At 38.4% G+C, this 115,343-nt stretch carries 73 protein-coding genes and 1 pseudogene (1 of these 74 running past the window's edge); 32 read left to right on the forward strand and 42 right to left on the reverse strand.

Annotated elements, in window-relative coordinates; translation table 11 throughout:
* On the forward strand, positions 1-134 hold a 134-nt coding region (locus tag L0668_RS15635; RefSeq protein WP_235313761.1), incomplete at its 5' end, for an integrase core domain-containing protein.
* Positions 135-194: 60 nt separating this feature from the next.
* On the opposite strand, the gene clpA is transcribed toward L0668_RS15635, so the two are convergent.
* Both clpA and clpS read right to left on the reverse strand, forming a co-directional pair.
* Positions 195-2,471, reverse strand: a complete 2,277-nt coding sequence (clpA, locus tag L0668_RS15640; protein WP_235313657.1) for an ATP-dependent Clp protease ATP-binding subunit ClpA — start codon at positions 2,469-2,471, stop codon at positions 195-197.
* A gap of 66 nt (positions 2,472-2,537) precedes the next feature.
* Positions 2,538-2,852, reverse strand: coding sequence for an ATP-dependent Clp protease adapter ClpS (gene clpS / locus L0668_RS15645; protein ID WP_235313658.1), 315 nt, complete (start codon positions 2,850-2,852; stop codon positions 2,538-2,540).
* 232 nt (positions 2,853-3,084) lie between these two features.
* On the opposite strand from clpS, the gene cspD reads away from it, so the two are divergent.
* Complete coding sequence (cspD, locus tag L0668_RS15650; RefSeq protein ID WP_235313659.1) at positions 3,085-3,303, forward strand: cold shock domain-containing protein CspD; 219 nt, start codon at positions 3,085-3,087, stop codon at positions 3,301-3,303.
* A gap of 119 nt (positions 3,304-3,422) precedes the next feature.
* Here the strand turns inward: cspD and L0668_RS15655 are convergent, their stop codons facing one another.
* Entirely contained in the window at positions 3,423-5,645 is a 2,223-nt protein-coding gene (locus L0668_RS15655; protein ID WP_235313660.1) for an NADP-dependent isocitrate dehydrogenase, read from the reverse strand.
* 249 nt (positions 5,646-5,894) lie between these two features.
* Between L0668_RS15655 and L0668_RS15660 the strand changes: the two genes are divergently transcribed.
* From L0668_RS15660 to L0668_RS15695, 8 genes are all read left to right on the forward strand, one after another.
* Positions 5,895-6,494: a pseudouridine synthase gene (locus L0668_RS15660; protein ID WP_235313661.1), complete on the forward strand. Its 600-nt coding sequence runs from the start codon at positions 5,895-5,897 to the stop codon at positions 6,492-6,494.
* 138 nt (positions 6,495-6,632) lie between these two features.
* Entirely contained in the window at positions 6,633-8,534 is a 1,902-nt protein-coding gene (locus L0668_RS15665) for a putative bifunctional diguanylate cyclase/phosphodiesterase (RefSeq protein ID WP_235313662.1), read from the forward strand.
* 403 nt (positions 8,535-8,937) lie between these two features.
* Positions 8,938-11,388: a glycoside hydrolase family 95 protein gene (locus tag L0668_RS15670; RefSeq protein ID WP_235313663.1), complete on the forward strand. Its 2,451-nt coding sequence runs from the start codon at positions 8,938-8,940 to the stop codon at positions 11,386-11,388.
* Between the two features lie 28 nt (positions 11,389-11,416).
* The gene (locus L0668_RS15675; protein ID WP_235313664.1) at positions 11,417-14,365 is read left to right on the forward strand and encodes a TonB-dependent receptor; all 2,949 of its coding nucleotides are present in this window, start codon (positions 11,417-11,419) and stop codon (positions 14,363-14,365) included.
* An 81-nt stretch (positions 14,366-14,446) separates the two neighbouring features.
* Positions 14,447-15,949: a tryptophan halogenase family protein gene (locus tag L0668_RS15680; protein ID WP_235313665.1), complete on the forward strand. Its 1,503-nt coding sequence runs from the start codon at positions 14,447-14,449 to the stop codon at positions 15,947-15,949.
* Complete coding sequence (locus tag L0668_RS15685) at positions 15,946-17,469, forward strand: tryptophan 7-halogenase (RefSeq protein ID WP_235313666.1); 1,524 nt, start codon at positions 15,946-15,948, stop codon at positions 17,467-17,469. Before L0668_RS15680 ends, L0668_RS15685 begins: the two co-directional genes overlap by 4 nt.
* Positions 17,470-17,723: 254 nt before the next feature.
* A complete protein-coding gene (locus L0668_RS15690; RefSeq protein ID WP_235313667.1) occupies positions 17,724-18,893 on the forward strand; it encodes a putative glycoside hydrolase in 1,170 nt (389 codons plus the stop codon).
* 155 nt (positions 18,894-19,048) lie between these two features.
* Positions 19,049-20,215, forward strand: coding sequence for a helix-turn-helix domain-containing protein (locus L0668_RS15695; protein ID WP_235313668.1), 1,167 nt, complete (start codon positions 19,049-19,051; stop codon positions 20,213-20,215).
* A 407-nt stretch (positions 20,216-20,622) separates the two neighbouring features.
* Here the strand turns inward: L0668_RS15695 and L0668_RS15700 are convergent, their stop codons facing one another.
* From L0668_RS15700 to L0668_RS15725, 6 genes are all read right to left on the reverse strand, one after another.
* Complete coding sequence (locus L0668_RS15700; protein WP_235313669.1) at positions 20,623-22,590, reverse strand: LTA synthase family protein; 1,968 nt, start codon at positions 22,588-22,590, stop codon at positions 20,623-20,625.
* An 85-nt stretch (positions 22,591-22,675) separates the two neighbouring features.
* Positions 22,676-23,041 carry a diacylglycerol kinase gene (locus tag L0668_RS15705; RefSeq protein WP_235313670.1) on the reverse strand — a complete coding sequence of 122 codons (366 nt, stop codon included), beginning with the start codon at positions 23,039-23,041 and terminating at the stop codon, positions 22,676-22,678.
* 3 nt (positions 23,042-23,044) lie between these two features.
* Positions 23,045-24,727, reverse strand: coding sequence for a phosphoethanolamine transferase (locus L0668_RS15710; protein WP_235313671.1), 1,683 nt, complete (start codon positions 24,725-24,727; stop codon positions 23,045-23,047).
* 10 nt (positions 24,728-24,737) lie between these two features.
* Positions 24,738-26,342, reverse strand: coding sequence for a BamA/TamA family outer membrane protein (locus L0668_RS15715; protein ID WP_235313672.1), 1,605 nt, complete (start codon positions 26,340-26,342; stop codon positions 24,738-24,740).
* Positions 26,343-26,432: 90 nt separating this feature from the next.
* The gene (gene eptA, locus L0668_RS15720) at positions 26,433-28,019 is read right to left on the reverse strand and encodes a phosphoethanolamine--lipid A transferase EptA (protein ID WP_235313673.1); all 1,587 of its coding nucleotides are present in this window, start codon (positions 28,017-28,019) and stop codon (positions 26,433-26,435) included.
* Positions 28,016-28,867 (reverse strand): phosphatase PAP2 family protein, encoded by an 852-nt coding sequence (locus tag L0668_RS15725; RefSeq protein WP_235313674.1) that lies wholly within the window; start codon positions 28,865-28,867, stop codon positions 28,016-28,018. The genes eptA and L0668_RS15725 overlap by 4 nt, the downstream gene beginning before the upstream one ends.
* Positions 28,868-29,316: 449 nt before the next feature.
* On the opposite strand from L0668_RS15725, the gene L0668_RS15730 reads away from it, so the two are divergent.
* Both L0668_RS15730 and L0668_RS15735 read left to right on the forward strand, forming a co-directional pair.
* On the forward strand, positions 29,317-29,544 hold the full coding sequence (locus L0668_RS15730; protein ID WP_235313675.1) for a DUF3108 domain-containing protein: 228 nt from the start codon (positions 29,317-29,319) through the stop codon (positions 29,542-29,544).
* A gap of 15 nt (positions 29,545-29,559) precedes the next feature.
* Positions 29,560-29,784: pseudogene (locus tag L0668_RS15735) on the forward strand (DUF3108 domain-containing protein); the annotation flags it as partial.
* A 37-nt stretch (positions 29,785-29,821) separates the two neighbouring features.
* On the opposite strand, the gene L0668_RS15740 reads toward L0668_RS15735, so the two are convergent.
* The 7 genes from L0668_RS15740 to L0668_RS15770 form a co-directional block, all read right to left on the reverse strand.
* Positions 29,822-31,990 (reverse strand): DUF5916 domain-containing protein, encoded by a 2,169-nt coding sequence (locus L0668_RS15740; RefSeq protein ID WP_235313677.1) that lies wholly within the window; start codon positions 31,988-31,990, stop codon positions 29,822-29,824.
* Between the two features lie 56 nt (positions 31,991-32,046).
* Positions 32,047-33,465 (reverse strand): sensor histidine kinase, encoded by a 1,419-nt coding sequence (locus L0668_RS15745; protein ID WP_235313678.1) that lies wholly within the window; start codon positions 33,463-33,465, stop codon positions 32,047-32,049.
* Positions 33,462-34,139, reverse strand: a complete 678-nt coding sequence (locus L0668_RS15750; protein ID WP_235313679.1) for a response regulator transcription factor — start codon at positions 34,137-34,139, stop codon at positions 33,462-33,464. The genes L0668_RS15745 and L0668_RS15750 overlap by 4 nt, the downstream gene beginning before the upstream one ends.
* A gap of 447 nt (positions 34,140-34,586) precedes the next feature.
* Positions 34,587-35,129, reverse strand: coding sequence for a hypothetical protein (locus tag L0668_RS15755; RefSeq protein WP_235313680.1), 543 nt, complete (start codon positions 35,127-35,129; stop codon positions 34,587-34,589).
* 768 nt (positions 35,130-35,897) lie between these two features.
* A complete protein-coding gene (locus L0668_RS15760; RefSeq protein ID WP_235313681.1) occupies positions 35,898-36,737 on the reverse strand; it encodes a 3-keto-disaccharide hydrolase in 840 nt (279 codons plus the stop codon).
* A 97-nt stretch (positions 36,738-36,834) separates the two neighbouring features.
* Positions 36,835-38,304 carry a DUF7133 domain-containing protein gene (locus L0668_RS15765; RefSeq protein ID WP_235313682.1) on the reverse strand — a complete coding sequence of 490 codons (1,470 nt, stop codon included), beginning with the start codon at positions 38,302-38,304 and terminating at the stop codon, positions 36,835-36,837.
* Complete coding sequence (locus tag L0668_RS15770; RefSeq protein WP_235313683.1) at positions 38,301-39,635, reverse strand: c-type cytochrome; 1,335 nt, start codon at positions 39,633-39,635, stop codon at positions 38,301-38,303. The genes L0668_RS15765 and L0668_RS15770 overlap by 4 nt, the downstream gene beginning before the upstream one ends.
* Positions 39,636-40,285: 650 nt before the next feature.
* Between L0668_RS15770 and L0668_RS15775 the strand changes: the two genes are divergently transcribed.
* The 5 genes from L0668_RS15775 to L0668_RS15795 all read left to right on the forward strand — a co-directional run bounded on the left by L0668_RS15775 (position 40,286) and on the right by L0668_RS15795 (position 49,481).
* Positions 40,286-41,293: a LacI family DNA-binding transcriptional regulator gene (locus tag L0668_RS15775; RefSeq protein WP_235313684.1), complete on the forward strand. Its 1,008-nt coding sequence runs from the start codon at positions 40,286-40,288 to the stop codon at positions 41,291-41,293.
* A 303-nt stretch (positions 41,294-41,596) separates the two neighbouring features.
* On the forward strand, positions 41,597-44,362 hold the full coding sequence (locus tag L0668_RS15780; RefSeq protein WP_235313685.1) for a TonB-dependent receptor: 2,766 nt from the start codon (positions 41,597-41,599) through the stop codon (positions 44,360-44,362).
* Between the two features lie 192 nt (positions 44,363-44,554).
* Positions 44,555-46,912 (forward strand): glycoside hydrolase family 2 TIM barrel-domain containing protein, encoded by a 2,358-nt coding sequence (locus L0668_RS15785; RefSeq protein WP_235313686.1) that lies wholly within the window; start codon positions 44,555-44,557, stop codon positions 46,910-46,912.
* A complete protein-coding gene (locus L0668_RS15790; protein ID WP_235313687.1) occupies positions 46,912-48,099 on the forward strand; it encodes a glycosyl hydrolase 53 family protein in 1,188 nt (395 codons plus the stop codon). The genes L0668_RS15785 and L0668_RS15790 overlap by 1 nt, the downstream gene beginning before the upstream one ends.
* 50 nt (positions 48,100-48,149) lie before the next feature.
* Positions 48,150-49,481 carry an MFS transporter gene (locus L0668_RS15795; RefSeq protein ID WP_235313688.1) on the forward strand — a complete coding sequence of 444 codons (1,332 nt, stop codon included), beginning with the start codon at positions 48,150-48,152 and terminating at the stop codon, positions 49,479-49,481.
* Positions 49,482-49,515: 34 nt separating this feature from the next.
* Here the strand turns inward: L0668_RS15795 and L0668_RS15800 are convergent, their stop codons facing one another.
* From L0668_RS15800 to L0668_RS15810, 3 genes are all read right to left on the reverse strand, one after another.
* On the reverse strand, positions 49,516-50,598 hold the full coding sequence (locus L0668_RS15800) for a pectinesterase family protein (protein WP_235313689.1): 1,083 nt from the start codon (positions 50,596-50,598) through the stop codon (positions 49,516-49,518).
* A 111-nt stretch (positions 50,599-50,709) separates the two neighbouring features.
* On the reverse strand, positions 50,710-52,200 hold the full coding sequence (locus L0668_RS15805) for a UxaA family hydrolase (protein WP_235313690.1): 1,491 nt from the start codon (positions 52,198-52,200) through the stop codon (positions 50,710-50,712).
* Between the two features lie 3 nt (positions 52,201-52,203).
* Positions 52,204-53,667, reverse strand: a complete 1,464-nt coding sequence (locus L0668_RS15810; RefSeq protein ID WP_235313691.1) for a tagaturonate reductase — start codon at positions 53,665-53,667, stop codon at positions 52,204-52,206.
* 220 nt (positions 53,668-53,887) lie between these two features.
* Between L0668_RS15810 and kduI the strand changes: the two genes are divergently transcribed.
* The 7 genes from kduI (at position 53,888) to L0668_RS15845 (ending at position 60,418) form a co-directional block, all read left to right on the forward strand.
* A complete protein-coding gene (gene kduI, locus L0668_RS15815) occupies positions 53,888-54,733 on the forward strand; it encodes a 5-dehydro-4-deoxy-D-glucuronate isomerase (protein ID WP_235313692.1) in 846 nt (281 codons plus the stop codon).
* Positions 54,734-54,741: 8 nt separating this feature from the next.
* Positions 54,742-55,707 (forward strand): TRAP transporter substrate-binding protein, encoded by a 966-nt coding sequence (locus L0668_RS15820; protein ID WP_235313693.1) that lies wholly within the window; start codon positions 54,742-54,744, stop codon positions 55,705-55,707.
* 10 nt (positions 55,708-55,717) lie between these two features.
* Positions 55,718-56,200: a TRAP transporter small permease gene (locus L0668_RS15825; RefSeq protein WP_235313694.1), complete on the forward strand. Its 483-nt coding sequence runs from the start codon at positions 55,718-55,720 to the stop codon at positions 56,198-56,200.
* Complete coding sequence (locus tag L0668_RS15830) at positions 56,200-57,498, forward strand: TRAP transporter large permease (RefSeq protein ID WP_235313695.1); 1,299 nt, start codon at positions 56,200-56,202, stop codon at positions 57,496-57,498. The genes L0668_RS15825 and L0668_RS15830 overlap by 1 nt, the downstream gene beginning before the upstream one ends.
* Before the next feature lie 68 nt (positions 57,499-57,566).
* Positions 57,567-58,601, forward strand: coding sequence for a LacI family DNA-binding transcriptional regulator (locus L0668_RS15835; RefSeq protein WP_235313696.1), 1,035 nt, complete (start codon positions 57,567-57,569; stop codon positions 58,599-58,601).
* A complete protein-coding gene (locus tag L0668_RS15840; RefSeq protein WP_235313697.1) occupies positions 58,583-59,374 on the forward strand; it encodes a rhamnogalacturonan acetylesterase in 792 nt (263 codons plus the stop codon). Before L0668_RS15835 ends, L0668_RS15840 begins: the two co-directional genes overlap by 19 nt.
* Positions 59,375-59,440: 66 nt before the next feature.
* On the forward strand, positions 59,441-60,418 hold the full coding sequence (locus L0668_RS15845) for a transporter substrate-binding domain-containing protein (protein ID WP_235313698.1): 978 nt from the start codon (positions 59,441-59,443) through the stop codon (positions 60,416-60,418).
* On the opposite strand, the gene L0668_RS15850 is transcribed toward L0668_RS15845, so the two are convergent.
* The 4 genes from L0668_RS15850 to L0668_RS15865 form a co-directional block, all read right to left on the reverse strand.
* Positions 60,415-61,296, reverse strand: a complete 882-nt coding sequence (locus L0668_RS15850) for an alpha/beta hydrolase (protein ID WP_235313699.1) — start codon at positions 61,294-61,296, stop codon at positions 60,415-60,417. The genes L0668_RS15845 and L0668_RS15850 overlap by 4 nt on opposite strands.
* A 121-nt stretch (positions 61,297-61,417) precedes the next feature.
* The gene (locus tag L0668_RS15855; RefSeq protein ID WP_235313700.1) at positions 61,418-63,952 is read right to left on the reverse strand and encodes a DUF4861 family protein; all 2,535 of its coding nucleotides are present in this window, start codon (positions 63,950-63,952) and stop codon (positions 61,418-61,420) included.
* 38 nt (positions 63,953-63,990) lie between these two features.
* On the reverse strand, positions 63,991-65,436 hold the full coding sequence (gene uxaC / locus L0668_RS15860) for a glucuronate isomerase (protein ID WP_235313701.1): 1,446 nt from the start codon (positions 65,434-65,436) through the stop codon (positions 63,991-63,993).
* Positions 65,437-65,470: 34 nt separating this feature from the next.
* Entirely contained in the window at positions 65,471-66,937 is a 1,467-nt protein-coding gene (locus L0668_RS15865; protein WP_235313702.1) for a glycoside hydrolase family 28 protein, read from the reverse strand.
* A 791-nt stretch (positions 66,938-67,728) separates the two neighbouring features.
* Between L0668_RS15865 and L0668_RS15870 the strand changes: the two genes are divergently transcribed.
* Positions 67,729-70,482 (forward strand): TonB-dependent receptor, encoded by a 2,754-nt coding sequence (locus L0668_RS15870; RefSeq protein WP_235313703.1) that lies wholly within the window; start codon positions 67,729-67,731, stop codon positions 70,480-70,482.
* Positions 70,483-70,581: 99 nt separating this feature from the next.
* On the opposite strand, the gene L0668_RS15875 is transcribed toward L0668_RS15870, so the two are convergent.
* From L0668_RS15875 to L0668_RS15885, 3 genes are all read right to left on the reverse strand, one after another.
* A complete protein-coding gene (locus L0668_RS15875; protein ID WP_235313704.1) occupies positions 70,582-71,574 on the reverse strand; it encodes a family 43 glycosylhydrolase in 993 nt (330 codons plus the stop codon).
* 70 nt (positions 71,575-71,644) lie between these two features.
* On the reverse strand, positions 71,645-78,832 hold the full coding sequence (locus tag L0668_RS15880) for a pectinesterase family protein (RefSeq protein ID WP_235313705.1): 7,188 nt from the start codon (positions 78,830-78,832) through the stop codon (positions 71,645-71,647).
* 83 nt (positions 78,833-78,915) lie between these two features.
* Positions 78,916-81,870 (reverse strand): TonB-dependent receptor, encoded by a 2,955-nt coding sequence (locus tag L0668_RS15885; RefSeq protein WP_235313706.1) that lies wholly within the window; start codon positions 81,868-81,870, stop codon positions 78,916-78,918.
* Between the two features lie 188 nt (positions 81,871-82,058).
* On the opposite strand from L0668_RS15885, the gene L0668_RS15890 reads away from it, so the two are divergent.
* Positions 82,059-83,336, forward strand: coding sequence for a pectate lyase family protein (locus L0668_RS15890; RefSeq protein WP_235313707.1), 1,278 nt, complete (start codon positions 82,059-82,061; stop codon positions 83,334-83,336).
* Between the two features lie 169 nt (positions 83,337-83,505).
* On the forward strand, positions 83,506-84,933 hold the full coding sequence (locus L0668_RS15895) for a DUF1593 domain-containing protein (RefSeq protein WP_235313708.1): 1,428 nt from the start codon (positions 83,506-83,508) through the stop codon (positions 84,931-84,933).
* A 99-nt stretch (positions 84,934-85,032) separates the two neighbouring features.
* Here L0668_RS15895 and L0668_RS15900 read toward each other — a convergent pair whose 3' ends face one another.
* The 5 genes from L0668_RS15900 to L0668_RS15920 form a co-directional block, all read right to left on the reverse strand.
* The gene (locus tag L0668_RS15900; protein ID WP_235313709.1) at positions 85,033-85,995 is read right to left on the reverse strand and encodes a PfkB family carbohydrate kinase; all 963 of its coding nucleotides are present in this window, start codon (positions 85,993-85,995) and stop codon (positions 85,033-85,035) included.
* Positions 85,996-86,012: 17 nt separating this feature from the next.
* A complete protein-coding gene (locus L0668_RS15905) occupies positions 86,013-87,239 on the reverse strand; it encodes an MFS transporter (protein ID WP_235313710.1) in 1,227 nt (408 codons plus the stop codon).
* 78 nt (positions 87,240-87,317) lie between these two features.
* Positions 87,318-89,711 carry a TonB-dependent receptor gene (locus L0668_RS15910; RefSeq protein ID WP_235313711.1) on the reverse strand — a complete coding sequence of 798 codons (2,394 nt, stop codon included), beginning with the start codon at positions 89,709-89,711 and terminating at the stop codon, positions 87,318-87,320.
* 221 nt (positions 89,712-89,932) lie between these two features.
* On the reverse strand, positions 89,933-91,411 hold the full coding sequence (gene gtfA, locus L0668_RS15915) for a sucrose phosphorylase (protein ID WP_235313762.1): 1,479 nt from the start codon (positions 91,409-91,411) through the stop codon (positions 89,933-89,935).
* A gap of 240 nt (positions 91,412-91,651) precedes the next feature.
* Positions 91,652-92,710, reverse strand: coding sequence for a LacI family DNA-binding transcriptional regulator (locus L0668_RS15920; protein WP_235313712.1), 1,059 nt, complete (start codon positions 92,708-92,710; stop codon positions 91,652-91,654).
* A gap of 703 nt (positions 92,711-93,413) precedes the next feature.
* On the opposite strand from L0668_RS15920, the gene L0668_RS15925 reads away from it, so the two are divergent.
* The 3 genes from L0668_RS15925 (at position 93,414) to L0668_RS15935 (ending at position 99,636) form a co-directional block, all read left to right on the forward strand.
* Positions 93,414-96,470, forward strand: coding sequence for a TonB-dependent receptor (locus tag L0668_RS15925; protein WP_235313713.1), 3,057 nt, complete (start codon positions 93,414-93,416; stop codon positions 96,468-96,470).
* A 71-nt stretch (positions 96,471-96,541) separates the two neighbouring features.
* Positions 96,542-98,095 (forward strand): tryptophan halogenase family protein, encoded by a 1,554-nt coding sequence (locus tag L0668_RS15930; protein ID WP_235313714.1) that lies wholly within the window; start codon positions 96,542-96,544, stop codon positions 98,093-98,095.
* The gene (locus L0668_RS15935) at positions 98,095-99,636 is read left to right on the forward strand and encodes a tryptophan halogenase family protein (RefSeq protein WP_235313715.1); all 1,542 of its coding nucleotides are present in this window, start codon (positions 98,095-98,097) and stop codon (positions 99,634-99,636) included. The genes L0668_RS15930 and L0668_RS15935 overlap by 1 nt, the downstream gene beginning before the upstream one ends.
* 131 nt (positions 99,637-99,767) lie before the next feature.
* Here the strand turns inward: L0668_RS15935 and L0668_RS15940 are convergent, their stop codons facing one another.
* The 3 genes from L0668_RS15940 to L0668_RS15950 are packed head-to-tail and all read right to left on the reverse strand — an operon-like array spanning position 99,768 to position 105,482.
* On the reverse strand, positions 99,768-101,309 hold the full coding sequence (locus tag L0668_RS15940) for an alpha-N-arabinofuranosidase (RefSeq protein ID WP_235313716.1): 1,542 nt from the start codon (positions 101,307-101,309) through the stop codon (positions 99,768-99,770).
* Between the two features lie 55 nt (positions 101,310-101,364).
* Positions 101,365-103,296, reverse strand: coding sequence for a sialate O-acetylesterase (locus L0668_RS15945; RefSeq protein WP_235313717.1), 1,932 nt, complete (start codon positions 103,294-103,296; stop codon positions 101,365-101,367).
* Between the two features lie 2 nt (positions 103,297-103,298).
* Positions 103,299-105,482, reverse strand: a complete 2,184-nt coding sequence (locus L0668_RS15950; RefSeq protein WP_235313718.1) for an alpha-glucuronidase family glycosyl hydrolase — start codon at positions 105,480-105,482, stop codon at positions 103,299-103,301.
* A 257-nt stretch (positions 105,483-105,739) separates the two neighbouring features.
* Between L0668_RS15950 and manD the strand changes: the two genes are divergently transcribed.
* On the forward strand, positions 105,740-106,948 hold the full coding sequence (gene manD / locus L0668_RS15955; RefSeq protein WP_235313719.1) for a D-mannonate dehydratase ManD: 1,209 nt from the start codon (positions 105,740-105,742) through the stop codon (positions 106,946-106,948).
* A gap of 57 nt (positions 106,949-107,005) precedes the next feature.
* Here the strand turns inward: manD and larB are convergent, their stop codons facing one another.
* The 8 genes from larB to L0668_RS15995 all read right to left on the reverse strand — a co-directional run bounded on the left by larB (position 107,006) and on the right by L0668_RS15995 (position 115,006).
* The gene (larB, locus tag L0668_RS15960; protein WP_235313720.1) at positions 107,006-107,674 is read right to left on the reverse strand and encodes a nickel pincer cofactor biosynthesis protein LarB; all 669 of its coding nucleotides are present in this window, start codon (positions 107,672-107,674) and stop codon (positions 107,006-107,008) included.
* Positions 107,667-108,470, reverse strand: a complete 804-nt coding sequence (gene larE, locus L0668_RS15965) for an ATP-dependent sacrificial sulfur transferase LarE (protein ID WP_235313721.1) — start codon at positions 108,468-108,470, stop codon at positions 107,667-107,669. The genes larB and larE overlap by 8 nt, the downstream gene beginning before the upstream one ends.
* Positions 108,467-109,813, reverse strand: coding sequence for a nickel pincer cofactor biosynthesis protein LarC (gene larC / locus L0668_RS15970; RefSeq protein ID WP_235313722.1), 1,347 nt, complete (start codon positions 109,811-109,813; stop codon positions 108,467-108,469). The genes larE and larC overlap by 4 nt, the downstream gene beginning before the upstream one ends.
* Positions 109,814-109,854: 41 nt before the next feature.
* On the reverse strand, positions 109,855-111,141 hold the full coding sequence (locus tag L0668_RS15975; protein ID WP_235313723.1) for a nickel-dependent putative hexonate epimerase: 1,287 nt from the start codon (positions 111,139-111,141) through the stop codon (positions 109,855-109,857).
* Complete coding sequence (locus L0668_RS15980; RefSeq protein WP_235313724.1) at positions 111,141-111,623, reverse strand: gluconokinase; 483 nt, start codon at positions 111,621-111,623, stop codon at positions 111,141-111,143. Before L0668_RS15980 ends, L0668_RS15975 begins: the two co-directional genes overlap by 1 nt.
* 86 nt (positions 111,624-111,709) lie before the next feature.
* Entirely contained in the window at positions 111,710-113,167 is a 1,458-nt protein-coding gene (locus L0668_RS15985; RefSeq protein ID WP_235313725.1) for a mannitol dehydrogenase family protein, read from the reverse strand.
* A 187-nt stretch (positions 113,168-113,354) separates the two neighbouring features.
* Positions 113,355-114,053 (reverse strand): 3-keto-disaccharide hydrolase, encoded by a 699-nt coding sequence (locus L0668_RS15990; RefSeq protein ID WP_235313726.1) that lies wholly within the window; start codon positions 114,051-114,053, stop codon positions 113,355-113,357.
* Between the two features lie 92 nt (positions 114,054-114,145).
* Positions 114,146-115,006, reverse strand: coding sequence for a helix-turn-helix transcriptional regulator (locus L0668_RS15995; RefSeq protein WP_235313727.1), 861 nt, complete (start codon positions 115,004-115,006; stop codon positions 114,146-114,148).
* Positions 115,007-115,168: 162 nt separating this feature from the next.
* On the opposite strand from L0668_RS15995, the gene L0668_RS16000 reads away from it, so the two are divergent.
* On the forward strand, positions 115,169-115,343 hold the start of the coding sequence (locus L0668_RS16000; RefSeq protein ID WP_235313728.1) for an alcohol dehydrogenase catalytic domain-containing protein. It continues 962 nt past the right edge of the window; 175 of the gene's 1,137 nt are visible here — the first part of the coding sequence; the start codon lies at positions 115,169-115,171; the stop codon falls past the right edge of the window.

Consider the following 115,343-nt stretch of genomic DNA (forward strand, 5'->3'; position numbering starts at 1 on the left):
CACTGGATGAGCTAAGAATATTGGTAAGCGAATCAATAAGCATTTACAACGAGATGAGGCCGCACTTGAGTTTAGGTATGAAAACACCTAGCAAAGTGCATATAATAAAAAGCCAGCGAAAAACGCTGGCTTAAAAACCGTCAACTTATTCTAGGACGGGACATAGTACCTTATTTGGTATACGTTTTGTCCTATTAAGAATTTAAAGCTTCCGGTTTAGCCTTGCTTTCAGACAAAATTTCAAAAGATAGTTTATCTTTCTTCAAAGTGATTTTCACACTGCCACCATCACTCAAGCGACCAAACAGCAACTCGTGAGCAAGTTCTTTTTTGATTTCTTGTTGAATGACTCTGGCCATAGGTCTTGCACCCATATTTTTATCGTAACCTTTTTCAGCTAACCAATTTCGAGCTTGAGTGGTAACCTCCAGAGAAACGCCTTTATTATCTAGCTGCACTTGTAGTTCAACAATAAACTTATCAACAACTTGTAAAATGACCTCTTGATCTAAGTGATTAAACCAAACAATAGAATCTAGCCTATTTCTAAACTCAGGGGTAAACACCTTGTTTATTTCTGATTTAGCATCGTGGCTATGATCTTGCTGTTTAAAGCCGATAGAAGTACGCACAGTTTCTTGTACGCCAGCATTGGTGGTCATCACTAACACAACGTTTCTAAAATCAACCTTACGACCGTTATTGTCAGTTAAGGTCCCATGATCCATAACTTGTAATAAAATGTTGTACACATCGCTATGTGCCTTTTCTATCTCATCCAACAACACCACTGAGTATGGGTGTTTAATCACGGCATCGGTTAGTAAGCCACCTTGATCAAACCCTACATATCCAGGAGGCGCACCAATCAATCGGCTAACGGCATGACGCTCCATATACTCAGACATATCAAAACGCACTAGCTCAACACCCATAATTTTAGCTAGCTGTGCTGTCACTTCGGTTTTACCGACTCCCGTAGGGCCTGCAAACAAAAAGTTACCAATTGGCTTAGTTTCAGCTCCTAAACCTGAACGAGATAAACGGATGGCATCGGTTAAGGTATCAATGGCTGGATCTTGTCCAAATACCACCAACTTAAGATCACGATCGATATTCTTTAATACTTCCTTATCAGAAGCAGACACAGACTTTTCTGGAATTCGAGCGATCTTGGCAATGATTTGTTCGATATCTGTCACGTTAATTGTTTTTTTACGTTTAGACACTGGCATTAAACGCTGGCTAGCCCCAGCCTCATCAATGATATCAATCGCTTTATCTGGTAAAAAACGTTCGTTAATATATTTAGCTGATAACTCTGCAGCCGCACGCATAGCCTTATGGGTATAACGCACACTATGATGAGCTTCATATCGTGACTTCAAGCCCATTAATATCTTAGTTGTATCGTTAACTGTAGGCTCGATTACGTCAACTTTTTGGAACCTGCGAGCTAACGCCCGATCTTTTTCAAAAATACCTTGGTATTCTTGATAAGTGGTTGAACCAATACAGCGTAACTCCCCACTACTTAACTTAGGTTTAAGTAGGTTTGACGCGTCCATCACACCACCAGATGCGGCGCCAGCACCTATAATCGTGTGAATTTCGTCAATAAACAATATGGCTTCTGGATCTTCTGCTAATTCTTTTAAAATACCTTTTAAGCGTTTTTCAAAATCGCCTCGGTATTTAGTACCAGCTAATAAAGCGCCCATATCTAAAGAATAAACCGTAGCTTCAGCAATCACCTCTGGCACATCGTTATTTACAATGCGATAAGCTAAACCCTCAGCAATAGCAGTTTTCCCTACTCCTGCCTCGCCAACCAACAATGGGTTATTTTTACGACGGCGGCATAACACTTGGATACTTCTTTCTAATTCACTATCTCTGCCAATTAGCGGATCGATTTTGCCTTCTTTAGCACTGTGGTTAAGGTTAGTGGAATATTTATCCAACATTGACTGCTGTTCTTCTTGCTCAGTGCCTTCTGTTCCAGTTTCAGTATGTTCAATTGCTTCATCATCAATTTTAGATACGCCATGAGAAATAAAATTAACCACATCTAAACGAGTAATATCAGATTTTTTAAGAATATAAACAGCTTGTGATTCTTGCTCACTAAATATTGCTACCAATACATTGGCACCTGTCACTTCTTCTTTTCCAGAAGACTGAACATGAAATACTGCTCGTTGTAACACCCTTTGAAAACCTAAGGTGGGTTGAGTTTCTCGCTCCGTGCCTTCTTCATCCAACAAAAGTGGCGTTGTATCTTTTACAAAATCAGTTAATTCTTTTTTAATTGATTCTATGTTTGCACCACAAGCTTGCAATGCTTCTTTTGCGGAGACATTATCAAGCAAGGCGAGTAGCAGGTGTTCAACTGTCATAAATTCATGACGATTCTCTCTAGCAAAAATAAACGCTTCGTTTAGCGTCTGCTCTAAGTCTTTATTTAACATATAAATCCCCTCTTACTGCCTGAATAAATAATGTATTTTGTGATACTGTTCTACTAATGCTGATACTCATGCTTGTTCCATAGTACACATTAGTGGGTGTTGGTACTGCTTTGCATAACTGCTGACTTGCATTACTTTAGTTTCTGCTATCTCTGCAGTATATATGCCACATACTGCCTTACCTTCATAATGCACTGTTAGCATTATTTGCTGTGCAGCTTCGCCATCTAGATTAAAGAATCTCATCAATACATCAACCACAAAGTCCATAGGTGTATAATCATCGTTATTTAACAACACCTTATACATAGGAGGCGGTGCGATCTTTTGTTTGACAGTTTCTTTTTGTTTTTCTATGTCAATGGTGTTGTCTTTACCCATAAATTAAATAAGTACCTAATGTGTTAAGAATAATCGCCGATTTTTCGACTTCAATATATTACTTGGTAATCCTACCACTATATTAAATATCAAATTCACCTTGACAAAAACAGGTTAAAAAACCTACATTTTCAATAGGCGGTTGTATTTGGTTGTTAATCGTTCTTCCCCATACTTTAATAGTGTGGGGTCAAAGTGGTGTTAGTTCAAGGGATTTTAAGGAAGCAGAAGTATGGCAGTTGGCAAAGTTAAGTGGTTCAACAATGCAAAAGGGTTTGGTTTTATTGTGCCCGACGACGGAGGTGAGGATATATTTGCTCATTATTCTACTATTCAAATGGAAGGGTATAGATCTCTGAAAGCAGGGCAAGAAGTAAAATACGATATTCAACAAGGTCCTAAAGGCCTTCATGCTGAGAATATCGATTTTAAAGGTGAACCTGAAAACTAAAAAATTTAGATGTAAAAAAAAGCAGACCTAGTTAGGTCTGCTTTTTTATTGCAATAAAAATCAATTCAAGCCCTTTACTACCATTCAGTATAAATCAAAGAGCTTGTTTTAGATTTATCTTAAGCAAGCGCACTGTTCAATGTCGCACTTGGGCACATAGCTTTAGTCGCTAACACATCATCAGGATAGTAATACCCACCGATGTCAGCCGCGGAACCTTGAGTGGCATCAATTTCTGCAACAATTTTTGCTTCGTTTGCAGTTAAGGTATCAAACAAAGGTTTAAACTGAGAAGCTAGCTCTTGATCGTCTGTTTGTGAAGCCAACTCACCTGCCCAGTACATAGCTAGATAGAAGTGGCTACCTCTGTTGTCCAATTGGCCTACTTTACGAAGTGGTGACTTGCCGTTAGTTAACAAAGTTTCTGTAGCTTTATCTAGAGCAATAGCTAAAACTTTAGCTTTAGGATTATCCGTTTTGATTGCTAAGTCTTCTAAAGAAACAGCTAAGGCCAAGAACTCACCTAATGAATCCCAACGTAAGTGTCCTTCTTCAACAAACTGCTGAACATGTTTAGGAGCTGAACCACCCGCACCAGTTTCAAATAAACCACCGCCGGCCATTAATGGCACGATAGATAACATTTTAGCGCTGGTACCTAATTCTAAAATTGGGAACAAATCAGTCAAATAATCGCGTAATACGTTACCCGTTACCGAGATCGTATCTAAACCTTTGATAGCTCGCTCCATAGAGAAACGAATAGCGTCAACTGGCTTCTTGATAGAAATATCTAAACCATCGGTATCGTGATCTTTAAGATAAGTTGTCACTTTAGCAATTAACTGAGCATCGTGAGCACGGTTTTCGTCTAACCAGAATACCGCTGGAGTATTTGACTGACGAGCACGAGTAACCGCTAATTTAACCCAGTCACGGATCGGGGCATCTTTAGATTGACATGCTCTCCAGATATCACCTTCTTCAACAGCGTGTTCGATCAATACTGTGCCGTCTTGATCAATCACTTGCACAGTGCCATCTGCTGGGATTTCAAAGGTTTTATCATGAGAACCGTATTCTTCAGCTTTTTGGGCCATCAATCCTACATTAGGTACAGTACCCATAGTAGTTGGATCAAATGCACCATTTTCTTTACAGAAATCGATAGTTTCTTGATAAATTGTGGCATAAGTCGCATCTGGAATAGTCGCTTTACAATCACCTGCTGCACCATCTGGTCCCCACATATGACCAGAAGTACGGATCATGGCTGGCATAGACGCATCTACAATCACATCACTAGGTACATGTAAATTGGTAATACCTTTATCTGAGTTCACCATAGCCATAGCTGGACGAGTAGCATAACAAGCAATAATGTCTTGCTCTATTTCAGCACGTTTATCTGCAGGTAGGCTTGCGATTTTATCATAAACGCTACCTAAGCCGTTTTTGGTATCTACGCCGAGTTCATCAAACAACTCACCATGTTTAGCGAATACATCTTTAAAGTACACTTTTACACAGTGACCAAAAATAATTGGGTCTGATACTTTCATCATGGTAGCTTTCATGTGTAACGAGAAAAGAATACCGGCGTCTTTGGCGTCTTGGATTTCTTTTTCAAAAAAGTCACATAAGGCTTTTTTACTCATAAAGCTAGCATCTAATACTTCACCGGCCAATAAAGCTACTTTTGGTTTAAGTATTAACTTTTGCCCATCAGTCCCAGTAAATTCAATGGATACATGACCTGCCTTTGCAACTGTGACTGATTTTTCAGAAGAATAAAAACAACCTGAATCCATATTCGCAACATGAGTTTTAGAGTCTTTGCTCCAAGCGCCCATTGAGTGAGGGTTGTTTTTCACATAATTTTTAACCGCAGCTGGCGCTCTACGATCAGAGTTACCTTCACGTAATACTGGGTTTACTGCGCTACCTAATACTTTGCTATAACGAGCTTTAACATCTTTCTCTTCATCAGATTTAGCATCTTCAGGGAAATCCGGTAAAGCAAAACCTTTAGCTTGCAATTCTTTAATTGCAGCCACTAACTGAGGTATTGAAGCACTAATATTAGGTAATTTAATAATGTTAGTCGACGCATCTTGGGTTAACTTACCCAGTTCATCTAAAGCATCAGGCACAGACTGCTCTGCTGGTAACTTATCAGCAAACCCAGCTAAAATACGTGCAGCTAAAGAAATATCACTTAACTCTACTTCAATATCAGCACTGGCAGCAAAACTACGAATAATCGGCAGTAATGAATAAGTTGCTAGAGCAGGAGCTTCGTCCGTTTTAGTGTAGATAATCTTTGACTTAGAAATCGTCATTATGAGCCTCATGTAATTGGTATGGCTTTAAACAGCACCCTTCTATGTCAATGCAAAAGCATAACTTTTAGCTAAATAACAAGAATGTGAGTTGTAGCTTAGTACCGAAAGTTAAAAATATGTCTAAACAGGTGTCGAATAATATAGGGCTTGATTTAAGAACTACAAGTTATGCGAACATAAAAAAATATTGTCAATCACACTGAATAGTCGGTATTTTAGCAAAAAAAACTGTTTTAGTATTAGATGATGTCGAAAAAAGTTAGTCCTAAAAGAAATCAATATAAAGATAATAAACCTAAAGTCGACTCAAGCACTCGACGGATCTTATTATTTAATAAACCTTTCAACGTACTTACTCAGTTTACCGATCAAGAAGGTAGACAAACTTTAAAAGACTTTATTCCAGTGCCAAATGTCTATGCTGCAGGCAGGTTAGACAAAGACAGCGAAGGTTTATTAGTCTTAACTAATGATGGCGTATTGCAAAACAAACTAGCGTCACCTAAACATAAAACCGAAAAAACCTACTGGGTTCAAGTCGAGGGTGTGCCCAACGAAGCAGAGTTAGAACAATTACGTAAAGGTGTATTATTAAAAGACGGATCTACTAAACCAGCTAAAGTTGCATTAATAGATGAACCTGATGTTTGGTTGCGCACTCCTCCCGTGAGGTTTAGACAAAACAAACCCACTAGTTGGTTATCCATCACCATAAGTGAAGGTCGTAACCGTCAAGTGCGCCGCATGACAGCACATATAGGCTACCCTACCTTAAGACTTATTCGTTATTCCATTGGCAATTGGAATATTGAAAACATCAGAAATGGGGAATATAGAGAGGTTTGAATTATCATGGCTTTCTTCATTGCAAAAGACTACCCAATAAGAATTTGCATTCGTCCTTTCCAATTTGGCTTTTATCGACTTAAGCGTTAAAGTAAATAACCTTCCAAAACTAATGTAACGTTATTGGTAGTATACAAAATGGCAGTCAACCATATCCAGCAGACTAATACTCATAAAGGTACTGAGGAAAAAGATATTCTCAGCCAGATACGTCGTCACAGAATAATACAAATATGTACTGTTACTGCAATTGGGTTATGTATTGCATTATTAGTCGCCAGAGGCATAACCACTTTTATTTTTGCTGTTGGTCTTGTTGGCTTATTAGTTTCACTAGGATTTGCCTATAGATATAAGGTTCAATTATCGGCTGTTATATTACTCGGCTCTTTGTCAACCATGTCTTTTGCTCTAGCGCTAACAGGAGCTGGTTTATTTGATTTAGCCATAATCGGCTACCCCGGAATACTCATCTTTGCAGCTCTGCTGGGAGGAGTTGTATTATTTGTGTCTGTGATTGGCTTTGTTATCGCCCAATGCACACTAATTGGTTGGCTCACATTGCAAGGATACGTCACACCAAACACTCCCTCATTAAGTTGGGAACATTTAATATTTATTTTAATTATATTTTTAATAATAAGTTTTGGTGTTTACATTTTAGTTCGAGATATCAAGCGCTTAATGTTTTCCTTGCATAGTGAAAACCAGAAAGTACAAAAAAGTAGAGCACAAATACAACATCTAGCACACCATGATACTTTGACCAATTTACCCAATAGGTTATTTGGTGAAGCCTTATTTTTACAATCACTGAAGACCTGCGAACAAAACCATGAAAAACTGGCTCTTTTATTTATTGATTTAGATAACTTTAAGCCAATAAACGACGCTTTGGGTCATGCCGCTGGAGATCAGTTGTTAGAGCAGCTTACCCAAAGATTGAATGGCGTGTTACGCAATGATCAATACTTAATTAGATTCGGAGGGGATGAATTTTTGGTGTTATCGCCCTATCAGGACTCAACTGAGCAATTAAATACCATGGCCGATGATTTAATTAAACAATGCGCCTCTTCATTTGAGATATTGCAAACCCAAGTGGTTGTATCTGCTTCTATAGGTATTGCATGCGTCCCACATGACGGAAAAGACTTTAAACAACTTTGCCGCAAAGCGGATATCGCTATGTACCAAGCCAAAAAGGATGGCAAAAACACCTATCATTATTATGATAAAAATCTAGATAAAGCCAGTGAAGATAAGTTCAAACTACTTCAACTATTGCGTCCCGCAATAAACCAAAAACAATTCAAATTATATTATCAACCTATGATCAGCTTAGCCGACGAAAAAATCACCACGGTTGAAGCATTGTTGCGTTGGCCTCAACCCGATGGCGGTTTCATAACTCCAGATCAATTTATTCCACTAGCAGAAAGTACAGGCTTAATAAGTGAATTAGGTCGCTGGGTCATTCAACAAGCATGTTTGTTTTGCGCACGGCACCGTTCATTAGGTCACTCTAGGTTGCGTGTCGCAGTAAACCTATCTGTGATGCAATTTAAGGACGGCCAGTTACAACATATAGTAGAAAAAGCATTACATGAAGCTCAAATTCCTGCTGATGCTTTAGAACTAGAGTTAACGGAGTCACTACTAATAGATGAAACTGAGCAAATTCAAAAACAGCTCAATAGTTTGAGTGACCTTGGGGTGACTATTGCCATTGACGATTTTGGAACGGGTTACTCAAACCTAGGATATCTTAGAAACTTCAATGCCAGTAAACTCAAAATAGATAGATCGTTTATAATTGGGTTAGGTACAGCCGTAGACGACGAACCTTTGGTAGAGGCCATTATTAATATGGCAAAAAGTCTTGGTCTAGAAACAGTTGCCGAAGGTATCGAGAATAAAGCGACCCTACACAAATTATTATCTATGGGTTGCAGTGTTGGTCAAGGTTACTACTGGTCTAAACCGGTTCCTGAAGAGGAACTAGGCGCTTTATTAAACAAAAGTAACAGTTCAATATAAAAAGCGTTCCATCTTGTTTGAGGTTAGAACGCCACGCAATAAGCAACCAAATTTCACTTGTCTATCGGCAGCATCACAGTTTATATCGAGCGTGACAAAACCTTAACTTATTTCAATATACTGAATTGCCTACAAAACGAAACATGAGTTGGGTAACGTTTTTATTATCAGGCTTATTCTTATTGTCCGTTCAATGTTATCGATATTTTTTCACCTAACTAAAACCACCATTCCCACTCAAAACTCTTTCACTATTACAATAAAAAGTTTCACTTTTTGCATTTTGAAAGCCTTTAAGGCAATTCTCATACTCATAAACATCAACAATTAATTAACCTAAGGTTAACTTTAAAAAGAAGAGTTTAGCTCTTCAACTAATCTATAAATCTGAAAGCGACCTTAGATGACCAAAGTATGTAGACCTTACCAAATACAAAAATTAATAGTGTGTGTTTTACTATTTTTAACTTTTGGTTACGTAGCGGCAAATGAAAGCAGCACTGACCTCATAATATTTTTTGAACAACCCGGTAATAACTGGGAAACAGAATCTCTACCCATAGGCAACGGGAAAATAGGTGCCACTATTCTAGGTAATCTGGTAAACGACAATATTCAATTCAATGAAAAAACCTTATGGACAGGCGGACCAAGCGCTACAAAATCATACAACTATGGTTTACCACCTTACACAACTGATGACTATCTAAAACGAATAGAGGCGGTACAAAATGATATTAGCCGTCAAGGTAGCTTAACCCCAAAAGAAGTCGCTGAAAGGCTGGGAGTTGAACAGGAAAATTACGGAAGTTATCAAAGTTTTGGTCACTTACAATTACGTTTTCCAGGATCTCATAGCCAATATTCGAAATATAAAAGAGCGCTGGACTTAAACACAGCGGTAGCCAAGGTAAGTTATCAATCTAAAGGCATTAATTACCAAAGAGAATATTTTGTTAGTTACCCCGATAACAGCTTGGTAATTAGGCTTAGTGCAGATAAACCTGCCAGCATTAATTTATCTGCAAATATCTCAGTTCCTCAAAATAGAACATTTCAGAGTGATTTAGTAAAACCAAATGAATTATTAGTCTCAGGTGAATTATTAGATAACCAGTTGCAATACGCTGCGGGCCTAAAAGTATCAGTAGAAAACGGCACATTACAGCAAACAAATGACGGTTTGGTCATCAAGCAAGCTGACTCTGTTACCTTGCAACTAACTGCTGCCACAAATTACGCCTTGCGCCATCCAAATTATCGAAGCACTTCTTCCCCACGCAACAAAGTAAACACGCAATTAGCCAAGAATCAAACCTTGTCTTATGCAGATTTATTACAGCGTCACCTGAATGATTACCAGTCACTTTTTTCTCGGGTGAAATTAGAATTAAACCAGTCTACTCCCTTAGCCATCGACAAAATGGTAGCGGGTTATCCCTTTGACAACTCCAAAATAAACCAAAGCTTAGAGCGCATTTATTATCAATATGGCCGATATTTATTAATCGCCTCTTCACGAGCAGGAAGCCTACCTGCAAACTTACAAGGTATTTGGAATAAAGATATTCAAGCGCCTTGGAGTGCTGATTATCATTTAAACATCAATTTACAAATGAATTATTGGTTAGCCGACATGACTAACCTAACTGAAACCTTACCTCCCCTATTTGACTACTTAGATAATCTCGCCGTTTCTGGCGCACAGGCGGCAAAACAATTATTCAATTCACCAGGCTGGGTAGTATTTTTAAACAGTAATCCATGGGGGTCAATTGGCTTAATTAAATGGCCAACTGCCTTTTGGCAGCCTGAAGCAGCAGCATGGATGGCTATCCAATACTACGACCACTATTTATACACCTTAGACACAACTTTTCTGAAACAAAGAGCCTATCCTATTTTAAAAAGTGCCAGTGAATTTTGGTTACATAACTTAGTAATTGATCCACAAACAAAGCTGTTAACTGTTACACCAAGTTACTCCCCTGAACACGGCTATTTCACAGCAGGCGCTGCTATGTCTCAACAAATTATTTTTGATTTATTCATGAAAACGATTACAGCATCTAGTGTAGTTGGTGACAAAACATTCCAAAACAAATTACAGGCAGCAATAAGCCAACTAGACGTGGGTTTAAGAGTAGGTAGTTGGGGGCAGTTACAAGAATGGCGGCAAGATCTAGACAAACCAAATAATCACCATAGGCATGTGTCACATTTATATGCATTACACCCTGGTAATCATATTTCACCTAAATCTACACCTCAATTTGCTGCTGCCGCTAGCAAAACACTTAATGCCAGAGGGGATGGAGGTACAGGTTGGAGTAAGGCTTGGAAAATCAATTTTTGGACCCGTTTATTAGACGGTAATCGCGCTTACAAATTACTCCAAGAGCAATTAAGTAACAGCACGCTTTCAAATTTATGGAGTAACCACCCGCCCTTTCAAATTGACGGTAATTTTGGTGCAACAGCCGGCATGACAGAAATGTTATTGCAAAGTCATCTACACAACATTCATTTATTACCAGCTCTGCCAGCAGCTTGGCCTCACGGTCAAATTCAAGGTTTAAAAGCGCGTGGGAATATAGAAGTGTCCTTGCAATGGCAAAATCACAAGCTACAAAAAGCGGTACTTAAATCACATCATGATCAAGTTATTACACTAAATAACAATGAATTTAACAGTTCAATAGCTGTGCTTTCAGATGGCAAAAATATCCCTTTTACCAGCAACAACAAAGATGAAATTAGTTTTACTACCTTGGCAGATCAAGAGTATGTCGTACTTATCCGTCAGCTAAACACTACTGCAGAAAACTCGTTACCTGTAGTCAATATTAAATAATTTTAATAACAAAAGTGGAAACATTAAGATGAAAAACACTCAATCCAAAAATAACACATACACCTCATCATTTAGACGTTCCAAAACGTCAGCTTGTATTTTAACAGCCTTGGGATTACTGGTACCTAATATAGCATTATCTCAAGTGCAGTCTGCTGACGAACAAGAAGAAAGCACTGAAGTTATCGAAGTGACCGGATTACGTTCTAGTATGATTTCGGCCCAAGCAGTAAAACAAAATTCAAACAAAATAATGGATGGTATTAGTGCTGATGATTTAGGAGCCTTACCTGACCGAAGTATCACAGAAACATTGCAACGTGTTGCTGGTGTATCTATAGATCGCTACATGTCACTTGGCGATCCTGAACACTTCTCAGTTGAAGGTAACGGTGTCATTGTGCGAGGTTTATCGCAAGTTCGAAGTGAACTAAATGGCCGTAGCTCATTTAGTGCCAATGGAGGCCGTACCCTTAGTTTTGGTGATGTACCTCCTGAATTGTTAAATGCAGTAAATATTTATAAAAGCCCTACTGCAGACCAAATTGAAGGGGGATTAGCGGGCACTATCGATCTTGAAACAAAGCTTCCTTTTCATAATGATGGCCAAAAAATGTCATTTAGTTTGGAAGCAAATTATGGAGATATGATTGAAGAAACCACCCCAGCCTATTCAGCCCTTTACAGTAATACCTGGGATACTAAAGCCGGTAAATTCGGCTTTTTAGCTGACATTGCTTTTTCTGAGTTAGCGACACGCAATGACTCAATTTATGTACGTCCATACTTTTCACGTAACGATATGCCCGGTCACGAAGGTGACAAAGTATTTGTTCCCCGTGGAGCTGATTGGCGCACCATGCATTTTAACCGTGAAAGAGCAGGACAATATGTGGCATTGCAATGGGCCCCTTCAGATAATCATGAATTTGTTATGACCTATTTTAATAGCGAATATGATATGCGTTGGGACGAAGATGCGATCTTTGTGAGTAACGATATTACCCAAATTGTCGCCAGTGCAGATAGTGTGTATGACAACCGAGGTGTGATGCAAAAAGGTCGTTTAAGTGAAGCTAACGGTATTGCCATGGGCTCGGACATTCGTGTATCTACCCAAAATGCTCAAACTAAAGATGTTTCATTAGAGTATAAATTTACCAACCACAACTCCAATTTCAAATTATCTTTACAACAGGTTAAAGCAAGCTCAACTGGCATAGACTCAACAGTTGCTGTTGCCACACGAGTGCCTTATATCGATATTGATTTAAGTGGAAGTTTGCCTTCGGTCACATCAGATGCCAACCATTTAGCTAATCCTGATAACTATGTTTGGGATTTTTTAATGGACAATCAATATGACAACGCGGGTGATATGACAACTGCCGCCGCGGACTACGAGTATTTCCTAGAAGATAGTGTGATTACATCTGTTAAAACCGGTGCCCGTTTCACCAAATCAACTTCTGATAACTTTGATAGTGGATACAACTGGGGGGCAGTTGGTAACTGGCTGTATGGCGCCGGTCTAATCGAAAGTGGTGCCAACCCATTAGAATCAGATATGCACTTGAATGAATTTAACAATTTTTTCCACGGTGATGTGGCTTCTCCTGCTAATTTGTATGCACCTGATGCTTATTATGCCGAAGGTTTCCAAAATGGCAGTTATCAAGAAGTGAAAGACAAAGTTACTTATGTGGATAATGGCTGGTTTGATCCAGCTGGTAATACTTGGCAACCTAGAAACCTAGATGATGAACAATGGTACAACGCACAAGAAGAGAACACCTCAGCTGCATATGTACAAGCAAACTTTGAATTACCCGACTTAACCTATCCTGTCAGTGGTAATTTTGGCGTACGATACGTGAAAACAGAGAATACCGCTTTTGGCTATTTAACCTTTCCAAACGGTGAGTTGTTTGGTAACAACTCCTATGAAGAACGCGCTGCTGAACATTCCTATGACAACTGGTTACCCAGCCTAAATGTAAAAGTAGAATTACGTGAAGATCTGTATTTACGTTTAGCGGCAGCAAAAGCCATGACTCGACCAGCATTTAGTAGTTTGCGTTCAAGCTTAGCCTTAAGTGCCGAAATACCTGAAGAAAATAGAGATAATTTCATTGATCCTGAAACTAATGAAGTTATTCAAGTCCCCACAGCAAATGATTTTGAAAAAACCGGTAATTCTGACTACAACCCTTACCTAGATCCCATGACTTCAACACAATTTGATGCGTCACTGGAATGGTACTATACCGATTCAAGTTCAATGTACTTAGCTTTATTTACTAAGGATATAGACGGTGATTTAGTCGATGAGTTTGTCACTGAAAGTTATGCTGCCGAAGGATACCCTCAACAAGAATACTTGATTTCACGTCCTGTAAGTGAAGGTAAAGCTAAAATCAAAGGGGCTGAAATCAGTGTAAACCACTTTTTCACCACTTTACCTTCACCTTTTGATGGTTTAGGTATTAGCGCTAACTACACCTACATAGATAGCGAAAGTATCGTGAATGATGATAGTGCTCCATTAGATACCAACGGTCAGCCATATGATTATGAATTACCGTTTAAAGCTATTTCAAAGAATGCCTATAATTTAGTGGGTATCTATCAGAAGTATGGTGTAACAGTTCGTTTAGCTTATAACTGGCGTAGTGAGTTCTTAACGTCAGTGGGGGCGAACGGCTTTAATGGTTCAATTCCATTAAGTGGCGGGTTTGTTGACGGAAGTGGTGAAAATGTAGATTGGCGTTTACCAGTTCTTAACGCTGCTGCCGGCTATCTAGATGGCTCTATTTCATACAAACTTAATGATACTTTCACCGTTTCATTAAACGCGAATAACTTGAGCAATACTGTTACTAAGAATATTGTTAAACAAACTGAATCTGGTGACCATTACTCGGCCTACCATATGAATGACACGCGATATTCATTAGCTTTAACAGCTAACTTTTAGTTGAAGTGGTGTGCAACTCAGGGGGTGTGACGCCTGAGTTGCATTTTTTATCACTTTACTATGGAGTATTAAAGAATAAGCATGATGCAATCAGCAAATATTGAAAATATCGTTATTGTAGGTGGAGGTACTGCTGGTTGGATGGTTGCCGCGGCTATGGCTAACCGATTACCCAAAAGATTATGTAACATCACCTTAATCGAATCTGATGCCATCGGCACAGTGGGGGTTGGAGAATCAACCATCCCACATATTCGTCAATTTAATCAAACCTTAGGCATAGACGAAGCCACATTTTTAAAAGAAACCCATGCTACGGTTAAATTAGGCATACAATTTAACGATTGGGGAGCCATTGGTGAGAGTTATTTTCATCCCTTTGGTGAACATGGACAAATCACCCAAGGCATAGATTTTCACCAGTATTGGTTGAAGGCAAGAGCTTTAGGCGAAAATCATCCTATAGAAGACTACTCGATTGCCGCTACTGCTGCATTAGCTAGAAAATTCCCCTTATCGACTCAAGATAAACAAACCAAATTCGCCGATTACACTTATTCCTACCATATTGATGCCACAGCTTATGCAAGATTTTTACGCCAATACTCTCAAACTAGAGGGGTATCTAGAGTGGAAGGCAAAGTTGCTAGCGTAAAGCAGCATAATAACCAATTTATTCAAAGTGTTACCTTAGAAAGCGGAGAAGAAATTGCTGGCGATTTATTTATCGATTGCACTGGGTTTCGCGCTTTGTTGATTGAAAAAGTATTGGATGTTCCATTTATTGACTGGAGCCATTGGTTACCTACAGATACGGCAGTAGCCGTGCAGTGCGACCTAGATCGAACAAATACAACTAAACCATACACCCAAGCAACCGCCAGGGCCTCAGGTTGGCAATGGCAAATCCCTTTACAACATAGGATCGGCAATGGCCACGTTTTCACTAGTGCATATACAAAACAACAAGATGCTATGGATGTATTGATGAATTCGTTGCCAGGTAAAGCAATAGCCGAGCCTAAAGTACTGCGTTTTAAAGCAGGCAGAAGGCAAGAATCATGGCAAAAAAACTGTGTAGCAATTGGGCTTTCTAGTGGCTTTTTAGAGCCATTAGAATCCACTAGTATTTATTTGATTCAACAAGGTATTAGTAAATTATTAGAATTGTTTCCCGACAAGCAATGTAATCAAACTGTGATTAACGAATATAACCAATGTCTTGGCCAGTCTTATGAGCTTATTCGTAATTTTATTATTTTGCATTACCACGCGACTAAACGGCATGACTCTGACTTTTGGCTGTATTGCCAAAATATGTCAATCCCAGAAGAACTTGAACGGCTCATCAGCTTATTTTCCGAATCGGGTCGTGCTGACTTAGGTCAATTCGGCGTATGGCCGGCTGTATGTATTGGGCAAAATATAATGCCTAAATATTATGATACTCGGTTAGATAATATGACAGAAGCGACCCTTAAACAATTTATGGCAGGTCATAGACGTAACATTCAAGATATGGTGGCGAGTTTCCCAAACGCCACAGACTACATAAATGAACAATTGGCTAAGGGCCTAGTATGACCAAATCTAATTCCATAAATGTAGGTTCTGCTAGTAAACAAAATCTTCCCATCAAAAACATAGTCATAGTGGGCGCCGATGTGATTGGCTGGAGTGCTGCAGTCGCTTTGGCTAGAGGCCTTGGAGGGCAAAACGTAAATATCACTATACTTGATACAAAAAGTGATCACGCAGCGCCCAATAAAAGCTTGCATGCTAGCGAGCATATTTTTGACTTTCATCGATTATTAGGGATCCAAGATAAAAACTTACTAATGCACGGGCATATGAAATTAAACCTTGGTGCTAAATTTCATGCTTTTAACCGTGAGAACCAGGCAGCAGGTGATTTTGTACTAGGTTGTGACAGAGCTATGCCTTCTTTTTGTAGCATAGAATTACATCAAGTATTAGCCTGGTTAGGCCTGAATGATCCAGAAAAATATTCAATAAGCTGTGCAGCAATTAACTCAAACCTGCTGGCCATTCCAACCAAACAAACCGGCACTATGTCAGCTAGTTTTTCGCCTTCTGTCAACCTTGATGGCGACGCATATTTGCAGTTTATGCAAGGCGCAGCTAAACATTTAGCGATAAAAATAGTTCAAGCTGATATTAAGGACCTTGAACAAGACCCAGAAAATGGGTTTGTGACACAAATAACTTTAAGCTCAGGGCAAATACTGGATGTCGACTTATTGTTAGATAACTCACAACTTAACCCTGCCCTACAGGTCTTATCTTGCCAACGTGATTATATTAACTGTGGAGAGTATTTGCCTTTTGATAGTGTACTATCAGGATTTGAACCTACTCAAACAGCGGCATCACCGTTTCAGCAATTTTATGGGGTTGAAGGTGGTTGGATTGAAATTACCACTCACTCCAACTTACGTAATATTACTTTGCATTATTCAAGTCAGTTATTTCAAGACGAGGCCGCTAAACAAGTTATTTTGTCTCATATACCCAATGTACAGGGAGTTTCCCTGACCCGAAAAATAGCTAGGTATCTGACTAAACCACTAGATAAAAATTGTTTAACCATAGGACAAGCAGCAGGCTACCTAGGCACTTCTCCAATTAGTTCATTAGTGTTAATGCAAAGAACGTTGAGTAAACTGCTTGAGTTGTTTCCAAGTAAATTGTGTTTACCGCAAAATACCGCCGAATTAAATAAACGTATCTTAAAAGATTACCAAGAAGCTCTGCATTACACAGCCTTGATGATACCTTTTAGCGAACAGGTACAAGAAAATGCAGAAATGCAGCGCTACTCATGGCACTTGTCCATTGATCAATTACCACCTGAGCTAAAACACAAAGTGGAATTGTTTCAAAGTAGTGGACGGATCGGCAGTGAATTAAACCCTTTAATTTCACGGGATGCATGGCTTAACCTACTTAAACATAAAGTAAAAAACCGTCATGCTTACGAACCGGTTTTACATGCTTTAGATAAACATAAAGCGGCTCAATTTATTGAACAGCTTGGCTTACAAATTGAACAGTCGATTAGCCGTTACAGGCCCTACTCATGAATGTCTCAATTCCAAAAACTATCAAACTAGAGCGTGTATGCCAGCAAGTCTTAAAATCAAATCCAAATTTGCATCCTAGAGTTGGCCAAATTTGACTCCTCGGTTAAATTCAAAAAGATAAAATGAATATAAAAAATAAAATGAAAACAATACTGACATTAACCTTGCTGTTCGCAACTTTAGCATGCCAATCCCTTGCAACTGTTCTTGACGCAACTCAGGTATCTAAGTTGTCGCTTTATCAAGGCGCCCCTATGCATTCATGGCAATTTGAAATTAAAAACGACAAACAAACAAAAGTTGTGACTGGCGATATTAACCAACTGCCTGACCAAACACTGATGCTAAGTTTGATTAACAAAGATAAACAAGATGACGCATTACAGTTAACGTTCAAAGATACTTGGTATGCCAGTGTACAACTGACTGGCGGTGACTCCATAGATTTAAGTCAATTTATGTCTACTGGTACTCTGTCTTTCGATATTCGTCTAGACGACATGCACAATGCAGCTTTAGATCTAAAGATGAGTTGTGGTGATGATTGTGAAACCAGTGTTCGCTTAAGAGAATGGGCGTTAGAACAAGATCCAAGCCAGTGGAACCGTCTGGTTATTCCTCTTAACTGTTTTACTCAACAAGATGGAGAATTTAACGCTGTCACCCACCCCTTCACTTTAGTTTCTGGTGGAAAAGGCACTCTAAGCTTAGCCAATATTGAATTAAACAAATCAGCCGAAGCGAACTTTAATTGCGAAGATTTAAGCGAAGTTTCGACTACTCCAGCTATGTTAAACGAATATTGGGCCGTCAATTGGTGGTTACCACGTCATCAAGAAAAACTCACACAACTTACCCCCGATGTAGAATTATTAATGATTGGCGACTCCATCACCCATGGTTGGGAAGATGCAGGTAAAGCAGTGTGGGAAAAAGAATTCTCAAACATCAACACTATCAATTTAGGCTTTGGTGGCGATCGAACCGAAAATGTTTTGTGGCGCCTAGAGCATGGCGCAATAGATAATATCTCACCTAAACTGGCTGTGGTCATGATAGGCACCAATAATACAGGCCATAGACTCGACCCTCCTCAAGAGATCTATCAAGGCGTTGCAGCAATAGTGTCAAAGCTCAATCAAACCTTACCAAGCACCCAAGTGGTGTTGTTATCCATATTCCCTAGAAGCGAGAAAACCACAGACAAATTGCGCATAAACAATGACCAGACAAATTTACTATTGGCAAACCTAGTAAAACATCACAAGGTTGAGATCATCGATATTAACCATGATTTTCTAGACAAAAATGGTCAATTAAGCACAAGCATCATGCCAGATTTACTGCATCCCAATGAACAAGGTTATGAAATTTGGGCGCAACATCTACAGGCTATTTTTGCCAAATATTTAACCGCCAAATAAAGTAATAAATAAAGTATTCAATCAAGCAGCAACAAGCATCTAATTTAATTGATGTTTTTGCCTATATATTGGGCAAAGGCATCAATCTATATTGACACTAAACCCATACCTTGTTTAGATTAGAGCTAATTAAATAATCGGTCTTTACCTGCAAAATGCTCCAGTTTTACAAGAAAGCATTCGTCATTTTTATTAGCCTGCTATTAGTGACTGCTGTTATTGGTTACATTGCTACCAATACCACTTTTCTAAACAGTAAGTTAATCCCAATTGAAAACAGTGAATTTTCTTGGCATGCCCAAACAGCCACAGATGCAGTTGATGGAGGGAAATCATCTGTCAGTATCATAGATAGTTTATTTAGTTTAAATTTTAATATGAACCTGAGTAGTTCAGTTAAGTACCCAGTGGCCATGACTGAATTAGTATTTGCAGATACAAGTGGCAAACAATCATTCGTAGACTTATCTCGGTTTACCTCTATCACCTTTCGAGCAAAGTGTGCCCCGTCAAATGTAATTACCTTTGCCTTATACACAGTTGACGAGAGTATCACCACATTTGACGATAATCGTTCTTACCGGATTTCTACTTCTTATTTTTCATGTGAACGAAATTGGCAAGAATTTGAAATTGACCTAACTCGGTTAGAAACGCCAGAGTGGTGGTACAAATGGTACAATCACGAATTGAGTAAACAAGAATACAAATTAAATAAAACAGTACGCCTATCTTTTGGAAGTTCGATTCAATCTCCACTTGAGCAGCTTTCAAATATTCATGTTAGTGAGTTAGAATTGCATGGTCGGGACTGGATGTTTTTATACTTATTTATCGCCTTTATTACCCTTACATGGATTGCTTGCATAATTTGGGTTCACAAAGAATACACTAAAGCCTTATTGGCTGATTTAAAGCAAAAATTACAAAAAGATCGGCCTTTAGTAGCCTATCAACAACTCTCAATTGAACCTCAAAAAAACAAAGAAGCCTCGACAATTTTGCGCTACATGGCAACTGAATATGCCAATGCCGATTTACAATTAGATACTATGGTGCAAAATACAGGGATCAATAGAAATAAAATCAATGAACTGCTTAAAAGTGAGTTGGGTTACACGTTTAGTGCTTACCTAAATAAACTTAGATTAACCGAAGCGGCAAGGCTGTTATCAAGCCAAAACATGGCAAACGTATCAGAAATCGCTTATTCGGTAGGATACAAAAATGTGCCCTACTTTAACAAGTTATTCAAATTAGAATACGGTTGTAGTCCGAAAAAATTTAAGGATACCTACTTAGAAGGTAATGGCGAAGAATAAACGCTTGTGTATAGACAAAAAGCGGTCATAACGAGATTGCCGAACCTTACGATAACAGCGCGAATAAAACCTACCAAAAATTCTCGTCTAAAATGTCTTAAAACGGCCTAAAGCCGTCATTAGCAAAGAGGAAGTTTGAAGGCATTTTTAGGTCACTTTCATACGATAGCGGACATTTAGTTCAGATGGTTATTGTTTGTTAAACATTGAAAATGTTCTATGGCGCTTCGGGCACATTGCGCCATAGGATTTATGAGCACTTATTACAAAGTATGAGTATTCTAAAACTATCATAAAGCTCAGTACAGACATTCAGTCTGAATGTGAACAAAGAGAGATCTAAAGTACTGTGATTGATTAATATAAGACTTAATGATTAAAATTTACAAAAAGAATAGGTTGTATTTTTAGTTATACAAAGCAGAATACCACCCGTTTTTATACGCTAGACTGCCCCAAAGAACATGAGCTAAAGCTACTTCAGATAAATAAACATTTTCTGCTTTTGGGGTTAATCTATTTTTATTAACATCATACTCAAAATTTAAAGCAGGTTTACTAGGCTGTAATATGGTTACTTCGTCATCGACCATATATGCAAAGTTCTCTGCGTATTGCATCATTGCTCTGCCTGATGAGTTCGGATTTGTAAGATCTTGCCCTAACATAGGTGAATGGTTTTCTACGCCCATTAACGATAATAATGTTGGTGCTAAATCAATCTGGCTTACAATTCGCTCATCTGACTTAGGGCCGTTTCCTGAATTTAAAATTACACCGGGTATATGAAAATTATTGATTGGCACTAAGTCACTGCCTGTTGCTCTAGCATCGTGATCAGCGACTATAAGGAATACGGTATCTTGCCAATATGGTTGAGTTTTCGCTTTTTCTATAAATTTTCCAAGAGCATAATCAGCATATTGAATTGCTTTATGGCGTAGCAATTCTTTATCACCGTAGCGCTGTAATTGTTCTTCGGTATACTTAATAGGGCTTATGACACCCTCTGGGATTTCAAAAGGGTCGTGATTACTAGAGGTAAATACAAAACTAAAAAAAGGTTTATTGCTCTTATGTAATTTAGCTAACTCTATATCAGCCTGATTAAATAAATCTTCATCACTTGCCCCCCAAGATGCGACAAATTGTGGATTTTCAATATCATTAAAATCAACGATATCAGTAAACCCATTCCCCAGAAAAAAGCTTTTCATATTGTCAAAATGACTTTCGCCACCGTAAATGAATTGGGTTTGATAGCCATTGCGTTTCAATAATGATGCAATGGTGAAGAAGTCTTTTTGTGATTTATCTAGTTTGACTACTGCCCTTGATGGGGTGGGCGTAAAACCCGTGATGACAGCTTCGATACCTCGCACTGAGCGTGTGCCAGTGGCATATAATCGATTAAAAGCCCATCCTTGTGCACTTAATTTATCTATTTCAGGTGTTATTGGAATACCGCCTAATGATGAAACATATTGTGCGCCTAAGCTTTCTTCTAAAATGATCACAAGGTTTTTGGGTTTGCCTTGATAAGAAGGTGAACGCTTAGCTAGCGTTGGATACTGACTATTTGCAAAGCTACTTTGCGGTAGTTTTGTTTCTTGCCGTACAAGCTCAATAATACGTTCATCACTCATTTTACCGTATAGCTTGGCAGCATTTTTTTCATCACCAAACTGATTAAGCGCATAAGCAAGGCTATAAGTTGAGTTTAATGTCAGTGAGTTTATTAATGGATCGGTTGAAAAGTACACCAAGGCCGGGTTGATTGGGCGATGACCTACAGTACCTCTTGCACACAATAACAAAACAATAAAAAGCGTGAAGAACGAAACGACAGAGATTTTTAAATTAGTATTTGTGCCTGTACCTGCTGGAAGGAATTCTCCTAAGTACTTCCATATAAATTTACTAGCAACAATTAAGGTACTAAAAACTACGATTAACGTCAGTAAATGACCATTAACTAGCATTTTTGTTACTTCGTCTGGATAAGCTAAGTACTCGATAAATAGTCGATTAGGTCTAAACCCGTATTCCATTATGAAAGCAGGTGTTGCTAACTCAAAAAATAATACTGCAATAGCGGCAATGAAAAACCATATTTTTAAACAATTAAACCAAATAGATTTGAATTTAGTGGCAATTAGCCAAGGGTGAAGTAAAGCTGGTAATGCACAGAGGTAGCCGATGGAGCTTAGATCAATACGAAAACCATTTACGAAGAGCTGAATAAGACTAGAAGCTGTATCAAATCGTTGAACTTGCCACATAGCTAAACCTAACCTTGTTGCAGTTAGAAATATAATCAATGCAGCAGAAAAAATAATAAATGGTCTTAAAACACTATATACAGAAGCAAACATCGTTTAAAAATTCTCTTAAAAAAACGATGTTTACTCTATTTTATGAAACTTAAGATTTGCTTAGGTTAAACTGAAATATACCTATTTAAATTAAAATAGCTGCCCACGTACATACTGCGATAACTAGACTTATAAAAACTGCCGCAGAGCCTAAATCTTTAGCTAGGCCTGATAATGGGTGAATCTCCAATCCCACTCTGTCTACAATAGATTCAATTGCAGTATTGAGTACTTCTGTAAAAAGGATGAACAAAGTCGCGATGATTAAAATGAGTTGCTCTTTAATAGTTATCTCTAAAAAAAAGGTAATAGGGATAACAACGATTAAAAGTAAAAGCTCTTGTCTAAAAGCAGCTTCATTTTTCATTAACCAGTTAAAGGCTCTCAATGAGTTTAAGGTTGCTAAGTAAACTCTCTTTAAACCTTTGGGTTTATTTTTATTATCAAACATTAATTATTTGGCTCCAATAGTGGTAAGTTGGTTTGCTGATTGAGCGATAATGCTCGATAGCTTACATTGGTTTAATGGGTTGTTTTTTACTTCGTAGGTGTTTGACTTAACTGACATTTCATTGAGTAAAATATCAAATATATTGTCGTGGGAAATATTAAGTTCACTTACATTTTTTACACAGTCGGCTCTACCTTTCTGGTGTAATGAATCGGCCCAATATACAAAAGGCACATGAGTTTGTTCTTTTGGAGCAAAAGCATAGGGTAAGCCATGTAGAAAAACGCCACTTTCACCCAATGACTCGCCATGATCTGAAATATAGAGCATAGAGGTTTCAACATCATTTAGTTCACTTAAGGAACTCAATTCATCAATCACTCTAGATAACACAAAATCGGTATAAGCTATTGTATTATCGTAGGTATTTACTAATTCATCTTGGGTACAATTTTGAATGTCGCTACGTTGGCAATCGGGAGTGAAAATACGGTTTTTATCCGGGTATCGTCTGTAATATGTTGGGCCATGAGAGCCAATCATATGAAGTACAATTAATGTGTTTTCATGTGTTAAAGCAGTAAGTTTCTGTCTTAGTGGAGTCAGTAGTGCTTCATCAAAACAGTATTCTCCATCGCACATTGGATTATTCTTATCAGTTGCAATTTTTAGTGTTTTTACTCGGTTGCAGACACCTTTGCAGCTACCATTATTATTACTAACCCATAAAACGTCAGCACCTGCTAAGTGAATTATATCGATAGCGTTTTGTTGGGAAGCAGCGATTCGTTTGTCATAGTTTTCTTTATTTAGCCTTGAAAACATACAAGGAACTGAAACGGCTGTTGCTGTTCCACAAGAACTAACGTTAGCAAATGAAATAACATCCAATTTATCAGTATACTGATTCGTAGGTTTGTCATACCCATTAAGTGAGAAATTTTGAGCGCGAGCTGTCTCGCCTAATACCATCACTGTTACGTGTTTGTTTTGTGCAGGTTTAACAATTTCAGGTTTGGTGTCTAATACGCTAAATTTTAACGGTGGATATAAGTAGTTTTTCCTAATGTATTTAGCCGTTGAATCAATTAATGCGTAGGGTGTTAAATAACTAGCAAGATCTCGGTTATTTCTGCCGACAGATGCGTAGCTAGAATAGAATACTATCGCTATTAGCAATAATACCCCGACACTGCCACTGATTAATTTTAAACGAGCAAACAATTCACCGAAAAAGGAGCTATAGGTTAATTGCACTTTTGCGATGAATATCGACGGTAAAACACCAAAAAATAAAAAGGAGAAGATAGCTGAAAAATTGAAATACGAAAACGCTTCAGCAGAATCGGTTTCAACAGTGTTTTGAATCATGCCGTAATCAAAAACAATTCCGTAATTAAGAGTCGCGTAAAATAGTAATGATGATGACAAGACTATTAAGATTAAAAGCGGCTTAGTTATCCATCTAAATGCAAAAAAACTTTGTACGATGATTGATAACGACAATAATAAAAATGGAACAGAAATTAAAAACAATAGGTTGTATTGATCTAAAGCAGTAATGACAGCTACCGTTTTGGTTAAAAAAGGGATATTCAAAATGAAGGTAATATATAGGCAGGTATAGATTACTAATTGATTTGTTGTGAGCATAATATTTTTGAAAAAGGGAATAACGCGGATCACTTTTGTGGCCTTAAAAAGAATGTTTAGTTGTTATGCGAAATTCAATGCCATTGACATTGGCATCGGAGCTTATAGGTTTAATAATGTCTACATGGATGACTCGCGCTTCACTTGTTTGGGTTGAATAAAATCGAGCACCAAGCCCTATTGATTTCATCCATGAGTTTTTTTCTGAGGTTACTTCGTTCTGGTTAAAAACCTTTCCCACATCAATAAACGCAGCACCACCTACTTCTAAAAGTTTGTAAATATTGATGTGCGGGTAGTACCGTGCTTCTAGGGAGAAAAGCGTACTGTGATCGCCATGTCGATATTGAAGCGGAAAACCTCGTAGCCCAGTTTCACCGCCTAATACGATGGGAGAGTCTTTAAATTGGTTCTGACTAATTTGACTTACATTCTTAAAATAGCCGCCCCAATTGTTATTGAATTTGTGAAAGTATTCGTTGCTGATATTCAGAAGTGTTCTTGATTCTTTGTCTGGCGAGTTGTACGTTTCACCTTCGAATGAAGCAGTGAAAAACCAAAAGGCGTTTTCATAAACATCAATACCTTTGGAAATACTCGACTGCCAAATGAGCAATGGTGACGTAGCTGAATCACCAATATCTGAGCCTAAACGGCCTGTTACGTGCCAACCTAAGTTAAAATCTTCAATATGATTAATTAGATTAACGTTGGTGAGTTTTCTATAATCTTTTTGCAGAAATTCAACGTTCAGAAATGGGTAGTTAAACTCTCTATTTTCAGGCAAATATTCAGGCGCAGTTAAATCCGTAATATCATGATTTGAAAATTGATGTTCTTCACTGGTATAGCCAATACCAAATCTTAGTGTATTGGCAGCCGTATCTTTATGTAGCCACTGCCAGCTTGCTGAAGAAAGCTTTTGTTTATGGTTGTATCGATTAAATTCCTGACCATTTTTGTATTGAGTATCAATCTGATTAAAATTATTGAAACCAATGTTAAAGGCATTATTTGTGTCGAAGCTTACAAAGTCTTTGTCAATTGATATTGCTTCTGATGTGCCATCATCGTTGCTTGTGAAGCGAATACTTGCATTGATGTTGTTGTTTAAAAATAAAGGAAAATGTGACTTAAACTTATATCCACTTCGTTGTTCATTAGTGAATGATTCGACTTCTGCGTCAATACCTAAGCCAAGGAAGTTTTTATCTTTGATACCTAGCGCGTAATTATTTCTCCCTCCTTTTCTACTAAAATCGACAGTAGGCATTAATGACCAATTATCCCACGTTTCAACGTTTATCTTGGGGGAATTTTTATTTGCGGTAACTCGTGCATCTTTAAAATATTTTTTGTTTCTAAGGTGTCGCTCTAACTCTTGAAGGTCTTGTTCATCAATGTCACATTTTTTTATGAAAAAGGCAGCTTCATTTATTAACGTTTTATTTTTTGTTTTTATATGAAGAAAATTCCCCCAACGATGCAGAAAAATAGTGTCAGGATCATCTAAATCAAAAATATCGTTAGTGGTCAGTTCAATATTTTCTGTTTGGTTACAGACTTGCTTTTGATCTTCAGCTTTAGATGTAAAGCTAATATTTAGTAATATGCTGACTATTACAGTGGGAGTAATAATTTTATACATAAAGTCACCTCGTTCAACGTGACTTTATGTTAAAAAGCTAACCTTAAGATTGGCTTAGTCCAAACTGATATTTGGTCTAAATTACACTGATTATTCGCTCTGGATAGGCGAAATAATTGTACTCAATACATCTAGGTCTTTTCTATAAATGGGTGATTGAAAATCAAATGCGCCTAACACAGTATGAAATACATTGAAATGTGTATGACGCTCGGCTTGTTGTAAAAGCTCTAGGTTTAATTTTTTATGGGATTGCATCGAATCTGAAGCCCAAAACAAAAAAGGGATGTTTTTTTGATAGTCAGGGGCAAATGAATAAGGTGTTCCGTGCAAATACAGTCCTTGCTCTCCTAATGATTCACCGTGATCTGAAATATACATCATGGCCGATGGAATGCTCTGCAAACTCTTAAGTTTGGCGATCAATGTTGCTAAGAAATGATCGGTATATAAAATCGTATTATCATAGGCATTAATGAGTTCTTGTGAAGTGCATTTACTGATTTCCTCTTCTCGACAAACGGGCTTAAATTGATTGAAACCTGCTGTATATCTAGAGTAGTAACTAGGGCCGTGGCTCCCTTTAGTATGCAAAATAATCAATATTTTTTGTTTTGTCGATGACTCAATGGTTTCAATTAAGTTTGTTAATAGAACTTCATCCAATTTACATCCTTCACCCTGACAACTTGAACGTAAATCACTACCTTTAACATAGCTGCTCACATCAATTGCTGGCTCTCCCCAATTGTTTGTTCTCCATACAACATCAGCCCCCTGCCTAGCTAAATAGGTTGGTAATGCTTCAAAATTAGTGACGTTTTCAGTGTGCGACAACATGCAAGCTAAGGAGCCTGTTGTGTACGTAGTGCATGACTTGGTGTTTTTAAACGCAAGCAAATTAGGCGTTTGTTGCAATTTAGGGTTTGTTTCTCTGTGGTAACCATACAATGAAAAGTTGTTTGAACGAGCTGTTTCTCCTATCACTAATACAAATACCATCTTTTTAGTATGACTAAATTGACCATCAGGTAAGCGCATTTGTCCGTCAGTTGAGTTATTCAGCGAAGCGTAATAGCGATTGGTGTTAATGATGTACGACCAAGGCAATATTTTCCCCCCAAGCAAGCTTGCGTATTTGTCTATCCATAACCAGCTTGAGGCGTTTATATAGAGGATTACGATTGAAATTGTTAATCCAATAACTCCATTTATGGCGACCTTCACTCTATCTACTCGGCTTATTTTGAGTTTTATATAAAAATAAGCCGGAATTAAACCGATAAATCCGATAAGTAATAAAAGGTTAAAGGTAATAAGTTCAGATGATTCAGAGTACTCAGTGTTGAATATATTACCCATCATGGTTCTGTCTAAAACGACTTGGTAATTTGCCATATAGTAAATTGCTACAGCATTAATTATCGTGGTCACACTAAGAAATAGTTTAAGTAAGGTAGGTGAAATTAACGTAACAATAGAAGCGAATGTAAAAGTAAAGGCGATAAGAAACACAGATAACAATATGACAACGCCACTGGCGCTAAATACATCTGTGTTTTCCACAACAAAAGAAAATAAAACGAGATTGAAAAAAATTGTATTTATTATGCTGGTTATTAGCACATAATTACTGGCTTTCATCATTGAGAATAATGACTTGAATTTTAATATCATTTTAATAATAGCGTTTTAAGTGAAACGTAGGTGCCGACCGTGCCGCTAACAATTATCGCTACCCATACTATGAATAAAGCAGGGGTTTCACCACTAGCCATCAGATAAAGCAATAGCGCACAAAAACCAAGAATAAAGTATCCAAGATAAATAGGCTTAGTCACTGTCCAGTTCCACCATTTTGAGTAATGGCGACTTAAATACTCACCACTCAACCCTGCAATACCACCTAAAAGAGCGCCTAGGAGCAAATCGGCAGGCCAATGAGCACCAACGGCAACTCTTGAAATAGCAGTGATTGCAGCAATAAACAGTAGCATTGCTGTTACAGCGTTTCTTAAATTCGATTGATGTTTATTCTGCTTCATATACACAAAAATTAGTGCCGACATAGCAGTGAAAATTGTAATAGTATGCCCGGAAGGAAAGCTTGAGTGTGCCGCTAAAGTGCGGCCAATAATAGTAAACTGGTCATGCTCTAATATTGCTGCTGGTCGGGGAATAGCAAAAAATGCTTTTCCAGCATGGCTAAGAAAGAATGCAAGCGGTACTGAGCCAAACATTGCAGCCCATGCTTTAACGCTAAATAAACAAATGAATGAAAGCAATGGCACGAGAATTAACGCATCGCCTAAATAGGTAACGTTATGCCAAAAGTATTGGGGCAAAAACTGGAATGCTTGATTACCAAATATAAATACCTTCAGTTGGCTAGCTATGTATTGGTCTTTGTTCATCGCAATGCTTGAAACTAATACCAAAAATAATAAAAAAAGAGCGAAAGACTTCCAATAAAGTGATTTATTGAATTGAACGTCTATTTTGTAAAGTGCAGGCTTAATTAACATAAATCACCTCTAGTTTGATGAGCTGATTTTATGAACTGAAACTTAAGAATCGCTTAGTGAAAACTGAAATTTGGCAGTAGATGCATTTTTAATTTGACCAAGCACATATGTTGCGGATACAAGTGATGTAGGTCGTGACGTTAAGTAGTGCTATAGGAAAAAATGTAATGATTGAAGGAGTGAATTTGACAGTAAAACGTGTATTTTCCTTCTTGATAATATTCACTTTATGCCAATCTGTAGTAGCTAAAGAAAATTCAAATGCAATAACTGGAGGTGCTCAATTAGCACAGTACACTGCGAACTATAAAATACTTCGAAAGGGGAAAGACTATGGTGAAGCTACTCGTACCTTAATACACAATGATGGAGTGTATGTCTTATAGTTAACTTCCAACGCATCGGCATTTTTCTACAGTATTTTCACTAAACAGACGAGTCAATTTTCTTTGAATGATAATGACTTTCATCAGATAAGTTATAAAAGCATAGACGATAGAAGTTTTAAAAAAGCCAAACGGCAAACAATACTTTTTGATCATAAAAATAATATTGTTGTTGGCGATAGCAAAGGAAATAGCTGGCAAAAAAGCTTGCAAGCTAATAAGTATGATCCACTTTCAGTTTTTGAAATATTAAGGTTAAATCTGAGCAGTGAAAACTTGGACACTAGTTAACAAGTATACGATGACGCAAAAATTAAAAATTACCTTTTCGTTAATCAAGGTGCAGAAGTGATTAGCTCGAATGTTGGTGAGCTAGAGTGCGTAAAGGTAACAAGAGTGCGTAAAAATAGCACTAGAGAAACAACGATCTGGTTTAGTCAAAAGTATAATTTTATTCCTGTTAAAGTATTGCAGAAAAAAGATGGTGACGAAATCGCGACAATGATTTTAGACTCGATAGAGCTAAAATAATCACTTAAATAGCAAAGTCGAGTGTGATTCAAATAAATTAAAAATGTAGCCTTAACTTCGCGAAGATATTGTGTGCTTCTTTTGACTCAAGCGCTTTTTTGTAGAGATTTCTTTTACCAAACTTAGCAATCTCATCTTCGAATTCTCCACCAAAACCATAGCTCAAATAAAATGCTGTGAGCTTACTAAATGAGTATTTGTATCGCAGTTGAAACGCATTTTCTGCAAAAGAAAAATCATCTGATTCATTGGTTTGTATAGCCTTGCCATTAGAATTAACTTGATAATTAGCAAGGTGCTTTGCTTTACCGATCACAGATTCAAACTTTATTCTAAGTTCATGATTATCAGCTATTTGGTAATTCGCGCTGATCTCAAACCCTTGCTCTGTAAAATCGAATTCATCAATGACGTTTTCTTCATCCCACTCTAGCCAACTATCACTATTGTATTGCGACATAGTGAAAGAAACATATAGATTGTCATTGAACTGTTGCTCAACGCTGCTTTGCATATTGTAAAAGCGGCCAGAAAAACCTTCTGTACCTAATTCAAATTGGAAATCAAGTTTTCCCCAAAGATATTCCGGTGAGCTAACTTCTAATTCGGCTATGTAAAATGATGGTAACCATAATGAATTGTTGTCACGAGTTAAGAAGTCATCATAACCTGATGAGCCATGTTCAATAGAAAACTGATATTCGAACTCATCTTCTGTGACAAATTCAACACCAAGCCCAAATAGAAGTGGTAACTTTTCATCTTGAAAGTTGGTTTTTATTTCTGACTCTACGGAAACGGCCATGTCTCTAATTGACCATAGGTTTAAGTCTGGAATTTGATATTGATACTCATATTCAAACTGTTTTCTATTTACTCGTTTGACGTAGCCTATATCATTAAGCTGTAAGTCCTCTCCGTAGGTAAACAAACTAAATTCATGGCTATGATTTATTGAAAACTCAGAGCTACCTGTAATCCACCAACCAATATCTTTGGTTGATACAGCTTGTTGCTCAATCTTTGAATTGATAATTCCAATATTAAACTCTGTGCTTTCAGAAAGAGTGTAAACAAAATCGGTAGATAATATCTGTGCGTTACGGTCTACGCTGGGCGTTGAAACATTATTTAATGAAATACCTAATTTATTCTCACCTAAATAATATTGGCCGCGCATTAACCAAAAATCTCGCCCGGTAGAGCTTTTGTCTAACGAACTTTCAAATGCCGACATTAATCCTAGCGCTAAATTATCGTTATCAAAGGTGTATTTAAGTGCGGCATCAAGATCGCTGACATAATCGTCATCATAATATGCATCCCCGCCAATTCTTGGCGTATGTACTATTCTTAGCGTTTCAGGTCCTGATACATCAAAGATGTTCTGATTTTCATTAAAAAAAGGTCTTTTCTCGGTGAAAAAACTTTCGATAGTAGAAAAATTAACGACGAGTTCATCTGTTTCAACTTGTCCAAAATCTGGGTTAAACGTGGCGCTTATTTGTTGGTTTTTTGTGGGTTTCCAAAATATTTCAGCACCAACATCCATTGATTCATCATTGTTAATGATATCTCGATTAAGCGAAATGTGAGGGTAAATATCAAAGCTTGAATGACTTTTTATAACGACATTGTGTTTGGAAAAAAGTTGTAAAAAACTATTCATAGACGAATTGGCGGGAATAGATGCATAAGTCGAATTACTGGCTTCATCTAAGCGGCTAATGGCTAAACCAAATTGGTTTTGTTCTTGAATGCTAAATGACATTGATGACCAAGGAATAAATATTTCTGCTGTCCAAAATTCATCAGTAACATTAACGGCATATTGCCATTGGGCACTCCAGTCGAGATCTAATTCTTTGTCTTGTTTATAGATTCCGTCAAAATAGTTGCCTTGATGGTTAATTGAAAACACAAAGCTAGTCTGCGCTGAGTTGTCCATGTCTAACATTACTTGAAAATGATCATTGGTAAAAAGCTTGTCATTTTCCTGAGTTCTGATCCTCAGTTTATTCTTTATCAGTGCCGTTAAAGCTAAGTATATTCCTTGCTCAGAAGTAATAAATTTATAAGAAAAGTTATTACATGATTTTCTAAAAGTTTGAGGCGATACTTGGAAAGCTTCGACATGATTAGTCGTTTTTTGCCATAATTTTTCGTTCAGTAAACCATCAACGGTAATATCGCGCTCAGATCCCACACTAGTAAAACTTATTGGTAGTGTTAAAAAAACAACGAGGTAAAATGCTGCTTTCATTAAATGACTAGGGTAAATGTTATTTGTTTATTGGAGCTTAGCGATACAGAGATAGAAGCGCCTAACTTTTCACAATAAGACTTAACTATTGCCAGCCCAAGGCCATACCTTTGTGTAGATGTTCTTGATGAATCTTGTTGCCAAAGTGGTTCGAAAAATCGGTTAAGATCTTCTTCGCTGCAACCATTAGCGCAGATATTGGAAATACGAACTATCGAATTGTCTTTATCTTCGGAAATCTCAATGGTTAAAGGTGAGTTGTCTGGACTATAGAAAAAGGCATTATTAATCAAGTTTGATAATATGGTATCAAGGGCAACTCTGTTTGTTTTTACCCTGTGGCCATTTGGATTTTTTATAAAAGATATCTCACTATTATTTTGGTTTTCTCTTTTTAACGTATCTTCAATTAGCTGCACTAGGTTGATATCCGATTTTTCTAGTTCCGTTGTTGTACTGCTTTTTTGAAGTAGTAAAATTCCATTAACTATATTTTTTAGTCTTGTCGAAATTTGTTGAACATCAGTGGCTAACTGGCTGGTGATTTGTTTTTCGTGTGGAAACTTAATGGCCACTTCACTTAAGCTAAGTAACTCCGCGATAGGGGTTTTGAGTTCATGCGCGATATCTGATGTTACCCGTTTTTCGCGTTTATACAGTTCGTGCGTTTCAATAATAAACTGGTTTACTGCATTTGCTGTAGGTAATAGCTCAACTGGAAGGTGGTCGGTAGGTACTTGTAATTGTTCAGAATTAAGATTAATCATTCCTAGTTGGCTATTAAAATTGTCAATGGGCTTTAAGCTTTTATCAACTACCACCGACACTATTTGTCTGGTTGTAAATACCGCAAGTAGAGAAACAAGAATAAAAATAATATCCACGTACCAGAGAATATAGTTTAACTCTTCTGTACTAAGGGCATAGGCAAATTCCATAGGTTGTTGCGTTTTTGCAAATTCCGCTCTGGTTATGCCAAGCTCTTCTCTTACATCAGAATCAATTTGTGGTAGGAATTTGGTAAAGATCATTCTTCCACTGCGTCCATCAGGCAGTGTAATATTTTTAAACTTAGACTCCCCAAGGTTAACTGTTAGTCTGGGTAGCTCATTGATTTCAAAAAGCTCTAAAGTGTCAGATTTTTCAAATACCTTATTTTTGTGCCATAGCTGATAATATTCAGGGTTATTTTTACCTTCAAATTCAGGCATAAATTCACCCGCAAAATCAAAATCAACTTCTTCTTCGTCTTCTTCGACTAGTGTTTCGAGCAAACTGGCTTTGTTAGTCATTGCGCGGTCAAATTCACTACTGATCCACGTGTCAACACTAATATCTGTTGCTAGCAGAATAGAAACCAAGAGTATTGATATGGAAATGGATAAATAGCGGCTGAGCTTTTTTTTAATAGAATTCACAAATCGCTCTCTACGAAATAACCAAACCCGCGTTTAGTTTTAATAGGCAAATCGAACCCCAGTGCTTTCACTTTTTTTCTCGCTGATGATAAATGTGCTTCGATTGAATTTTTTGCTACCGCATCATATTGCCCCGCTAGATATTCGCTTAGTTTTTCTGGTGAGATAACTTTACCTTGGTTAGAAAAAAGGCACTCAACAACTTTATATTCATTCGGTGTTAAATTAGCGTCTGCTCCTCCGCACTTTAGCTGCTTTAAATGAAGGTCTAATGAGATAGCACCGATATTAATACTACTATCATTAACATTTAAACTGCCTCTTCGCATTAAGCACAACAAACGAACATGAAGTTCATCAAAAGAAAAAGGCTTAGTTAAATAATCATCAGCACCATTAAGTAGGCCGTCCACTTTATCTTCGGTTAGATCTTTAGCAGATAGTATTAATACCCTAATGTCTTTATTTGCTTGGCGAATTGCCTTTAAGATAGCAGTACCACTAAGGGTAGGAAGCATAAGGTCGAGTACCAGTAATGAATAATTACCTGCTAGCGCCATACTTAGGCCTTCAGAGCCATCACCAGTGTCGTCAACAGTGAAACCAAGGTTGGATAAGCCAACTCTTAAACTTCTTCTTAGCGAGGTTGAGTCTTCTATAATTAAAACTTTCAAAGTATGGATTACCTGACAAATAAATATTATTTAGCTTAAGCTATTAAACTTAAGATTTGCTGAATTTATACTTAATTTTATTAATTTTATTAATTTTGAGGACTAATGTAGGTCAGAAGTTCGGCAAGAGTGAGGATTAGTTTTATCCCGGTATGAGAGCGGAAGCGCTTTAAGCCTAAATTCCTTAAAACTTGAATGGTTCCAATGTCCGCTTTTGGCTAGCTGTTGTCGTAAGACTCACCAAAAGCTTGATGTCTTCTTTTCGCTCAAACCGGAATCTCGGCAATGGGCCATTTCCAGACACTGGATTGATGTTAGCTAACTGGCAGCTAATCTAGAGCGGGCATTGAAATAATGAAAAAAGAGAAAGTTCCTTGGCTCCAACTAATTTGCAAGCCAAGTTTTTGTTTTTAATTGAGTGCATAATTAGAAGTTAGTTATCACTGTTTAGTGAAGCTTATCCGGAGTATTACTAAATTCGTAACTCCCATCATCTATCAACTTCGGACCTTCAACATAACCTTTGGTACAAACATTCTTAATAGCGACAGACTTAATTGAATCGTAATACTTTCCACTAAGTGACTGGTCTATTTCATTTACCCACTCGCCTTCTGGATTAACAAAGTAGAACGCTCTTTTTTCATAAAGACGATTATCAGCAAAACGTCTATATCGAAGTATTATTTGCATGGATACTGCCTGTGCCTTCGAGCGCAATATCTTAGGCGATAGCCATTCGTCAGAAACAGTGAATGTAAAACTACTCCAAGGAGACAATTCTTGTAACCTTTTGGCTTGGTGAACAAAACCTGCACGGCGTTCATCATGCCTATGTACATCGCCGACATTACAAAACACTCTAAAAACTTCAATCTGGCCAACGCTATTAGTGCCTACATTTCTAATTGTAAATTCATTATCTTCATCATTGGATGTAGAAAAGTATGTTGACAACTCAAGTTTAGGGTCAACATCTATCCCTGCCAAGGCCTGTGAGTCCCTTTCGCTTGCACTAGAAAGGTACGCCACATAAATACTGATTATAAGAGCCGATAAGGACAACAATGACGATATTCCAATCGGAACCCAAAATTTTAATGGATTGTTATTCGAATCATCTTGTTTATCTATATACCTCTCCTCACCTTCTTAAGTGTAAACGTCTTAGTCTTGTAAAGCGTTTTTGAAATGACTATTCAATACAAATTTCTACAAACGGGTTGCATTCCAATTATATAAATTTTGATTTGATACGTGCAATAGGAATTGGTAATTTTTGCCAAGGTTGGAGTAAGAAATTAACTTGTAGAAGGTTTGCTGACTACTATTATAGTCAACTGATAATTCATGCGACAAGCAACCTACTAAATGCTATTTTCGGTTAGTGAAATGGACTTAGGTATTATTTATTTACGTATTTAATTTGAACGCTATATTGACCAACTAAATTTATTTGAAAACATAAGATTTTCAAATCTTTAAAGTCCTTTTAGTAGCACAAGTGTTCAAATCAATATTTCTTGCGAACTTATTCGTAGCTACAATCAACCTAAGTGGTCTTTACAGAATCAAAGTAAGACGTCAGCTTTTTAACGAGGAACAGACATTGAATGTATTTATTGGTTATGGCTCCTATTCGCTCAAAGACGTCTAATTGATCTAATGCTCTTAGGAACGCTATAGGTCGATTTAAGCCTTTCCTAGACTAGAATATTATGTCTGTAAATGGTACCCAGCTGTCCCTCGAATTAGCTTTTAAAGCTCTCTTACCCAAATATTCCTAAATCTCACTGGGTTATTGTGGTCTTGTAACACAATAGGTAATTTTTCGGCATGAGGCACGTAATAAGACTTGCCAATAAAAGCGGTAGGGCCTTCTAAAATTGCATTGTGTTGCACTAACACGCCATTATGCACTACTGTCATTTTGGCTGGGCTAATCAAGGTGCCACTTGAGGTAAATCTAGGGGCGGTAAAAAATACTTCATAAGTTTGCCATTCTCCAGGTTTTCTAGAGGCATTAACCAAAGGGGAATGTTGTTTATAAATAGAAGCTGCTTGGCCGTTTGAGTAGGTTGGGTTTTCAAAAGAATTCAGCACTTGTAGCTCGTATAAGCCCATGAGAAACACACCACTGTTGCCATAGGCTTGGCCCGAAGTATTGGCTAATACAGGTATCATCCATTCGATATGCAGTTGCATATCACCAAACTCTTGTGTTGTTGCAATCGCGCCTTTTCCAGCACCCGCTACAATATTGCCATTTTCTACTGTCCATGCCGCTGGTTTGGTAGCAGGTTTAGCTTGATATTCATTTAGAAATGATGCCGTGCGATCAACCCTTACCCCTTCACCAAAAGGCGTGGTATTCCATGCAGATAAATCTTTGCCGTCAAACAATATAACTGCATCTGAAGGAGCTGAACCATTTTTACCTGGCTCAACCACCACTACGTCCTTATTGACCTCGGTTATCACCCAAGGGTTGGTTTTTCCTAACTCTTTCCAGTCTAACTCCGGCAAGGGCTGTGCAAACGTAAACGAGCTGATAAATGCGCTTGTTAATAGTAAAGTTAACCATAGTTTATTATGCATGTTGAGTCTCATTATCTTAATATAATTATAATTTTGGTTATAGCATTCAAGGTTTATAAATAGCCTAGCAGCTCAGTCTGTATAATCTATACATACTCTACAGTAACTGATTCAAAGTGTAATAAACGGTGGTGACAGACGGTTTGTCATTAGTGTTATTACGTAACTGAGAAAAGTTAACTACGACTATTTTATCTGCCGTTAAATCTAATTCTATTTCAGCTGATTTTTTGTCTTTTGATAAAATGACTTTTTTTACTGCTAACGCTTTTTGATTATGTTTATTAGAGCCGTATGTGCTTGTATAAAGGTAGTTATATTCATGCACATCAAAATGCTTAGCCAATACGGTTTTGTCGCTTAAGGGTTGAGTAAAAGTTAATTTAAAACCGCTTTTTGTTAGCTTCATATCTAACAGTTCAAATGGCATTTCACCATTCCAAAGCACTTTTTGTAGGCCATAAGGTTTACTGCCTTTTGCCCCCCACCCTCTGGCGGTTTGTCCAACCCAAAGTTGCCCTTTAGGGTCGAATTTAAGACGTATATTGCCGCTTTGAAACCCATCAATAAAGTTGATAACCGCGCCTTGGTATTTGCCATTTACTTTATCTAACATGACTCTAAAAATATTAGACTGGGTTTGATCACCAATAAATATTTGGTTAAGAAAGGGGCCAAATTTACCTTTGCTGACATCCCATTCAGGATTGCCGGGTGAGCTCGCCACTTCTTGATGCGGGATCCAAACTACCGGTTTCTCACGCATTTCATCAAAAAATGCGAAGTTATCTTTATTGTCTCGTACCTTGTCTAAGCCAAAATTAGCATCGTCTCGTAAAGAAATAGGGTGGCCGTAAAACTTGCCTTGTTCTAAAAGATGTAATTTAGAGGTTTCTACCCAGTCACCTTGGTTATCAGTAAAAAACACTTCGTTATTAGGGCTTACACCTAAACCCGCAGGTGAACGTAAACCATTAGCAAAAGGCATAAATTTGCCATCAGGCGATATTTTGTAAGCCCAACCGCGATAACCTCCACCGCTATCCATTGCACCTAAAGCTAATGCATCGGGTACGCCATGACCTAAATTTAAGGTGCCGTACATATTGCCAGCCTTATCTTTTACTGGGCCAAAGTTGAACTCATGATAGTTGTCATGGAATTTCCAGCCGTCTGCAATACGTATATAGTCGTCTGCTGTTCCGTCATTGTTATTATCAACTAAACGAGTGAGTTCGGGCTTTTGCGCAACAATAATACTGCCATTGTCTTCACACCTTAAGCCTGTAGGTTCGTGCAAACCATCAGCAAATTTAGTCCAAGTATTGTTCTTATATTTCCACACATCTCCAAAACGGGTCGCCACATACACATCACCGTGCTTATTAATGTCTAGGCCTGTGGCGTGAAAACGCACATTGTCGGGAGTTGTAATGGTTTCTATTGAATAGCCTTTAGGTAAATAAGTGGATTGGTCTTCTACTGCCATTGCTAGGTTAAACCAACTGATAACAAACAAACTGGCGACAAGCAAACTGCAACTAATGAGTGATTGTGTGAATTTCATTGCGCGCTCCCCGTTAAGTTTAAGGTTATATGATAGGCTTTTGCTACTTTTGCTTGAGTGCTAAATTTGTTGTTTGTGATTTGTCCATCTTGACTGGTAAATACCCCGTTCTCTAACTTAGGTAAGTCCAGCTTTAGTGGCGTATCCTCACCAGACAGCAATGTGTAAGTTAACAACAGAGACTGCGCGCTAATTGCTGCAACTTGTACCGAAAAGTCTCTACCGTTAACTTGATAAGTAAAAGTAGGGTTACCGACTCGATTGTATTTTGTAAATGTGCATGATCCTGGCGCTGAATATACAGGGCTAATACCTTGCTCTGAATGGAATACCCAGTCACCTAAAATTAAGCTACCATCTTTACCTCGCCCTTCCACATTAGGTCCAACATTTAATAAATCCTCGGTCCATACGCCCACAATTGAACAGCTTTTTGTATTAAATGCGTAATTGATTTTTTCTGGGAATCCAACTGAAACAGATGAGGTAGGTAAGTTGACTACTTTTTTACGTTCAACCAAAGGTTGGCTTTGGGCTTTAATGTTAATTGTGGCTTTATTTAGAAATTGTTTACCCGGTAAACTCACGGCAAAAAGTTTTTGGGTGAGTTCATTATTAGAGACAAAGAACCCCATAGCGCGATTGGTATAATCCACATCGCCAGCAGTGGAATAACTCATTTTAAAGTGTTGCTTGCCTCTTTTTAACGGCCAGGTCAGTTTCATCCATTCTGTTGAAGTCGGCTTAACAACCTTTCCATCAATTTCAATTTTAAATAATTCCCGATGCGCCATACCAAATAGGTGGGAAGCTTGATCTTTTGGCGCGTATAAATCACCTTCAAATTCAATTATATAATTATTCACTTCTGGCAATTGAAAATCCATCAAGTTGTTAGGTAATTTACCCGCTTTTTTAACCTGTAAATTTTTGATGATATCGAAGGATTTAAGCCCGTTATTGTCAATATGATAAATTTGATAGCTAAGGTTGGAAAGCCCTTCCCGTTTGGACAAAATATAGTCAACAATGTTTGATATTTGTGCATCATTATAAATTGCGCCAAAAGCAGGCATGCCAGCGTTAGAAAAACCTTTTTTAATGTTTGCTTTAATTTGGCTAGGTGAATCTCCGTGTACCCAAGTTTCATCTCTTAAGTTAAAACCTGCACCACCTTCTAGTTTTTTACCATGGCAAGCGACACACGTAGATTCATATAATGTTTGACCTTCAGACGTAACTTCAGAGAGCGCGGCAGAGCTTTGCAACACTAGGCATATGCATAAACCTTTTAGTAATTTGGGTAATAATTGTTTAATAAATAGATTCAAGGCCTTTCCTTTAAATTAATAACACTTATTCATGGCAAAAGAATGCCAAGCTGTTGCCAAACAAAACGTTATGTTGGCTAAAATTAGAAGTGGACGAAATGACAACAAGCCAACGTTAAGGGCTGATAATATTGAATTAAGAAAAAGGAGGTAGAGAATATTTACACAGAAAATATCATTTTTGCTTAGGTATACGATTTTTAATCGATTTTGTTAGGCATGATACCCATCCCAAATAATATTCACCGGCATTAAAATTAAAGCACGCTGCACAAGTCACATTTTTAATAAGTGCGTTATAGGGATGAACAAATAAAAAGGTCACAAATAAAAGGAGCTGAATCAATTTAAGTTAGTCACTTTAAAGTTCGTTGAAGACTTTTCACTTTAGCCATTAAACGAGTTTATAAACTACCATTTATTCTAAGCGTAAGCTTCTTCACTTTGTTAATTTTCCAAGGATTGGTTTTCCCTAACTATTTCCAATCAAGACGAGGTAATGGTTTTGAAACTGACATAAAGCAGGTTAACAATAGGGTAACAAAAGGGTCGTAAGCATTGACATTTTCATAACCATATAGAATTATTAACCTAAATTCTGTGGAAAATAATCCTATTTCCCACTTTAAAATGAATAGTTAGGGTAATTTGTGGTTACAGTTAAAGATGTTGCAAAAGTTGCTGGTGTATCCACAGCAACAGTTTCTAGGGTATTAAATGGCCAAGGTAAGGTAGGTGAGCAGTGCCGCGCTAGGGTAACAAAGGTAATAAAGGAGCTCGGCTATAAAGTGAGTTCCAAAAAAACAGCTAGCGTATCGAATAATACTCAAATTATTGGTTTAGTTACCCCTAAAATTTCTATGGCCTTTTTTGGATTACTCGCAGCTGGCGCTGAACAAACTGCACGAGAATTAGGTAGCAACCTAATGATATGCAACACCTTGTACGATAAAGATTCAGAAATAAACTCGATTCAATCTCTGATTAAACAAGGCTGTAAATCGATCATTTTACACAGTGAATATACAGACTCTGATGAACTAGTCGCATTAAGTAAAGATATTCCTGGTTTGGTTTTAATAAATCGATTCATTCCAGAAATTTCCGAGCGATGTGTATGGTTTGATAATATATCTAGCGCACAACAAGGTGCAAATTATGTGTTAGATCAAGGACATAAAGATATAGCCTTGATCAGTAGCATATACCAAAATGGCGATCCAAGTGCGCGACTAATGGGTACCAAACAAGCATTACTCTTGCGTGGTATTAATTTAGGCGACGAACGAATATTTGAGGCAGCAGCCAACATTGAAGGAGGTATAGAAGCAACTAATGAATTAATTCAGTCAGGAAAACCTTTTAGCGCGATTATCGCCTTTAACGATTTGATGGCCATTGGCGCGATGCACGCTTTAAATAAAGCCAATATCAAAGTCCCTGAACAAGTTTCAGTACTTGGCTTTGATGATTTACCTATATCCCGTGCAGCCATGCCGCAACTGACCACTATGTCATATCCAATTGAAGACATGGCCAAGTATGCGGTTAATCTATCCCTATCCTTAATCGAAGACAAACCTCAACATGCCAAACAAACTCATCTGTTTTTGTCTGAATTAGTCAAGCGCGACACTATATCTAAAAAAATTCAGTAGTTTTTCCCCACTAAATTTTTACGTACAACATCTATTCAATTAAGCCTATGTAGTTTGTAGGCTGCATATCTCAGCCTTGCTATACACTGTTTTACTAGGCTTTCTAGTAACTAATGTTAATTAACCTAACTAGATAATTATTTCCAAAAACACAGGGTAACGAAAGGGTAACAATTGGGTAACATGGTAAAATACATCTTGATCCGTTACCCCTTTACTGCTATTAATTACCTTATTAACGAAATGTTAATTAAAAAATCACATTCAAATAACCAAAACTAAAAATATATAAAGAGGGTTCAGATGAAAACCAATTTTAAATTGACCTGCTTATCACTGGCTATTCTGCAAAGTTTTTATAGTCAATCATTGTTGGCTAACGAACAAAACCAAACTGAAGCGAACAAAGATGTTGAAGTCATTCAAGTCAAAGGATTTGGAGCGTCTTTAGGTAAAGCGTTACGAGAAAAGCGTTTTGCTGATTCAGTGGTAGAAGTGGTTTCATCTGATGATCTTGGTGTTTTACCTGACGTGAGTATTACAGACTCATTAGTTCGATTACCTGGTATTGCAGCCTCTAGGGATCGTGGTAACGCGAGTCGAATTTCCATTCGTGGGATGGGGCCTAGATTAAACGCCGCCACCATGAACAATCGCGAAATAGTTTCAGCAGAACCTAGTAGAGATGTAAGGTTTGAGCAGTTTCCTGCCGAATTAATTGACTCAGTTGAAGTGTATAAAAGTCCAACAGCTAATATTGCTGAAGGTGGGATTTCAGGCTTGGTAAATATGAATTTTGTGAGTCCATTATCTAAAGACAAAAGATTGATTGCCATTAATGGCAACTTAATGAAAAACAGTTTGGGTAGTGATTTACCTGGTACAGACGGTAATGGCCACAAAGCTAGTTTTAGTTATGTTGACAAATTGTCAGACACTTTTGGTTTTGCTATTGGTTTAACTTATCAAGATCAACCTTCATTAGAGCGCGGTGTGCAATCTTGGGATTACAATAATGCCGATAATCGTGGTGACTTAAATGAAAATGGCATCGTTGAAGATGCACCTTGGGGAGTAGTTGCAAAAAGTAAACGTGGTACGAATGAACGTACTGGTGGATTAGTTATTTTAGAGTGGCAACCCACAGACAGCTTCACCTTAAAAAGTGATTTGTTTTATTCTCAATTTGATATTAAAGAGCGTGATGATCAAATGGGCCCAGGAGATTTAGGCAACTGGGCTGATGATGGTAGCGGCCCGCGTGGCTGGGGAGCCGGCGCATACGATAGCTCTTCTGTTACACCTACCTTCATCACAAAAACCGATGGTTCAGAACAATTAGTTGCCGGTAGCCAATTCAATAATGGTTTAAGTGTGGCCACACCTACTTGGTTTCAAACTAATGAAATGTTAAGTGCTGGTTTAAATGGTGTTTATATTGGCGATACGTGGACTATGTCTGCTGATATTGGATATTCAGAAGCAAGCATTGAGTCAGTTTGGGCCAGAATAAACCCACTTTACATAGGTGGCGACTATGATTTAGGTTTTAATATAAACAACACAGATGCAGCACAAATAATCCTTCATAGTGGTGATATTAGCAGCCCCGAAAACTATACATTAGGCGCAGAGTCAGAAGTTTGGTACGAAGCTGATGATGGTTCTTGGTATGCGGTTAATGAGTATTCTGCGGCAACAATGGATGGCATTGGCGATAAAGTATTAAGTGATGAAATGGTCAACCTAAATCTAGATTTCGAGCGAGATGTTGATTGGGGAATTTTTAGTGAATTAACTTTCGGTGGTCGTTATACAGATAGAACTAAAACAAATGATCAAATTAATGACTGGTCTCGCACAGCTATTCAAGATCATGGTTTAACAGATTACGGTATCAGTTACGGTATAGGTGGAAATTATGTTGTGCCTGATATTTACACTTATGGTGATTGGGATGAAGTCGCCAAGACTGCATTTGGCGGTGCTACCAATCCAGCTCCCAACAGAAATAATAAAAACGTGTTAGCTTCTTGGGAGTTACAAGAAGCAAATACCGCATTTTACACCATGTTAAATATATCAGGTGATATCGGTAATGTTGATTTTACTGGTAATGTGGGTCTGCGTTATGCCAAAACCGAAGTCACCTCTATTGGTCATGAAAGCCAAAGTGCAGGGTGGGTAGAAGATGCCAATGGTAATTGGTATGAAGATATTTCTGTCACCCCCACCACTGTCCATCACAATTATGCCCAGTGGTTACCATCTTTAAACTTAACCTTTCATATAACTGATGACTCACAAATTCGCTTTGCTTTAGCAAGAACAATGGCCCGCCCACCACTACTTGAAATGCGCACCGGATTTTCACTGAATAAAACCTCACAACCTTATACGGCTGAAGGGGGAAACCCAACGCTTGATCCCTATATTGCCAACCAATTAGATTTTGGTTATGAATATTTTTGGGGTGATAATTCAGCGGCGACCATTAATTTTTTCTTTAAAGATCTTGAGTCACATATTGGACTATTAAGCGACACTGTGACTTTTGATGGAACTAGATATGCGTTTACAGGAACAGTAAATGGTGATGGCGGAACAATTAAAGGGGTTGAATTGTTATATCAGCAAAAACTTGACATGTTACCCGCACCATTTGACGGTTTAGGAATATTCGCAAACTACTCTTATACCGACAGTGAAGTCATGGAGTTTAAACCTGTAAACAATCCTTACAACTTGGGCGGTCTTTCTAAAAATATTGCCAGTGCAACCTTGTGGTATGACAAAAATGGCTTTGACGCTAGAGTCTCATATAACTACAGAAGTGAGTTTACAGGGATCAACAGTTGGACTCCGTCTCAAGTTAACCTAAATGCAGCAGAAACAACCGTTGACGCAAGCATAGGGTATCAAGTAACAGATAACCTAAAGTTGACCTTGCAAGGGCAAAATTTAACTAACGCAGCTTCGGTAAATTACTGGGATAATGACATGACAAAACCCGCATTTAATGTTGAATGGGGTCGTCGTTACTTAATCGGTTTCCAACTCACGTTATAAAATGACTTTAGCCAGCACTATTTAACGAGTGCCGGCCTTTATACATTCAAACAAATTTCAAATTTAGCCCAGATCTCAAAAATAATTTGATGATCTGGCGTTTTCCGTTGACTCAAACTTCGCTTCACTACTATTGCATTGCTAGGTTTGGGCTAATAATTTACTGACTCTTATAGGTTTAAGGAGTAACTGGTGCTAAGACCAATACTAAACATTATATATTTAACTTTGTGTTTAAATTTCATTACCGCAAATCACAGTTTTGCGAGTGAAAATAGTTTTCGTTCTGAAACTGTAAACATGAATAAAAACTGGAAATTTAAATTTGTAGACCAAGCAAAAACTGAAAATCACTGGCAATCAGTCAACCTGCCACACACGCCTAAAATAGAACCCATTATTGTCAATGCACAATGGCAAGGGCTAGCTGAATACCAAAAGACACTTAACATTGATCCCAAATGGAAAAATAGTAAGCTGTTTATTCGTTTTGAAGGTGCGATGAATCATGCGGAAGTTTGGTTAAACGAGCATAAAATTGGCGAACATTTAGGTGGGTACCTACCTTTTACATTTGAGTTAACTGATTATATTGATTTTCATTCCAGCAATACGCTTAAGGTAAAACTAAGCAATCTAGATAATCCAATTATTGGCCCTAAACCCTTAAAAAAATTAGATTTTAATACCTATGGTGGATTATACCGAGAGGTAAATTTATTAATTAAAAACCCCTTACATATAACCGATGAAATACACGCTAATCAAGTAGCAAGTGGTGGTGTATTTGTTACATACCCCAAAGTTTCTATTAATGAATCACGTGTTAAAATTAACACCCATATCGCTAATAGTTACGCCACTAAAAAGGCATTTGAGATTAAACAAACATTACTTTTAGACAATACCTTAATCGGTGGTTCTGAACTAAAAGTGAAACAATTAGCAGCAAATACAGCTCATCAATACTCCCAAGAATTAGTGGTAAAAAACCCTAAATTATGGAGCCCTAATTCACCTAATTTATATACGCTTCACACAGACGTGTATTTAGATAATCAACTCATAGAACAAAAAACCACTAGGTTAGGCATTAGAAAATTTGAATTTAACGAAAAACATGAATTACTAATAAATGGAAACAAAACATTTTTGCGCGGCGTTAATCGACACCAGGAATATCCACATGTAGGGTATGCAACGTCACCCCAAGCTGATTATCGAGATGCAGTTAAAATTAAATCTGCTGGATTTGATTACGTTCGTTTATCACATTATCCCCATTCAAAAGCATTTATGGATGCAGCAGATGAACTTGGCTTAGTACTTATCGATGCAATATTAGGTTGGCAATACTACTTAGAAGACCCTAAGTTCAAACAACAAATACTTAATACCTGTCACGATCTTATCCGCCGAGATCGAAACCACCCTAGTGTGCTGGCATGGGAGTGTTCGTTAAATGAATCTTGGATGCCAGAGGAGTTTATTGAAGATTTACATGGCATAGTTAAACAAGAGTATCCAGGTGGCTTTTCAGCAGGATGGCAGCATGGCTATGACTTATATCTTCAAGCTCGCCAACATCGCCAAAAACACTACGAAACACCAACACAACCGTATAATGTGTCAGAATATGGTGATTGGGAATATTACGCACAAAACGCAGGCCTTAACCAAGACTCTTGGGCTGATTTAAAAGAGGAAGAAAGAACCTCAAGACAACTTTTAAATTCTGGCGAAGCTCGTTTATTGCAGCAAGCTAAGAATTTACAAGAAGCCCACAACGATAATCTTTCTACACCTGCTTTTGCAGACGGCTATTGGGTTATGTTCGACTATAACAGAGGATATGCAGATGACTTAGAAGCATCAGGCATTATGAGCTTATTCCGATTGCCTAAATACAGCTATTACTTTTATCAAAGTCAAAGACATCCTGACATATTGTCGAGTAAGTATGACTCTGGTCCTATGGTGCATATTGCCAGCGAATGGAATAAAGGCTCTGCTACAAAAGTAAAAGTATTCAGTAATACAGAGCAAGTAGAGCTTTGGTTAAATGATAGATTAATTGCCACACAATCCCCGGTAATAGACCAGTTTTCAACCCATTTACCCCATCCTCCTTTTGAATTTAATGTAAACGAATTTGTTGCAGGAAAGCTATTGGCCAAGGCCTACATAAAAGGAAAACTTGTGGCTTCACACCAAGTTGTTACGCCCACAGCACCAGTTGCCATAGAACTAGAAGTAGATATCAGTGGTAAACCACCTGCGTTAAACGCTAAAGATTTAATATTTGTCTATGCTAAAGTCATTGATAAAAAGGGGAATCTAGTGCCGATTAATGATCAGAAGTTAGTATTTGAAACAACTGGTGACATTGAGGTTATTCACTCTAATGCAGCTAAAACCGAGCAAGGCAAAGCCGCTGTTTTGTTAAAGATAGGCAAATCTTTAGACCAAGCTAGTATTCAAGTATCATCAAAAACATTAGGCATTCAAAGCGAACCTTTGTTTCTAAAAAACAATATAGGTGAAAAATAATGAACATAAATAATCTACCGATTAAAAGTCTAGTGTTACCTATAATACTTTTTCAGGTCTTCCTGTTAAGCGCCTGTGGTAGCAATTCACCAGCCATGCATAATCAACCAGTGGAGGATGTAAACAATCCGTTTATTCCCAAAGGGGAGCTACGTAATAGCGACAATTATATTTTAGGAGCAGATGTATCTAGCCTTGCTGAATACCTCGATAAAGGTGCAATATTTATCGATACGGACGGCAAGGAAAAACCTTTGTTAACTTTATTAAAAAACCATGGCTTCAATTATATTCGTTTACGCACATTTGTTGAGCCGAATAATGATTATGGCTATGCCTCTGGCATAGGTGAATGGTGCGAAGCTAAGAGTGAAGCATATAATGACAAAGCCCATATTATTGAAATTTCCAAACAAGTAAAACTAGCCGGCATGAAACTACTTCTGGATTTTCACTACAGTGATACATGGGCAGATCCCAATAAACAAGTCATCCCACTTGCTTGGCGAAATATCACCAATATAGATGATCTTGCACTTGAAGTTAAAAACTACACGATTGACGTATTAGCCGATATGAAAACAGCTGGGGTTGTGCCAGACATGGTTCAAGTAGGCAATGAAATTACACCTGGAATGTTGATTCATGTACCCACAGCGGAATCTGATTGTTATGGTAATAACTCAGTTTTAAATCAATCTGTTAATGGCAGTACTGCAAATTGGTTACACTTATCTAAATTATTAAAAGCCGGAATTGAAGCTGTACATCAAGTAAATGAAAACACTCCGATTATGTTACACATTGAAAATACAGGAGATAAAGCTGGTGTTATGCAGTGGGTCAATCAAGCTATTAGCCATGAGGTTAAGTTTGATGTGCTGGGTTTGTCGGCATATGAAAAATGGCAAGGCCCATCAACTCAGTGGAAATCAACTCTTGATAGCCTAGCGACAACTTACCCTGAGTTGAACTTTAGTTTCGTAGAATATAACCCTAAAGAGCGTTTATTAAATGATATTATGTATAACTTACCTGATAAACGCGGATTAGGAACTTTCTTTTGGGAGCCAGTACTTTCAGGAGAATGGGGACAATCAATTTTTACTCAAAAAGATAATACCTATACCGCTAAACCCGATAGGTTTGCTATTTATGACAAGATTGTTGAAGAGTATGCTTTGTAAAAATTTCCCAAGTGTTATTAGTTTAATGATTTAAGAGCAAGCTATCTAAGATGCTGAATCGTACAAAAATAACATTAGGCAGCGGTTTTTTCGCTGCCTTTTTTGTCAACAATGGGCTGGCCGCAATTGCTATCCCCTATTACCAAATGATATTAGCCGTTGATCCTTTTTTGTTAGGCGTAATATTTACATTTCCTGTATTATTTTCAGCATTTTTAAGCCCGACTTTTGGTCAATTAATAGATAATCGCTTTTCCTCCAGCTCTTCTAGAGCAAAGCTGATAGTGTTTACTGGCTGGTTCAGCGCCATATCATTTTCGTCAGTGTGGTTGGTACCCACCCATTGGCAAACTAGTCATACCCTAATTTACTTATTTATTAGTTCATTACTATTTTTTACCTCATCCACAATTTTGACCATAGCAGTGCGCACACTGGCCTTTCGCAGTGTGAACAAACCTTCAGACATAAACTCTGTTATGAGTTACACAAACATTTTTGAAAAATTTGGCTCACTTATCTATTTTTGGACCTTTCCAATATCTCAATCAGCTCTATTAAACAGCAAAGGTTTTGGTATTCGCTATGTGGGCTGTTTTGTGGGTTTCGCCTTGATCGGTGTGCTAAGTACAATTTCAGGCAACTTTGCAAAATACATTAAAACTCATCAAGCTATTCAACCACCACTCGCCCCACAAACTTCTGGGCATTTGGCCACAGCTTTAAAAACACCCTTGTATATTTTATTAGCCATCACCTTTTTACAGTTTGGACTAATTGGCAGTGCGATATTTTTCGATTTTTATCTTATCGTTTATGATATGTTTAACGGTGAAATATCAAAAGGTGCATTTTGGAAAGGGGTGTTATCAACGGCATATGCTTTAGTTGGTTTAATTTCCATTCCAATATTAAAAAGAATTGCAGATAGGTGGGGTAAAAAAACCACATTAGTTTTGGTGTATTGGCTAAACCTAGTGAATGCCATAGCCAAATATTGGCTGTTTCAAACAGGTAATGAATATTTTTTGATTTTTGACGCGATTTTAGGCGCTTGGGTGTGGACGGCTATGGGTACCTTAATTCCAGGTATTCTCCTTGATTTATGCCGACATAACCAAACTCAAACAGGTAAAGCTCAAGAGGCTTATATGTTATCGAAACAAAATCAGGCTCTAAATTTTGGCATTGTTTTCGCGTTTTTAAGTTCTGGTTTATTGCTCAACTTAATAGGCTTCAATGCCCATCTGGGACAATTTCAATCGGAAGCTACTTTATCCCTAATGAGATGGGTTTTAGTGCTGGGCAGTGCTTCAGTAAGCTTAGTTATTCTAGGCTTATTGTATAAAACTCCATTTGAAAAATTTGAGAATACCAATTAGAGGCTGTTTCTCTGAGTGTTATTTATTAAGTTTTTTAATAATGACTAAAAGCCGTGAATAATAGTGGGTTGGCCTGTGCTTTCAAAAACACTTCTAATTCATTCAGAGTCGTACTTGGCGACCAATCACCTTTAAACACCCAAGTTTCAAGATCTGGGGCTTGAGCTGGAATAACATCACTCAATCTAAAGTTACTCTCTAACCATGGGTAAGTATTTTCACTTGAATTGCCTTCAAAAAAGTATCGACTACCGTATAAATTAGCTCGTTCTCGGCCTTTATTATTGTAACGTTTTTTGAATATAGGCTTATCTGCCATATGTTTTGAAAACTGCGAATTTAATAAATAAAATTGTGCATCGTAATGGTGGCGGCCTAACCAAAACCCTGGAATACCGTCAAACTGACTATTATTCACCACTAGTTTGTGTTCAGGGTTTAGTTCACCATCATGCCAAATGGTTGCCGATTGTTTTTGATTAAAAAATTGGGAGTGTTCAATCAGAGCAGTACCTCTTGGGCACACCATGTCAGTATGACCTTCGAAATAACAATTGGAGTGGTAATACCGTCCGTGTTTATTCCATAAACTAAGGGTGTCTGCCCCACCGGCAATAATCTTGCAATTATGGGTGATGATACGATCACTTAGCTCAAACCCTCGCACGGCAAACTGATGTTCATGATCACCGGTTTTAATGCCGTAATCGTTAATGATTGACAGGTTAGCCAGCACAATATCGGTGGCATTAATATTGACCACTGCTGCTCCCCAATCATTAGTATGTTTTTCACGCCAGTTATTGCGTAATTCAGAAAACTGGATAATGGTTTTGTCAGCTGACTCCCCCACCAAAGCTAGATTATTTCGGGTAATAAATAACTTTTCTTGGTAAACACCTGCCTTGATAAAAATAACCACTTGTTGATATTTAACACTGGCATCAATAGCACCTTGTATAGTCGTATATGACTCACCTTCTCCCACTTTCAATAATTGGGTTTGACCTTGGTTATACGCGGCATAAACTTGCGTACTCACTAACATGTAAATGTAAAGGCTGACAAAAATTGACAATAAAAAAGCTGACATTAAATTGGCTATTAATTTAATCATTTACTTAACCTAACAATTATTAAAATCATACAAGTCCTTATTTTAGGGCGTGCACCTATATTTTTGAGCTGAAATTTCAGCCATCCGGTTTTCGCAAAAAAGTAAACTCATTTACAAAGTGACGCCGTTTTTCCAGATAGCCACTTCACGAATATCGTTTAATTCATTTTTGACGGGTTCGCCGCTACAACTGCGCACTAACAAGTCAATAAATTCATCTAACAAGGTTTGCATACTGGTATCGGTTACCAATTTACCGGCATCAAAATCTATCCAGCGCGTTTTTTTATTGGCTAATTCGCTATTTGTGGCAATTTTTAAGGTAGGCACAAAACCACCATAAGGCGTGCCTCTGCCCGTTGTAAACAGCACCATATGACATCCACTTGATGCCAAGGCACTGGTAGCAATAGCGTCGTTACCTGGCGCATTAAGTAAATTTAACCCTGGAGTAGAGAGTTTTTGGCCATACTTCAAAACAGCTTGCACCCTACTCTGCCCCGCTTTTTGGGTACAACCTAAGGACTTATCTTCAAGAGTAGTAATGCCACCATCTTTATTGCCTGGCGACGGGTTTTCATAAATCGGCTGATTGTGGGCTTTGTAATAGCCCTTAAAACCATTCACCATAGCGACTAAGTCATTAAAGGTTGCTTCATCTTTGCACCTATCCATTAGAATGGTTTCTGCGCCGAACATTTCTGGCACTTCAGTTAGTACTGTGGTGCCACCACGGGCAATCAAAAAATCAGAGAACTGACCTAACAATGGGTTAGCGGTTATTCCTGACAAACCATCACTACCGCCACATTCCAAACCAAATTTCACTTCGGATAAACGCCCTGTTTGGCGTTTATCTTGTTTGATGGTTTGATAGATTTGTTTCATTAGTTCTACGCCAGCTTCGACTTCATCTTCAACTTGCTGCGAAATTAAGAACTTAATTCTATCTTGGTTAAATTCACCTAGGCCTCGCTTAAACACTGATACTTGATTGTTCTCACAACCTAAGCCAACCACCAAAGCACCACCCGCATTAGGATGACTGGCCATATTTTGCAATAACACCCGTGTGGTTTCTAAATCATCGCCTAATTGTGAGCAACCAAACTGGTGAGGAAACACATGTACACCATCAATACCTAAATCTGGATGGCGACGTAAGAATTCATTAGCCATTTGTTTAGCCATGCCATTCACACATCCCACAGTTGGGATCAGCCATAATTCATTACGGATCGCCACCTCACCATTATCTCGTCTATAAATTTGTATCTCAGGTGAATCATCATGAAGGCCCTCAATGGCATCGTTTTGGGGTTGATATTGATATTCCAACTCATCATGCAGGTTTGTTTTGATATCAGAAACATGTACCCATTGCCCCTCAGAGATGTCGTGTAAGGCATGGCCAATTGGTGCGCCATACTTAATCACATCTTGGCCTTTAGATATGGTTGAAATAGCCACTTTATGGCCCTTCACCACATCACATAATGGCGTGACTGCTAACTCATCTACTCGATAAGTTTGCCCTTTTACCAGTGTTGACAAGGCAATCACCACGTTGTCTGATGGATGTAATCGAATAATATTTTTCATAATTTATGCCTCTATCACTTTTAATAACGAAGCTCTTACCCCAATTTTTAAGAATGAATCTAATGCTTGAGTGACACATTTTGACAGGTTTGGTACTTGCGTTAGGTCCTGCTGCCAATGCCACTTGGCTGATAACACCTGATCAACTAATTGTTGACTACTAATGGCATTATCATTCAGCTTTTTCCAATTTGACGACATTAACTCTAGCCATTTTTGACTATCTGCCAACTCAAATGTTTGGCCATTTCTAACACCACTGTATAGCAAAACTTCAGCTGCAATAGCTTGGCTCATCAACTCTGGAACTTTGCCATTAACTGCTATGTACTTGAGTAATTGGGGCAAAATCCGCGTTTGCACTTTTGTCATACTGTTCAAGGCAATAGATAACAGTAAGTGATGAATGTAGGGATTTTTAAAACGCTTGACTACGTCATTGGCAAAGTCTTCGAGCTCTTGTTTAGGCAGATCTAAAGTCGGGATGATTTCATCCGCAATCAGTTTTTCTACATAAGTTTCAAACAAGCTATCTTGCATTGCCTCACCAACGGTGTTGATACCCGCCATGAATGCTAATGGCACCATAGCCGAATGGGCACCATTTAAAATGGCAACCTTACGTTGTTTGTAGGGGTAAATATCGTCCACCACTTTAATATTAAGACTTGTATCTTTTAAACAAAGTAAATCCACTAATGACTGTGGACCTTGGATCGCCAGAAAATGAAAATACTCAGACGCCACCAAAAAATCATCTACGTAGCCTAATTTATCATGTAACGCCTGTTTTTCAGTAGTTGGAAAACCAGGCACGATACGATCAACTAAGGTAGAACAGAAGTGATTGGAAGCCGCTAACCAATTCTCAAACTTTTCACCTAACTCCCATTGATGACTATACTTTAGTACAATCTCTTTTAACTTTTCACCGTTGTAATCAATCAATTCACAAGGGATGATCATCACTCCAGTATCTGCTCCCCCATCAAAGTGCACAAATCTTTCAAACAACCATTGAGTCAATTTTGCCGGAAATGCTTTAGCAGGTTTATCTTCCAACTTATCTTCAGGAAGATACTCAATGCCAGCTTCTGTGGTGTTGGAAAATATGATTTTGAGATCAGGATTAGTCGCTAACCCTAAGTACTTTTCGTAATCATCATAAATTGAAATTTCTTCATTTACGCAATCAATCACACGTACTTCTTCCACCACCTCACCTTGCTCATTTAGGCCTCTAACTAAAGTCGTGTATAAACAATCTTGCTCGTTCATAGAAGGCCCAGCATTCTTTTTGATGGGGCGAGGACGAATAATGCTCACCCCTGCATTTAAACTGCTGTGTCTATTCAAATAATCAATTTGCCAATCAATAAATCCTCTTAAAAAATTGCCTGAACCAAATTGCATTATTTTTGTTGGGTAAGATTTAGCCGGGAAGTTTTGTCTATTTAACTGTTTCATAAGCAAGCTCTAAATGAATTTTACATATAATTTACGACAAATTGCCACCGGTGGCAATCTTTATGTTGACAAATTGCCACCGGTAGCAAAGAATATAGAAGACTAACAAATAGTTAACATATATTTAAATTTCGTAATATTTATAATTTATTAAAAGTACTCTAATTGGCACTTTACTTTTGCCAGTTAATTAGCACCAAGTTAATAGTAGGATAAAGACGTGACCACAACCTTATTTGAAAATAGATATGCCATAGGGCCAAACGAAGTTAAAGGCTTTGATACACAACAATTAAGGCAAGCCTTCTTAGCTGACAATTTAATGATAGCGAATAAAGTGTCATGGATTTATACCCATTACGAACGATTTATGGTGGGAGGCGCTGTGCCGACTTCAGCCCCATTAGCTTTAGAATCGGTAGAAGCACTTAAATCAGATACGTTTTTAGCATCTCGAGAACTCGGTATTATTAATGTAGGTGGCGAAGGTACAATTGAGGCCGATGGGGTGAAGTATTCCATGGCTTATAAAGACTCTTTGTACTTAGGTCGTGGCAATAAGTCAGTCATATTTGAAAGTAAAGATGCCGCTAACCCTGCTCGATACTACTTAAACTCTGCCCCTGCTCATAAAGAATATGCGAACAAAAAAATTGCCTTAAATGAAGCCAATCAACTAAACATGGGCAGTTTAGAAACAGCCAATAGACGCGACATAAACCAAACCATGATAAATACAGTGGTACAAACTTGCCAATTACAAATGGGGATCACCTGTTTAAAACCGGGTAGCGTTTGGAATACTATGCCGGCACATCAACATGATAGACGTAATGAAGTGTACTTTTATTTTGAAGTTCCTGAGTCTCAAGCTGTGTGTCATTTTATGGGCGAGCCTCAAGAAACAAGACATATTTGGGTACATAATGAACAAGCCGTTATTTCACCACCTTGGTCAATTCATTCTGGCTCTGGTACGCAAAACTACAGTTTTATTTGGGGTATGGCGGGTGAAAACTTAGATTATAACGACATGGATTTCCATGCGCCTAATGAATTGAGGTAGAGAAAACCATGATACGCGGGATCATCTTATTAATACTAAGCGCTACCTTTTTTGGCTGTAATCAAGACAACAAAAAAGTGCGCTTAACCTTAGGCCATGCACTCGACACACGCCATGTAGTGCATATTGCTATGGAACATATGGCGCAGCGGTTAGAGCATTATTCTAATGGCAGTATGGAAATAGTTATTTATCCTGGGGGACAATTAGGCTCAGAGCGAGAGATGATAGAGCTTTTACAAATTGGCAGTTTATCCATGACAAAAGTGTCTGCCAGCCCCCTCGAAGGTTTTGTGCCTGAAATGAAAATATTTAGTATTCCCTATTTAATGCGAGACCGAGAGCATTTTTGGCGAGTGTTAAATAGTGAGTTGGGCCAGTCATTATTAGATAAAGTTAAAGTCGCGCGTCTAAAAGGCATGGGATATTACGATGCAGGTAGCAGAAGCTTTTATACCAAAGACGCGCCGATACGTACACCAGATGACCTAACCGGCAAAAAAATTCGTGTATTAAACAGTCCTACAGCTATGGCCACAGTCAAAGCTTTAGGAGGGGCAGCAACGCCGATTGCTTTTGGTGAATTATATGCAGCCATTCAACAAGGCGTGGTAGATGGCGCAGAAAATAACCCACCTAGTTATTATTTATCACGGCATTATGAAATTGCTCGCTATTACAGCTTGGATGAACATACTTTTGTGCCAGACGTCATTTTAGCCAGTTTGCCAGTGTGGAATGCTTTAACCAAACAACAACAAGAATGGTTTTCAAAAGCAATGGCTGATTCAGTTGAGTTTCAAAAATCCCTATGGCAAACAGAGTCTGATAAAGCCTTAGCCACGGTTAAAGCCGAAGGGGTTGAAGTCATTTATCCCGACAAAAAAGCTTTCCAAGACAAAGTAATCCCCTTCCATGCCACGTTTGACAATTCCCCTATTGCCAAACAAATCAAAATAATTAAACAAATGTAGGCTACTCGGAATGCAACAATTAATGACTTTAATTAATCATATTTTAGAAAAATTACTCATGCTAATGATGTTTTTTATAATTGCTACTGTCACCTGGCAAGTCTTTTCCCGCTTTATTTTACAGTCGCCAAGCTCCTATACTGAAGAGCTGGCCCGCTATTTATTAATTTGGATTGGTATTCTGGGTGCCGCTTACGCTTATCGCACCAAAGCACACTTAGGTTTAGATATAGTGGTTCAGAAATTACAACCTGCAAAGCAGAAATTAGCCCGAATAATAGTCGAGTGTATGGTAATAATTTTCGCAGTTTGTATTTTAATTTACGGAGGCTTAAATTTAGTAAGTATTACCTTAGAATTAAAACAAACCTCAGCGGCCCTAGGCTTGCAAATGGGTTATGTATACACAGTTATTCCTATTTCAGGTTGTCTTATCTGCTTATTTTCTTTCTCAAATATTATTAATCTTGTTAACCACCAAGGGGCTAAATAATGGACATGACAGCTTTAGTATTATTGGCCGTATTTTTTATATTACTCTTTTTAAACGTACCCATTTCGGTGTGTATCGGTTTAGCCACTATGTCGGCGTTACTAATGCACATAGATTTTACCGCAGCCACCACCACCATAGCCCAACAAATATCTGGGGGCATAGACAGCTTTGCACTACTCGCCATTCCTTTTTTTATTGTATCCGGTTTAATTATGGGACAAGGCGGAATAGCCAAAAGACTAATTGAAAGTGCCATGGCTTTGATTGGCTTTTTACCCGGTGGTTTAGCTTTGGTTAATGTCATGTCATGTATGTTATTCGGTGCTATATCAGGCTCAGCCGTGGCAGCAACATCGGCCATTGGTAGCTTTATGGTGCCTGAGATGAAAAAGCATGGTTACGATGAAAACTTCGCAGCTGCTGTTACCTGTACCGCAGCTACAACTGGGTTATTGATCCCACCGAGTAATATATTAATTATTTATGCCATAGCCAGTGGAGGAGTATCCATTGCCGCCTTATTTATTGCCGGATATTTACCAGGAATACTAGTGGGGCTGGCGCTAATGATGGTTTGTTCGATTTATGCCATCCATAACAAATACCCAGTGACAGCACGTTTACCCTTTAAAATAGTGGTTGAGAAAGTGTTTGCCGCCCTACCTAGTCTAATGTTGGTGGTAGTAGTAATTGGTGGCATTATTATGGGAGTGTTTACCGCTACAGAAGCTGGTGCGATTGCAGTTCTCTATGCCCTTGTTTTAGCAGTGGGAATTTATAAAGAAATCCCGTTGTCGTCGTTACCAAAACTATTTTTAAAAGCCTGCGAAACAACCGCCATTGTAATGCTAATTATTGGCGCTTCGTCGGCCATGTCTTGGTTGTTATCTTATGCCCATATTCCACAGGCAATCAGTGACTTCTTTCTAACCTTAAGTGACAATCCTATAATCATCTTACTCTTAATCAACTTAATATTGATTTTAGTAGGAGCCTTTATTGATATGACACCGGCTGTATTAATTTTTACACCGATATTTTTGCCTGTAGCAGAACAATTTGGCATGTCACCGATTCAGTTTGGAATTATGTTAGTACTTAACCTGTGTATAGGTTTGGTATCACCGCCCGTTGGCAGTGTATTATTTGTCAGTTGTGCTGTAGCAAAAACCTCTATACACAAGATAATAAAACCTATGTTACCCTTATATTTTGTGATGTTTCTAGTATTGCTGATGGTGACGTATATACCTGCAATTAGTGAAGCTTTACCTAGACTCTTTGGATTGATTTAAATTTAATCTCACACATTCACCTGTGATACAATAATGTAGATTTGTGAGATTAAAAAAAGAAATAACATATGGATAATAAAGTTAAAAGTACTATTAATGATGTTGCTCGCGAGGCAGGTGTATCTAAAAGGACTGTGTCTAGAGTGATTAACGGCTCGCCTTCAGTTGGCCAAGCCACTCGTGAGCGCATAGATGCAGTAATCAAAGAATTGAATTTTCAACCTGACAAACAAGCTCGGGGCTTAGCCTCTAAAAAGTCTTATTTGTTAGGTTTGATTTATGACAATCCAGATGCCTTATACATAGACCAAGTGCAAAGAGGTTGTTTAACTGTTTGTACCAATTTAGGCTATGAGTTAGTGGTCCATCCTTGCCATTGGCAAGAAGATGATTTTGTTGAAGATTGCTTGAATTTTATCAGCCGTTCAAATGTAGATGGCGTATTAATTTTGCCACCGGTATCTGAGAGCAAAAAGCTAGCCAGTGCCCTTAGAGCAAATAATCACCCTTATGTGAGAATTGCCTCGGCTGACTTAGATGATCACGCAAACATAGTTATCTCAAACGAACGCGAAGCCATGCAAGACATAGCAGAACATTTAGTTTCACTGGGGCACAAAGATATTGCCATGATCAGTGGCCCTAGCCCGTTTTGTTCATCAAGAGAACGTCTTGAAGGTTTTACTGACTCATTAAAAAAACTCAATATTGATTTACCTGCACATAGAGTAATTGAAGGTCAAAACAGTTACGAAAGTGGTCTTGAAATAGCCAAGAATATTTTTAGTGGTACTGACTTACCGACAGCTATTTTTGCTAACAATGACGAAATGGCAGCTGGCGTAATAAGAGTAGCAAGTGACTTAGGCATAAAAATCCCTGAACAAGTATCATTAGCTGGGTTTGACGATAATATTTTTGCATCTCGTATTATTCCTTCTTTAACTACCTTAAGACGTCCTGTGCAAGAAATATCTGTGGTAGCCACCAAAAAATTGATCCAAGCTATTAACCCACAAAACAAAGCAGTAGAACAAACGACTGTTATCAAACCCTACTTAATTACTCGGGAATCCACCGCTAAATGTATAAAAGAAGACTAATTCAACACTTTGTATGCTTAATTATTGTAACTAGTGTCTTAGTTAAAAGTACTGCTTTTGCTAAACCACAGTTGTTTATGGCCGGTGATTCAACCATGGCCATCAAACACCCCAAAGATTACCCAGAAACAGGTTGGGGTGTGCCATTTTCGGAATTTTTTTCTGAACAAATTAGCGTCATCAACCTAGCTAAAAATGGCCGTAGTACCCGCACATTTATGGCCGAAGGCTTATGGCAAAAAATTTTAGACGACCTACAAAAAGGTGATTTTGTCATTATTCAATTTGGCCATAACGATGAATCAGCTAAGAAAAAAGATAGATATACTACACCACAAGAATACCAAAATAATTTAAGCTTAATGATAGAGCAAGTGCGAAAGAAAGGCGCACAGCCGATTTTAATGAGCTCAGTGACACGTCGCTATTTTGTTTCTGATAAAGATAATCTTATAGGCGAAACCCACCCTTATTCAAAACTGGTTAGGCAGGTTGCTGAGCAAACCAAAGTCACCTTTTTCGATATGGATAAAATCACCAGAGAATATTTTCAATCCATGGGCGATGAATTATCTAGCCTGCGTTTTATGCATATTAAACCAAGCATCCATCCAAATTACCCAAATGGTGTAAAAGACAACACCCACTTTAACCACCTGGGCGCCCGTGAAGTAGCACAGTTGGTATTAGCCGAATTAAAGTCATCGAACCACCCATTAATTCAATTTGTTCGAAAGGCTGATCCAAAACATTTAACCTATCGTTATCATTGATTTAATTTTTGTGAATAGAGTTTTCTGCGCTATATTCAATTACATATACATAAATAGTTGTTGAAAATGAAACCGTTCTACAAAACATCCACGGCAATTCCCCATCTACAAAGGTTTACGTTACTTGCAATAACTTTAGCACTAAATTTTATATATATATCCGCGATAAATGCCTGTGAACTTGTTAACAATGAAAACGAGAAAGTACTAGTCTTCCCGCCAAAATCAGATTCTCTACAGCCAGAAAAGGATTACATATTTCAACTATTAAAATTAGTATTACAAAAATCTGAAGATAAATATGGTCCTTGTATTGCAAAGCTACATAAATATAAATTACCTCTAGCAAGGATTGAGCTGTATCTAGAAAACAACCATTTATTAAACGTTGTGGCCTTAACAGCCAACACACTTAGAGATGAGCGTTTTAGACCTGTCCCCATACCCATTTCAAAAGGGCTGATGGGATACAGACTATTTATCATTCGTAATGATGCTCAAGAAAAATTCAACAATGTAAATTCACTACAAGACTTACAAAATTTTGTTGCGGGTCAAGGTATTGGCTGGCCCGATGTAGATGTATTAAATCAAAATAACTTACCTGTGCAAGAAGCGGGAAGCATCAAAACCCTGATTGATATGTTAGTTCATGAAAGGTTTGATTATTTTCCTCGAGGCTCTTTGCAAATCATTACAGAATTAAATACCTACGGAGATAAGCCGGTTCAGATAGAAAAACACTTAGTTCTGCGTTATCCAAGTTTAACGGCTTTTTATGTCAATAAACAAAATGAAGGACTGGCCGAACGGTTGGAATATGGACTAAATAAAACCATTGATGACGGGAGTTTTGACCAGTTCTTTTTTTCACACCCCTCTTCCATTGAAGCTGTTGCAAACTTAGATCTCAAAAATAAAACTGTATTGCAAATATGTAATCCCATCTTGCCTAAATGGGTACCAATCAATCAAAATAAATATTGGTTAGAGCCTTGGCCTAAAGATTTTCAAAATACAGGGTGTAATATCAAACACGATTAATTTTCTAAAAACTTTACCATTTTTTGGCCGACAATTGATAAATAAGGCTCGAACAGCCAAAAAGTATGCATCACATCATTAAGCTGAATATATTGATTAGAAATATTGTGCCGAGATAGCTCGGAGAGTACTTTATCTTTACCAGCAGTAAAGCGCATTTGGCCACTGCTGATAACTAGAGTAGCAGGTGAATTTTGGTTAATATGATTAACTGCTGAGGCCTGTCGCCAGATTTCTGGAGCTTCTTCATAGGTATTACCAAACCATAATGAAGCCGCAGCATCACGACCTTTCTTGGTTTCGTACTTTAATGCAAGCGGGTGTTCAAAATCCAACAGTCCATCCAACACCACCAATGCTTGTACTTGAGTGTTTTTCTGCTCAATTCCTTTTTTGAATAATGTTTTATCCGCTGTATTAGCAATTAACGCAGCCATTTGTCCACCAGAAGAGCCGCCCACTAACACTAACTTGTCTGAACTTAGGCCGAATTTACTGCCCTGTGATCTTAACCAATCAATACCGTGATTTAGATCTTCCAAGCCAGCGGGATACAGCGCTTCGACTGATAAACGATATTCTGGAATGACTACTTGGTAGCCCTTTTTAGATAATGTATTAGCTAACAAATACATATGAGATTTATTGCCAGAACGCCAGCCTCCCCCATGCACCAAAATAATAGTGTGGGGCTTGAGGTTATTTGCATCAGGAAGAAACAAGTCGAGATGTAATGTTCGCTTACCTACTTTTCGATAAGGAATATCGAACAGAATACTTTGTTGTGCGTTAAACCTTAATTTAGGCAGGCTTATTTCGGGGTATTTCTGCTGATAACGTTGAAAACGTTCGAATACGGTATAGCTATCGTCTATCAAAAATGAATTTGCAAAAAGTGCACTACTTAATAAGCATGATGCTAAAACAAAGCATTTTATGCTAAATACAAGATAGTACACTTAACTATGCCTAGGTTATTTTACTAAAATAACTCCTTAGCTACTGCTTTACCAGCAGTAGCTCGTGCATGGCCATACTGGCTCTTATGAAGGCGATATTGCCTTTTGCATCATTTTTCCATATAGGTTCAGACATGTAATACTGATAACTACCGTCTCGGCCGAAGCCTAATCCAGCCACATAACATTGATTAGTCATGCTGACAGTGCCATCGCTATGTACCAAAACAAATTCCTTTATTAAACCTTGATAAGCCTTTTGAGCGACAGCTTTATATTTATCATCTATATAACCATTCTTGATTGCTTTGGCATAAAAATAAGTAAACATGGCAGATGCGCTGGATTCTCTATAATTTCCCACAACATGGGGCTTATCCATGACTTGCCACCAAGTCTGCGTTTCTTTGTCCATGGCTTGCTCTAGGCTAACAGCCACTTCTTGAGCAATTTGTAATAATGGGGCTCTTAGTTCAGTTTTTGATTCAGGAATTAACTCAAGAACATCCACCAAAGACATTACCATCCAGCCCATACCTCTGGCCCAAAATTCGGGGGATAAGCCAGTTTCAGGATCAGCCCAATCTTGCTGTTTTGCTTCATCCCAAGCATGGTAATAATAACCCGTTGCTTTGTCTTTAAGATATTTTTGAGTTAACACAAATTCATTGACTACTTCGTCCAAACTATGGCCATCTTCAAATAAGTTAGAGTATTCAGCTAAAAAAGGCATACCCATATACACGCCATCTAGCCATACTTGACTGGTATATTTTTTCTTGTGCCAAAAAGCGCCTTCTGTGGTTTTTGGCTGCTCTTTAAGTTGTTGTCTTAAGGTATCTATCGCGGTTTTGTATTTTTGTTCTTTAGTTTCTTTATATAAAGCTAAAACGGCAACACCGGGCGACACAGCATCAATATTATAGTTTGAGAGTTTATAGCGTTTAATTGTACCGTCATCCTCTATAAAAGAACCGGTCACTTTGTGCAGCATCTCTTGGTATTTATCTTCGCCTGTGATTTCGCCCAACAAATAAAATGTATGAGGGGTTAGACCCACTATGTCGTACTCAAATTTAGGCAAACGTTTACGATTGATATCCCAACCATCATACCTATAGGTATAACCTTTACGCTTTAATTCACTGTCTGCCAACAAGCGAGCCCAATTCAGCGCGTTGTCAGCGGTTACAGTTTCAGCTATAGCCGATTTAGAGGCTTTAGTTTTTAAACGAATTCTAGGTTTGACGGTTAATTTTTCAGCCTCTTGTTCTAAATAGGCCACAAAATCTTGTTTGTTATGAATACCACTTTCTTCGTCCCACACAGCTGCAAAATAATAGTCTAGTTGCATGGCATTAGGATTATTTGGCGTTGGATTACCTTTTGGTGACATTATGGCCAAATAATTCTTTTTATCTTGCGTCACTTCTTTTAACAATTCTCTACGAAAGAAAACCGCCATACCTAACTGGCCACCATCCAAAGATTGTTTACCCCAGCTAGCAATAAAGCTATAGGCTTTTCCTGTGATATCTATATCACCTTGTATAAACTCAGTGTCTTTATGTTTCACCACACCAATTGCCATGGTCTCAACTGGCGCTGACATATCTAAAGTTAGCTTAGCCAATCGACTACCTGCTTGCATTGAAACAAATGCTTTAAGGTCTTGCTGGCCTATGTCACTCTTCCAAGCTTGGTAATCAATACTAAAATGCGAGGATAGTGCCCCATTTGCATGAATTGTAGCTGTCCAAGAATCTACGTCGCTAACTAACGAAAGAGTGTCATTATGCCACAAGCCAAAACCTCCGGCGCCAAGAGAACTTCCAACTTTGAGCAGGTCCATGCCCCAAGGTTGTAACTCGTGATAAGAGGCATAACCATCTTGACCTACGTTTTGTAGTACAGGCTCTGGCGTCAATTTACCAAAAATATCAAAGCCATTTCTATGATCTAAATATATTCGATAACCCACTTTATCAGACTCAATACCCGGGCCCTCATAGCGGATCCAATTAGAATGATCTGTGTAGTGTTTTTCTGGTGTAAGGGTATCAACGTTAACAAAGTTGCCACCTGTATAACCTTTGAATTTACCGTCAGTGTATTTTTCATGAGGCCCCCACTCACCACCTATTTTATGGGATATCTCAGCTTGTGTTCGTTTAACCAGTTTATGGGTTGATTTGTCACCTTGATTAATCACAAATTGTTTAGTTTCCCCGGCTTGAAAGTTTGTAGCAAAAATTAAACCATCAAACTTTCCATCTAAGTCATTATCAATTACTTGCGAGGGCAAAACATCCTCGCCTTGTTTAACAGATAAAAAACCTGTGAAGTCACTATCTAATCCAAGATCATAAAAGCTTAAATAAGTCAGTTCATCGTTACGTTCAAAAAGTGATGGATTATGTACTTCGGCGCTCGCCAGCCAATTATTTTGGGTGATTGCTTTTTGCCCGCCAAGCTCTTCGACACTAGCCTTTGTGGTATCTTTACAAGCAGTTAATAGGTTAAACAACACTATTAAAGAAAACGCTGCATATCCAACTTTTTGTATACGTATCATTTGGTATTACTCTTCTTCTAAAATGAGAGCATTAGCTCCTAGTTTAAATTGTACGCTTTTTTCACTAACCCATAGGTTAATTGATAAGCCAAAGAATGTGCTTCTTGTTTAGTGATCTGATGGTTAGCTACAAGTTCAGCTAAATAACGACAGTCCACTCTACGCGCTACATCATGGCGTGCAGGAATAGATAAAAACGCTCTGGTGTCATCATTAAACCCTACCGTATTATAAAACCCAGCGGTTTCTGTGGTTTGTTGACGAAAACGCAACATACCCGCAGGACTATCATGAAACCACCACGCAGGACCCAGTTTAAGACTTGGATAATGACCAGCCAAAGGGGCTAATTCTCTGCTGTAGGTAGTTTCATCTAAAGTAAACAATATGATCTTTAGATTAGGGTGATTACCGTATTTACTTAACAAAGGTTTTAACGCATTGACATATTCAGTATTACTTGGGATATCACACCCTTTATCTCGACCATAATAATCAAATACCAAGGCGTTATGGTTTCTATGAGCCCCTGGGTGAATTTGCATTACCAATCCATCTTCAATACTCATACCGGCTAATTCAGTAAGCATTTGACCTCTAAACAACTCTTGCTCTTGTTCAGTAGATTCACCGGCTAAACATTTATCCAACAAAGCCTGACATTCTTCTGCTGACAAATCAGCCGTAAGTGCGGTTGGATGACCATGATCAGTAGCTGTAGCCCGACCGTGTTGGATAAAATACTGTCGGCGTTTGCGAATAGCACTTAAATAACCTTGCCAATATTGAGTATTTTCGCCGGTTAAATCCGCCAGTTTTCTTAGGTTTTCGACAAAATCTTCACGGCTAGCATCCACCACATCGTCAGGTCTAAATGAGGTGATCACACGCTTAGCCCATTGAGTATTACTGATTGCCGAATGATGGCTGAGTGAATCCAATGCCCCTTCGGTAGTGGCAATTAATTCGATATTAAACTTATCCATTAAGGCCAAAGGTTTGAACTCAGGCAACACCAGCTGGCGGTTAATCTCCTGATAATATTCAAGAGCATTGTCTGAACATAGTTTTTCAGTAAAGCCGAATATCTTAGAAAATGTATCATCTAACCAGTATCCAGATGGTGTACCTGCAAACAAATAATAATGGTCTGCAAAAAGTTGCCAGATTTTCTCAGGATCAGCCGTTTTGTATAAACTTAAATCCCCTTTATCTCCGTGTTGTGGAATACCTAGAGAATCTAATGAAATACCTTGGCTATACAACATACGAAATACATAATGATCGGGTCTGATCAGCAAGTCAGTAGCATTTTGAAAGTTTTTATTTTCATTAAACCAACTTGGATCTGTATGTCCATGTGGACTAACAATGGGTAAGTCTTTTATTTCTTGATAGAGCTCAGAGGCTATATCAGCGACTTGTTTATTGGCAGAAAACAATCTCTGTGGGTTCAAAGCCAATTTTTGAATAGAACGGGGCATATTATATTTCCTACTAGTACTTCAAAAGTGAGAGTTACATCACTTCAATTAATTCGGTTGCGTGTATAGGCCTATCATTAATACTGACGTTATTCGTGGTAAAGTTTTCAACATTACGCACAATTGACTGTGAGTGAGCTTGATTAAAATGACAATTTATAAGGTGTATATCGCTAATAGGTTTGCGACTAAAACCTTGAATGTTGAGCGGTCTTTTAAAGATTTGTTGGCAATTAAGGTCTTCGATCACTATATCTCGAACGGTAGGATCGAAGTCGCCGGCATCACCTTCTTCATAATAAAAGTTGATTACGACCGCTTCTTTAACTTTACCTACTTGAATATTGCGATAACGCAAATGTTCAATCAGGCCACCACGGATAGAATTAGTTTTTATGCGGATCGCTCGTTCTAATTCAGGGCTATCCATTTGGCAGTTTTCAACAAATACATTGTTCACCCCGCCTGAAATCTCACTACCAATAACCACACCACCATGGCCTTCACGCATATTACAGTTAGCTATAACGATATTTTGGCAAGGTATATTTAAACGCCTACCATCAGCATTACGACCAGATTTAATAGCAATACAGTCATCACCGGTGTCAAATGTACAATCTTCTATTAATACATGGTCACATGACTCTGGGTCACAGCCATCAGAATTTGGGCCATGACTTAAAAAGTTGGCTCCTTTAACGGTTACGTTGTGACATAAAACAGGATTCACTAACCAAAATGGAGAGTTTTTAATGGTAACGTCTTGAATAAGAATGTTTTTGCACTTGTATGGTTGAATAAATGGCGGACGTAAAAATGCACCATCAGCATAAATACGTTTTTCTACTGGTACATTATTTTCTGCGTCTTGCATTAGGGCCATACGGGCTGGTTTTTGATCTTGATCTGGAATGATTTGCCAGTGGGCTTCTTTATGCGGCCCCTTCCATGGCCACCAGGTAGCGTTATCCGCACTGCCGTCAAGGACACCTTTACCAGTAATAGCGATATTTTCTTGCTCATAGGCGTAAATTAAAGGTGAATAGCCCATATGCTCTAGACCTTCCCAGCGTGTTATTACAGCTGGTAAATAACGTTCGGGTTCTGGAATAAACTTAACTAAAGCACCTTCTAGTAAATGTAAATTGATATTTGAAAGCAAATGAATTGGGCCAGTATGATAAGTTCCTGCAGGTACAACTACCCTCCCCCCACCGGCTTTTGAGCAAGCGTTAATGGCTAATTTAAACGCTGAAGTACAATCAGTAACAGCTTGACTATCTAGAAATTCTTGGTTATCGAAATAGTCAGTTAACAAAAAATCTTGGGCTAAAAACTCTGGCTGTTTTATCTGCTCTCGAATGCGTTTAGCTTTCTGCCAATCTGCATCTAAATTGAGAGGACTCAGCGTATTTAAATTAGTATGACAGCCAGGCAACGCACTGATGACAGCACTTGCCAACACACCTTTGATAAAAATTCTTCTATTTGAAATCATAAGATACCATGTAGTTTGACCACCTCTATTGAGGTGGTCAGTTTTGAAAAATTTATTAGTTCACGGCAGAAACACACACGAAACAACAGCTAACCAATAAATATTCATTACATCAAATGAATGATGTTTGGGTTTTCTTGGTAGACCAAGATTATTATTATGTGTAGAACACTAACCTTTGCACCGGTAGCAATTAACTGAATAAATCACCAGATTAACCCAACCCAATTGCCACCGGTGGCAAGAAAGTTAACATTGATAAAAATACCTTGTCAACAAAATTTATAAAATATTATTTACAAACCAGCTAAAAAACATTTTATAAATGTTAAAAAATTGAAATTAAAAAACACAAAAAGACAGTTATCAGCTTGTCTTACGACTAAAAGTTACAAAAACAACATTAAGTAACCATAGATTCAAAAAAATAAAAATAACCATAATAAACAACAGCTTAATTATCTTCACATAGTAAAGATATAATCCTTTTTTTTAAAAACTCTACATGAAGATAATTATTTTAAGAAATCGTTATTTTCATTATTTGTATGTTTTTTGTTAATTTAATATTGACAAACAAATGCTTGAAGCGTTAACTTAATCGCCGATGCCACCGGTAGCAATAAAAAGTTGCCACCGGTAGCGAAAGTTGATTTTAAGTTGTTCATAATATTAGTTTGTAAGCTAATTGATAACTAACGAAAAAGTAAAAATTAACTACAATATGCAAAGACTATATTTAATATCTGTTGCATAGGAAAAATCATTGATACGCACTTGAGGATACACATATGAAAACCAATGCTCAGTTTAAAAAGAAGCCATTGTATATTGCAATTAGCGGCCTAATTTTAGGCTTATCTAGTATAACTACCCATGCCCAAGAGGAACCTGTCTCGCCAGCAGCAGATGACACAGAAGTTATTGAAGTTAAAGGTTTTAGAGGTTCATTAAATAGAGGGCTTTTCGAAAAACGTAATGCCACTAACTTTAAAGAAACTATCATGAGTGAAGATGTGGGTAAGATGCCTGATCTTAACCTTGCAGAATCTTTACAACGTTTACCTGGTGTAGCCATCACTCGTGAAGGTGGTGAGGGCCGAAACATTACCGTACGAGGAATGGGTGCGACTTACTCACAAGTTACCTTAAATGGTATGCAAATTCCTGCATCTACTGGTGGTTTAGATTCTTCTGGTGGGGTTAATCGCGGCCGTTCATTTGACTTTAATATGTTTGGTTCAGAGCTGTTTGGCCAAATGGATGTGAATAAATCTTATTCAGCCAGTTTAGAAGAAGGTGGTGTAGCTTCAACTGTATCACTACACACATTGCGTCCTTTAGACAAACCCGGCTTACACGCCACTGGTTCTTTGCAATCTTCTTATAACGTACAAAATGGCAATACAAACCCAGTTATTAATGGTTTTGTCAGCAATACCTTTTTAGATGACACTGTGGGCGTACTAGTAGGTGTAAGTAGCGGTAAACGTACTGTTGAACAAGAAGGTTTCGGTACAGTTCGTTGGACTTCACCTGTTGCTAATTTACGTGGAAGTGATCCAGAAGGGCACGGCTGGGCAAATAATCCAGATATGGTAATTAACGGTACACCAAATCCAACTGCAAACTATTCTGATTATGCTGAAATTCAAGCGGGTAACCCTTCATTGACCCCGATCGATTACATGTTTGCGCCACGTTTACCGCGCACTGACTCATTTAACCAAGAACAAAGTCGCGACAGCTTCCTTGTTTCATTGCAAGCTCGCCCAACTGACGACCTTGAGTTAAGTTTAAATATTTTAGACTCACAACGAGATGCAGATGTTGAATCATATAACTTCTTTGCTCAGTTCCGTAATTTACACAACGGTATTATACCGAACACTGTTACTCTTGACCCGTCAGGTCGTTACATCACTGCTGGTAGTTTTAGTAATGTAGAACCACGTTCAGAAAGCCGTGGTCAATACGCAACCAGTGAATTTAACCAAGTAGTGTTTGACGCAGACTATCAATTAACTGACACCATCGCCCTAAGTTTTATGGCGGGTAAAGCTACTTCTGAGCATAACGAAGAGCAGTATCGTTATAACTTAACTGGCACGCCTACTACCTTTGCATATGACTTTTCTGAAGATGAAAATATTCCAACTATGTCTTATGGTTATGATATTACTGACGTATCTAATTTCGGTTGGACGGGCCCACATCATCGTCGTGACAACGTAACTCGTGAAAACGAAACTTTACGTGCAGACGTAACTTGGGAATTCAATGACGAAGGTTCAACTCTAAAAGCGGGTTATACGTCTAACGATCGTATTATTGACTCCACACATACCCGTGCTCCTGATGGCCTAACAGATCCTAATCCTGCTAATAGTAGTAATACCATGAGCCTTTCTAATGTTATTTCTAACTTTGGTGACACAATTGGTGCACCGAGTGGCTTATTCACAGACTGGTTAATAGCCGATATTGATGTTGCAAGACAAGAATATAGTGCTGGTAAATTTTTGCCAGACGCACGCAGCGGTAACTATATTGTTTCTGAAGCCACTGAAGGGCTTTACGTTGACGTTGATTACTATCTAGATGATTTAACCATTAATGCAGGTGTGCGTTATGTAGAAACTACAGTTAAAGGTAATGCGAGTGATATTGAAGAAACCTATAGCAATACCTTACCTGCTTTAAACCTTATTTATACTGTTGTAGATGATGTACTCCTTCGTGCTGCATGGTCTAAAAACGTATCACGCCCAAATCCACAATCATTGACAGGCCAAGTTAATGGTACGCCAATTAATGGTAGCGTAAGTGTTGCTAACCCTGGTGTTGGTCCAGAAACCATAACATCAGTTGATTTAAGCGCTGAGTGGTACTTTGCAGATGAGTCGTATGTTGCTTTAGTGTATTTCCAAAAAGAAATCACTGACTCTATTACGAGTTCGACCGCAGAAAATATCACATTGCCGAAAGAGTATGCAGACATAGTAGCAACAGACCCTATCTATGATGTAGGTACTCCAAACTATGACCCCAGTGCAATTGGAGCATATGACACGAATGCTTGGAACTTAACGACACAAAGTAATTCTAGTGAAGTTGACGATATATCAGGTATTGAACTTGCTGCTCGTTATGTACTGCCTATGGGAATTGGTTTTGATGCTAACTACACATACATTGATAGTGACGATATCGTGAGAGGTTTATCAGAAAATGCCTATAACTTAGGTGTTTTTTATGAAAATGATACCTTCGGTGCACGTATATACGTTAATAGCCGTGACGATTACGAAACTGGTGGGTCATCAAACGGTAACGTAAGTCAAAACAACACTGGTCCAACTCGTGTTGACTTCTCGTCTTCCTATAATATTAATGAACATTTTACCGCTACTCTGGAAATCATTAACTTAACCAACGAAAAAGAGCGTTTATTCACCACAGGTCCTACAGGTGATTTGAACCTAGTTCGTGAGTACAACACTAATGGTACAGAAGTCATGTTTGGTATTAGAGCTTCTTACTAAGGGCAAAGTGTAAAGTCCTTAGTATTGACTAAAAAAGGGCCGGTAGAATGATTCTACCGGCCCTTTTTATTTTACTAATTTATCCCGGATCAAGAAAAATTATTTCTCTTTAGCGACTCTATTAGCAAAATCAGCCACCCCTTGTGATGTCCGCTTCACCTCTTGAATAGTGCCATCATCATTAAAATACATATACTCAGCAGCACTGTGACGCTGACGTTTTCTTAATGTACAACCCGATGCAGGGGTTTCTATCCACCTATGGTAAAACAAAATCCATTGGCCTTTAAACTCAACAATTGAGTGATGATTATTAGCATTATGCTCTTGTTGCATAAACACACCTTTATATTGCCATGGCCCTTTTGGTGAAGAGGCCATGTAATAACTTAACTCTCGGTTATTCTCAGGCATAGTAAAGTAATAATATTCGCCGCGTTTAAACACCCAAGGGCCTTCCATTTTAGGCTCGTAGCCACCCATATCCATTTTGACTAACTCCCCCTTTGTACTGCGCATATCATCGGCTAGTTCCATCACATGATAATCATGGGCTTTTGCGTGAACGTACAAATAAGCCTTACCATCATCATCGATAAATAACGAAGGATCATTGGCATAGGGTTCTTGCCATAAAGGCGCACCTATCATGTCTTTAAATGGCCCTGTAGGTGAATCACTTTCTGCTATACCTATGCCCATCCACTTAGTACTCTTTTCTGGATTGACTCTGTCTTTGTGCCCTGTACCAGCTGGAAAAACAAAATAGTACTTACCGTTTTTATAGGCTGCATCTGGCGCCCAAGCATAGTTGTCGGCCCAGGTCAGATCATCTACAGACAGCACTGCGCCATGAGCAGTCCAATCCACTAAATTTCCAGAAGAAAACACATGCCAATCTTTCATCCAAAAATCAGCTTGGCACTCTTCGTCATGTGAGGTGTATAAATACATTTTACCATCTTGCCAAACATGGCCAGAAGGGTCGGCTGTTCTAATATCACTGCCGAAGTTTAAAGGATTATTAGCCATGCTCGCTGAACTAATAAAAATCGAATATAAAAGACCTACCTTAAATTTTGTATTTAACATTGTTTTTCTCCATAAAAAAACTCCCATTAAGTCGTCACTTAAAGGGAGTTCGAATTTGTTATTCAACATCTTATTGAATGGTTAAATCATCCAAAGTAATAGTTGCATCACTTTCACTACGAATAGTGATAAAAGATGTTTGTGATGCACTTAACCCATCCACCACATAAGTTTGCCCAGGTACCAATTCACTCAAAGCGATTGAATGGAATTTAGACGAACCGCCGTGAATCGAATTACTGCTACCAGAGGTATTGTTATCTACATAGATTTGGAAGTTTTTATCCGTATTACCTGCCACACTCACCACTTTAAACGATACTTGATAAGCACCACTTAAATCAAATACACCAGTAGTGTTAGTATCTGCATCAGTAGTAGATACCGAGCCAGTGGTATTACCTATACTCACTCTTGCGCCTGTCATGGTTAGCTCACCATTTTCAATACTGACCGTCCCGGTTACACGATGGTACATAGGTGTACCATCGCCAGCAGAGCCTGATAAATCACGGTAATTATTGCTAAAAAATTCATCACTATTACTAGCAGAGAAATTTTCACTATAAGGCAATGTCACATCACTTTGAATAGGATCATCCAGTGGTTCACTTACTTCTACCTCTGGAATATCCAAGTCACTTTGATCTAGTTTACCCACACCCGCATTAGCTAGTACCTTGTCTTTGACTTCATCCGCTGGATCTAAAGTGTAGTCATATGGAACTTGAAAAGTACTAGTAGAACTGCCGTCTTGGCCAGTGGCATCTCCTGAAGCTGGCGTAGACCAAGTTACTCCTACTCCGAAGAAGTTACCAGACTGATTCCAATATCCAAGATTGTCTGAATAAAATGACACAATAGGGTTTTTAGTATTTTCAAAATAGTTATTTTCAATTAGTAACTCTGCCCCCATTCTTGAGTTAATCGCTGTGGAATTAATATTATTGAAATAGTTATTGTACAAGTGACCAAAACCAAACCTAAATAAAGGTACACGAGATTCTAAGTTTTCGAATCTATTATGATGGAAGGTAATATTACGGTTCTTGTTTTCATTACTATCGTCATCAGAATGTCCATGTAAAGACGTCTTCCAGCTATCATGTAAATAGTTATAAGAAATCGTAATGTTCTCAGCGCCAGATTTCGAATCTAACAAACCATCGTAATAATCTTTCTCCACTTCTAAAGATGAATACAATTCGTTGTGATCAATCCAAATATTCGAGGTAGTTGAACCATCATCATCACCTTCAATAGAAATTGCATCTTTACCGCCTGTTAATACTTCATGGATAGTCAGGTTTTGAATAATGATATTGTTAGCACGGCGTATTTGAATACCAATACCATCCAATTCGCCTTGGTTACCCACACCAATAATAGACACATCATTCATATCTTTTATATCAATTGAGTTACCTGTATTGCCACTATTGGCATCGGTAATAGTGCCATTAACATAAATCGTTACTGGGCTATTAGCTGATTTTGCATCCGCTAAGGCACTGATTAAATCTAGTCCGTTATTCACTGTAACTGTCGAACCACCAGCACCACCGGTTATGTCAAAGTTATAACCAGCAAAACCAGTCTCTACGACTACATCAGCAGCTTCTGCTGGAGCGTCAGGCAAGCTAGGGATCGCCAGTGGTTCTGGACTCCAACCTGCACCACTATTAAAGCTGGCAAATATACCTACACGGCTGGTTAAATCAGTTACTTCAGATTCGATTAATTGATAACCACCTTCACGATTAGATACATCTAATAAACTCCCACTCATATCCATGCTGCCATATTCTCTAAAGCCACTAAGTGCATCAGAAACAGCTGGGTTAGGAGTTGGAGTTGGATACCAACCACTGGTAATAATATGAGTATCAAATTTATTGTTGATCAGCGTCACATTATCAAATGAGTCAGTTTTACCTGCCCCGCGAGCAATATAGGTAGAATTTTCAGCTACTGTATTACCTAAAGGTCCTGCCCCATGAGTAAACTCAGAGTTTAAAAATACAAAGCCAGGATCAGTTAACACTGGAGTACGTGATTGAAGTACATAACCACCATCCACAGGCACATCCGTTGGACCATTTTTAGAATCACCTATGGTACGAATTTCACTGTCTTCAAATAACGCAGCTACCGGGTAACCCCAGATAAAATCAACATTACCCGCAACCAATGTATTGTAGAACCAAGCGTAGCCCTTGATTAACAAGGTATCTTGCTCACTAATAAAGTTCATATTATTAGCGATTAGTCTATGACTACTATTGAAGTAAATCGTTTCGGCTTGGTTTGAGTCAGTGTTGTTACGCACATGAGTATTTTTTATGGTGAAATTATTTAATACCAACATGTCAGCACTTTCTACCAAGAACAATGGACGACCACTTGAACCACCATTTAGGCTCTCATAATTTTCATATTGCACTATGGTATTTTCACGACTTTCACCTTGTAAGGTGATGTTGTTTTGGTTACGTAAGAATAATAATTCGTTATAAATACCATCTTTGATAGAAACTGTTGCTTGCGCATCTTTACCAACATTATTCATAATGTGAGTTAGAGCACCTTGAACCGTTCTAAAATCAGCTTCGCCATCGTCATTAACCAAAATATGATTAGTAGATGGGCCAACAAACTTAGTAGTAAACGACCAATCAGACACTTTACCTAGGCCAATAAAGTCTATGCCATTTAACTTAGCACCGCTAACGACTTTGTCACCTATTACAACATAGTAAGTTTCGCCATATTCTAAGACATCATTTCTGGGGTCAATAACCAAGGTTTTACCATCTTGGGCAATTGATAAAGGCGTGTATTTCAATTCACGAGTTTTATCTAACGCTGACAATACATCTAGGTTATAACCAACACGTAACAAGTCCACTAATGAATCATCAGACGATTTATAGATATGCACTTCACCGCCACTATCTAAACTGACTTCTGAGTCAAAAGTGATAGTTAAGTTAGTATCAATGTACCCGTCTGTGCTACTCACATCAGGTGTGACTAAGCCAGCGATACTGCCGTAATCCATAGTGGGTTGATTAAACCCAGAAGCTACTGAAACTTCGATAGTTCGGATTATATTGGCATCAGATCCAGAAACGAAAGTGATAGTCGCATCCCCCTCACCCACTGGCATTAACGTCACCATAGTGCCTTCAATAGTTACGTCTACAATATTCTGGTTACTTGAAGTCACGCTAAAAGTATCTGCTGTCTCACCATCATTTTGGAATGCTGCAATATTGATAACTAATGCGTCGGTAGTTGTTGTTGGATCCCAGCTAGGCTCTTTGTAATCCAAGGTTAACTGGATAGGCTTAGTACTAGGGTCGCCCACTTTGACATTATCTAACTCGAATGAACGGTTGTTAGTGAAAATACCAATTAAACCTTTAGCGGTATAAGATGTATCACTCACTGAGCCCATGTTTTCACCGTTTAAATAAACGGTAAGGGCATCATCAATTAACTCAAAACGCACTGTGTACCAAACCCCGTCTTCCGTTCCACCTTTTTCACCTAACAACAAAGGTGTTTTGGCTTGGACTGGACGAGAGATAGAGCCCTCTGTACTAATCGCCAGTTCGACGCGAGTGCTGCTGCTGGCATTTTGCATATTCAAACCACCACCAAACCAGTTGCCTTCACTTAAGTAACGCGCCATTAAGTACAATTGTTTATTAGCAGTAGTGCTATTTTGACGAGGGCGTATTTCTGCTTCAACATAAAAGTTACCGCTATCTGGCACATTCGCCATAGCAGCATCTGTCGCTACTATTATCTCGCCACCGGCTCCACCAGCGGTATAACGCATCACATTATTACCATCTTCCAACGTCAGAATATCAAACTCACCTTCAGCTGAAGACGCGCTCGTTGATGCCCATATTTGCCAGTTGTCTAAGTTACCAGCGGTGAAATCATCACAGAAATACAAATCAGTCGCTTGACCACAGACAGTGTTGTCTTGCTCTAAATATTCAATTCTAAGATTATCAATGGTAACAGTAGCACTACCTTCTGTACGAACTTGTAAAAAAGAGTTCTTAGTCGCCAGTAAACCTTCTACTTCAAGTGTTTGACCCACAACTAAATCCGCTAAATCAGAAGCGAAAAACTTAGAACTTCCACCTAAATGGGACTTAGAGCTACTAGACGTATTGTTATCAACATAGATCAAGAAGTCCTTAGTCATATTGCTGTCTTCGCTAATCGCTACAATATCTACTAACACTTTATAAGGAATAGATAGATCTAACGCACCTTCTGGCGCAACGCCATCTGCGGTGTCGGTACCAGGATTAGTTTCACCAATAGTAAAACGACTACCACTTAAAGTGAGTTGGTCATCAGCAAATACCATAGCACTGCCACCACCAGTCACATTATATAAAGGAGCCGATTCATCACTTGGTAATGCTTTGTAGTCTGCTGTAAAGAACTGCTCTGCAGTTGCCCCGTCAAATACCTCATCAACCACAATATTGTTATTGATATATTCAATGCGAATGTTATCGATGGTGACGTTAGCATTACTTTCAGTTCTAAACTGTAAGAATGAATTAGCCGTGGCTATTGGGCCTTCTACTTCAATGGTTTGCCCCACTACTAAATCAGCCAAATCAGGATGATAAAATTTTGAGTCACCGCCTAAATGAGACTTAGAACTACTTGAAGTGTTGTTATCCAAGTAAATCAAAAAGTCTTTAGACATGTCGCTGTCTTCGCTAATGGCAATAATATCTACAAAGATTTTGTACGGTTTAGATAAATCAAGTGAGCCTTCAGGTGCCACACCTTCGGCAGTGTCTGTACCTGGGTTCGTCTCCCCTAAGGTAAAGCGACTTCCATTTAAGGTTAACTGGTTATCAGCAAATACCATATTACTGCCACCACCAGTAATATTAAAGAACGGCGCACTACTATCTGTAGCTAAGGCTTTATATTCTGCGGTAAAGAAGGTTTCGGCAGTAGCCTCGTTAAAGGTTTCCTCTAACAACAGGTTTTCGTCTAAGTATTCAATTCGTAAATTATTAATAACAACCGTACCACCACTTTCAGTACGTAATTGTATAAACGAATTATTGGTCGCTACTAAACCTTCAACTTTAAGGGTTGTTCCAGCAACATGGGTGTTAATTAACTCACTGTAGAATTTAGAAGCACCACCATGAATAGATTTTGAACTACTCGATGTGCTGTTATCTACGTAGATTTGGAAGTTATTATCTCCATCTGCGTCGCTTACCGACACAATGTCCATAATAACGTAATAAGGACGAGATAAATCCAACACACCTGTTGCAGAGGTATCATCAGCTGTTGTATCTACATCTGGAGTAGAGTGACCAATAGTGAAACGTCCACTATCTAACTCAAGACCATCCGCCACAATCGCTACAGAGCCACCGGTTTTAGTGTACAAAGGAATATCTGCGCCACTTGCATCTTTTATCGTTCCATAAGCAGTAGAGAAGATATCTTCTGTCACGCCCACATAATCAGCAGATGCCGGTAAATCAATACGCGGAATAACCGGTGCTTGCGGCTCTGGTTCTGGCTCGGGCTCAGGTTCTGGTGCATTGTCTGTATCATTTGGAATACCGAAACCAGCTACAGTATCTATTACCAAATTATCTATGGTAATAATTCCAGCACTATCAGTACGTATTTGTATAAACGAGTTCTTAACAAATGGGCTAAGTACTCTTGCTTCTGGATCAAGTACTAATGCGGCAGCTGCTGCAACTGGATCATAAGTATAACTAAAGGTCTCACCTGCAACAAAGTCAGCATTACTTATGGGTATACTTAAAAATTTAGAAGATCGACCATGAACAGAGTTACTTTCACTGGTTGTATTATTATCAGCGTAGATAGATAAAGAACCAGCACCGGCATCACCTCCACCATGTTCAACCACGTCAAAACTAATGGTAAAACCTTGACTTAGATTAAAACGGTGCCCCGCATCGCTGGTACTTTGCACAGTATCGCTGCCAGAGGTAGTCACCGAAGGCGTGTTATTACCAATGCTAAATCGGTCTCCTGTTAGCACTAAAGCATTATTTTCAATAACTAAAGAGCCGCCCGTTTTAGCATATAATGGATTATCCCCAACTTTTTTATAACCAGAGGTTTGAAATGTATTGGCGTCAGTTGCAAACTCTTCTACCAATTCACGAGTTTCTTCTGCGGGTAACTCTGCCAAACGAGAGAGTTCTGCTTCAAGTTGAGCATCAGCAAATACAAACGAGTTATTTGCAGCGGTTTCGTTGTCGTCGCATTCTTTAGCATTTTCAGCCAAACTGGATGAGGCGTCACTTAAGCACAGACCATAAATACCTGTTTCAGTATTAAAAGATCGACCCGTAAACTGAGTAACAATATCGTCACTACCATCAACCTGCTGAGTTAACACTAAGTGCCGATTACCAAATGAAAATGCATAGCTACCGGTGGCAATTTCAGTTTCGCCATCAAGTTGAGAAAATTGTCCATTTAGCCCAGTATCTGAATCTTCAGGAGTGAACACATAAGTTTCGGTTGTTACCTCTCCAGCTTTTACATAGGCACGTGTTATAACTCCTGAAAACTTAGTAGGATCAAAGGCATTAGGCTGCTTTAGATTCAGTTCATCATCAACATAATTAACAAAATGTTCAATCGCCGCATCTCTACTGACCACACTTGTATTAGATGTGCCTGCATTAGGTAACCAAGCTTCAATTTGTGCAGCAAATTCTTCATCACTTTGAGTGAAGAAACTCTCTGTGTCTATTGGCATAACTGCTGCTGAGGCAGCTTCACTACTGATACTGATGCCGTTTTCTGGATTTCCATCAGCATCTAGTGTTTGTAATAACCTAAGGGTATTCACTACTCTTTGGTTAAACACAGTGTCTGTACCAAATACCTGTAACGGCGTGACAAAGTTTGCCCCAGCGGTTGAAGGAAAGGTAATTTCTCCAATGGAAAAGGTGATCGAATCCCCTCTAAAATATTCAAAGTTACCATTTGCATCTGTGGTGCCAGTAATAGCATCAGATACACCACTTGCATCTCTAGAAATGCTATAACTTAGTCCAGCCACTGGCGCATCAACAAACTGACCTACAATGGGTGGCAAAGGGTCTTGTTTTACATTGATAGTACTTTCTGCACCACAACCAGCTAATACCAGGGCACTTAGCACACTTGCTGTAATTCTATTTTTATAGTTCATACATCCCTCCCGAGGATGACTGTGTATGTCTACGATTATTATTCATCTTTTAATCGCTAAATTTGTAAGTCGTTAAATAACAATTAATAAAATTTATAATTCACACCAACTTGGTAAGACGAACCGTAAAACTCACGTTGAAACATGACATTTCCGCCAGACTGTGGGTTACCTTGTACATACTTAAGATCGACTTCGTCAGTTAAATTAATCGCATCAAAATAAACTGAAAGTTGCTTGTTTAGGTCGTATTTAACCTTCACATCAAGCGTAGCAATAGCATCAATGTAGCGATCATAAGTTTCATCAGAGGCCACAGCATCTAGTATTTCTGAACGATAGTTACCAATCACCCGTGCAGACCAATCATTATTTTCCCAACCCACAGATAAGTTAACTGTGGTATCCGCTTGATTGGGCATACGTACTTTGTCTAGCCGGATCTTTTCATCAACTTTTGCTTCGCTATCTAAGAAAGTGGCATTACTTTGAATAAACACACCATTTTCAAAAAACTGGTTGTAACTCAATTCCATGCCTAAAACCGTGGCTTTTTCACCATTTAGGGTAATATTTATGGAATTCAGTACGAGATCCTGAGGGATGGCAAAAGCAGTCACACGATCGACAGGTAAGGTTAACGGCAAGCTATCTAAACTATCTTTTAGGCCTACAGCATCATATATAAAGTTGTCGATACTCTTATAGAAGAACGACGCTTCCATAAATAGATCTTCGCTTGGGTACCAACCAATAGAGGTATCAAAATTTGTTGAACTCATAGCGACTAAATTAGGATTCCCAACCTTTACAGCATTGTCTGAACCTAATACAAAGCCTTGCAAATCAATGGCACTTGGGCTGGCTAAGTCGCCAGGATCATCACCACATAAAGATAAATCATTTGGATCACACAAACTAATTCGACTATCGAATTTAGCGAAACCACGAGCTTGGTTGAATGTTGGACGAGTGTAACTGGTCCAAAGTGCAGCTCGGACTAAAATATCGTCCGTGGGTTCATATCTTAAATGGGCACTAGGAAAATATTCACTGTAAGTGATTTTCGCTTCAGGCAATGGAATACTGATATCCAATTCACTTTGTGCGCCAAAATCAAAACTATCATTATTAATCGATAAAAAACCAGTAGAAGAAAACTCAGTGTGCACGTAACGTAACCCAGTAATTAGGGTTAATTCATCACTCATGGGTAATTCGGCCATGGCATATAGTGCGTAAGTATCTTCATTAATTTGATAATCATCTCGAGTACTTTCAAAAGAAACGTTGCCGCCAGTAGCTGATTCAGCTAACGGTCCAGCTATGGCAGTAATATATTCAACCTCATCTCTTGTGGGTAACGGATAAGTGAAATTCCCAGTCGCAGGAATTTCATTTGCATAAGCTGACAATGGCGACTCTTGAACCGCTATACACTCAGCTACTCCATTACAATCACCATCTTGTGGAATAAAACTCCAACGATCTTTACCTCGTTCATGCAGACGTTCAGATGTTGTGCCACCGATCTTGATATAACTTAAATGATCAAAATTAAAATTTTGCCTAAGGTTAACTTTTAGAGATTTAATTTCGTCAATACGAGTACTGTCTTCTAAAAAGATATTATCTAAATCAAAGTTATCGAGAGTCGAAGCATCACCTCGTACATCTGCACTATTAGCCCCATCAAATACAGCTGGATCTAAGCCAGAAATACTCGCCGCTTCTTCTGGGGTTAACACTCTTGCATTAATACCGTCTTTAAACCCTTGGCCCAATACAATCAAATCCCGCTCACGAAATTGGGTTCTTCGACCTTCTGGGATCAAGGTTTCAGCTTTTGAATAGGCGTATTCATAATCAAAGGTAGTGGCATCACCAATAAAGTGTTTACCACCAATACTCATAGTATTAGTAATATTTTCACCCTCTTGGATAAAATACTGATTTTGTAAATCAATATCTGTTACGATAAATTCACTGGTAGCCTCATTTACCCAAGCAGTTTCTCCACCACCAATTGCATCGCCATCAGCAAAATCGAATTTTTCCCTCAAGGCAATATCATCATCTGTGTATTTTGAATGGTTCAACCTGACATAATATTGGTTATTTTGATCAGGTCTAAATTCTATATTGGCATTGGCTGTGGTTCTTTCACGGGTAGCATCTTCTAACCGTTTTTCTAATTGACTAGGGGCTAACACCTGATCACCAAAAGGCTCAACCGAGGTAACCGAACCATCAACATAGCCGAGATCGGCTTGGCGTAAACGCATGGTGAGAGTGTCATGTTGACGACCATCTTCAACATGAGTTTTACGACTTTCAAAACCAGCAGAAAATCCAATACCTAATTTTTTGTCAAAGAAAAACTCTGTGCCATCAAGGGCAAATTTGGGCGAATGTTGTTTACTCAATTCTTGATAGGAGTTTTGTACCTTAACTTTAAAACTCTCTTTACCTTTGTCGTAGGCGGAAATAGCTTTTACATTCACCATGCCACCAATAGAATTTAGGTTAAGATCAGGTGTAAGGGTCTTAAATACTTCAATTGAGCCTAATGAATCACCTGTGATACCGGCCAAGCCAACCGCTCTATCATCACCGGCCCCGGCCATTTCACCACCGTTCATACTCACCGCAACAAAATTTGGACCTAAACCACGAATAGACACATGTGTGCCCTCGCCTTCACTACGCTCTAAGGTGACACCCGGTAATCTGCGTAGAGACTCTGCCACGTTTTGATCAACAAAGTTACCCAAGTCGTCTGTTGCGATAACAGAACTGTATGAGTCACTAGAGCGCTCCAATGCACGAGCTTTCATATCAGCTAGGTGCACACCTTTGACCTCAATAACTTCTGTATCACCACTGTTTTCTTGTTGGTTTTCTGGGCTTTCTTTTTCAACGGCATCTGATGACTCTTTTGAAATACTATTTTCAATAGGTTCAGACTGTGCCAAAACAGGCAGAGATAACGCTAAAGCGACTGCAGCAGAAATTGCTTTTAATTGCATGCTTTTCATATTTGCTTCCTATAGGGCGAATATATTTTTATATTTTTGATAACGAATTTATGTAACATCGAAGACAACATTTAAAATATTGCCACCGGTGGCATAAAAAGCTATCATTTTGCTTTCCAGTTTGTCAATATATATTTAAATTTGTTAAAACATTTTAACTAATAAGAAAAGAAGACGTTAAATATCCTATGCTAAAATTACATGTATTCAAAAAATCCTTTGCCTTCTGGGTATTAATTTTTGTAGTTTCAACTAGCTGTGCAAATGAAAATTCGACTCCATTAGCCTTTGATGGAGCCCTAGGATTTGGCAAGTTCACCCAAGGTGGACATGGCGGAGAAATTTATCGAGTGACCTCTTTGAATGACTCGAAACAGCCAGGTACCCTTCGTTACGGCATACGTTTAAAACAATCTAGGATCATTGAATTTGATGTTTCCGGCGTGATTAAACTTACCTCACCTCTTAAGATTAATAATGGCAATATCAGCATTTTGGGGCAAACCTCACCTCATGGTGTTGCCATTGTAGGCGCACCTTTTACTGTTTCAGCTGACAACGTTATTATTCAACATATACGCTTTAGGCTAGGTACTTATGGATACGCAGAGGATGCGTTAACCGTGCGCAATACCACGAATGTAATTATCGATCATTGCTCCATTAGCTGGAGCGTTGACGAAGCCGCTAGCATGTATGGTAATAGCAATTTCACTTTACAAAACTCCATCATTTCAAACAGCCTAAATAAGTCTATTCACCCCAAAGGCAACCATGGTTACGGTGGTATCTGGGGCGGAAGAAACGCCACCTTTGTCAATAACATTATTGCCAACCATGTTAGCCGCACACCTCGCATAAATGGTTATAGATTAAATTCGCCGTATACCGCCGAAGAAGAGTATATTGAAGTAGTCAACAATCTGATTTTTAATTGGGGACATAACTCTGCATATGGAAGTGAAAATGGCCGTTTTAGTTTAGTTAACAACTATTATTTACCTGGCCCTGACAGTAAAGCAGAACGTATATTTGATTTGTCTTATAGTGAACAACCGTTTAAACCAACAGCATATATCCAAGGCAACATTTACCATGGGAAACCTTGGGACAAAAACAACTTACAAGGTGTGATTGTTAGGACCAAAAATAAACAAAAACATACAGCAACAAGTACGTCTGACTTATTTACCAACAACCCTATATTACCTCACGCAAAAAGCGTACTAAATGCACAGATACCAGCCGCTAAGCAGGTGTTTAGGGATATGTTAAAAGATAAATCAGTTGGTGCTTATGCCACTAAAAATGGCAAATTTTTTGATTCCATTGACAGTCAATTATATGAGCAAATTAGTCTAACTATGAATTCAGATGATGTCACTAAAATGCCTTCGGCAATCATTAACCATGAAAATCAACAAATAAGTTCATTAGAGGCCTACCACAAGCAATTTATCCAATAATCTAACCTTGGAAACAAAACCAATGTAGCGCTTTGGATATACCTAAATAATAGTTTTAATAATTGAAGAACTAAATCAATCACATACATGTGGTCTAGTTAAACCATTCAAAAAGAATTACAGTTAATTAACGGTAAACCAACATAAAAACAACAATGAAGCATTCAAAATGAAATTATTTTTAATATGTATATGCCTAATTATGCTATCCGTGTCTACTTTAGCAAAAGACATTGAAAAACATAGAACCATAATTTTAACCGATATCGAGGCTGATCCTGACGATACTCAATCTTTAATTAGATTGTTTTTATATGCCAACCAAATAGAAATAAGAGGTTTAGTGGCCACCACATCAGCTTGGTATCATCACTCAGTTGAACCAGAATCAATAGTTAAAGTAATTAATGCTTACGGCCAAGTTCAAGCAAATTTAAATAAACACCAGCCGGGATATCCCAGTGCAAAGTCACTTTTAAAGTTAGTCAAAACAGGCCTACCTGTTTACGGCATGTTGGGCGTGGGAGATGGCCATGACTCTGAAGGTTCTGATTGGATAATCCAAGAACTAGAACGTAAAGACCAAAGACCTTTATGGATATCTGTATGGGGAGGAGTTAATACCTTAGCTCAGGCTCTTTATAAGATCAGAGAAACCAAACCAGCCAGTATAGCCAAAGAAATGATTGCAAAAATCAGGGTATATACTATTTCAGATCAAGACGATAGTGCCTTATGGATCAGGGAAAATTTTCCACAAGTATTCTATATTGTTAGCCCTGGAGATAGTTATGCACAAGCAACCTGGACTGGTATCAATACCTTTATTGATGGTATAGATAACACCAGCATAAGTAACAAATGGTTTGCTAAAAATATCCAGCAAAACCACGGTCCTTTAGGCGCCCGTTACCCTGATGTAGCTTGGGGGGTTGAAGGCGACACACCAGCATTCCTTTCATTAATTCCAAATGGACTTAACCATGCAGAAAAACCTAATTGGGGTGGCTGGGGTGGTCGTTATGAATACTACCTACCGGATTTTTCTAAAGTGAAAGATGGTGGTTCAATCGTAACTATTGCACCTGAAACTCGCCCTATTTGGACGAATGCAGATGATAAGTATACGCCTTATGTAGCAGGTGAATATGGTCGCTCACTTATTCCTAGTAAAAAGACCTTTGAAGGTTACAAAGAAACCCTATGGCGCTGGCGTGATGATTTCCAAAACGATTTTGCTGCGCGTATGGATTGGACGATCAAAAGTTATGAAGACGCAAATCATCCACCTGTACCTGTATTAAAAACGAGTGATAGACTAACAGTTAAATCAGGAGAAGGATTTACCTTAGATGCAAGTCATTCAACAGATCCGGACGGTGATAACCTAACCTTTTTATGGTTTGATTACCCTGAGGCTGGTACCTACAAAAAACCAGTGAAGATAAGCGCAGCAAATAACGCTCACGCTATTAATGTTGAAACACCAGAGGTAAATAAAACCCAAACCTTCCATATCATTTTAAAACTAAGTGACAAAGGATATCCTGTCTTAACCAGTTATAAACGTATAGTGGTTACAGTTGAACCCAAATAACCCAATTTTTAAATAACGCTTTATCATTAAGCTTCAGTAGTAACTTAATAAAAATGCCCGAACTAAGTCGGGCATTTTAATATATGACGACTGATTTAACTAAATCTGAATATTGAGTTTACTCGCAACAGTTTTAATCTCGTCAATATTTGGCGGTTGACATCCTTCTCTGGAAATATTGATACTAGCACCTACTTGTGCATAATTTAATGCGGATTCAAATAGCGTATGAGAGCTAACTGTCAAAGGCTGGGTTTGTAATTTGTTCCGTAATATATAACTAAGTAAAGAAGCAAAAAAGGTATCTCCTGCCCCCACTGTATCAATAAAATTACTAGGCGTTAGACCTTGCCCGTCAATATGAAAATCCTGACTAATTAAACTTGCGCCGTGTTCCCCTTTAGTCAGAGCTATGACACTGATACCCGCTGTTTTAGCTAACGACTGACAATAATTTTGTTGCTCAGACTCTATGCCTAGGATGGCAAGATCTTCATCACTGACTTTTAGATAGTTTGCATACTTCATTAGCGTGATAACAGTTTGATGGTAATCATCTGTATCTACTGTACCTAACTTTCGCATATTAATATCAATGCTAATCGGGATATTTTTTGTTTGTAAATATTCAAATATCTGCAGTAAAAACGCTCGCTTTTCAGGTACTAAGACTAAGGAGCCTGTATGAAAAAGTGCAAGATCATCAGGAATATTTTTGATTACTTCTTCAGCACTAATATCGAAATCAGCGATATTGTCACGGTACAGAGTATAAGCGGGTAAACCATTGTCATCTGTAGTGACGATTGCTAACGAGGTCGGTTTATTACTTTTACCGACAAATGGAGCGTCAATGCCTTCACATTTAGCCATCTGTGCTATTTGCTTACCTAACTCATCGTTGGCAATGGGAGACATATATAAACAATTGATATTCTGTCTACTAATAGCCCTACAAACATTAAAAGGCGAACCACCTACTAAAGATTTAAATACTCCATGCTCTTGACTTATCATGTCAATGAGCGCTTCACCAAAAACCGCAACCTGTATATTTTCCATTGATTAAAGTCCTTAAACTATTGGTTTCCATATTGAGAAATATTTTGCTGTGCCAGCCTTTGGGTCGCAGGTTTTTTAAGCCAGTTGTATATCATAGCTACAAAAAGCAACCCAGCAAAAACCGTAGCCATATAAAATCCATATTTTGCATGACCTCCCATTATGTCACTAAACACTCCCATCAAAAGTGGACCAAATGAAGCCGCTGCAGCAGTAAAAAACAAAATGACACCAGCAATGGCACCGTGTTCAGACTTATGGAAACAACTGATACCTTTTGAATTAAGAGTGGGATAAATCATAGACATAAATAAACCAGATAATGGAAGTAAAAACACCGCAACCTCTAACCCTAAGGTCATACTGAGTACGTAACAAAAACAAATTGCACCAGAAAACAATAACATTGCGACTTCCCAACTCATTTTACTCAACAACCAAACAGCTAAAAACCGACCAATAGCTCGTAGGGTGAAAAATAAAGTAAGAGACCAAGTAGCAGCCCATGCAAATGAACCTGTGTATTCAGATAGGAGTAAAGGCATCCACACGTAAATAGCTGCTTCAGCAGCCACATACAACATAATAACCACTGAAAAACCTAGCGCAAATGGGTCTTTAAGTAATGAAAATGTGCGAGATAAATTGATCGGTTCTGAGGATTCTGTCACTGTTTTTGGATAATTCACTTTAACTGCAATCAAACATAGCAAGATGCAAATTCCACCGGCAAATACATATAAATACTTCCAACTTACACCCGACGTTAATAAATAGGTCACAATAAATGGTCCTATTATCGCGCCAATTCCAAAAAAACCTTCCGCTAAATTCATAGTTTTAGTATGACTAGCTGTTGAATCGGAGATATCGCCTATCAGTGCTAGAGCGCCGGTTTTAAAGATCCCTATGGCTAATCCAGAAATAACTAATAAAAACAAGAAAAAACCAAAAGAGTGACCAATTGCAAACAGGCCACATGCAAATGCAAATAAGACTAAGCCAGCTATAATGGTGGCTTTTCGTCCAAATTTATCAGCTAAAAAACCTAAACCAATTCCACTTATGGCTATAGCGGCCATAGGACCATAATGAAATGCGCCTGCAGCAGTCATAGATAAACCAAATTCCTTTATGATTTCAGGAATAATGACACCTACTGCATCTGTGGTCATGGCAAACATCATAAACATCATGTAGGTCAAGATTTTTATGGTAGACAAATTAGCGTTTGAATCATTCATTGCAGGTACTCTTGTATAGTGACTTGAAAGCGCTACCAACCTGTTTTTTTAGGTTGGTAGCTTTACCCATGGTACTCGTTAGAAGTTATATCGTAAATTTACCGAAGTAGTGCGTCCGTTTATTGTTCTTGCACGAATAACGTCATTAGGGTTTGCTGCACCTTCTTCCGCTTCTGTGATACCTACCACATCAAACAAGTTATTAACGTTTAAACTAACTGTAAAATCATCAGTCACAAAGTATTGAGCAAACGCATTGACTTGGGTATAGGCATCAAATTTAAGCTCATTACTATCTTGTGCATAAGCGCCAGTGGTGCCAATTAAATTCACACCTAAAGTTGCTTCATCCAATTTATAAGTGCTAGTTAGTGTATAAATAAGATCTGCTTGTCGACGAGGAGTATTTCCTACTACAGCCGGCGTTACTCGATCTTTGGTAATTTCAGCATCCGTCCAAGTCAAACCACCTTGGAAGCTCAAAACATCCATGTCGTAGGCAAACTCTACTTCAACACCTTTGGCTTCGTATACTCGATCAAAGAATTTTTGGCTCGTTGCTTCGAAGTTTTGCTCTTCGGTTTCAGCCATAAAGGCAGTCACAAAAATACCTAAATCTTTTTGTCTATATTTGTAACCCACTTCTATTTGATCAACTAAATCAATAGTATCTTCTTTAGTTACGCTGCCATCAGCCGCTATCTTACCAAATGCTAATCTGTCAGCGTTTGCTCGACCACCGCGGCTTAATCTTGCAAATACAGAGTTATCTCTGTCCATTGAGTAGTTAGCGCCTACTGAATAAGAATTGTAACTCCAGTCATAATTAGCGATAGATGGATTAGCATTGTCAATACCGGCCACATTTTGTTCAGGAACAGAAATAACACCGTCACCGTTCATATCTAATGTTTGGGTCACAGCACCAGCATATGTGCCCACTGCATCCCCTTGATCTCGACGGAAACTCGCATCAAATGTCACATCACCTAGATCGGCAGACACCGCAATATAAGGCGCAGAAATATTATAAGTTAAGTCGTAATTACGCTGGCAGCAGTTACCCCAAGCTGGTGTACCATAAGCTAATAAACCGTTGTCACTTAAGCTATTTCCATTCGCATCTGCCACATTTAATAACGCAGCATTATCGCCTTTAACTTCCATTAAATAAGAATTCCATAACCATGACATGCTTATTTCTTGTCTAGCTTTATAGTAGCCGGCAGTTACTGAAACGTTATCAAAGCTACGAGTTAACTTCATATCGTTTACCAATGAACCCATATCATTCAAATCAACATCAAAAGTATGAATCCGCATGGCTAAACCATTACCGTTAGCATTAGTTGGAAAAGCTTGTCCTGCCATAGGACCATTGGCATAACTTAGACTTGCTCCCTCTCCAAAGTTTGCTGCCATAACGTCTGCATTTGCAACCGACTCAGGAAATAAAGAAACAAATGAACCAGATATATCAGAAATTCTGAATCTATTTTCAAAAGTCCAGTCATCAGAAAGGTTAATAACGGTTTCAAAACCCAATGCATTAACAACAGGGTTCATGCCGTCACGTAAATCTGAACGACTAATATTGTTATCACCATCTAAACGAGTCATGTTCAATAGGTATGCTGAGTGTGGCGTATCTTGTTGAGCATCAAACCCTGGGATTGAATCACCGTTTGCGTACATAGGCATAGGCAAATACCCAGTGCTTTTATCATCTAAATGTTTAAAATAAAGTCTGACATAACCATTATCTAAATCTTTGGTAATATTGGCTTTAATCTGCCCACCTGATTGACCTGAATAGCCTGTGTTTCTCGCCCCCTCTCCTTCACGTACAAATCCACCGATATGAAAACGTAAGTCATCTGACAATTCTGAGCCAAATTCAAAATCAGTGCGCAAAGTATCATAATCTAGACCTATGGTTGCAGATACACTGCCCCCTTCGGTTTCACCTGTTTTACTTAAAAAGTTGATAATGCCGCCAGGTGCGTTACTGGCAGTAGTTGAAGCTGAGCCACCACGAATGGCTTGAATACTTTCAATCGTTGAATCTGCTCTTAAGAAAATATCTGCATTACCAAAAGCGATATCACCAAACTGTATTATTGGTAAACCATCTTCTTGTAACTGCAAAAATTTAGCACCACCTGCAGCAACAGGTAAACCGCGCACTGCAATATTGGCATTGCCGTCTCCACCTGTAGACTCAGAACGAATACCAGGAATGGTTCTGAATATCTCAGCCGTTGTTCTAGGTGTAGCCACTTCCATATCACTCATATCAATGGTACTCACCGACACACTAGATTTCATTTTTGTGGTAGCTTGCGGTGTACCTGTAACAATAATTTGTTCAAAACCTAAGGTATCAGACTCTTCTTGTGCATAAATACTGCTTGTCGCCAAAGAAATCGATACAGCTAGAGAAAGTTTGCTAAGTTTAGTGAATGTATTCATTTTTAGGTGCCTCAATTGGTTTGTATCAGTGCGCGAACACTTTAAAAATTCGATTAAGATAATTATTTAACAATCATCTTAATCGTTTAAGTAAGTTTATCTCAAAAAAACCATTTTGCAACATAAAACCACATATTTTAACATTTTTGTTACGTTACTTGTTTTATTTGAGATAAATCAATCATATATCTTTCTTTATCGTTAAAGTTTCAGTCATGTTATTAGAGTAATAAGTCTTCTAACTGATAACTAGAACTCGCTTCATTTTCGATAAACGTTAATTTGGCAGACAAGTTATTCAAGTCAATACATAGTTGAGCTTGGCTTTTATTAACGTTTGACCAACTCAAGATGAGTTGTTGCTTGTCTAAGCTATGGTTAAATTGGCCTTCAAATGCGCTGGAATTATTTCTTAGTTTAATTAATTGGCATAAACCTTTTACAACAGGTTTACCAAGTTGCGACTCAATCATTTGTTTATCTAAATAGCTGCGGTTGATATCCCGTCCTACATTGGTTTTCTCAAGTAAGGCCATGTCATTTTGAATACCTAGTAATCCCATATAATAAACTTGTGGAATACCCGGACAAAAGAATTGAATAGCGCGAGATAACAAATAAGCCTTGTCGTCTGCACCAAGTGCATCATAGTAAGTACAATTAACCTGATAAAGATCAACATTACTAGCCGCAGCTCCAGTGGCTTTTTGACTTTCACCTTGACTATTTTTATGTATTTTTTCGACTAAGTTATCAATCGAAGTGTCATCTAATAAACCTGGTTTACCATCGTATTTACCCACATCAATAATACCTATTCCGTCATGGGTATCTAAAACAGTCACACAGTTTCTAGGTGAGACCTCTAACCACTTTGCTAATGGCGCCGCTTCTTTGGTAAAAAGTAAATGCATAATTAATGGCGGCAAAGCAAAGTCATAAACAAGATCGACCTTTTTCGCAATATTCACTTGAGTTTCGTAATGAGAGTGGATTTCCACTAAACATTTCATGCCTTTAGCTTTTGCTTTATCAGCAAGCTCTTGAATAAACTCAAATGTTTCTTCAAGCATGAAACAATTAGAACCAGGTTTTTTAATAGCATAACCTGCCGCATCTAAACGAATTAGAGAGACATTAGCATTAGAAAATTTGGTCATAATGTCATCCAAATAGGCTTCCCCAGCGTCAGATTTTACGTCTATATCTATTTGATTAGAGGTAAAGGTAGTCCAAAAATTTTCAATTTGGCCATCTGCTACTTCAAATTGACTAAAGCAAGGTGTAGGCCGTGGACGATAGATTTTTGCTAAATCATCCTTGCTCGGATTTTCTCCAAATACTTTCTCTTTAGTTAAAAATAGAGGGTAGTATATGGAAGATTTACCATTGACCAAAACATCTTTAAACTGAGGAGACTCAGCTGACATATGATTTACTATCATATCAGCCATGACTTCAAACTGAGAACCTAGGGCTTTTACGTCACCCCAATCGCCCAATCTCTCATCTACCTTAGTGTGATCTATTGGATCAAATCCAGCATCAGATCCATCTATTGGGTAGTAAAATGGCAAACAATGCACTCCACCAAACAAGTCTTTTAACTGGTTGTTTAAGACCTTGTTCATATCTTCTAAGTTACCTGAACCTAACCGATCCACATAGGTGATCAGTTGAACCTTGTTATTTAATGACATCATTATCTCCCGCGCTTAATAGTTAAGGGTTAATTTCGAATATTGACTTAAACCTATAAAAACCATTGTTTAAGTATATTTAGCAATCAACTTAAACGTTTAAGTTATTGTGGCTCAAAATTAATCTTAATTCAACAAATCACACAAAATATTTAACAATTGAATAAATTCACTGTCACATGGCAAACTATCCCACCGTGACAAAATACAGATAAATACAATTAAAACAGTATGTTATAGTTAGGCACTATCCCGTTCAATAAGTTTTGTCGGCATAAGGATCTTAGAAATAGTTTCACCTTTTACTAACATTAGTACCGCTTGCTCGCCTTTTTCTTTACTTTTTTGACAGACAGTGGTGAGACGAGGAGACGTTCTATTTGCCTCAGGGATATCATCAAAACCGACCACACTCAGCTCATTGGGAATCGATATAGACATTTCAGCAGCCACGTTCAGAACCGCGCTTGCAATCACGTCACTCATACATAAAATAATATTAGGTCGTGGGTTAATAGATAATACTTCTTTTGCAGCTTGCTTAGCCAAAGCAAAAGTATTATGTGGTACATGCCAAATTTGCTCAGGAGAAATAACGATTTGGTTTTCTTTTGCTGCTTGCAAATAACCGTTCAATCTTCTTCGAGAAACAGATTCACTTTCATCGTATAACTCATCTTCCGTGATACGGCATACTCTTTCAGAATGAATCAGCCTCAACCCCAAAATTGCAGCAGAAGGGTCAACTCTCTTTGTTAACACAAAATTAGCCACTTCATAAGCAGCCGCTTGATTATCTATATTAATAGAAGCAAATTCAGGGGCATCAAAATCAACAGTGACAATAGGTTTACCCGATTGAATCACTCGTTTATACAATGGGTTATTTTCTTGACTACCATACACAATAAAACTATCGGGAAGTGACTCAATACCAGAGTTGTGTTTACCAGAATCTGCACCAGACAGTAATAATAATTGCTTTTGGTGTTTTTCTATGGTCTCTGCAATACCAGATAAAAACTGGTTAGCCACAGGATCATTAAAGTAGTAACTCAAAGGATCGCTCAATAACACGCCTAAAACACCAGACTCCCCTTTTCTTAGGGAGCGTGCAGTAAGGTTCGGCCCGTGATAACCAATTTCTGCACATTCAGTTAAAATTCGTTCACGTAAAGATTTAGATAATTGATCTGGCCTATTAAACGCATTTGAAATGGTCGCCGTTGACACATTCAGGGTTTTAGCCACTGTTTTTAGTGTCCACACAATTTTAGTCGATTTCAGTTTTTCAGTCATAATAAGCAGTGCTTAAAGCAACCTTAAATTAAACGTTTAAGTATATTGCAAAAAGCAGACTTTATTAGCAAGCAAAACGTTAGAAATTAAGTTTTGCTCTATTTTACTTTATAAATCTGCGCTGAAACTCTAGACGATAAATTTTAACTAAAAGTCCTTTTCCAGTGACTAAAACATCAAATAATTCCTTTATCTAACGTTAAGAAATATCTGATATGAATTTTCAATACCATGTTTAAATCTTACGAAAAATCTAATGATAGTGTACAGGTTGAATTATATTATTTCCTAAATATCATACAGATAGAGTAAATTTACTGACACATCCCAATCACAAAACTTTAAAAAAAAGTAAACACATTGTTAATAAAAATAAATTTTTTTAATAATTTACAACTGTATGTTACCAGTAACAGGTGTTCAAGTAACTAAAATTGATAACAATCACATTATTTGACACCTCAGAAATGTTACGGGTAACTATAGGTTTTTATAAATTAAATTGCTACCGGTAGCAGTGACACAAGGAACAAGGTGAAAGGTTTATAGGTACTAAATAAGGTGCACATATTCATCACTTATTAAGTTTTAAAAACAAAAAATAATTAACTTGGGAGTTCATACATAAATGTCAAAATTTAACAGTTTAAAACCTCTAATTTTGCCAAACCATCGAAAGGTTGGCAAAAATGAGGCTTCGCCTATGTTTAAAAAATCTATACTAGCGGCTGCGATAATATCTTGCACTTCGCAGGCATACGCACAACAAAACACCAACCAAGATACAGACGAATTAGAAATCATCTCTGTTACAGGTCAACGTCAATCACTTGCTGACGCTTTAGAATTGAAACGTGAAGATACCACTATTGGGGATTCAATCGTTTTAGATGAAGCCGGTAAAGTACCAAGCACATCATTACTTGAAATATTACAACGTGTGCCTGGCGTAACCATGAATCGAGTGCGAGCAGGGGCTGAAGGTTCACCAGATGGCTTTTCTTTTGAGGGCTCAGGCGCTCAAGTTCGAGGTTTAACTAAAACCAAAACATTAGTTAACGGTCATGCGGTTTATTCAGCTAATGGTGGTAATGGACTGAGTTGGAATGACATTGGTCCCGAACTTTTAAAGACGGTTACGGTTTATAAAGCGAGCCGCGCAGACTTGGTTGAAGGTGGTGTGGCTGGTACTGTCAATTTAGAAACTAAAATGCCATTTGATTATGAAGGATTTCATGGTTCTTTATCTGCAACTGCTGACTATGGTGACTTCTCCGATGCACTAACACCGGCACTGTCAGGCTTGATTTCAGATCGTTTTGATACTGACATCGGTGAAATTGGTGTACTTGTTGATTTGGCCTACTCAAAAATTGAATCGTTTGATAGTAACTTAATTAACCCTCCTTATTATGCAAATAATTATAATGGTAACCGAGTTTACGTCCCAAGTGGTGTTCGCCAAACCCATGACGAGTTTTCTCGTATTCGTAAAGGTTATTATGCTGCTGTTCAGTGGAAGCCTCTTGACAATTTAGAGGTACATCACACCACTTTTGCATCAGAAAAAGCCAGTAATCGACATAGCCTGATTATGACTAATGAAACAAATGGTCAAGTAGGTATTTTTGACGGAGCTGAATTTGATAATAATAATGTATTTGTCAGAGGTGCTATTGGTAGCAACAATTTAACATCTGGCCTGGCTGTTAGTTCGGAAAGAAGCTATCGTCCAGCTTTTGGTAAAACCTCAGATCACGTCACCGGCTTTAAATACATTGAGGATAATTGGGAACTAAGTGGCAGTTATCAATTCACAAATGCTAGAGCCCATTTCGGTAAATATGGCATTGGTAGTTCTGTTACTAATGGCAATAATATTATTCAAACTAATATTGATGTTTCTGGTGATCGACAAATTATCGACTTCAATGGTCAAGAGTTATCAACCGCACCAGAAGATACCGGTTTTTCTAAATTTACTTGGCTGAATTCAAGAACCGACTCAAAAACCCATGCAGCTCATATAGATGCAATCATTCATATTGATGGTGATTTTTTTAAACAAGTAAAATTTGGCGCGCGAACTGAGAATCGTAATGAAGCAGATTCCTTTATCGGTAGTTGGTGGTCAGCAACAGGGCGTGATTGGAATGGTGTACCTAGAGGAGACGTAGGTTCGGCAACAGATGGAGATTTTTACCATGAAGAGTTTTCTGATTTCTTTAAAGGCGATATTCCATCACTTGGCAGTGTTTGGCTTGGCACGCCTGAATTGAATCAAAATGATAATTTTAACCGCTTTATAGACACCTATGCTTCTTGTGGACCTAATCTTCATTATCAATGTTCAGATCCAGAAGCAAGTACCGCTTTATACGAAGATAGAACTCTAAATAATACGCCGGAGTGGTATGAAACGTTTTACAAATCAAGAAATGCATATTTCATGGTTGGTTTTGAACAAGACGGTAATTCAGCATTTACTACATTTAGTGGTAATTTCGGTTTACGTTATGTTAAGTATGACGTTGAAAGTATTGGTAATTTTACCTTTGTTGATGAATCTCGTTATTATGCTAACCAAGCAGATGCTGATGCATCATTAGCAGCAATGGGCGGTATTGAAGGGGCTCTAGCGTGGCAAGAAGCCAATGAAGGTATACAACCTCCTCTTACTAGAGAAAGTGTTGGTTATTCTATCGACCGAAGGGGCAGCTTTTCTAACGATTACATCTTACCGTCGTTTAATATTAAATTTGAACCAGCTGATGACTGGGTGGCTCGTTATGCGTTTACTAAAACACTGACCGCGCCGAATTCTTCTCAAATTAGAGCACGAGGTAATGCCAGTGTTCAAACCACTGTTAACCCGATTAATGAGCAATTAGACTTACAATACCCTGAGGATGATATTTCGGTTCCGTCAGTGTTTGCGGGTTATGCAAATAGTTCAGGTAACCCATTCCTAGAGCCAGAAATTGCTTTGAATCATGACTTCTCGCTCGAATGGTATCCTAAAGAAGGTTCATCGGTTAGCCTATCGTTATTCCATAAAACAGTTGAAAATTACATTACTTTCAATAACTTTTCAGGACCGGCGAGTGGCTTCTTTTCTGAAGAAGATCTGCCGCAATCCAAAATTGCAGATGAAAATGTCGATGATAGTGTATTCCTAGATGGCAATATATCGAGTCGTACTAATTTTAATGCAGATGAAGATACCATCATTAGTGGTTTCGAATTAGCCGGACGTACATACTTTGATCAACTTGATGGCTGGATGAGTGGTTTTGGTATCGACGCTAACGTGACTTATATTAACAACGACGCTCCTGATGCATTTGCCTTAGATATTAATGGTGACAAACTTGTAGTGCCGGTTATTGGTCTTTCTGAATGGACCTACTCTTCTACCTTACTTTATGATTTGGATTCCATAAGTGCTCGTATCGCCTATAACTGGCGTGATGATTATTTAACCACAACTAATGATGGTAGCTCGACCAGAGTCTATCAGGACCCGTTCTCTGGTGACGATATTCAAATCGGTTTACCTGTTTATGCTAAAGCCAGTGGTCGTCTTGATGCGAGTATCTCCTACAAATTATCTGATAATATGAATGTGAAACTAAACGTTCAGAACCTCACTGATGAGGATCAGGTAACACAGATGGAAATATTAGATGATGTCTTTGTTAAACGTGCAGTGTTTGTAACGGATCGTCGTTATAGCCTTCACTTTAGTATGACTTTTTAAGGCAAGCGGTTTTAAGGTAAGCGGTAAAGATGCTCTTAAGCAAACTTAACTAATGTGATACGAGGTATAGAATGACTAAGAGTGTCTTAATTGTTGGCGGGGGAACCGCCGGTTGGACAACTGCCGCATACATGGCGCAGATGTTAGCAGCAGACACCCCTGGAGGGGTGTCTATCACGTTAGTAGAATCTGACGAAATTGGTATCCTAGGTGTTGGTGAGGGTACCTTTCCTATTATTCGTAAAACAATGCGCACTATTGGCATTGATGAAAGTGAACTTATTCGTGATGCGAATGCCACATTTAAACAAGGCATTCGCTTTAATAATTGGAAAAAAAATCCGGCGGATGATCCGGAGAATAGCTATTTTCATCCTTTTCAAGTGGCTTCTCAACACACAGATATGGATCTTTTGCCTTATTGGTTGCTTGGCGTTGCCGGCGATGTGCCGTGGGCTGAGGCTTGTACAGTGCAAGAGCGAGTGGTTGATGGCAAACTTGCCCCCAAATTAATTACTCACCCTAATTACGATGGACCTCTTAATTACGCCTATCATTTTGATGCGTCTAAATTTGCTGAAGTTCTTCGTCGCCGAGCGATGGTTATGGGAGTCAAACGCTTAATTGACACCATAGAAGATGTCAAACTTGATGAGCATGGCGCAATTTCTTATGTTCAAGGGCGCACCCATGGCGAACTTAAAGCTGATTTATATATCGACTGTACCGGCTTTAGAGCCCTCTTAATTGGTAAAGCACTCGGTTCGGAGTTGACCTCATTTAAAAATGAACTCTTTTGTGACCGCGCTGTAGCTATGCAAATACCTTATGAACATCCCAACACCCCCATCCCATCGTGTACTTATACCACAGCTAAAGAGTCAGGCTGGATTTGGGATATAGGTCTACATGACCGTCGAGGTCTCGGTTACGTGTATTCTTCAAAATATTGTAGTGATGATGAAGCACTAGCCACATTAAAAAAACACATTGGTCCAGCAGCCGATAATAAACAACATAAAGTACTCCCATTTGAGCCGGGTATTAGAAAAACCCAATGGCATAAAAACTGTGTAGGTATTGGCCTATCTGTAGGGTTTATTGAGCCTTTAGAAGCCACTGGTATTAGTTTTGCTGAAATTGCCGCTTTAATGTTATGTAATTTATTTCCTTGGTCAGGCGATTATGAACATTCAGCGACACAATTTAATAAAGCAATGACCACACGTTTTGAACATGTAAAAGATTTTATAAAGCTGCATTACTATTTAAGCGATCGTAATGACACTCAATTTTGGCAGGATAACCGTTCGCCAGACTCTGCTTCCGATTACCTAAAAAGAAAATTAGAGCAATGGCGACATCGCCCGCCGTCTTTTCTAGATATTGATCTTAGCCATGATATTTTTGATGAAAATAGTTGGCAATATATTCTTTATGGCATGGGCTTTAAAACCGATATTTCGGCTAGAGCAGATGCACTGCGCTTTTACGACGAAGCAAAACGTGAATTTGAAAGTATTCGACAACAAAGTAAAAATGCCATGTCAGCCGTCCCTACTCATCGAGACTTAATCAATGAAGTGATTAAAACAGGCTTTCGCCCCAAGAAAATGCCAAGGTAATGACTAAATATGAATCTTACAAAACAAAGATGAGTAATAAACCCAAAGTAAAAAATGTGGTGATTGTTGGCGGCGGTACATCCGGTTGGATGTGTGCTGCAGCGATTGCTCGAACTGCGCCCCCCCATACAAACATCACCTTAATTGAATCCGAAGATATAGGAGTGATAGGTGTCGGTGAAGCCACTATACCAACACTATTAGAATTTAATGACTTTCTCGGATTACAAGAAAATGATGTGCTACGGGAATGCCAAGGCACATTTAAGTTAGGCATCGATTTTATTGATTGGTACAAAAAAGGCCAAAGTTACTTCCACCCTTTTGCATTATACGGTCGTGACACGCCAGAGTTTTCTTTTCATCAGCTGTGGTTACGTTTAAAACAAATATCGACTGATACTGCTGGTGATATCGACGCCTACAATATTGGCACCGCAGCAGCCTACCTTGAGCGGTTTTCTCTCCAGCAAGGAGGGGCTAATGCAATTTTGTCGACTATACGTCACGCCTACCATATTGATTCTAAAAAGTATGGGCAAATGTTACGCCGCTATGCTCAAAATAAAGGAGTAAAACGTATAGAGGAAATGGTCGTTAATGTTGATCAAAACCCTGCAACCGGAGACATCCAATCGGTCACCTTAAAAGATAACCAAATTGTTGCTGGTGAGCTGTTTATTGACTGTAGTGGCTTTAAAGCATTACTCATTGATGGGGTCATGCAGAGCAAGTTTGTTGATTGGAGTCACTATTTACCTTGTGATCGTGCTATCGCCCTGCAAACAAAACTTACAGCTCCCCCCGCTCCATATACCAAAGCCACCGCTGACTTAGCTGGATGGCGCTGGCGTATCCCCCTACAAGAGCGCGCTGGCAATGGACATGTTTATTCTAGTCAATTCATGCAACACGACCAAGCATTAGAGCGTTTAGTAAACCACGCCGAAGGTAAGGCCCTAACAGAACCATTACCCTTACAATTTTGTACCGGCCATAGGCAAAAATTTTGGGGTAGGAACTGTGTAGCAATAGGCCTTGCTGGAGGTTTTATCGAACCGCTTGAGTCTACCAGCATTCACCTTGCACAGATGGGCATTCAGGAGCTGATTAATTTGTGGCCCGGGCGCGGTTGCAATGATGCTGAAATAGCTCACTACAACCATATGATGACTGAAGACTACGAAAAAATCCGGGATTTTATAATACTCCACTATAAAACAACGCAACGAGAAGATACTCCATTTTGGCGTTACGTAAAAAACATGCCAATACCGGATACCTTGTCAGCCAAGATTGAAACGTTTCAACACAGTGGTCGAATTTTCACTGCTCCTAGAGACTTATTTAAAACACATAGTTGGTTGTCTGTTTTGGTGGGACAAGGCATTGTACCGAAACATTATGAAGCAGCGATTGATAGGATCCCAGAAAACGCTCTAATTCAAAATATGCAACACCTTAAAGAAGCAGTAAATAAAACTGCATTGGCCTTACCTACTCACGAAGCACATATCAACCGGATCTGTTCAAATAATTAACACAGCCAAAGGTGCATGGCTGCAGTATGTCAAACAAACTCTTTCAGCAGGATATTAATGATATAACAGTCGCTAACTAAATCATTATTTTCATCGGTATTAACGATCTCCTGCATAGCAAAAGAAGCTAATCAGTTATTCAACTTAACCACAATTACTGATTTAGCTGGCAATTCAAAAGCGAAGTTGTCGTTAGAAGCCTTCACCTCAAATTGACGTGGCGCTAAATTATTTGGCTTATCAAAAGTATTGTGAGCGTCCATTTTAACATCCGTCAGAATTTGTCCTTTCACTCCTTGATACTTGCCATCAAGTCGAATGGTTTCTGCTTTATTTGGATCCAGATTCACAAGTGTTAACCACTGCTCACCAGTCTTAGTGACGGCTGCGCTAGCACTGATTTTATCCACGCTATTTTCGCCTTCTCCGTATTTACCATTATTTTTTAATGTTAAAGGAAGATAGCTGGCATCTTGAAAAGGCACATGCATTTTAAACACGTGATAAGTCGGTGTTAATAACATTTTTTCCTTGTCAGTCAATATCATGGCTTGCAACACATTTATCATCTGCGCAATATTACTCATCTGTACTCGTTTAGCGTATTTATGAAAAATATTTAAGTTTACCGCTGCAACTATGGCATCACGTAAGCTATTTTGCTGGTAAAGAAATCCAGGTTCTCCTTCGCTCACATCAAACCAAGTGCCCCACTCGTCCACGTTAAATGCTACTTTTGCTTCAGGATCATATTTATCCATGATGGCAATGTTATCCATTAAGAACTTTTCGATTTTAACTGTATTAACCATAGTGGATAACCATTCACTTTCTGGAAAATCAAGAGCCGCGCCCTTCTTACCCCAGTCTCCCGTGGGCAAAGTGTAGTAATGATGACTAATGGCATCCATTTTTACCCCAGTTTTTTTGGCTTTTATCAGGGTTTCAGTCCAGTCTGTTTGAGCATTTTGTCCGCCACTGGCAATAAATAGCGGTGTATTGTCATGGGGAGTTTTAGCAAACGTTGCATAGTGTTTGTATAAGTCAGTGTAATACTCTGGCGTCATGTTTCCGCCACAACCCCAGGCTTCATTGCCAATAGCGAAATGATCGATTCGCCAAGGTTTATCTCGGCCATTTGCTCGTCTTTGATTAGCTAATGTCGAGTCACTATCAGAGGTCATATACTCCAACCACTGAGCCATTTCGGTCGGCGTACCGGTGCCAAGATTTCCATTTACATAGACTTCAGCATTAAGCATTTCGGCGAGATCTAAAAACTCATGGGTACCAAAACGGTTATCATCTATTACACCGCCCCAAGTGGTATTCACTCGCTTAGCTCTTTCTTCTTTTGGTCCAATGCCATCTTGCCAATGATATTCATCTGCAAAACAACCACCTGGCCAGCGTAACAAGGGTACTTGTAACTCTTTTAAAGCAGCTAAAACATCATTGCGGTAACCGTTAGTATTAGGGATCTCACTGTTTTCACCCACCCATATACCTTCATAAATACCACGACCAAGGTGTTCCATAAACTGACCGTAAATATTTCGGTTAATTTTCGACGCAGGTTTATCGACATGAATATTAACCGTCACATCTGCTTCGCTTGGCAGGGTTGTAAGCGACAGACACAGAATGCCAACCGCTAAAAATCGTTTAACCATTGCTATCTATACTCTTTGATATACGTTTTATTAATTTGAAATTGTATATTTATATCTATAAATCAACTTCAAAAGGAGAAGCGGGCAAGCCTTCTTTATTAAATAAATTAGCATTAGCAGGCGAATGGGCCCAGCCATACCTTAACTTGCTAGGTACGGCAATGTCCGGGTGCCATACGATGACCTTATCTCCGACAATTTTACTTTTAGCCCAGATAAACTCACCTGTGTTATCTTTAATAGCAAAGCCAGTCAATTCTTCACCTTTGGCTTGCAAACCACTACCTAGATGCTTAAAACTAAGTGTTACTTTATTCCCCGTAACTTGAGCTGACGTAAACAACGGCCCTGAATACACTAGGTCTTTTTTGTAAGCTAACGCCTGAGCCGCTAATGCTAATCTTTCACCCACAGTTTTTTTATCCATTGGATGAATATCGTTCCATGCTCCTGAATCAATAATCACCGCCATGGCTGTATTGGGCACTCGATCTAATGTTTTGAATTGGGCGTACCGTAACTCAGCCCAGTTGCTTTCCATTGGCGCCTCTTCAACAGGCATAAAGTCGGCTAATTGCACAAACAAAAATGGAAAATCACCTTGTTGCCATTTATCTCGCCACAAGTTAATCAGCTCAGGAAATAGAGTTTCATATTCTTGTGGACGGCCCGTATTTGACTCTCCTTGATACCAAATCACCCCTTTAATTTTTAAATTAAGTAGTGGGTGCAACATGGCCTGATAACACCCTAATGGTTCATTGTGAGCCACAAATCGACTGGGGCTTGGTGCTTTAGACATGACACTACCGATTTGATATTTCCAGTCACCCGTTAAGTCAATTCTAGTGTCTGCAACTGTTAAATAATAAGGCATATCTGGGATAAATTGGCCATTATTATTGTTGACTCTAGCTCGAACCGTAATGATATTTTTACCGGCTTTTAGTATACCTTTAGGCACTTGATAACGTCTTGGCGGGTATTGATAAGTGGTTTGTCCAACCTTAATACCATTAATATAGGTTTCGTCAGCGTCAACTATTGTGCCTAAACGCAAATAACCTGGCTCACCACCAATATTAGCTGGTAGAGTAATTTCTCGTTGAAACCACACCACCCCATATTTTACATCTATGCCCTGCTCTTGCCATACACCGGGTACTTTGTATGTTAGCCACGCATCACTGTTGATATTGGGTTGTGACCAAGGAATGATCGCCTTAAGACCTAGGTCATTTTGGTTTAACTCAGCCATCCAGGCGTCAGAATCTTGTTTATCCGCTGCTTGTATTGATTGTAAATACTTCTCGTCTTGTAAACCTTTGGCTTCTTTATACAAAGCTGGATATTTTTGTAAACTAGTCTCGTCCATCCAGCATTCGGCACCCGTTCCACCTTTATTGGAAGCTATGATCCCAATAGGTATATTTTCACTTTTTAATAATTCACGACCAAAGAAATAACCGATTGCAGAATGATTCATCACATTTTGTGGTGTTGTTTCTTGCCACTCTCCAGCAGATAGATCCTCTAATGGTTGTTTGAATGTCATTTTGGTAGGCACGGTAAAATTTCTTAACAGTGGATAATTTGCTTGCGCTGGCTCTTCCGGAAACATTTCTTCAATCCGATACATAGGAATGCTCATGTTGGATTGTCCAGATGCAATCCATACATCACCAAAATACACATCGGTTAATTCAACTTTGTTATTACCAGAAAACGAAATTTTATGGGGGCCACCAGCAGGCATAGACTTGAGCATAATTTGCCACTTACCATTGCCTGCCTGCACACTGCCAACAAGTTTTCCGTCTAACTTAACTCGAATTTTTTCATTACTGTCTGACCAGCCCCAAAGTTTAACTTCGGTATCTCTTTGCAATACCATGCCATCTGACAACAACTTTGGCAGCCGAATATCAGCCCAAGCTTGTTGACCCAACAAGTTGCACAAGACAATAAAATATAAGTACTTTTTCATATTTAATCACCTCTACCCGGAGCATTTGGGAACTTCATATTTTGATAGTAATCAAGAGGATGAGCAGGTGGGGTTAAACCATCGGGTAATGGGCGTTTAGCGAAAGATTGAAAGTAACTCACGCAAGCGTCTCGCCACCATTTAGCCTCTTGTTGATGTATGTTAAACACCATAGTTTGTTGTGCGAACAATAATGGGTCTATCCAAGGTTGCAGTTCACTCCATTGTTTGGCCATTTCTTCTACTTCACTGGCCCCTTGATAATAACGATGCACTAATTCATTCCATAAAGATCGTCCACTTGATTTGATGCTGTAGTCCCATGGAAGATGATGGAACCACAATAAAAACTCTTCAGGTGTGGTGCTGGGATCAGCTAAACGGCTTCTTAGTGGCTCGTGATATTGGGCCACGGCGTTTACGCCAGAAGGTGAGCGGTCAAATCCAATGCCCTGCTCATCAGCTTTATGATAGTAAACAGACGTCCAGTCCTCTCTACCGAGGTCTTTTATCCAAGGTCCAGGACCATAATGATGCCCCTCGTCCATAATGTGATGTAAACCCAGAGGGGTCATGTAATTCACTGTTGTTTCCCGCGAAGACATCAGTAAATTGACTATTTTATCAACCGCTTGAGTATTTTGGGTCAAGGTCATTTGGGTCCATTCTTGGGCAATTTCCTCTGATGATAATTCGTGATCCCAAGCTAATCTGCCAAACGCATACCAGTTTGATTGCAACAGTACATTCCCAGTCCAGTTTCTATCTGACCCTATATTCGATACACCAGCCATACCGCTAATGTTATTTTGGAAAAGTGAACCGTCCACCACTTTAGCTACGGTTGAACCTTTACCTTTAGCATAGGTATCTGTAGACAAAACTTCTTTATACATAGGCCCTAAATATACGTTGTGGGTACTAAAGCCTAAATACTCTTGAGTAATTTGAAACTCCATCATAAGAGGTGTGTTGGGTGTTGCGCCAAATAACGGGCTAATAGGCTCTCTAGGTTGAAAATCAATCGGGCCATTTTTAACTTGTACTAAAACATTTGGTAAAAATTTACCATCAAGAGGCTTAAACTCACTGTAGGCTTGTTTTGAACGTTCTTCATTTTTCTCATTGGCATATACAAATGCACGCCACATCACTATGCCACCATGGGGGGCTAAAGCTTCAGCCAGCATATTAGCCCCTTGGGCATGAGTCCGTCCAAAATCACCAGGACCTGGTTGACCTTCAGAGTTGGCCTTAACCAAAAAGCCACCAAAGTCGGGGATTTCAGCATAGATTTCTTTACTTTTTTGCTTCCACCAAGCTAACACTTCTGGCTTAGTTGGATCTGATGTTTCCAGGCCACCTATCAATTGAGGGGAGCTAAATTTAACTGACAAATATACTTTCATACCATAAGAGCGAAAAACCTCAGCTAAGGCTTTTACTTTTTCTAAGTATTGTGGGGTTAGAATTAATGGATCTGCATTCACGTTATTTAACACAGTACCATTGATACCAACCGATGCATTGGCCCGCGCATAATCATGGTATCTTTGGTAGATAAGCTCAGGTAACTTGTGCCAATCCCAGATAGATTGACCTGCATAACCGCGCTCAACATGCCTATCTAAATTATCCCAATGATTCAAAACACGTACTGAAATTTTAGGAGATGAGAATATGTTTAAAGATACTATTGATTGCCTAGTTTGCACTAACCTAAGTAAATGGTAGGTGCCATACAAAGTCGCGACGTCAGTCTTACCAGTAATTAATACTTTCTTTTGGCCATTTTCACTAAATCCATAGATCAAATAGTCTTCATCTGTCTTAAACTCTTTGCCATCGGTAGCATTATTACGTAAAGCTTCAGGAAGTTCTGCTAGATTAGCCACTAACAAGCTAGCGTCTCCTTGTTGGCTATCAACTGCCTGATTACCTAACATGCTTGAAAAAGCATAGGTTAACTCTTGGCGAATAACCTTATCGGTAGATGAGTTTCCTGCGACATGCCAATGACTAAGTTGTTGGCTATAGCTCGCTCGCTGTTCGAGATGACTAATATAGTCATATTTCAACCACAAACGATACCCATCGTCACCAGACAATATGGAAGAAGCGTGAGATAAATGACTCACCAGCAAAACAATACAAGCTAAAACACCCGTTACTTTCAATTTATTCATTTGTTACCCAATTACAATCTAATAGTTAACGTTTTAATAATTAAAACGTTTTATCTATGGCACTCTAAGTATTAGCCCATTGTTCACTCTTTTGATTAACAAGTTGTTTTATTTTTTTTACAACCAGTTTATAAAAATTGTTAATTGATGAATAGCCTTTGCCTTCCTTGTAGACTTGGGGCAGCATCTATATGTAATCGTTATCACTCTTATCAGTAGTGAGATCACTGCTGATGTAATAATCTTGGATAGACACAATGATAATCACCTCTGCTCGCGTCATAGTCACTTGCCCTGGGCGTAACTTTGTCACAGTTAAAATCGAAACAGATCAAGGCTTATATGGTGTGGGAGACGCCACACTAAATGGTAGAGAGCTTTCAGTAGCGAGTTATTTAAATGACCATATGCTACCGTGTTTAATTGGTCGCGATGCCAGCCAAATTGAAGATATTTGGCAATACTTTTATAAGGGCGCGTACTGGCGCAGAGGCCCAGTGGGCATGACAGCATTAGCTGGAATTGATATGGCTTTATGGGATATCAAAGCCAAAGCGGCCAACATGCCCCTTTACCAGTTATTAGGTGGTAAAAGCCGAAATAAAGTCATGGTATATGGTCATGCAAATGGTAAAGGAATTGATGAAACCGTTGATGCTGTGGGTCAATATATCGATTTAGGATATCAGGCCATTCGGGTGCAATCGGGTGTACCAGGTTTGGACTCTACTTATGGTATATCCAAAAACACTTTATTTTATGAACCAGCCAGCACTGATTTGCCTAAAGAAGATGTGTGGTCAAGCCATAAATATATGAAATTTATCCCTGAATTGTTTGCCAAAATTCGCGACACCTATGGTTACGATTATCATTTGTTACATGATGCCCATCATAGACTTACACCAATTGAAGCGGCTAGAGTCGGAAAAGATTTAGAACCCTATAGATTATTTTGGCTTGAAGATGCCGTCACCGCGGAATTACAAGAAGGCTTTCGGTTATTAAGACAACATACCACCACGCCAATCGCTGTGGGCGAAGTGTTTAATTCTATTCACGATTGTCAGCAACTCATTACTGAACAACTAATTGACTATATTCGCACCACAATAGTCCATGCAGGCGGTATCACTCATCTCAAACAAATTGCTGCCTTGGCCAACCTTTACCACGTGAAAACAGGATTTCATGGTGCTACTGACTTGTCGCCTATTACCTTAGGCTGTGCGGTGCATTTTGACACTTGGGTGCCAAACTTTGGTATTCAAGAATATATGCAGCACAGCGACCAAACCAATGAAGTATTCCCCCACGATTATAAATTTGAAGCAGGACACCTCATTGTGGGAGAAAAGCCTGGTCACGGGGTAGACATAGACGAAAACCTAGCGGCAAAATATCCATATAAAAGAGCCTACCTGCCTGTCAACAGATTAGAAGACGGTACTATGTTTAATTGGTGACGTGTTTAATTGGTGATAGGCTTTTAAAAGGGGCTAGATGATGCGAGTAAACAGCCCCTAGCTAAATTGATTAATAATTTTTATCGCGGCATTCGCTGCGCCAAAACCATTATCAATATTCACAGTCATAATACCTGGAGAACAGGACGCTAATGCACTGTCTAAAGCTGTTTTTCCACCTGCAGACACGCCATAACCGACTGAAGTAGGCACCGCAATAATTGGGGCCCGAACGAGGCCTGCTAATACACTAAAAAGTGCCGCTTCCATCCCAGCTAAAGCAATAATTATTTTGTATTGACGAATAGTATCTATTTTATCCATTAAACGCCAAAGTCCTGCCACACCCACGTCTGAAAATATCGGAGCTTGATAACCACTAAATGCTAACGTACGTTGTGCTTCCTTGGCGATTGCTAAGTCAGATGTACCAGCGGTAACAATACACACATGTTCACAGGGAGCTAATGAGCCATCAGTAATAGTCAACTCAACATTTAACATGGCGGTTAATGAACTCTTATCATAATCAAGTTGATCTTGAAGCTCACTGGGTAAAAGCAGCCATTGTTGCTCTGATAAACGGGTTAACAATACCCTATTGCCTTGTTCAAGATTAAAACCAATAATGGCTTGCAAGTCTTGGTCACTTTTGTGTGAACAAAATATTGCTTCTGCCACACCTGTGCGAGATTGGCGATCTTTATCCCAAATAAAGTTATCCATGTGTGACCCCATTTAAAAATGCCGAACCTTTTTGATAAATTTTTATGCCTGCAAACACTCGACCTTGCTCGGCACAATAATGCGTTAAACTCTCTGATAAAGAATCAAAGGTTGGGCTTTTAGAGATTTCGTCTAACTCCACCACTATACCTTGGTGAGAAACACGGCAGCGAACATTTTTAAATGTGGGGAAAACTTGGCGAACTTTTCCTTCAACCGTGTCTATAAATTGCATATCTGTAGTATTAATTTTAATGCCGGTTTCAACTCGACTGGCTAAACATGGTTGAGCAGGTAAAGCATGTAATTGGTCTAAACCATAATATTTTGCTAACTGGTATATATCCGTTTTATTGATACCTACTTCTACATAGGGGTGTAACACACTTTGTTCTTTTGCGGCAGCTAAACCAGGTCGCACATCGCCCAAATCATCAACATTTGTGCCTGAAAAAATAGGGCTAACACTATGCTCAGCCACACGGGTATACAAGTTACTTTTACAAAAGTAACATCGATTTATTGGGTTATTGATGTAATTCGCATCATCAAACTCTTTGGCATCTATGATAACTAAATCCCAATCGTACGTTTGTGCATATTCTTTCACTCTAACTAAAGCGTCTTCTGGTACAGCTGGAGAATAGGCATGCACAATTTTGACTTGTCCCTTAGAAAATCGATTAGCAATATAGGCAAGTAACATACTGTCTATGCCGCCACTGACAGCAATAGAGAATTGCTCAAATTGTGTAAGATAAGTAATTAATTTATTGAGTTTTTCTAACTTCATCATTTAATATTTTGATCCAAGCGCTCTACTTGAGCTTTAAGGCCTCGACGTTGATTGAGTGTATCCAAAGATAAAAGTTCATCATGTTCAATCTTTCTGGTTAGAAAGCCATTAGGCCGGGAAACTTGTTTGTACGCAACACCCTGTGTTTCATTATGCTCACGAACCAAATAAGCCCGCGTCTCAAACCGATAACGCAAACCAATAGTGGTTGTTTGATTAAAACACGTGGCAATCACATCTTGATAATGTTCACTTGATGCTAACAAACGCACAGATTCTACCGAACGATTCTTTTTACCGCGAGCGGTTTGTGCAATCACATCCACTACCCCAACTTGCTCTCTTATGCGCTCCAATGATAAGCCTAACTCTTCACCTGTCATATCATCTATATCAAATTCGATGATAACTATCATCCCCTGTAGAGAGCCTTGAAAGGCATTATCTTCGGTATTTTTAGCGAAATTTAAAGCCCGTAATATATTAGGCATGTTTGGAAATACCTTGGTACCCAAACCATACCCAGTAGACATTAAACGCCCCTGGGGCTGTTTTATTAACAAATTTTTATCTTTTAAATAGCGTAAAATCGCCGCACCTGTCGGTGTAATGCGCTCACCAGCAATATCATCGTCAAAGAACTCAAAACCGATTAAGATCTCAGCTGTAGCGGGTGCTGGAACGGGGATAAATCCATGTTGGGTATTGATTAGTCCTTTACCTAACGGCAACTTAGAAATACTCCAAGAACAAGCAGATAAAGCATCAAGTATCACTGCCGCTGCCACCACGTCCATTAAAGAATCCCAATCAGCCAATTCATGAAAATGTACATCATCTAAAGTTTTGTTATGAATTTTTGCTTCTGCAACAGCGATTATGCTTAGCAGTTCTACGGCTACTGCAGCCACATTTTTAGGTAAATTAGCAGAGCTTAATAATTGACATAAATACCGATAAGTCGTTTTGTGGCTATGCTCATTATTGTGATTATGAGGTTGGTCTGTAGCACTATGCTCGTAATGATGATGGTGATGATGCTCATGAGTATTATCATTATGAGAGTGATGATTTTGACTGCTAGAGTTGTTATGGGCGTGTTCTTTGACCTCGCCCGAATTATTCGCTAATTTAAGTGAAAACTTAAGACCGCTAATACCTAAATTTAGGCCTTTGCATAGCTCAGCTTTACCTGTACTTGTCGGTATAACTTGTTCGATCGCATTAAACACATCTAGTTTTAATGGCTCAAACGTATCTAACATTGCGCCAATAAACATATCGCCTGCGATCCCGCCAACTATGTCTAAATGTATATGTGAGTTATCTGTCATCTTTGTCATAAAAGTACACCTAGGCTGGGGATTGGCTATGTGTTTATAGCCTATTGATTAAAATTCTCTGCGGTTGCCCATAGCCCTAAAGCGGGATTACTCACATAAAAAACTTCTTCGCCATCGTCCAAAGTGTTCCAACCATTGGTTAACTTTTCTAACGGATAACGTTTTACCATTTCATCATAATGACAATATTGGTAATTAACTGACTCAACTTCTTCTTTAGTTAAACCATCACTAGGGCAATAGGTTACTTTAAAACGATCATTAGTTGTACCATGGATCAAATGAGCTGCGGCAGATAAATTACTGGCTAATTCTGGATTATCCCTCACCGCGGCTAAAGTTTCATCCGTTGTTTTATATCCATAGGTACGAATGAGTTTATCTATTGCCATATCCTCACCAAATCTATGTAAACCTGGTGCTAATACAATAAGTTCTCCATCATCGGCCATGGCCATACGTGTGCGATAGATAGATTTGTTACCTAACCAAGTAGTTTTAAACTCTGCTGGCTCTAAATATACAATGGCTTTTTTGATAGGTTTATCGAGTAAGTTCAAGTTTAACTGCTGACTTAATTCACAAGCTGCTTCGTAAGTTTCATCTTGATTGCCACAATACACACCTTGTAACGCCAGTTTGTTTTGTTTTTTACCCAATACAGTCAAGATATATTCAATAGGTAAATCTCTCAAAAACTCATCGAAACCTTGGTTTAAAGCTTTTCTGACCGGGGTATAGGTACGTCCCATTATACGCTCCATGCCATATACCGCACCTAAATAATGAGATTTATGTATAGTGTCTTCACCACCCACCCCCACTAAAATATTTTTGGTGTAATTAGCCATGCCGATAACTTCATGCGGTACGATTTGCCCCACAGAAATGATTAGCTCCCAAGACTTATCTAACAGCAGCTTATTAACGCCAATTTGCATAGTACAATCTAGCTTGTTTTCTGATAATTCAGCCATTCTCTGACTGCTTATCTCACCTAACACTTCTACATCTGTCCGCCAAAAGTGGGGGAGAAAGCGATCTTTGGGAATATCATCGCCAAACATGCTGTCAATTTCACCATGTGACATAGGTTCATGTGTGCCTAGAGCCGGTAAAAAGAAGACATCAGCCTGGTCTTTTAGTTGATGATAAATATAAGCAGAAATAAAACCAGCCTTCGAATAAAAGCGGGTGATGTCTGGTGGTAATATCAGAATTTTTTTAGCATTTTTGGCTTTTTGAGCAATAAAATCATCTATGATAGATTTTAAACCCTCGTCAGAAATCGTTTTATCGGTATCTACATGATGAATAGGATAAGTCATTATTTAATTGCCTCTAATATTTGGGAGAGCATCACATCTAACGTATTGTCTAGTGATATTGTAATCGCATCTTTGGGCTCTTCTAATGTCGCCAATTGACTGGCTAATAAGGTGTCTGGCATAAAATGGTTATCTCTACTTTTTAAACGAGAAGCCAGTAGTGCTTGTTCGCCTTTCAAATAAATAAACCTTACTGTATCTGAAGTGGTTGATTGTAAAATGTTTCTGTAACTCTGCTTTAAAGCAGAACAAGCCAACACAGCACCACCACTCGCTTCCCAATCAGTGATCTTATTTGCTAACAAGGTTAACCAAGGTTTGCGATCATCATCTGTTAATGGAATACCACTGGCCATTTTTTTAACACTTTCAGGGAAATGAAAATCGTCAGCGTCATAAAACGGTAAAGATAATTGTTTTGATAGTAGGTCACCTATAGTCGACTTACCACAACCACTTACTCCCATCACTATATAAATCATATAACTACTCTTTAAAAAGTCAGAAAACGGATACAAACCCATTTAACTTAAAAACACTAAGGCAAAATATTGCTAAATACATTAAATTAATAAACAGCAATATCACTATTATATCTTTTGCAAACACTACTGATAAACAACTCATTGTTTTGCAATGAAGTGGGAATTATCCCTGAAATGGTCATAAATTTTTCAATATTTAATTCAGTGTTATTACCATTTTCATGGAAAGTATTTTTAAAATCCCCCGCTCGTGGGTCATGTATTTCAATGTTATTAGTAAGACAATGCTCAATAAAACGTAGCCAAGCGGCTACCACAACAACTAAAGAATTCACTTTGCGCCCAGCACTCATATTTTCTGCAAGGGGGGCTAAAACACGTACCGGTATTTTAATAGAACCATCACAGGCAATTTGCCTTAGCGCATGTTTGATTTTTGGGTTTTCAAACCTAGCAATAATATCCCGAGAATATTGATACAAATCTAACCCATCTACCGATTCCAGTGTAGGGAGCACCTCATTGTCTATGAGATTAAGTAGGAATGCCTTAATGTCTGGATCTGAAATGGCTTCATACACAGTATCGTAACCGCGCAAAATACCTATGTAAGCCAAAGCTGAATGCATGCCATTTAATATTCTTAATTTAGCATTTTCAAATACTTCAACATTATCCGTAAAAATGACGCCCACTTCTTCCCATTTGGGACGTTCGAAGTCGCAGCTTTCAATAACCCATTGGGAAAATTGCTCTCGTTGCACGGGTGCATTGTCAACATAACCAAGGTTATCTTTAATCAGATCAATGGTACTTTTCTCAGTTCTAGGCGTAATACAATCAACCATAGTATTGGGGAAATGTGTATTAAGTCCGATCCATTTTGCTAGGTCTGGAGATATGATTTGGGCAAATTGTAAAACCGCGGACTTAAGTTTTTCACCATTGTTGGGTAAATTATCACAAGCAATCACATTAAAACTTGCAACGCCTTTTTGAAAACGATTGTTTAACCCAGCAACCAACAAACCTATTGCAGTACGAGGCTGATTAATATTCGCTAAATCATGGACAATATCAGCTGAAGTCTCATCTAATAAACCATCGCCATTTAAGCAATATCCTTTCTCGGTAACTGTTAATGATACAATTTTTGTGCTGCCATTAAGCAATCTTTCCAGCACTTTTTCTAATTGAGTTTTGACCACTAACACTTCTTTTAGGCCGCCCACAACTTGAAAACTATTTTCAACATCTAATATGGCTGAAGTATATAAACAATCTTGCTCTTGTAATTGCGATTGCAAGGTTTCATTGCTAAAACTTACCCCACAAATACCCCAATTGCCGCCACCTAGTTTATTCAATAATTGTTCGGTAAACATGGCCTGATGAGAACGATGGAAAGCCCCCAACCCCAGATGCACAATACCGATACCAAGATCATTACGGTTATATTTAGGCAGAACACAATCTACATTTTCATCGACTAAAATCGAAGATAGTGTGTTTTGCTCAAGTTTTTTTATGCCTTGATACATCTTGCTATTCCATCCAACTTTTAATTACACAGTAACATTTGTGTTGCATTATATAGGATCCAACCAAAATATAAAGCGGCCTGACCAATATTTTCAGCATCTAACTTAACCCCAATACATTTTCTAATGCACACAAAAAAGCCCAATAAAAATTGGGCTTTAAAACGACTAACTCTTTGTTAACAACTTAATCCAGTTCAGTAATAAATACATTTCTAAATCGCACAACATTATCGGTTTTACCTGTTTTGCGAAGTTTTTCACTACCGTGATGCTGCAAACCAATAAATCCTTCTTTTAACTTATTGTCTAACACGTGTGTAGTTAATACGCCATTTACGAAAATTTTAATTTCGTTATCAATACATTCAATACGGTAACTGTTCCACTCTAAATGTTTATAGGCATTAGCCATTTCTGGTGTCCAGGCTGAAAAGAAGTTTTTTTCAAAATCTTCATCTAAATCAGAGCGAGTTTCATGTACTGGATGTAACCATTGACGACCTCCTTGATGGTACAAGCCGCCACTCCACTTACGTTTACTTGGATCAACTTCAGCTTGATATCCCGCAGCATAAGTACCTTTTTTACCTTCGAACGCTTGACCTCTGAACATAAAGCCTGAATTACTATACTCAGTTACATCCGGCATAATTATTTCGCCAGTAAGAATAAAGTTTTTATAACTCTTTTTAGTGGTAAAAAACCAATTACCCGTTGAATTCAATACAAGTTCGTCCCCTACCATTTCGGCTGTTCCGAATTCGTAAATATTGGAAAACTGCGATAAGTCTTTATCTAATAATGCTTTGGGGGTTGGTTTTCCATTGATAGCACAGCTCATTAAAATTCCGGCTACCACTAAAATACTAAGAACTGATTTCATTACATGTCCATTATTTATTAAGTGATGATTTTAGAAATACTAGATTACCTAGTTTTACACATAAAAAGAAGTCAGGCCAGTGTAAATTTTGGTTAACCGCCATTTAAGAGTATTTGATTGCGGTATTTTTTGGGTGTGACAGAAAACTGTTTTCTAAACTGGGCAATGAAATGTGATGGGCTAGAAAAGTGCAATTCATAACTAATTTCGGTAATCGACTTTTCTGTTTGACTGATCATCCTAGCCGCACTATATAATTTATGTTTTAAGTTGTACTCTGAATAATTGCAGCGGAATACACTCTTAAACAGGCGTGAAAAATAAGCTGGTGATAAATAACACTTTTCAGCAGCTTGATTTAATGACAAATCGACTGAAGGGTTATGCCTGAACAAATCAATAATAGGTTGTAGCTTTTTAAAACCTTGGCTTTTGGCAATGGGTTGGTTATGACTTAAATCAACAGAATAAGAAAATTCAGCTACCCATAAGATCAAGGTCTTTAATAAACTTAAACTAAGGGCACTATGAGGATCTTTTAGATAACAGCTATGTAACCACTCCAGCTGTTGTTGGATAACCGCTATATGCTCTGGCTGTAATCGTAAATGTAATGCTTGATTAAACAGTTCACGCACACCTAAAAAATCTTTGTGCTCAAAAAGCTCCGGTAAAAACTGGATGATATACCAAGATTTTTCACCATCGGCACAATCAAAGTTGTGGGTTTCTAAAGCTGGTATAAATACTATGTCATTATCTTCAAGTACTGATTCACCCTGACTATAAAAGTACTGACCAGTAATAGATTCAAAAAAGATAAATTCATGCACCTCATGAAAATGCATAAAACATGTGTATGTGTCTTGCTCTTTATAAACCACTTTGTGTATTTCAAAAAGGTGACTTTTTTCAATACAAAATGGCTCACAATAAACCCGTTGTGACTTCATTTATTCACACAAGAAAACGTCATAAAAGACTAAAATATCATAGTAAATATAATTTCGACATCAAATATATGACATTTTTTTGTAGTTAGCTGACAGTATTTTACTCCTTAACTATGTTTCAATTCAGATCCGATTTATTTTCCATTTTCAAGAGCGCCAAATATGATTAGATCAAAAGCAGTTATTTCAGACGGCAAAGGCAACTATAAAGTTGACACCATTCAAATAGGCGAATGTGCTGATAATGAAGTATTAGTCAAAATTGCAGCTGCCGGCATTTGTCATACAGATTGGGACTCTATTCAAACTTGGAATAAAAACTTCATTGTGGGCCATG

Origin of the sequence: Paraglaciecola algarum (assembly GCF_021532655.1) — a bacterium.
Taxonomy (GTDB): Bacteria; Pseudomonadota; Gammaproteobacteria; order Enterobacterales; family Alteromonadaceae; genus Paraglaciecola; species Paraglaciecola algarum.

Excerpts from the sequence above, each read along its gene's own strand:
- clpA (WP_235313657.1), bottom strand. The coding sequence starts at position 2,471 with ATGTTAAATAAAGACTTAGAGCAGACGCTAAACGAAGCGTTTATTTTT.
- clpS (WP_235313658.1), bottom strand. The coding sequence starts at position 2,852 with ATGGGTAAAGACAACACCATTGACATAGAAAAACAAAAAGAAACTGTC.
- cspD (WP_235313659.1), top strand. The coding sequence starts at position 3,085 with ATGGCAGTTGGCAAAGTTAAGTGGTTCAACAATGCAAAAGGGTTTGGT.
- L0668_RS15655 (WP_235313660.1), bottom strand. The coding sequence starts at position 5,645 with ATGACGATTTCTAAGTCAAAGATTATCTACACTAAAACGGACGAAGCT.
- L0668_RS15660 (WP_235313661.1), top strand. The coding sequence starts at position 5,895 with ATGTCGAAAAAAGTTAGTCCTAAAAGAAATCAATATAAAGATAATAAA.
- L0668_RS15665 (WP_235313662.1), top strand. The coding sequence starts at position 6,633 with ATGGCAGTCAACCATATCCAGCAGACTAATACTCATAAAGGTACTGAG.
- L0668_RS15670 (WP_235313663.1), top strand. The coding sequence starts at position 8,938 with ATGACCAAAGTATGTAGACCTTACCAAATACAAAAATTAATAGTGTGT.
- L0668_RS15675 (WP_235313664.1), top strand. The coding sequence starts at position 11,417 with ATGAAAAACACTCAATCCAAAAATAACACATACACCTCATCATTTAGA.
- L0668_RS15680 (WP_235313665.1), top strand. The coding sequence starts at position 14,447 with ATGATGCAATCAGCAAATATTGAAAATATCGTTATTGTAGGTGGAGGT.
- L0668_RS15685 (WP_235313666.1), top strand. The coding sequence starts at position 15,946 with ATGACCAAATCTAATTCCATAAATGTAGGTTCTGCTAGTAAACAAAAT.
- L0668_RS15690 (WP_235313667.1), top strand. The coding sequence starts at position 17,724 with ATGCATTCATGGCAATTTGAAATTAAAAACGACAAACAAACAAAAGTT.
- L0668_RS15695 (WP_235313668.1), top strand. The coding sequence starts at position 19,049 with ATGCTCCAGTTTTACAAGAAAGCATTCGTCATTTTTATTAGCCTGCTA.
- L0668_RS15700 (WP_235313669.1), bottom strand. The coding sequence starts at position 22,590 with ATGTTTGCTTCTGTATATAGTGTTTTAAGACCATTTATTATTTTTTCT.
- L0668_RS15705 (WP_235313670.1), bottom strand. The coding sequence starts at position 23,041 with ATGTTTGATAATAAAAATAAACCCAAAGGTTTAAAGAGAGTTTACTTA.
- L0668_RS15715 (WP_235313672.1), bottom strand. The coding sequence starts at position 26,342 with ATGTATAAAATTATTACTCCCACTGTAATAGTCAGCATATTACTAAAT.
- eptA (WP_235313673.1), bottom strand. The coding sequence starts at position 28,019 with ATGATATTAAAATTCAAGTCATTATTCTCAATGATGAAAGCCAGTAAT.
- L0668_RS15725 (WP_235313674.1), bottom strand. The coding sequence starts at position 28,867 with ATGTTAATTAAGCCTGCACTTTACAAAATAGACGTTCAATTCAATAAA.
- L0668_RS15760 (WP_235313681.1), bottom strand. The coding sequence starts at position 36,737 with ATGCATAATAAACTATGGTTAACTTTACTATTAACAAGCGCATTTATC.
- L0668_RS15765 (WP_235313682.1), bottom strand. The coding sequence starts at position 38,304 with ATGAAATTCACACAATCACTCATTAGTTGCAGTTTGCTTGTCGCCAGT.
- L0668_RS15780 (WP_235313685.1), top strand. The coding sequence starts at position 41,597 with ATGAAAACCAATTTTAAATTGACCTGCTTATCACTGGCTATTCTGCAA.
- L0668_RS15790 (WP_235313687.1), top strand. The coding sequence starts at position 46,912 with ATGAACATAAATAATCTACCGATTAAAAGTCTAGTGTTACCTATAATA.
- L0668_RS15795 (WP_235313688.1), top strand. The coding sequence starts at position 48,150 with ATGCTGAATCGTACAAAAATAACATTAGGCAGCGGTTTTTTCGCTGCC.
- L0668_RS15800 (WP_235313689.1), bottom strand. The coding sequence starts at position 50,598 with ATGATTAAATTAATAGCCAATTTAATGTCAGCTTTTTTATTGTCAATT.
- L0668_RS15805 (WP_235313690.1), bottom strand. The coding sequence starts at position 52,200 with ATGAAAAATATTATTCGATTACATCCATCAGACAACGTGGTGATTGCC.
- L0668_RS15810 (WP_235313691.1), bottom strand. The coding sequence starts at position 53,667 with ATGAAACAGTTAAATAGACAAAACTTCCCGGCTAAATCTTACCCAACA.
- L0668_RS15820 (WP_235313693.1), top strand. The coding sequence starts at position 54,742 with ATGATACGCGGGATCATCTTATTAATACTAAGCGCTACCTTTTTTGGC.
- L0668_RS15825 (WP_235313694.1), top strand. The coding sequence starts at position 55,718 with ATGCAACAATTAATGACTTTAATTAATCATATTTTAGAAAAATTACTC.
- L0668_RS15830 (WP_235313695.1), top strand. The coding sequence starts at position 56,200 with ATGGACATGACAGCTTTAGTATTATTGGCCGTATTTTTTATATTACTC.
- L0668_RS15835 (WP_235313696.1), top strand. The coding sequence starts at position 57,567 with ATGGATAATAAAGTTAAAAGTACTATTAATGATGTTGCTCGCGAGGCA.
- L0668_RS15840 (WP_235313697.1), top strand. The coding sequence starts at position 58,583 with ATGTATAAAAGAAGACTAATTCAACACTTTGTATGCTTAATTATTGTA.
- L0668_RS15845 (WP_235313698.1), top strand. The coding sequence starts at position 59,441 with ATGAAACCGTTCTACAAAACATCCACGGCAATTCCCCATCTACAAAGG.
- L0668_RS15855 (WP_235313700.1), bottom strand. The coding sequence starts at position 63,952 with ATGATACGTATACAAAAAGTTGGATATGCAGCGTTTTCTTTAATAGTG.
- uxaC (WP_235313701.1), bottom strand. The coding sequence starts at position 65,436 with ATGCCCCGTTCTATTCAAAAATTGGCTTTGAACCCACAGAGATTGTTT.
- L0668_RS15865 (WP_235313702.1), bottom strand. The coding sequence starts at position 66,937 with ATGATTTCAAATAGAAGAATTTTTATCAAAGGTGTGTTGGCAAGTGCT.
- L0668_RS15870 (WP_235313703.1), top strand. The coding sequence starts at position 67,729 with ATGAAAACCAATGCTCAGTTTAAAAAGAAGCCATTGTATATTGCAATT.
- L0668_RS15875 (WP_235313704.1), bottom strand. The coding sequence starts at position 71,574 with ATGTTAAATACAAAATTTAAGGTAGGTCTTTTATATTCGATTTTTATT.
- L0668_RS15880 (WP_235313705.1), bottom strand. The coding sequence starts at position 78,832 with ATGAACTATAAAAATAGAATTACAGCAAGTGTGCTAAGTGCCCTGGTA.
- L0668_RS15885 (WP_235313706.1), bottom strand. The coding sequence starts at position 81,870 with ATGAAAAGCATGCAATTAAAAGCAATTTCTGCTGCAGTCGCTTTAGCG.
- L0668_RS15890 (WP_235313707.1), top strand. The coding sequence starts at position 82,059 with ATGCTAAAATTACATGTATTCAAAAAATCCTTTGCCTTCTGGGTATTA.
- L0668_RS15895 (WP_235313708.1), top strand. The coding sequence starts at position 83,506 with ATGAAATTATTTTTAATATGTATATGCCTAATTATGCTATCCGTGTCT.
- L0668_RS15900 (WP_235313709.1), bottom strand. The coding sequence starts at position 85,995 with ATGGAAAATATACAGGTTGCGGTTTTTGGTGAAGCGCTCATTGACATG.
- L0668_RS15905 (WP_235313710.1), bottom strand. The coding sequence starts at position 87,239 with ATGAATGATTCAAACGCTAATTTGTCTACCATAAAAATCTTGACCTAC.
- L0668_RS15910 (WP_235313711.1), bottom strand. The coding sequence starts at position 89,711 with ATGAATACATTCACTAAACTTAGCAAACTTTCTCTAGCTGTATCGATT.
- gtfA (WP_235313762.1), bottom strand. The coding sequence starts at position 91,411 with ATGTCATTAAATAACAAGGTTCAACTGATCACCTATGTGGATCGGTTA.
- L0668_RS15920 (WP_235313712.1), bottom strand. The coding sequence starts at position 92,710 with ATGACTGAAAAACTGAAATCGACTAAAATTGTGTGGACACTAAAAACA.
- L0668_RS15925 (WP_235313713.1), top strand. The coding sequence starts at position 93,414 with ATGTTTAAAAAATCTATACTAGCGGCTGCGATAATATCTTGCACTTCG.
- L0668_RS15930 (WP_235313714.1), top strand. The coding sequence starts at position 96,542 with ATGACTAAGAGTGTCTTAATTGTTGGCGGGGGAACCGCCGGTTGGACA.
- L0668_RS15935 (WP_235313715.1), top strand. The coding sequence starts at position 98,095 with ATGACTAAATATGAATCTTACAAAACAAAGATGAGTAATAAACCCAAA.
- L0668_RS15940 (WP_235313716.1), bottom strand. The coding sequence starts at position 101,309 with ATGGTTAAACGATTTTTAGCGGTTGGCATTCTGTGTCTGTCGCTTACA.
- L0668_RS15945 (WP_235313717.1), bottom strand. The coding sequence starts at position 103,296 with ATGAAAAAGTACTTATATTTTATTGTCTTGTGCAACTTGTTGGGTCAA.
- L0668_RS15950 (WP_235313718.1), bottom strand. The coding sequence starts at position 105,482 with ATGAATAAATTGAAAGTAACGGGTGTTTTAGCTTGTATTGTTTTGCTG.
- manD (WP_235313719.1), top strand. The coding sequence starts at position 105,740 with ATGATAATCACCTCTGCTCGCGTCATAGTCACTTGCCCTGGGCGTAAC.
- larB (WP_235313720.1), bottom strand. The coding sequence starts at position 107,674 with ATGGATAACTTTATTTGGGATAAAGATCGCCAATCTCGCACAGGTGTG.
- larE (WP_235313721.1), bottom strand. The coding sequence starts at position 108,470 with ATGATGAAGTTAGAAAAACTCAATAAATTAATTACTTATCTTACACAA.
- larC (WP_235313722.1), bottom strand. The coding sequence starts at position 109,813 with ATGACAAAGATGACAGATAACTCACATATACATTTAGACATAGTTGGC.
- L0668_RS15975 (WP_235313723.1), bottom strand. The coding sequence starts at position 111,141 with ATGACTTATCCTATTCATCATGTAGATACCGATAAAACGATTTCTGAC.
- L0668_RS15980 (WP_235313724.1), bottom strand. The coding sequence starts at position 111,623 with ATGATTTATATAGTGATGGGAGTAAGTGGTTGTGGTAAGTCGACTATA.
- L0668_RS15985 (WP_235313725.1), bottom strand. The coding sequence starts at position 113,167 with ATGTATCAAGGCATAAAAAAACTTGAGCAAAACACACTATCTTCGATT.
- L0668_RS15990 (WP_235313726.1), bottom strand. The coding sequence starts at position 114,053 with ATGAAATCAGTTCTTAGTATTTTAGTGGTAGCCGGAATTTTAATGAGC.
- L0668_RS15995 (WP_235313727.1), bottom strand. The coding sequence starts at position 115,006 with ATGAAGTCACAACGGGTTTATTGTGAGCCATTTTGTATTGAAAAAAGT.